Origin of the sequence: Streptomyces sp. NPDC000348, assembly GCF_042898795.1 — a bacterium.
Taxonomy (GTDB): Bacteria; Actinomycetota; Actinomycetes; order Streptomycetales; family Streptomycetaceae; genus Streptomyces.
Genome location: NZ_JBIAZD010000003.1, coordinates 407000 through 520601 on the forward strand (window position 1 = coordinate 407000; position 113602 = coordinate 520601).

The 113602-nt window shown below is 72.7% G+C and carries 103 protein-coding genes, 1 tRNA gene and 3 pseudogenes (1 of these 107 only partly in view); 76 read left to right on the forward strand and 31 right to left on the reverse strand.

The window, feature by feature from the left end:
* From ACFY3N_RS08730 to ACFY3N_RS08805, 16 genes and pseudogenes are all read left to right on the forward strand, one after another.
* A pseudogene (locus tag ACFY3N_RS08730) lies at nt 1-299 on the forward strand (carbon monoxide dehydrogenase); the annotation flags it as partial.
* A gap of 198 nt (nt 300-497) precedes the next feature.
* The gene (locus ACFY3N_RS08735; protein ID WP_390815877.1) at nt 498-1286 is read left to right on the forward strand and encodes an aldose 1-epimerase; all 789 of its coding nucleotides are present in this window, start codon (nt 498-500) and stop codon (nt 1284-1286) included.
* Nucleotides 1287-1296: 10 nt separating this feature from the next.
* Nucleotides 1297-1845 (forward strand): orotate phosphoribosyltransferase, encoded by a 549-nt coding sequence (gene pyrE, locus ACFY3N_RS08740; RefSeq protein ID WP_390815878.1) that lies wholly within the window; start codon nt 1297-1299, stop codon nt 1843-1845.
* A 168-nt stretch (nt 1846-2013) separates the two neighbouring features.
* Nucleotides 2014-3045: a class II fructose-bisphosphate aldolase gene (gene fbaA, locus ACFY3N_RS08745; protein WP_390815879.1), complete on the forward strand. Its 1032-nt coding sequence runs from the start codon at nt 2014-2016 to the stop codon at nt 3043-3045.
* A 58-nt stretch (nt 3046-3103) separates the two neighbouring features.
* Entirely contained in the window at nt 3104-4585 is a 1482-nt protein-coding gene (locus tag ACFY3N_RS08750) for an MFS transporter (RefSeq protein ID WP_390815880.1), read from the forward strand.
* Nucleotides 4586-4602: 17 nt separating this feature from the next.
* On the forward strand, nt 4603-5016 hold the full coding sequence (locus tag ACFY3N_RS08755) for a DUF3151 domain-containing protein (RefSeq protein ID WP_390815881.1): 414 nt from the start codon (nt 4603-4605) through the stop codon (nt 5014-5016).
* Between the two features lie 149 nt (nt 5017-5165).
* The gene (locus ACFY3N_RS08760) at nt 5166-5999 is read left to right on the forward strand and encodes a tryptophan 2,3-dioxygenase family protein (protein WP_390815882.1); all 834 of its coding nucleotides are present in this window, start codon (nt 5166-5168) and stop codon (nt 5997-5999) included.
* Nucleotides 5992-7200 carry a kynureninase gene (kynU, locus tag ACFY3N_RS08765; RefSeq protein ID WP_390815883.1) on the forward strand — a complete coding sequence of 403 codons (1209 nt, stop codon included), beginning with the start codon at nt 5992-5994 and terminating at the stop codon, nt 7198-7200. The genes ACFY3N_RS08760 and kynU overlap by 8 nt, the downstream gene beginning before the upstream one ends.
* A 184-nt stretch (nt 7201-7384) precedes the next feature.
* Nucleotides 7385-8254 (forward strand): alpha/beta hydrolase, encoded by an 870-nt coding sequence (locus ACFY3N_RS08770; RefSeq protein ID WP_390815884.1) that lies wholly within the window; start codon nt 7385-7387, stop codon nt 8252-8254.
* A gap of 427 nt (nt 8255-8681) precedes the next feature.
* The gene (locus ACFY3N_RS08775) at nt 8682-9578 is read left to right on the forward strand and encodes an alpha/beta hydrolase (RefSeq protein WP_390815885.1); all 897 of its coding nucleotides are present in this window, start codon (nt 8682-8684) and stop codon (nt 9576-9578) included.
* Entirely contained in the window at nt 9575-10759 is a 1185-nt protein-coding gene (locus tag ACFY3N_RS08780; RefSeq protein ID WP_390815886.1) for an acyltransferase, read from the forward strand. Before ACFY3N_RS08775 ends, ACFY3N_RS08780 begins: the two co-directional genes overlap by 4 nt.
* Nucleotides 10752-12071 (forward strand): sensor histidine kinase, encoded by a 1320-nt coding sequence (locus ACFY3N_RS08785; protein ID WP_390815887.1) that lies wholly within the window; start codon nt 10752-10754, stop codon nt 12069-12071. The genes ACFY3N_RS08780 and ACFY3N_RS08785 overlap by 8 nt, the downstream gene beginning before the upstream one ends.
* Nucleotides 12068-12730, forward strand: a complete 663-nt coding sequence (locus ACFY3N_RS08790; RefSeq protein ID WP_390815888.1) for a response regulator — start codon at nt 12068-12070, stop codon at nt 12728-12730. Before ACFY3N_RS08785 ends, ACFY3N_RS08790 begins: the two co-directional genes overlap by 4 nt.
* Nucleotides 12731-12830: 100 nt before the next feature.
* On the forward strand, nt 12831-14189 hold the full coding sequence (locus tag ACFY3N_RS08795) for a sensor histidine kinase (RefSeq protein WP_390815889.1): 1359 nt from the start codon (nt 12831-12833) through the stop codon (nt 14187-14189).
* Complete coding sequence (locus ACFY3N_RS08800; RefSeq protein ID WP_390815890.1) at nt 14186-14851, forward strand: response regulator; 666 nt, start codon at nt 14186-14188, stop codon at nt 14849-14851. The genes ACFY3N_RS08795 and ACFY3N_RS08800 overlap by 4 nt, the downstream gene beginning before the upstream one ends.
* Nucleotides 14852-14892: 41 nt before the next feature.
* On the forward strand, nt 14893-16116 hold the full coding sequence (locus tag ACFY3N_RS08805; RefSeq protein WP_390815891.1) for a cytochrome P450: 1224 nt from the start codon (nt 14893-14895) through the stop codon (nt 16114-16116).
* 188 nt (nt 16117-16304) lie between these two features.
* On the opposite strand, the gene ACFY3N_RS08810 is transcribed toward ACFY3N_RS08805, so the two are convergent.
* Nucleotides 16305-17909, reverse strand: a complete 1605-nt coding sequence (locus ACFY3N_RS08810) for an ABC transporter permease (RefSeq protein ID WP_390815892.1) — start codon at nt 17907-17909, stop codon at nt 16305-16307.
* Nucleotides 17906-18817 carry an ATP-binding cassette domain-containing protein gene (locus tag ACFY3N_RS08815; protein ID WP_390815893.1) on the reverse strand — a complete coding sequence of 304 codons (912 nt, stop codon included), beginning with the start codon at nt 18815-18817 and terminating at the stop codon, nt 17906-17908. The genes ACFY3N_RS08810 and ACFY3N_RS08815 overlap by 4 nt, the downstream gene beginning before the upstream one ends.
* A 103-nt stretch (nt 18818-18920) precedes the next feature.
* Here ACFY3N_RS08815 and ACFY3N_RS08820 point away from each other — a divergent pair, with 103 nt between their 5' ends.
* Both ACFY3N_RS08820 and ACFY3N_RS08825 read left to right on the forward strand, forming a co-directional pair.
* Nucleotides 18921-19418 carry a GbsR/MarR family transcriptional regulator gene (locus tag ACFY3N_RS08820; protein ID WP_390815894.1) on the forward strand — a complete coding sequence of 166 codons (498 nt, stop codon included), beginning with the start codon at nt 18921-18923 and terminating at the stop codon, nt 19416-19418.
* Nucleotides 19419-19479: 61 nt separating this feature from the next.
* Nucleotides 19480-20061 (forward strand): Uma2 family endonuclease, encoded by a 582-nt coding sequence (locus ACFY3N_RS08825; protein WP_390815895.1) that lies wholly within the window; start codon nt 19480-19482, stop codon nt 20059-20061.
* 8 nt (nt 20062-20069) lie between these two features.
* Here the strand turns inward: ACFY3N_RS08825 and ACFY3N_RS08830 are convergent, their stop codons facing one another.
* The gene (locus tag ACFY3N_RS08830) at nt 20070-20933 is read right to left on the reverse strand and encodes a diacylglycerol kinase (protein WP_390815896.1); all 864 of its coding nucleotides are present in this window, start codon (nt 20931-20933) and stop codon (nt 20070-20072) included.
* Nucleotides 20934-21118: 185 nt separating this feature from the next.
* Here ACFY3N_RS08830 and ACFY3N_RS08835 point away from each other — a divergent pair, with 185 nt between their 5' ends.
* The 3 genes from ACFY3N_RS08835 to ACFY3N_RS08845 all read left to right on the forward strand — a co-directional run bounded on the left by ACFY3N_RS08835 (nt 21119) and on the right by ACFY3N_RS08845 (nt 27584).
* Complete coding sequence (locus ACFY3N_RS08835; RefSeq protein WP_390815897.1) at nt 21119-22402, forward strand: adenylosuccinate synthase; 1284 nt, start codon at nt 21119-21121, stop codon at nt 22400-22402.
* A 204-nt stretch (nt 22403-22606) separates the two neighbouring features.
* Complete coding sequence (locus ACFY3N_RS08840; protein ID WP_390815898.1) at nt 22607-23029, forward strand: hypothetical protein; 423 nt, start codon at nt 22607-22609, stop codon at nt 23027-23029.
* Between the two features lie 4 nt (nt 23030-23033).
* A complete protein-coding gene (locus ACFY3N_RS08845; RefSeq protein WP_390815899.1) occupies nt 23034-27584 on the forward strand; it encodes a caspase family protein in 4551 nt (1516 codons plus the stop codon).
* 112 nt (nt 27585-27696) lie between these two features.
* On the opposite strand, the gene ACFY3N_RS08850 is transcribed toward ACFY3N_RS08845, so the two are convergent.
* The 3 genes from ACFY3N_RS08850 to ACFY3N_RS08860 all read right to left on the reverse strand — a co-directional run bounded on the left by ACFY3N_RS08850 (nt 27697) and on the right by ACFY3N_RS08860 (nt 30685).
* The gene (locus tag ACFY3N_RS08850) at nt 27697-28347 is read right to left on the reverse strand and encodes a hypothetical protein (RefSeq protein WP_390815900.1); all 651 of its coding nucleotides are present in this window, start codon (nt 28345-28347) and stop codon (nt 27697-27699) included.
* A gap of 56 nt (nt 28348-28403) precedes the next feature.
* A complete protein-coding gene (locus tag ACFY3N_RS08855) occupies nt 28404-29177 on the reverse strand; it encodes a GntR family transcriptional regulator (RefSeq protein WP_390815901.1) in 774 nt (257 codons plus the stop codon).
* A 152-nt stretch (nt 29178-29329) separates the two neighbouring features.
* Entirely contained in the window at nt 29330-30685 is a 1356-nt protein-coding gene (locus ACFY3N_RS08860; RefSeq protein ID WP_390815902.1) for an aspartate aminotransferase family protein, read from the reverse strand.
* Nucleotides 30686-31024: 339 nt separating this feature from the next.
* On the opposite strand from ACFY3N_RS08860, the gene ACFY3N_RS08865 reads away from it, so the two are divergent.
* Nucleotides 31025-33049, forward strand: a complete 2025-nt coding sequence (locus tag ACFY3N_RS08865) for a protein kinase (RefSeq protein WP_390815903.1) — start codon at nt 31025-31027, stop codon at nt 33047-33049.
* A gap of 125 nt (nt 33050-33174) precedes the next feature.
* The gene (locus tag ACFY3N_RS08870) at nt 33175-34722 is read left to right on the forward strand and encodes a substrate-binding domain-containing protein (protein ID WP_390815904.1); all 1548 of its coding nucleotides are present in this window, start codon (nt 33175-33177) and stop codon (nt 34720-34722) included.
* A 10-nt stretch (nt 34723-34732) separates the two neighbouring features.
* On the opposite strand, the gene ACFY3N_RS08875 is transcribed toward ACFY3N_RS08870, so the two are convergent.
* The gene (locus ACFY3N_RS08875; protein ID WP_390815905.1) at nt 34733-35479 is read right to left on the reverse strand and encodes an SLATT domain-containing protein; all 747 of its coding nucleotides are present in this window, start codon (nt 35477-35479) and stop codon (nt 34733-34735) included.
* A 271-nt stretch (nt 35480-35750) separates the two neighbouring features.
* On the opposite strand from ACFY3N_RS08875, the gene ACFY3N_RS08880 reads away from it, so the two are divergent.
* From ACFY3N_RS08880 to ACFY3N_RS08930, 11 genes and pseudogenes are all read left to right on the forward strand, one after another.
* A complete protein-coding gene (locus tag ACFY3N_RS08880; RefSeq protein WP_351998020.1) occupies nt 35751-36092 on the forward strand; it encodes a YbaB/EbfC family nucleoid-associated protein in 342 nt (113 codons plus the stop codon).
* A gap of 78 nt (nt 36093-36170) precedes the next feature.
* Nucleotides 36171-36770 carry a recombination mediator RecR gene (recR, locus tag ACFY3N_RS08885; protein ID WP_351998019.1) on the forward strand — a complete coding sequence of 200 codons (600 nt, stop codon included), beginning with the start codon at nt 36171-36173 and terminating at the stop codon, nt 36768-36770.
* Complete coding sequence (locus ACFY3N_RS08890; protein ID WP_390815906.1) at nt 36763-37422, forward strand: DUF5063 domain-containing protein; 660 nt, start codon at nt 36763-36765, stop codon at nt 37420-37422. The genes recR and ACFY3N_RS08890 overlap by 8 nt, the downstream gene beginning before the upstream one ends.
* A 123-nt stretch (nt 37423-37545) precedes the next feature.
* Nucleotides 37546-37629: pseudogene (locus tag ACFY3N_RS08895) on the forward strand (signal peptidase I); the annotation flags it as partial.
* A gap of 44 nt (nt 37630-37673) precedes the next feature.
* Complete coding sequence (locus tag ACFY3N_RS08900) at nt 37674-37811, forward strand: hypothetical protein (protein ID WP_390815907.1); 138 nt, start codon at nt 37674-37676, stop codon at nt 37809-37811.
* Nucleotides 37808-38725, forward strand: a complete 918-nt coding sequence (locus tag ACFY3N_RS08905; RefSeq protein WP_390815908.1) for a DUF5753 domain-containing protein — start codon at nt 37808-37810, stop codon at nt 38723-38725. Before ACFY3N_RS08900 ends, ACFY3N_RS08905 begins: the two co-directional genes overlap by 4 nt.
* On the forward strand, nt 38722-38967 hold the full coding sequence (locus tag ACFY3N_RS08910) for a DUF397 domain-containing protein (RefSeq protein ID WP_390815909.1): 246 nt from the start codon (nt 38722-38724) through the stop codon (nt 38965-38967). The genes ACFY3N_RS08905 and ACFY3N_RS08910 overlap by 4 nt, the downstream gene beginning before the upstream one ends.
* Before the next feature lie 461 nt (nt 38968-39428).
* Nucleotides 39429-40706: an aspartate kinase gene (locus ACFY3N_RS08915; protein ID WP_390815910.1), complete on the forward strand. Its 1278-nt coding sequence runs from the start codon at nt 39429-39431 to the stop codon at nt 40704-40706.
* Nucleotides 40706-41779: an aspartate-semialdehyde dehydrogenase gene (locus ACFY3N_RS08920; protein ID WP_390815911.1), complete on the forward strand. Its 1074-nt coding sequence runs from the start codon at nt 40706-40708 to the stop codon at nt 41777-41779. Before ACFY3N_RS08915 ends, ACFY3N_RS08920 begins: the two co-directional genes overlap by 1 nt.
* A 505-nt stretch (nt 41780-42284) precedes the next feature.
* Nucleotides 42285-42860: a SigE family RNA polymerase sigma factor gene (locus ACFY3N_RS08925; protein WP_030863114.1), complete on the forward strand. Its 576-nt coding sequence runs from the start codon at nt 42285-42287 to the stop codon at nt 42858-42860.
* Nucleotides 42857-44068, forward strand: a complete 1212-nt coding sequence (locus ACFY3N_RS08930; protein WP_390815912.1) for a hypothetical protein — start codon at nt 42857-42859, stop codon at nt 44066-44068. Before ACFY3N_RS08925 ends, ACFY3N_RS08930 begins: the two co-directional genes overlap by 4 nt.
* A 36-nt stretch (nt 44069-44104) precedes the next feature.
* Here ACFY3N_RS08930 and ACFY3N_RS08935 read toward each other — a convergent pair whose 3' ends face one another.
* A complete protein-coding gene (locus tag ACFY3N_RS08935) occupies nt 44105-44911 on the reverse strand; it encodes an SURF1 family protein (RefSeq protein WP_390815913.1) in 807 nt (268 codons plus the stop codon).
* 156 nt (nt 44912-45067) lie between these two features.
* Here ACFY3N_RS08935 and ACFY3N_RS08940 point away from each other — a divergent pair, with 156 nt between their 5' ends.
* Nucleotides 45068-46915 carry a prolyl oligopeptidase family serine peptidase gene (locus ACFY3N_RS08940; RefSeq protein ID WP_390815914.1) on the forward strand — a complete coding sequence of 616 codons (1848 nt, stop codon included), beginning with the start codon at nt 45068-45070 and terminating at the stop codon, nt 46913-46915.
* 245 nt (nt 46916-47160) lie between these two features.
* On the opposite strand, the gene ACFY3N_RS08945 is transcribed toward ACFY3N_RS08940, so the two are convergent.
* Entirely contained in the window at nt 47161-49035 is a 1875-nt protein-coding gene (locus ACFY3N_RS08945) for an NAD-binding protein (protein ID WP_390816068.1), read from the reverse strand.
* 185 nt (nt 49036-49220) lie between these two features.
* Here ACFY3N_RS08945 and ACFY3N_RS08950 point away from each other — a divergent pair, with 185 nt between their 5' ends.
* Both ACFY3N_RS08950 and ACFY3N_RS08955 read left to right on the forward strand, forming a co-directional pair.
* Nucleotides 49221-50249, forward strand: a complete 1029-nt coding sequence (locus ACFY3N_RS08950; RefSeq protein ID WP_390815915.1) for a permease — start codon at nt 49221-49223, stop codon at nt 50247-50249.
* Nucleotides 50250-50254: 5 nt separating this feature from the next.
* Nucleotides 50255-50962, forward strand: coding sequence for a TIGR03943 family putative permease subunit (locus tag ACFY3N_RS08955; RefSeq protein ID WP_390816069.1), 708 nt, complete (start codon nt 50255-50257; stop codon nt 50960-50962).
* Here ACFY3N_RS08955 and ACFY3N_RS08960 read toward each other — a convergent pair.
* Complete coding sequence (locus tag ACFY3N_RS08960; protein ID WP_390815916.1) at nt 50959-51246, reverse strand: zinc-ribbon domain-containing protein; 288 nt, start codon at nt 51244-51246, stop codon at nt 50959-50961. The genes ACFY3N_RS08955 and ACFY3N_RS08960 overlap by 4 nt on opposite strands.
* A gap of 549 nt (nt 51247-51795) precedes the next feature.
* Between ACFY3N_RS08960 and ACFY3N_RS08965 the strand changes: the two genes are divergently transcribed.
* The 10 genes from ACFY3N_RS08965 (at nt 51796) to ACFY3N_RS09010 (ending at nt 62911) form a co-directional block, all read left to right on the forward strand.
* Complete coding sequence (locus ACFY3N_RS08965; RefSeq protein WP_390815917.1) at nt 51796-52503, forward strand: Crp/Fnr family transcriptional regulator; 708 nt, start codon at nt 51796-51798, stop codon at nt 52501-52503.
* A 155-nt stretch (nt 52504-52658) separates the two neighbouring features.
* Nucleotides 52659-53417, forward strand: coding sequence for a hypothetical protein (locus tag ACFY3N_RS08970; protein WP_390815918.1), 759 nt, complete (start codon nt 52659-52661; stop codon nt 53415-53417).
* Complete coding sequence (locus ACFY3N_RS08975; RefSeq protein WP_390815919.1) at nt 53410-55671, forward strand: hypothetical protein; 2262 nt, start codon at nt 53410-53412, stop codon at nt 55669-55671. Before ACFY3N_RS08970 ends, ACFY3N_RS08975 begins: the two co-directional genes overlap by 8 nt.
* Nucleotides 55668-56741 carry a hypothetical protein gene (locus ACFY3N_RS08980; protein ID WP_390815920.1) on the forward strand — a complete coding sequence of 358 codons (1074 nt, stop codon included), beginning with the start codon at nt 55668-55670 and terminating at the stop codon, nt 56739-56741. The genes ACFY3N_RS08975 and ACFY3N_RS08980 overlap by 4 nt, the downstream gene beginning before the upstream one ends.
* Nucleotides 56734-58167 (forward strand): DUF4407 domain-containing protein, encoded by a 1434-nt coding sequence (locus ACFY3N_RS08985; protein WP_390815921.1) that lies wholly within the window; start codon nt 56734-56736, stop codon nt 58165-58167. Before ACFY3N_RS08980 ends, ACFY3N_RS08985 begins: the two co-directional genes overlap by 8 nt.
* Before the next feature lie 84 nt (nt 58168-58251).
* A complete protein-coding gene (locus ACFY3N_RS08990) occupies nt 58252-58803 on the forward strand; it encodes a Pycsar system effector family protein (RefSeq protein ID WP_390815922.1) in 552 nt (183 codons plus the stop codon).
* A gap of 259 nt (nt 58804-59062) precedes the next feature.
* A complete protein-coding gene (locus ACFY3N_RS08995) occupies nt 59063-59635 on the forward strand; it encodes a hypothetical protein (protein WP_390815923.1) in 573 nt (190 codons plus the stop codon).
* A 2-nt stretch (nt 59636-59637) separates the two neighbouring features.
* Nucleotides 59638-60966: a peptidoglycan-binding protein gene (locus ACFY3N_RS09000; RefSeq protein WP_390815924.1), complete on the forward strand. Its 1329-nt coding sequence runs from the start codon at nt 59638-59640 to the stop codon at nt 60964-60966.
* Nucleotides 60963-61685 (forward strand): ABC transporter ATP-binding protein, encoded by a 723-nt coding sequence (locus ACFY3N_RS09005; protein ID WP_390815925.1) that lies wholly within the window; start codon nt 60963-60965, stop codon nt 61683-61685. The genes ACFY3N_RS09000 and ACFY3N_RS09005 overlap by 4 nt, the downstream gene beginning before the upstream one ends.
* Complete coding sequence (locus ACFY3N_RS09010) at nt 61682-62911, forward strand: ABC transporter permease (RefSeq protein ID WP_390815926.1); 1230 nt, start codon at nt 61682-61684, stop codon at nt 62909-62911. Before ACFY3N_RS09005 ends, ACFY3N_RS09010 begins: the two co-directional genes overlap by 4 nt.
* A gap of 77 nt (nt 62912-62988) precedes the next feature.
* Here the strand turns inward: ACFY3N_RS09010 and ACFY3N_RS09015 are convergent, their stop codons facing one another.
* Nucleotides 62989-63342 carry an SH3 domain-containing protein gene (locus tag ACFY3N_RS09015; protein ID WP_390815927.1) on the reverse strand — a complete coding sequence of 118 codons (354 nt, stop codon included), beginning with the start codon at nt 63340-63342 and terminating at the stop codon, nt 62989-62991.
* A gap of 267 nt (nt 63343-63609) precedes the next feature.
* On the opposite strand from ACFY3N_RS09015, the gene ACFY3N_RS09020 reads away from it, so the two are divergent.
* The gene (locus ACFY3N_RS09020) at nt 63610-65274 is read left to right on the forward strand and encodes an ATP-binding protein (protein ID WP_390815928.1); all 1665 of its coding nucleotides are present in this window, start codon (nt 63610-63612) and stop codon (nt 65272-65274) included.
* On the opposite strand, the gene ACFY3N_RS09025 is transcribed toward ACFY3N_RS09020, so the two are convergent.
* Nucleotides 65235-65942: a response regulator transcription factor gene (locus ACFY3N_RS09025; RefSeq protein WP_390815929.1), complete on the reverse strand. Its 708-nt coding sequence runs from the start codon at nt 65940-65942 to the stop codon at nt 65235-65237. The genes ACFY3N_RS09020 and ACFY3N_RS09025 overlap by 40 nt on opposite strands.
* A 160-nt stretch (nt 65943-66102) precedes the next feature.
* A complete protein-coding gene (locus ACFY3N_RS09030) occupies nt 66103-66567 on the reverse strand; it encodes a hypothetical protein (protein ID WP_390815930.1) in 465 nt (154 codons plus the stop codon).
* 163 nt (nt 66568-66730) lie between these two features.
* On the opposite strand from ACFY3N_RS09030, the gene ACFY3N_RS09035 reads away from it, so the two are divergent.
* Nucleotides 66731-66958, forward strand: coding sequence for a type II toxin-antitoxin system VapB family antitoxin (locus tag ACFY3N_RS09035; protein ID WP_390815931.1), 228 nt, complete (start codon nt 66731-66733; stop codon nt 66956-66958).
* A complete protein-coding gene (locus ACFY3N_RS09040; RefSeq protein WP_390815932.1) occupies nt 66955-67365 on the forward strand; it encodes a PIN domain nuclease in 411 nt (136 codons plus the stop codon). Before ACFY3N_RS09035 ends, ACFY3N_RS09040 begins: the two co-directional genes overlap by 4 nt.
* A 170-nt stretch (nt 67366-67535) precedes the next feature.
* Here ACFY3N_RS09040 and ACFY3N_RS09045 read toward each other — a convergent pair whose 3' ends face one another.
* Together ACFY3N_RS09045 and ACFY3N_RS09050 are read right to left on the reverse strand one after the other, a co-directional pair.
* Nucleotides 67536-67943 carry a hypothetical protein gene (locus ACFY3N_RS09045; RefSeq protein WP_390815933.1) on the reverse strand — a complete coding sequence of 136 codons (408 nt, stop codon included), beginning with the start codon at nt 67941-67943 and terminating at the stop codon, nt 67536-67538.
* Between the two features lie 30 nt (nt 67944-67973).
* Nucleotides 67974-68573: a TNT domain-containing protein gene (locus ACFY3N_RS09050; RefSeq protein WP_390815934.1), complete on the reverse strand. Its 600-nt coding sequence runs from the start codon at nt 68571-68573 to the stop codon at nt 67974-67976.
* Between the two features lie 830 nt (nt 68574-69403).
* On the opposite strand from ACFY3N_RS09050, the pseudogene ACFY3N_RS09055 reads away from it, so the two are divergent.
* Nucleotides 69404-69695 (forward strand): annotated as a pseudogene (locus ACFY3N_RS09055) (tyrosine-type recombinase/integrase); the annotation flags it as partial.
* 95 nt (nt 69696-69790) lie between these two features.
* Here ACFY3N_RS09055 and ACFY3N_RS09060 read toward each other — a convergent pair.
* The 3 genes from ACFY3N_RS09060 to ACFY3N_RS09070 form a co-directional block, all read right to left on the reverse strand.
* Nucleotides 69791-69864: transfer RNA gene (locus ACFY3N_RS09060), tRNA-Pro, on the reverse strand.
* Nucleotides 69865-69897: 33 nt separating this feature from the next.
* Nucleotides 69898-70683: a Pr6Pr family membrane protein gene (locus tag ACFY3N_RS09065; RefSeq protein WP_390815935.1), complete on the reverse strand. Its 786-nt coding sequence runs from the start codon at nt 70681-70683 to the stop codon at nt 69898-69900.
* 55 nt (nt 70684-70738) lie between these two features.
* Nucleotides 70739-71680 carry a metallophosphoesterase gene (locus tag ACFY3N_RS09070; protein ID WP_390815936.1) on the reverse strand — a complete coding sequence of 314 codons (942 nt, stop codon included), beginning with the start codon at nt 71678-71680 and terminating at the stop codon, nt 70739-70741.
* Between the two features lie 103 nt (nt 71681-71783).
* On the opposite strand from ACFY3N_RS09070, the gene ACFY3N_RS09075 reads away from it, so the two are divergent.
* The gene (locus tag ACFY3N_RS09075) at nt 71784-72248 is read left to right on the forward strand and encodes a GatB/YqeY domain-containing protein (protein WP_361741664.1); all 465 of its coding nucleotides are present in this window, start codon (nt 71784-71786) and stop codon (nt 72246-72248) included.
* Nucleotides 72249-72457: 209 nt separating this feature from the next.
* Here the strand turns inward: ACFY3N_RS09075 and ACFY3N_RS09080 are convergent, their stop codons facing one another.
* Nucleotides 72458-74752 carry a transglycosylase domain-containing protein gene (locus ACFY3N_RS09080; protein ID WP_390815937.1) on the reverse strand — a complete coding sequence of 765 codons (2295 nt, stop codon included), beginning with the start codon at nt 74750-74752 and terminating at the stop codon, nt 72458-72460.
* Between the two features lie 488 nt (nt 74753-75240).
* Between ACFY3N_RS09080 and ACFY3N_RS09085 the strand changes: the two genes are divergently transcribed.
* From ACFY3N_RS09085 to wblA, 3 genes are all read left to right on the forward strand, one after another.
* Nucleotides 75241-76479 carry an IS110 family transposase gene (locus ACFY3N_RS09085; protein WP_390816070.1) on the forward strand — a complete coding sequence of 413 codons (1239 nt, stop codon included), beginning with the start codon at nt 75241-75243 and terminating at the stop codon, nt 76477-76479.
* 50 nt (nt 76480-76529) lie between these two features.
* Nucleotides 76530-76832 (forward strand): hypothetical protein, encoded by a 303-nt coding sequence (locus ACFY3N_RS09090; protein ID WP_390815938.1) that lies wholly within the window; start codon nt 76530-76532, stop codon nt 76830-76832.
* Nucleotides 76833-77280: 448 nt separating this feature from the next.
* Complete coding sequence (gene wblA / locus ACFY3N_RS09095; protein ID WP_390816071.1) at nt 77281-77619, forward strand: transcriptional regulator WblA; 339 nt, start codon at nt 77281-77283, stop codon at nt 77617-77619.
* 47 nt (nt 77620-77666) lie between these two features.
* Here wblA and ACFY3N_RS09100 read toward each other — a convergent pair whose 3' ends face one another.
* On the reverse strand, nt 77667-79085 hold the full coding sequence (locus ACFY3N_RS09100; RefSeq protein ID WP_390815939.1) for an ArsA family ATPase: 1419 nt from the start codon (nt 79083-79085) through the stop codon (nt 77667-77669).
* A 208-nt stretch (nt 79086-79293) separates the two neighbouring features.
* A complete protein-coding gene (locus ACFY3N_RS09105; RefSeq protein WP_390815940.1) occupies nt 79294-80271 on the reverse strand; it encodes an ArsA family ATPase in 978 nt (325 codons plus the stop codon).
* A gap of 127 nt (nt 80272-80398) precedes the next feature.
* Here ACFY3N_RS09105 and ACFY3N_RS09110 point away from each other — a divergent pair, with 127 nt between their 5' ends.
* The 4 genes from ACFY3N_RS09110 (at nt 80399) to ACFY3N_RS09125 (ending at nt 82949) form a co-directional block, all read left to right on the forward strand.
* Nucleotides 80399-80560 carry a DUF4177 domain-containing protein gene (locus tag ACFY3N_RS09110; RefSeq protein ID WP_142194045.1) on the forward strand — a complete coding sequence of 54 codons (162 nt, stop codon included), beginning with the start codon at nt 80399-80401 and terminating at the stop codon, nt 80558-80560.
* Nucleotides 80557-81024 carry a RidA family protein gene (locus tag ACFY3N_RS09115; RefSeq protein ID WP_390815941.1) on the forward strand — a complete coding sequence of 156 codons (468 nt, stop codon included), beginning with the start codon at nt 80557-80559 and terminating at the stop codon, nt 81022-81024. The genes ACFY3N_RS09110 and ACFY3N_RS09115 overlap by 4 nt, the downstream gene beginning before the upstream one ends.
* A 213-nt stretch (nt 81025-81237) precedes the next feature.
* The gene (locus tag ACFY3N_RS09120) at nt 81238-82119 is read left to right on the forward strand and encodes an NUDIX hydrolase (RefSeq protein WP_390815942.1); all 882 of its coding nucleotides are present in this window, start codon (nt 81238-81240) and stop codon (nt 82117-82119) included.
* Entirely contained in the window at nt 82116-82949 is an 834-nt protein-coding gene (locus ACFY3N_RS09125; protein WP_390815943.1) for an MBL fold metallo-hydrolase, read from the forward strand. Before ACFY3N_RS09120 ends, ACFY3N_RS09125 begins: the two co-directional genes overlap by 4 nt.
* A gap of 458 nt (nt 82950-83407) precedes the next feature.
* Here ACFY3N_RS09125 and ACFY3N_RS09130 read toward each other — a convergent pair whose 3' ends face one another.
* Nucleotides 83408-84082: a Crp/Fnr family transcriptional regulator gene (locus tag ACFY3N_RS09130; protein WP_390815944.1), complete on the reverse strand. Its 675-nt coding sequence runs from the start codon at nt 84080-84082 to the stop codon at nt 83408-83410.
* 336 nt (nt 84083-84418) lie between these two features.
* Between ACFY3N_RS09130 and nth the strand changes: the two genes are divergently transcribed.
* The 3 genes from nth to ACFY3N_RS09145 all read left to right on the forward strand — a co-directional run bounded on the left by nth (nt 84419) and on the right by ACFY3N_RS09145 (nt 87467).
* Nucleotides 84419-85435: an endonuclease III gene (gene nth, locus ACFY3N_RS09135; RefSeq protein WP_390815945.1), complete on the forward strand. Its 1017-nt coding sequence runs from the start codon at nt 84419-84421 to the stop codon at nt 85433-85435.
* 91 nt (nt 85436-85526) lie between these two features.
* A complete protein-coding gene (locus tag ACFY3N_RS09140) occupies nt 85527-86222 on the forward strand; it encodes an NUDIX hydrolase (protein ID WP_390815946.1) in 696 nt (231 codons plus the stop codon).
* Between the two features lie 45 nt (nt 86223-86267).
* Nucleotides 86268-87467 (forward strand): MarP family serine protease, encoded by a 1200-nt coding sequence (locus tag ACFY3N_RS09145; RefSeq protein ID WP_390815947.1) that lies wholly within the window; start codon nt 86268-86270, stop codon nt 87465-87467.
* Between the two features lie 49 nt (nt 87468-87516).
* Here the strand turns inward: ACFY3N_RS09145 and ACFY3N_RS09150 are convergent, their stop codons facing one another.
* The 6 genes from ACFY3N_RS09150 to ACFY3N_RS09175 all read right to left on the reverse strand — a co-directional run bounded on the left by ACFY3N_RS09150 (nt 87517) and on the right by ACFY3N_RS09175 (nt 95527).
* Nucleotides 87517-87699 (reverse strand): hypothetical protein, encoded by a 183-nt coding sequence (locus tag ACFY3N_RS09150; protein WP_390815948.1) that lies wholly within the window; start codon nt 87697-87699, stop codon nt 87517-87519.
* Between the two features lie 105 nt (nt 87700-87804).
* Entirely contained in the window at nt 87805-88755 is a 951-nt protein-coding gene (locus ACFY3N_RS09155; RefSeq protein ID WP_390815949.1) for an alpha/beta fold hydrolase, read from the reverse strand.
* Nucleotides 88752-89240, reverse strand: coding sequence for a phage holin family protein (locus tag ACFY3N_RS09160; RefSeq protein ID WP_390815950.1), 489 nt, complete (start codon nt 89238-89240; stop codon nt 88752-88754). The genes ACFY3N_RS09155 and ACFY3N_RS09160 overlap by 4 nt, the downstream gene beginning before the upstream one ends.
* 72 nt (nt 89241-89312) lie before the next feature.
* Nucleotides 89313-90749 (reverse strand): Na+/H+ antiporter NhaA, encoded by a 1437-nt coding sequence (gene nhaA / locus ACFY3N_RS09165; RefSeq protein ID WP_390815951.1) that lies wholly within the window; start codon nt 90747-90749, stop codon nt 89313-89315.
* 184 nt (nt 90750-90933) lie between these two features.
* Nucleotides 90934-92889, reverse strand: coding sequence for an acetate--CoA ligase (acs, locus tag ACFY3N_RS09170; RefSeq protein ID WP_390815952.1), 1956 nt, complete (start codon nt 92887-92889; stop codon nt 90934-90936).
* Nucleotides 92890-93085: 196 nt separating this feature from the next.
* Complete coding sequence (locus tag ACFY3N_RS09175; RefSeq protein ID WP_390815953.1) at nt 93086-95527, reverse strand: SulP family inorganic anion transporter; 2442 nt, start codon at nt 95525-95527, stop codon at nt 93086-93088.
* Between the two features lie 248 nt (nt 95528-95775).
* Here ACFY3N_RS09175 and ACFY3N_RS09180 point away from each other — a divergent pair, with 248 nt between their 5' ends.
* A complete protein-coding gene (locus ACFY3N_RS09180; protein ID WP_390815954.1) occupies nt 95776-97044 on the forward strand; it encodes a hypothetical protein in 1269 nt (422 codons plus the stop codon).
* A gap of 3 nt (nt 97045-97047) precedes the next feature.
* Here ACFY3N_RS09180 and ACFY3N_RS09185 read toward each other — a convergent pair whose 3' ends face one another.
* A complete protein-coding gene (locus ACFY3N_RS09185; protein WP_390815955.1) occupies nt 97048-98028 on the reverse strand; it encodes an ATP-binding protein in 981 nt (326 codons plus the stop codon).
* Between the two features lie 101 nt (nt 98029-98129).
* On the opposite strand from ACFY3N_RS09185, the gene ACFY3N_RS09190 reads away from it, so the two are divergent.
* The gene (locus ACFY3N_RS09190) at nt 98130-98954 is read left to right on the forward strand and encodes an oxidoreductase (protein ID WP_390815956.1); all 825 of its coding nucleotides are present in this window, start codon (nt 98130-98132) and stop codon (nt 98952-98954) included.
* A gap of 382 nt (nt 98955-99336) precedes the next feature.
* On the opposite strand, the gene ACFY3N_RS09195 is transcribed toward ACFY3N_RS09190, so the two are convergent.
* Complete coding sequence (locus ACFY3N_RS09195) at nt 99337-100170, reverse strand: HAD family hydrolase (protein WP_390815957.1); 834 nt, start codon at nt 100168-100170, stop codon at nt 99337-99339.
* Between the two features lie 579 nt (nt 100171-100749).
* On the opposite strand from ACFY3N_RS09195, the gene ssd reads away from it, so the two are divergent.
* The 7 genes from ssd (at nt 100750) to ACFY3N_RS09230 (ending at nt 105832) form a co-directional block, all read left to right on the forward strand.
* Nucleotides 100750-101856, forward strand: a complete 1107-nt coding sequence (gene ssd / locus ACFY3N_RS09200) for a septum site-determining protein Ssd (RefSeq protein ID WP_390815958.1) — start codon at nt 100750-100752, stop codon at nt 101854-101856.
* Nucleotides 101853-103058, forward strand: coding sequence for a TadA family conjugal transfer-associated ATPase (locus tag ACFY3N_RS09205; RefSeq protein WP_390815959.1), 1206 nt, complete (start codon nt 101853-101855; stop codon nt 103056-103058). Before ssd ends, ACFY3N_RS09205 begins: the two co-directional genes overlap by 4 nt.
* A gap of 35 nt (nt 103059-103093) precedes the next feature.
* Nucleotides 103094-103930, forward strand: a complete 837-nt coding sequence (locus tag ACFY3N_RS09210; RefSeq protein ID WP_390816072.1) for a type II secretion system F family protein — start codon at nt 103094-103096, stop codon at nt 103928-103930.
* A complete protein-coding gene (locus tag ACFY3N_RS09215) occupies nt 103927-104715 on the forward strand; it encodes a type II secretion system F family protein (RefSeq protein ID WP_390815960.1) in 789 nt (262 codons plus the stop codon). Before ACFY3N_RS09210 ends, ACFY3N_RS09215 begins: the two co-directional genes overlap by 4 nt.
* Nucleotides 104716-104788: 73 nt before the next feature.
* Nucleotides 104789-104998, forward strand: a complete 210-nt coding sequence (locus ACFY3N_RS09220; RefSeq protein ID WP_390815961.1) for a DUF4244 domain-containing protein — start codon at nt 104789-104791, stop codon at nt 104996-104998.
* Nucleotides 104985-105350, forward strand: coding sequence for a TadE family type IV pilus minor pilin (locus ACFY3N_RS09225; RefSeq protein ID WP_390815962.1), 366 nt, complete (start codon nt 104985-104987; stop codon nt 105348-105350). Before ACFY3N_RS09220 ends, ACFY3N_RS09225 begins: the two co-directional genes overlap by 14 nt.
* Nucleotides 105347-105832, forward strand: coding sequence for an Rv3654c family TadE-like protein (locus ACFY3N_RS09230; RefSeq protein WP_390815963.1), 486 nt, complete (start codon nt 105347-105349; stop codon nt 105830-105832). Before ACFY3N_RS09225 ends, ACFY3N_RS09230 begins: the two co-directional genes overlap by 4 nt.
* Here the strand turns inward: ACFY3N_RS09230 and ACFY3N_RS09235 are convergent.
* Nucleotides 105759-108251 (reverse strand): DEAD/DEAH box helicase, encoded by a 2493-nt coding sequence (locus ACFY3N_RS09235; protein ID WP_390815964.1) that lies wholly within the window; start codon nt 108249-108251, stop codon nt 105759-105761. The genes ACFY3N_RS09230 and ACFY3N_RS09235 overlap by 74 nt on opposite strands.
* A 79-nt stretch (nt 108252-108330) precedes the next feature.
* On the opposite strand from ACFY3N_RS09235, the gene bldG reads away from it, so the two are divergent.
* From bldG to ACFY3N_RS09260, 5 genes are all read left to right on the forward strand, one after another.
* Nucleotides 108331-108672 carry an anti-sigma factor antagonist BldG gene (bldG, locus tag ACFY3N_RS09240; protein ID WP_003991900.1) on the forward strand — a complete coding sequence of 114 codons (342 nt, stop codon included), beginning with the start codon at nt 108331-108333 and terminating at the stop codon, nt 108670-108672.
* 111 nt (nt 108673-108783) lie between these two features.
* Nucleotides 108784-109221: an ATP-binding protein gene (locus tag ACFY3N_RS09245; RefSeq protein ID WP_390815965.1), complete on the forward strand. Its 438-nt coding sequence runs from the start codon at nt 108784-108786 to the stop codon at nt 109219-109221.
* Nucleotides 109222-109543: 322 nt separating this feature from the next.
* Nucleotides 109544-111949: a sodium-translocating pyrophosphatase gene (locus tag ACFY3N_RS09250; RefSeq protein WP_390815966.1), complete on the forward strand. Its 2406-nt coding sequence runs from the start codon at nt 109544-109546 to the stop codon at nt 111947-111949.
* Nucleotides 111950-112142: 193 nt separating this feature from the next.
* Nucleotides 112143-112733 carry a small secreted protein gene (locus tag ACFY3N_RS09255; RefSeq protein ID WP_390815967.1) on the forward strand — a complete coding sequence of 197 codons (591 nt, stop codon included), beginning with the start codon at nt 112143-112145 and terminating at the stop codon, nt 112731-112733.
* A 48-nt stretch (nt 112734-112781) separates the two neighbouring features.
* A protein-coding gene (locus ACFY3N_RS09260) for a methyltransferase (protein ID WP_390815968.1) crosses the window boundary here: on the forward strand, nt 112782-113602 show its 5' portion. The gene runs 709 nt beyond the window's last position; only the first 821 of its 1530 coding nucleotides appear in the window; the start codon lies at nt 112782-112784; the stop codon falls past the right edge of the window.

The following is a 113602-nucleotide window of genomic DNA, read 5'->3' on the forward strand; positions in this document are numbered from 1 at the left end:
CGGACGAGGGCGTGAAAGCCGGGGACGCGGGTGACGCGCCTGTCTTCGGCGCGGAGGTCCCGCCGTCCTCCTCCGAGGAGGGCGACGACTCCGTCGCCGAGGCGGCGCACGCCCGGCGGACGATGATCGGCCGCAGCGCCGAGGAGGTGGACCACGCCCCGCCGCGCGGCCGCTACGCCCCCGTCCCCGCCCCGCAGACCGTCGCCTCCGCCGCACCCCTGCGCTGGGCCGCACCGGCGGCGGCCCTGGCGGTCGCCTCGGCGGTCGTCGCGATCAGGGCGCTCCGCAAGCGCCGCTGAACCGCTGCCGCTGGGCGGGGGGTGTTGCGCGGCCCGGCGCCTGCGGGGTGCCGTCGCGCCCACCCGTGCCGCCCCGGCGGCACGACTGCCCGCGGTCGGCGGAGCACGACCGTCCGCGGCTGAGGGGGCACGGCTGTCCGTGGTGGGCGGGGAGCCGGTGCGGCGGCGCCCTCTTGATCGCCCCAGTAGGGTCGTCGCGTGAGTAACGGAGACATCACGCTGACCGCGGGTGACGCGGAGGTGACCGTGCTGCCGGAGAACGGCGGGCGGATCGGAGGGCTGCGGGTCGGGGGCGTCGAGCTGCTGCGGCAGGGGGAGCGGTTCGGGTGCTTCCCCATGGTGCCCTGGTGCGGACGGATCCGTGACGGACGGTTCCGGGACGGCGCGACCGTGCGGCAGATGCCGCTCAACGCCCCGCCGAACGCCATCCACGGCACCGCCCGCGACGCCGCCTGGCGCACCGCCCGCAAGAGCGCCGACGAGGCCGTGCTCACGTACGACCTCGCCGAGCCGTGGCCGTACCCCGGGCGGGTCACCCAGCGGATCGCGCTGACCGGGGACTCCCTGACGCTGGCGATGAGCGTGGAGACGTACGAGTCGTCCTTCCCGGCGCAGATCGGCTGGCACCCGTGGTTCAACCGCACCCTCGGCGGCGAGGACGTGGCGATCGGCTTCGCGCCCGCCTGGCAGGAGGAGCGGGGGGAGGACCACCTGCCGACCGGGCGGCGGATCGACCCGGAGCCCGGGCCGTGGGACGACTGCTTCGGGATGCCCGGCGGCGTCGACGTCACCCTCACCTGGCCCGGGCAGCTGGAGCTGAAGGTGACCAGCCGCGAGGAGTGGGTCGTGGTGTACGACGAGCAGCGCGAGGCCGTCTGCGTCGAGCCGCAGACCGGGCCGCCCGACGGGCTGAACACCCACCCGCGCCTGGTCACCCCGCTGGAGCCGCTGGAGGCCTCGACGACCTGGACCTGGGCCCGCCCTTAAGCTGGCTGGCATGACGGACACACGCGGCGCGCTGCTGCAGCAGATCAAGGACAAGGCCGTGGTGCACGGCAAGGTGACCCTCTCCTCCGGTCTGGAGGCCGACTACTACGTCGACCTGCGCCGCATCACCCTCGACGGCGAGGCCGCCCCGCTGGTCGGGCAGGTGCTGCTGGACCTGACCGAGGGGCTGGAGTTCGACGCGGTGGGCGGGCTGACCATGGGCGCCGACCCGGTCGCGGCGAGCATGCTGCACGCCGCCGCCGCGCGGGGCCGGAGGCTGGACGCCTTCGTGGTGCGCAAGGCCGCCAAGGCGCACGGGCTGCAGCGGCGCGTCGAGGGCCCGGACATCAGGGGCCGCCGCGTGCTCGTCGTCGAGGACACCTCCACCACCGGCGGCTCCCCGCTGACCGCCGTCGAGGCCGTGCGCGAGGCCGGCGCGGAGGTCGTGGCCGTCGCGACGATCGTCGACCGGGCGACCGGCGCCGCCGAGAAGATCCGGGAGGGCGCCGGGGTGCCGTACCTGTTCGCCTACTCCAAGGACGAGCTCGGCCTCGACTGAGACGGGACCCCAGGGCCCGGACATCACCCGACGTAACGACTTGACCTGCACCGTCGACCAGCCGGACAAGTCTGGGAAGATGGGCCCGACAATGACGTCGCAGCCAAGGTTCCAGGTCAGGGCCGACAGTACGCAGTACGCCGAACCGCACGCATAAGGAGCGGACAGATGCCCATCGCAACCCCCGAGGTCTACAACGAGATGCTGGACCGGGCGAAGGCGGAGAAGTTCGCCTACCCGGCCATCAACGTCACCTCGTCCCAGACCCTGCACGCGGCACTGCGCGGCTTCGCCGAGGCGGAGAGCGACGGCATCGTCCAGATCTCGACGGGCGGCGCCGAGTTCCTGGGCGGCCAGCACAAGAAGGAGATGGTGACCGGCGCGGTCGCGCTCGCCGAGTTCGCGCACATCGTCGCCGAGAAGTACGACGTCAACATCGCCCTGCACACCGACCACTGCCCGAAGGACAAGCTCGACGGGTACGTCCGTCCGCTGCTCGCGCTGTCCGAGGAGCGCGTCAAGGCCGGCCGCAACCCGCTGTTCCAGTCCCACATGTGGGACGGCTCCGCGGAGACCCTCGCCGACAACCTCTCCATCGCCCAGGAACTCCTCGAGCGCGCCCGCGCCGCGAAGATCGTCCTCGAGGTCGAGATCACCCCGACCGGCGGCGAGGAGGACGGTGTCTCGCACGAGATCAACGACTCCCTCTACACCACGGTCGACGACGCCGTCCGCACCGCCGAGGCCCTCGGCCTGGGCGAGAAGGGCCGCTACCTGCTGGCCGCCTCCTTCGGCAACGTGCACGGCGTGTACAAGCCGGGCAACGTCGTCCTCCGTCCCGAGCTGCTGAAGGAGCTCAACGAGGGCGTCGCCGCCAAGTACGGCAAGCCGGCCGGCTCCCAGCCGTTCGACTTCGTCTTCCACGGCGGCTCCGGCTCCACCCCGGAGGAGATCCTCACCGCGCTGGAGAACGGCGTCGTGAAGATGAACATCGACACCGACACCCAGTACGCGTTCACGCGTCCGGTCGTCGGCCACATGCTCAAGAACTACGACGGCGTCCTCAAGGTCGACGGCGAGGTCGGCGACAAGAAGACCTACGACCCGCGCACCTGGGGCAAGCTGGCCGAGGCGTCCATGGCGGCCCGTGTGGTGGAGGCCTGCCAGAACCTGCGCTCCACCGGCACCCGCCTCAAGTAGCACGACGCGTCGAGCCCGGCACCCGCCGCGGTGCCGGGCTCTTCCGTATGCTCGCCGCATGCCCGACGTCCGGCTGTCCTCCGCGCAGGGCAAGTGGATCCTGCTCACCACGGTCCTCGGCTCCGCCATGGTCCTGCTGGACTCGACCGTGGTCAACGTGGCCCTCCCGCGCATCGGCCGCGACCTCGACGCCGACCTCGCCGTCCTGCAGTGGACCGTCAACGCCTACCTGGTCACGCTGGCCGGGCTGATCCTGCTCGGCGGGGCGCTGGGCGACCGGTTCGGGCGGCGCAAGGTGTTCGTCGTCGGGGTGCTGTGGTTCGCCGCGGCCTCCCTGCTGTGCGGCCTCGCCCCGAACGCCGGCGTCCTCGTCGCCGCCCGCGCGCTCCAGGGCGTCGGCGGGGCGCTGCTCACCCCCGGCTCGCTCGCCCTCATCCAGGCCTCCTTCCACCCCGACGACCGGGGCCGCGCGGTCGGCCTGTGGTCCGGCTTCGGCGGCATCGGCGCGGCCGTCGGCCCGTTCCTCGGCGGCTGGCTGGTGGACGGGCCCGGCTGGCGCTGGGTGTTCCTGCTCAACGTGCCCCTCGCCCTGCTCTGCGTCCCCGTCGCGGTGCGCCACGTGCCGGAGTCGGTGGGCGGGAAGGCCGAGGGCCGGTTCGACGTCCTCGGCGCGGCGCTCGGCGCGGTCGCCCTCGCACTGGTGACGTACGCGCTGATCGAGGCCGGCGGGGGCTCCCCGGCGGTCGCGTTCTCCGCCGTCGCCGGCGCGGCCGCCGCGGTCGCGTTCGTCCTCGTCGAGAAGCGCCGCCCGCACCCGATGATGCCGCTCGACATCTTCGCCTCCCGCCAGTTCTCGGCCGTCAACGCGGTCACGCTGTGCGTGTACGCGGCCTTCGGCGGCTTCTTCTTCCTCGCCGTGCTCCAGCTCCAGGTCGTCGTCGGCTGGTCCGCGCTGGCCGCCGGTACGGCCCTGCTGCCGACGACCGCCCTGATGCTGCTGCTCTCCGCCCGCTCGGGTGAGCTGGGCGACCGGATCGGCCCGCGCATCCCGCTCACCGTCGGACCGCTGCTGTGCGCGGCCGGGATGCTGCTGATGCTGCGGGTCGGCCCGGACGCCTCGTACGCCACCGAGGTGCTGCCCGCGCTGCTGGTGCTCGGCCTCGGCATGGTCACCCTGGTCGCACCGCTCACCGCGACGGTCCTCGCCTCCGTGGACACCGCGCGGGCGGGCCTGGCCAGCGGCATCAACAACGCCGCCGCCCGCGCGGCCGGCCTGATGGCGGTGGCCGCGCTGCCGCTGCTCGCCGGGATGGGCCCGGAGGCCTACCGCCTGCCGGACGCCCTCGACGACGCGTTCCGGCGGGCGATGGTCCTGTGCGCGGGCGTCCTGGTGGTGGGCTCCGCCCTCGCCTTCGCGACCGTACGCCGCCCGGCCCCGGACTGCCGGCACCCCGAGTGCCACACGCACGGGAGCGTGGCGGTGCCCCCGCTGGAGGCGGAGACGGAACCGGGGGAGGAGCGCGGCGGCGGGGCGCGCTGATGTACGAGACTGGACCCATGTCCATTCACGAGAACCTCCTCGGGGGCCCGCCCCCGACCCACCTCCCCGACGACCCGGGCCCGCGCGAGCTGCTCGCGTCGGGCACCACGCCCGCCGACGTCGCGGCGAAGTACCCCACCTCCTCCCTGGCCTGGGCCCGGCTGGCCGACGAGGCCTTCGAGCGGGGCGGCGTCGTGGAGTCGTACGCGTACGCCCGTACGGGCTACCACCGCGGACTTGACGCGCTGCGCCGCAACGGCTGGAAGGGACACGGCCCCGTGCCGTGGGAGCACGAGCCCAACCGCGGCTTCCTGCGCGCCCTGCACGCCCTCGCCCGCGCCGCGCAGGCGATCGGCGAGCAGGAGGAGTACGAGCGCTGCGCGCAGTTCCTGAAGGACTCCTCGCCGACGGCGGCCCAGGTCCTGGGCTGACCCGTGACGTCCCCGGGGCCCGCCTGTGAGCAGGCGGGCCTTGCGGTGGTGGGGGACGATTGCGCAGGATGCACCGTGGGGACCGGGGCCCCCGTGCCGGTAACGGCAGGGGCGGACCGCTACCCGGAGTACAGGTACAGGAGACAGCGATGTCCCACGAGGCTCACGAGCAGCCCGAGACCCCGCATCTCGACTTCGGGGGGACGACCCCCTACGAGGACTACGTCAAGGCGGACGTCCTCACCCACCTGCAGCACCTGCTTTCCGACGATCCCGGAGAGATGGTCTTCCTGGTCACCACCCAGGTCATGGAGCTGTGGTTCACCGTCATCGTCCACGAGTGGGAGACCGCGGCGAAGGCGCTGCGCGAGGACGACGTCCCGACCGCGGTCGACGCGCTGAAGCGGTCCGTACGCGAGCTGGAGGCGCTGAACGCCTCCTGGAAGCCGCTGAGCGGGCTCACCCCGGCGCAGTTCAACTCCTACCGCGGCGCGCTCGGCGAGGGCTCGGGGTTCCAGTCGGCGATGTACCGGCGCCTGGAGTTCCTGCTCGGCGACAAGTCCGCGTCGATGCTGGTCCCGCACCGGGGCGCGCCGCGGGTGCACGCCGAGCTGGAGAAGGCGCTGCACGAGCCGAGCCTGTACGACGAGGTGCTGCGGCTGCTCGCCCGGCGCGGGCACGCGGTCCCCCAGGAGGTCCTGCGGCGCGACGTGTCGCGGAAGTACGAGCCCTCGGCCGGGGTGGAGGCGGTCTGGACGGCCGTCTACGCGGGCGACGGGCGGGACGAGGCGGCCCGCCTCGGCGAGGCGCTGACCGATGTCGCCGAGCTGGTGTGGCGCTGGCGCAACGACCATCTGGTCGCCACCCGCCGCGCGATGGGCGCCAAGGCCGGCACGGGAGGTTCCGCCGGGGTGGCCTGGCTGGAGAAGCGGGCGCAGAAGAGCGTGTTCCCCGAGCTGTGGACGGCGAGGTCCCATGTCTGAACTCGCGGTGAAGGCGGAGAAGCTGGACGCCTCCGACGAACTGGCGCCCAAGCGCGCCGAGTTCGTGCTCGACGACGTGGTCTACCTGGACGGCAACTCGCTGGGCGCGCTGCCCGTCGCGGTCCCCGGCCGGATCGAGGACGTGGTGCGCCGCCAGTGGGGCGAGCTGCGGATCCGGTCCTGGACCGAGGGCGGCTGGTGGACGGCGCCGGAGCGGATCGGCGACCGGATCGCGCCGCTGGTCGGCGCGGCGGCCGGGCAGGTCGTGGTCGGCGACTCCACCAGTGTCAACGTGTTCAAGGCGCTGGTGGGCGCGGTACGGCTGGCGCGGTCGGCGGACGGCGGGGATCCCGGGCGGGACGAGATCGTGGTCGACGCGACCACCTTCCCCACGGACGGCTACATCGCCGGGTCGGCGGCCCGGACGACCGGCTGCACGCTGCGTCCGGTGACCCCGTCCGAGGTCCCGGCCGCGCTCGGCGACCGTACGGCCGCCGTGCTGCTCAACCACGTCGACTACCGCACCGGCCGGCTGCACGACCTGCCGTCGCTGACGGCCGCCGTGCACGCGGCGGGGGCGTACGCCGTGTGGGACCTGTGCCACAGCGCGGGCGCGCTGCCGGTGGGCCTGGACGAGCACGGCGTGGACCTGGCGGTGGGCTGCACCTACAAGTACCTGAACGGCGGACCCGGTGCGCCGGCGTTCCTGTACGTGCGCGCGGACCTGCAGGACCGCTTCGACTCCCCGCTGCCCGGCTGGAACTCCCACGCGGAGCCCTTCGGCATGCGCCCGGAGTACGAGCCGGCGGCGGGCGCGGTGCGCGGGCGGGTCGGTACCCCGGACATCCTCTCCATGCTCGCCCTGGAGGCGGCGCTCGAGGTCTGGGACGGCGTGACGGTCGACGCCGTGCGGGCCAAGTCCCTCGCGCTGACGGACTTCTTCCTGGAGTGCGTCGGGACGTACGTGCCCGACGGCCGGGTCGAGTGCGTGACCCCGCGTGCGCACCGGGAGCGGGGCAGCCAGGTCGCCCTGCGCTGCCCGGACGCCGGTGACGTGATGAGGCGGCTGATCGAGCGGGGCGTGGTCGGCGACTTCCGCCACCCGGACGTGCTCCGCTTCGGCTTCACCCCGCTGTACGTCGGCTTCGCGGACGTGGAGCGGGCGGCGCGGGTGCTGGCGGAGGTGCTGGCGGAGGCGTAGGCGCCGGTGCGGGCACCGGCGTGGGCGGGGCCGGGGGCGGTGTCGTACGGGACCGCCCCCGGGCCCGCTGACCGAGCGTGACATCCCCATGTGGGCGCACGTGGGCGTGCTGATACCGTCCCGGCCGAACGGCCGCGTTCCCGCATGGTCCGTCACGTACTTCGTATCGCTGAGAGGTTGAGGCATGACGGACGACGTCGCAGCCGCCCGGTCCGCCGCCGAGGAGGAGTCGGCCTTCTCCCACCCGCCCGTGGACCCCGACGCCACGGTGACCTACGGCGACGACCCGGACCAGCTGATCGACTTCTACGTGCCGCGCGGGGAGGGCGGGCCCGCGCCCGTCGTCGTGGTCCTGCACGGCGGTGCCTGGCGCACGCCGTACGACCGGCGCCACATCGGTCCGTTCGCGGCGTTCCTGGCCGGGCGGGGCTTCGTCGTGGCCAGTGTCGAGTACCGGCGCGGGGCGGGGGAGCAGGGCGGCGGTGACGCGGTCGCGGGGCGGTGGCCCGACACCTTCGACGACGTCGCCGCCGCGATGGACGCGCTGCCGGGGCTGGTGCGGGAGCACGTGCCGCGGGCGGACCCGCGGCGCGTCGTGCTCACCGGTCACTCGGCCGGCGGGCACCTGGCGTTGTGGGCCGCCGCGCGGCACGTCCTGCCGGCGGGCTCTCGCTGGCGCACGGACGGGCCCGCACCGCTGCGCGGTGTCGTCGCCCTCGCGCCGATCGCGGACTTCGAGGTCGCCGACAAGCTGGACGTGTGCGGGGGCGCGGTGCGGCAACTGCTCGGCGGGAACGGACACTTCGCCGAGCGACGGCCGCATGCCGACCCCGGGTCGCTGCTGCCCACCGGGATCGCCACCACCCTGGTGCAGGGGCGTACCGACGTCGTGGTGCCGCAGGCGGTCACCGAGTCGTACGCGGAGGCTGCGGCGAAGGCGGGGGAGGTGGTGGGGGTGACGTTGCTGGAGGACGTCGGGCACTTCCCGCTGATCGATCCGGGGACGGACGCGTGTGCGGTGGTGGCGGAGGAGATCGCTCAACTCGCCTGGTGAATGCGGCCCTTGCGGGGCTGCCCGGTCGTACCCGTAGTACCTGAGAGCTACCCCGCGGGTGAGTCCCCCGGCGGGACGCGGGTTACACGCGCGTCTCCGTAACTTCCCTTCACAGCACGCCCGATGGGCGGGCGGAGGGGGAGGTACGGCCACCATGGTGCGCGAGTGCGAGGGGTGCCCCGGGGCGGGGTGGGCCGGGGGGAGGTTGCGCAGCCCGGCGCTTGCGGGGGGCGGTCGCGCCCACCCTCCCCCACTCTCGGCTCCGCTCGAGCGGGGGGACCCCCATCGCCCCAGCGGCACGACTGCCCGCGGGAGCGGTGGTGCGGGTGCCCGCGGGAGCGGTGGTGCGACTGTCCGCGGGAGCGGTGGTGCGGGTGCTCGTGGCGGGGGGAAGGGGGGTGGGCGGTGGTGGCGTGGGGCTCTCGCGGTGGTTGTCGCCTGCGCCGTCGCCGTGCCGCTCGCCGGGGCGGCCCGGCCACGGGTGCCCGCGCCGGGGCCCGCCGTGCTCGCGGCGCCCTCCGCGGCGACCCTCGACACGGTCTACGCCGCCAACCGGGCCAACGCCCGGGAAGCGGCCCGGATGGCCGACGCGTACGGGGACCGGCGGCGGGCCGACGCCGATCGCGCGCTGGCCGGGCGGCAGTTGCTGGACTTCGACGGGCGCGGGCCGGGTCGGGTCACCGAGGTGCTCGGGGACCTCGCGCACGCCGACCGGGTCGCCGTTCTCGTCCCCGGCTCCGACACCGGCATCGACACCTACGGCCGGTTCCGCGCCGCCGCCCTCGCGCTGCACGAGCGGCTCGGTGCGCGGGCCGCGGTCGTGGCCTGGCTCGGCTACGAGACCCCCGGCACCGTCAGCGCCACCGTCGCCACCACCGGCCGGGCGGAGGAGGCCGCACCCGGACTGCGGGAGGCGGTGGGCGACGTGCGGGCCGTCGCCGGACCGCGCGCCCGCGTCTCCCTGCTCTGCCACTCCTACGGCTCCGTCGTCTGCGCCGAGGCCGCCGGCGGACTCGACGTCGACGACATCGTCCTCGTCGGCAGCCCCGGCACCGGCGCCGACAACGCCGCCGCCCTGCGCACCCGGGCCCGGATCTGGGCCGCCCGGGGCGCCGACGACTGGATCGGGCACGTCCCGCACATCGGCGCCGACCTCCTCGGCACCACCGTCGGCTTCGGCACCGACCCCGTCTCCCCGGCCTTCGGCGCCCGGGTCTTCGCGGCCGGCGACGGCGGCCACAGCGACTACTTCACCCCGGGCTCCGCCTCCCTGGCCAACCTCGCCCGGATCGTCCTCGGCGAGACCCCGGCGGTGACCTCGTGAGCCGCCTCGCAGCCGCGGTGCGCGGCGCCGCCGGCCGCGTCGACGCGGCCACCCCGGACCACCGCGACCGTGCCGTGGACGCCCTGCGCGCCGGCGCCGTCCTCGGGGTCGTCCTCGGCCACTGGCTGGTCACCGCCCTCGTCGCGGACGGCCGCACCCTGCGCACGGCCAGCCCGCTCCAGCACATGCCGTGGCTGGCACCGGTGTCCTGGGCGTTCCAGACCCTCGCCGTGTTCTTCCTGGTCGGCGGTCATGTGGCGACCCGTGGGTACGCCTCGTCCCGCGCCCGCGGCGTCCCGTACCACCGCTGGCTGCGGGCCCGGCTGGGTCGGCTGTTCAAGCCGGTCGCCGCCGTCCTCGTCCTGTGGACGGCCGTCACCGCCGTACTGCTGCTCTCCGGCGCCGAGTACGCGACCGTCCGCACGCTGGTGAAGCTGGCCCTGTCGCCGCTGTGGTTCCTGCTGGTCTTCGCCGCCCTCACCGCCGCGACCCCGCTGCTCACCCGGCTCCACCCGCTGTGGCCGCTCGCCGTCGTCCTCCACGTCGACCTGCTCCGCTTCGGCCTCGGCGCCCCCGACCGGCTCGGCTGGCTGAACCTGGCGGCCGGCTGGCTGGTGCCGTACGCCCTGGGCGCGGCCTGGACCCGCGGCGAGCTGGAACGCCGCAGGTCGGGCTGGATCCTCCTGGTCTCCGGTACGGCCGCCACGGCCGCGCTCGTCGCCTGGGCCGGCTACCCGGCGTCGATGGTCGGCGTCCCGGGCGCCGAGGTGTCCAACCTCAACCCGCCGACGCTGGCCGCCGTCACCTTCGGCCTCGCCCAGTGCGGGCTCGCGCTGCTGCTGCGGGACCGGCTGCGCACGGCGATGCGGCGTCCCGTCGCGTGGGCGGCGGTGGCGCTGGTCAACCTCTCCGCGATGACGATCTTCCTCTGGCACCAGTCCGCCCTGATGGCGGCCACCGCCACCGGCCTCCTGGCCGGCCGCCTCCCCGGCCTCCACACCGTCCCCGACGGCCCCGGCTGGGTCGCCGCCCGGCTGGTGTGGCTGCCGGTGTTCGTCCTCGCCCTCGCGGTCTGCCGGTCGGCGTTCCGGTCCTGGGAACGGGCGGGCGGCGGGCGGCGCGGGCGGTCCCGGGTGGTCCGTACCCACCGGCCGAAGACGAAGGACGTACGGCATGTCTAGGCTGAACCGCGTGGCGAACACGGGGGTGGAGCTCGTCCGGCGGTGGCTGGGGGTGCTGCGGGGCGACCTGTTGACGGCCCGTGCGGACCCGTTGCCCCCGTCCGTGTGGCTGCGCTGGGTACCGCACGGAATCGTGTGCCTGGCCGCGTTCGGCGTCTTCCTCGGTGACCTGGCCCAGCTGAACGACCACGGAGGACTGGAACTCGGGCTCGCCCTGCTGATCGCGCTCGGGCAGAGCACCGCGATGGTGCTCGCGCTGCGGCAGCCGGTGCCGGCGTGGTGGCTGTCCCTCGGGGCCACGGTGTTCGGGGCGTTGGTGGTGCGTGCCCGGATGGAACCCGGCGAGTACGCGTTCACCTGGCCCTGGACCGCGGCCGGGCTGATCGCCCACCTGTTCGTCCTGCTGCTGCTCGCCCTGCGGGTACGCACCCGCGTCTCGGTCGAGGTCCTGGCCCTGACCTCCCTGATCACCTACGTCCTCCAGGGGCTGATGGGCGGGCGGAACTACCAGCCCACCGGCCAGACCGCCGTTCCCCTGTTCATCGTCGCCGTCGTCCTCGGCGTCGCCCTGCGCGGCCGCCGCGAGGCCCGCGCCGAACTCGGCCGGCAGACCACCCTCACCGCCGAGGAACGCGCCCGCCGCACCCTCCTGGAGGAACGCAGCCGGATCGCCCGCGAGCTGCACGACGTGGTCGCCCACCACATGTCGGTCATCTCCATCCAGGCGCAGGTGGCCCCGCACCTGGTCCAGGACCCGTCCGACGAGCTGCGGGAGAATCTCGCCGGCATCCGCCAGAACGCCGTCGAGGCGCTGACCGAGCTGCGCCGCGTCCTCGACGTGCTCCGGTCCGAACACCCCGCCCCCGGCGAGCGCTCGGACGCCCCGCAGCCCACCCTCGACCGTCTCGAATCGCTGGTGGAGAACACCCGCGCCGCCGGACTGACCGTGACCACCGGGACCAGCGGGGAGCGCCGCCCGCTGCCGCCCGGCGTGGAGCTGTCGGCGTACCGGATCGTGCAGGAGGCGCTGAGCAACGTGCTGCGGCACGCGCCCGGCGCGACCGCCCACGTCACCCTGGCCTACGATCCGCGGGGGCTGCGGGTGACGGTCGTCAACACCGGCCCGACCCGGGAGGCACCGCCGTCCGCCGGCGCCGGACACGGGCTGCTCGGTATGCGGGAACGGGCCGTCATGCTGGGCGGCAGACTGACGGCCGGCCCTTGGACCGGGAAGGGCTACAAGGTCGACGCCTACCTCCCGGTCTCCGCCCCGCCCGCCACCGAACCCCCTCCCCAGGACGGCACCGCATGATCCGCGTACTCGTCGCCGACGACCAGCAGATGGTCCGGCAGGGCTTCACCGTGCTGCTCAACACGCAGCCCGACATCGAGGTCGTCGGTCAGGCGGTGAACGGGGTGGACGCGGTCGCGCAGGTCGCCGAACTCGCCCCGGACGTCGTCCTGATGGACATCCGCATGCCCGAACTCGGCGGCATCGAGGCCACCGCCCTCGTCACCACCGCCACCCCGGACGTCAAGGTGCTGGTGCTGACCACCTTCGACCTCGACGAGTACGTGTACGAGGCACTGCGGGCCGGGGCCTCCGGCTTCCTGCTGAAGGACGCCTCCGCCGACCAGCTCGCCGAGGCGGTACGGGTGGTGGCGGCCGGGGACGCCCTGCTCGCGCCCGGCATCACCCGCCGGCTGATCGCCGAGTTCTCCCGGCTGGACGCCCGCCCCCGCACCCCGCTCCGGCGGCGCGTCGGGGAGCTGACCGAACGGGAGACGGAGGTGCTCGCGCTGATCGCGCAGGGCCTGTCCAACGCGGAGATAGCGGGACGGCTGGTGGTGGCCGAGCAGACGGTGAAGACGCACGTCGGCCGCATCCTGGTGAAACTGGGTCTGCGGGACCGCACCCAGGCGGCGGTGTTCGCGTACGAGTCGGGACTGGTCCGCCCCTCGGGGTACTGAGGGACACCCCGCCGTGGCCCGCGTAGTACCTGAGACGGACGCCCGGAAACCCCTCTCGGCGGGGACGACCGCCCTCACCCGGTCGGCCTACCGTGTGGGCGTGACCGAGACGACGCACCAGCAGCCCCCGGCCGCCCCGCGCGGGGGCGGGGCCGGGACCCGCAGCCCCGAGTACCAGGTGGCCCGGAACTCCCTGCGGGGACTGCGCCAGGACCTGTTCCACGACCCCTTCGCCTACCGCCCGCTGCCGCCCCGGCGCACGGACGGCCCGTTCGTCCGCCGGCTGCCCGCCCGGCTGCGGTCGGCCGCGGCCCACCTCCCGCACGCGGTGGTGGGGGCGGTCGCGCTGATCGCCCTGATGGCCGGCGCGCTGTCGAGCGGCCTGCCCGGCGGGGACGTGGCGGCCCTGCTGATCGGCCTGCTGTGCGCGCTCCCGGTGCTCGCCACGCTGGTCCGGCCGGTCGGCGCGTTCTGGCTGTCCCTCGCGGTGACCCCGGTGGTCGCGCTGATCAAGAGCGGCGACGACGACTGGCCGTGGATGCCCGGCGCGTTCGTCTGCCACCTGGCGGTGCTGGTCGTCGTGGCGCTGCGCACCCGGCCCCGCACCGCCGCCTGGATGTGGGTCCTGACCGCCGTGTACGCCTTCCTCTCGGACGTCGCCTTCGGCGGGTCGTACTACTACACCAACAGCGGGCCCATGATGGTGACGTCCGCGTTCGCCCTGCTGGTGGTCTCCCTCTGGCACGTCCGCCGCACCGCCGAGCGGGAGGTGACCGCCCAGCAGACGGTCACCGCGCACGAACGCTCCCGGCGCACCCTGCTGGAGGAGCGCACCACCATCGCCCGCGAGCTGCACGACGTGGTGGCCCACCACATGTCGGTGGTCGCCATCCAGGCCGAGGCCGCGCCCTACCGGGTGGAGAACCCGCCGCCGGAGCTGGAGCGCGCCTTCGCCACCATCCGGGAGAACGCGGTGGCCGCCCTCACCGAGCTGCGCCGCATCCTCGGCGTGGTCCGCGCCGAGGACTACGAGGCCCCGGACGCCCCGCAGCCCACCCTCGCCGACCTGGACGCCCTGCTCGTCAACGTGCGGGGCGCCGGTCTCGAGGTGGAGAAGGTGGTGACCGGCGCGGTGCGGGAGCTGCCGCAGGGGGTGGAGCTGTCGGCGTACCGGATCGTGCAGGAGGCGCTGAGCAACAGCCTGCGGCACGCGCCCGGCGCGAGCGCCCGCGTCGAGATCGGGTACGTCCTCGGCGGACTCGGCGTGCGCGTCGTCAACGGCCCGCCGCCCGAGCCGGGCCTCGTCAAGCCCTCGCCCGGCGCGGGTCACGGCCTCACCGGCATGCGCGAGCGGGTCGCCATGCTGGACGGCGGGATGACGGCCGGACCGGCCGACGACGGAGGCTACGAGGTGACGGTGTTCCTGCCCGTCGCCACGGTGAACGAAGGTGACGCATGACGATCCGCGTGCTGATCGCGGACGACCAGATGATGGTGCGCGAGGGCTTCTCCGTCCTGCTCAACGCGATGCCCGGCATCGAGGTCGTCGGCGAGGCCGTCAACGGCCGGGAGGCGGTGGAGCGGGTCCGCGAACTCGCCCCCGACGTCGTCCTGATGGACATCCGCATGCCCGAGCTGAACGGCATCGACGCGACCCGGGAGATCGTCGCCGCCGACGGTGCGGCGAAGGTGCTGGTGCTGACCACCTTCGACCTCGACGAGTACGTCTACCAGGCACTGCGCGCGGGCGCCTCCGGCTTCCTGCTGAAGGACGCCTCGGCCCGCCAGCTCGCCGACGGGGTGCGGATCGTCGCGGCCGGGGAGGCGCTGCTCGCCCCGTCGGTCACCAGGCGCCTGATCACCGAGTTCTCCAAGCTGTCCGAGGGCCCGCGCCCGATGCCGTCCGCGCAGGCGGCGTACGGCGACCTGACCGAGCGGGAGACGGAGGTGCTGGTGCTGATCGCGCAGGGCCTGTCGAACGCGGAGATCGCCGGACGGCTGGTGGTCGCCGAGTCGACGATCAAGACCCACGTCAGCCGGATCCTGGTGAAGCTGGGCCTGCGGGACCGCACCCAGGCGGCGGTGTTCGCGTACGAGGCACGGCTGGTGACGCCCGGCTGACCCCCCTGGTCAGGGGCCGGTTTCCGGGCTACCGTCCGTCCATGGCAGCCCTTGACGACCTCGCCTTCGACCCGTGGGACCCCGCGTTCGTCGCCGACCCGTACCCCGCCTACGCCGAGCTGCGGGAGCGGGGCCGGGTGCACTACTTCGAGCCGACGGACCAGTGGCTGGTCGCGCACCACGCGGACGTCTCGGCGCTGCTGCGCGACCGGCGCCTGGGCCGCACGTACCGGCACCGCTTCGGCCACGAGGAGTTCGGCCGCACGCCGCCCCCGCCGGAGCACGAGCCGTTCCACACCCTCAACGACCACGGCATGCTCGACCTCGAACCGCCGGACCACACCCGCATCCGCCGCCTGGTGTCGAAGGCGTTCACCCCGCGCACGGTGGAGCGCCTCAAGCCGTACGTCCGTGATCTCGCGGACGACCTGGTGTCCGCGCTGGTCGAGGCGGGCGGCGGGGACCTGCTCAAGGACGTCGCCGAGCCGCTGCCGGTCGCGGTGATCGCCGAGATGCTGGGCATCCCGGAGGCGGACCGGGCGCCGCTGCGCCCCTGGTCGGCGGAGATCTGCGGGATGTACGAGCTGAACCCGCCGGAGGAGACGGCGGCGCGGGCCGTCCGGGCGTCGGTCGAGTTCTCGGACTACCTGCGCGAGCTGATCGCCGAGCGCCGTGGGAACCCCGGCGACGACCTGATCTCGGGCCTGATCGCCGCCCACGACGAGGACGACGACCGGCTCACCGAGCAGGAGATGATCTCCACCTGCGTCCTGCTGCTGAACGCCGGCCACGAAGCCACCGTGAACTCCACGGTCAACGGCTGGTGGGCCCTGTTCCGCAACCCGGACCAGCTCGCCGCCCTGCGCGCGGACCACTCGCTCGTCCCCTCCGCCGTGGAGGAGCTGATGCGCTACGACACCCCGCTCCAGCTCTTCGAACGCTGGGTCCTCGACGAGATCGAGATCGACGGCCGGGTGATCCCGAGGGGCGCGGAGATCGCGATGCTCTTCGGCTCCGCCAACCACGACCCGGCGGTCTTCGCCGACCCGTCCCGCCTGGACCTGACCCGCGCCGACAACCCGCACATCTCCTTCAGCGCCGGCATCCACTACTGCATCGGCGCACCGCTGGCCCGGATCGAGCTGGCGGCGTCGATGACGGCGCTGCTGGAGAAGGCGCCGACGCTGCGCCTGGCCGCGGAACCGGAGCGGAAGCCGAACTTCGTGATCAGGGGACTGGAAGGGCTGACCGTGGAAGTGGGCTGACTCCCGCGCGGCCCGGGCGGGCCGGAAGACGCGGCTCCGGGGAGCCCGGGCCGGAAGACGCGACTCCGGGGAGCCCGGGCCGGAGGATGCGACTCCGCGGCCCGGGCCGGAGGACGCGGCTCCGGGGAGCCCGGGCCGGAGGACACCGACTCCGGGGGACCCGAGTCGTACACGGACGGAGGCCCCCGTCAGGCCGTCATGTCCCGGCGCCGCAGACCGGCCAGCCCCGCCGCCACCAGGGCCGCCGCGAGAGCCGTGAGGATCAGCACCGGGGGCCACTCCATCCCCCCGCCCGGCAGCTTCGGCAGGTGACCGAAGGGCGACAGGTCCAGCACCGCCCGCGGCACGTCCAGCGCCGGGCCGACCCAGCCGATCAGCAGTACCGCACCGGCCACGCCCCACGCCGCCGGCGCCGCCCCGGGCGCCAGCCCGTACAGCAGGACCGCGACCCCGCCGATCACCCACACCGCCGGAACCTGCACCAGGCACGCGCCCAGGAGCGGGCCCGCCCGCCCGCCGTGGCCGAGGGCGAGACCGGCCCCCGCGAGCAGCATCAGCAGCACCGCCCCGCCGAACGCCACCAGCAGATGCCCGGCCGCCCACCGCAGCCGCCCGACCGCCCCCGCGAGGACCGGTTCGGCCCGTCCCGAGGTCTCCTCGCCGTGCAGCCGCAGCACCGACGCCACGACGTACAGGGCTGCCACCAGCCCGAGGATCCCGGCCATCGTCGCGAGGAACGCGTCCGTCAGCGCGGTCTGCCCGCCCATCCGCCGGAAGATCTCCCGGGCGCTCTCGTTGTCGCCGACCAGATCGGCCGCCCCCTCGGCCATCCGGCCGTACACCAGCCCCGCGAGCAGGAACCCGGCGCTCCAGCCGAGCACACCGCCCCGCTGCAACCGCCAGGCCAGCGCTCCCGCACTCCCGAGCCGCCCCGCGGCCGGTCCCGGCCGGCTCGGCAGGAAGCTCATGCCGAGGTCCCGGCGGCCGGCGAGCGCGTACGCCACCGCCCCCTGGACCAGCACCGCTCCCGCGAACAGTCCCAGCACCCACCACCGCTCACCGGCGAAGGCCCGCAGGTTCGTCAGCCAGCCCAGCGGTGACGCCCAGGTCAGCGGGGACGAGCCGTCGTCGGTCGCCGAGTCGCCGGCCGCGCGCAGTACGAACGCCGCCCCGAGCACGGCCGCCGTCAGCCCCCGCGCGAGCCGCGCGCTCTCCGTCAGCTGGGCCACGATCGCCGCCGTGGTCGCGAAGACCATGCCCACGCCCGCGATCCCGAGTCCGAACGCGAGCGCGCCCGCCGCGCCCTGCCCGGCCAGTCCGGCCGTCACCAGCAGCGCCAGCACCCCGTTCGCGACGGCCGCCGCGAGCAGGGCCGCCGTCAGCGGGGCCCTGCGGCCCACCGCCCCGGACGCCACCAGCTCCTGACGCCCGCTCTCCTCCTCGTCCCTGGTGTGCCGTACGACGACCAGCAGACCGGCCACGGCGGCCAGCGCGCCCGCGTACACCCCGGCCCGCCAGGCGGTCAGCGCGCCGAGGGAGTCGCCGAGGACGGGGCCGACCATGGCCCGCAGGGAGGAGTTGGCCGCCATCTGACGGACCAGGTCGGCGCGTTCGGCCGGAGTGCCGTACAGGCCCTCCAGCGTGTTCGGCAGGGAGAGCACCATGAGGGCGTTCACCGCGACCCAGACCGGGATCATCACCCGGTCCCGGCGCAGCGCGAAGCGCACCAGGACGCCGGTGCCGGCGAGTCGGCGGGAGCCCGCGGGCCGTACGGCGAAGGCGGTGGCGTTCATCGGGCACTCGCCCCGCTCCCGGCGGCCTCGTCCTGGTAGTGCCGCAGGAACAGCTCCTCCAGCGTCGGCGGGGTGGACGTCAGCGACCGCACGCCCGACTCGCTCAGCGAGCGCAGCACCGCGTCCAGCCTGTCGGTGTCCACCTGGAGCCGCACCCGGTGTCCCCGCACGTCGAGGTCGTGCACGCCGGGCAGTCCGGCGAGCCCGTTCGGCGGCCCGGCGAGTTCGGCGCTCACGCTCGTCCGGGTCAGGTGCCGCAGCTCGGCGAGCGAACCGCTCTCCACCGTCCGCCCCTTGCGGATGATGCTGACCCTGTCGCACAGCTCCTCCACCTCGCTGAGGATGTGCGAGGACAGCAGCACGGTGCGCCCGCGCTCCCGCTCCTCGGCCACACAGCGCTGGAAGACCTCCTCCATCAGCGGGTCCAGGCCGGACGTCGGCTCGTCGAGGATCAGCAGGTCGACGTCGGAGGCGAACGCGGCGACCAGGGCGACCTTCTGCCGGTTGCCCTTGGAGTACGTGCGGCCCTTCTTCGTCGGGTCCAGCTCGAACCGCTCGACCAGTTCGGCGCGGCGCCGCGGGTCCAGGCCCCCGCGCAGCCTCCCGTACAGGTCGATGACCTCGCCGCCGGACAGGTTGCGCCACAGCGTCACGTCCCCGGGTACGTAGGCGATGCGACGGTGCGCCTCCACGGCGTCCGTCCACGGATCCCGGCCGAGCACCCGGGCGGCACCGGCGTCGGCGCGCAGCAGGCCGAGCAGGACGCGGAGGGTGGTGGACTTCCCGGAGCCGTTGGGGCCGAGGAAGCCGTGGACCTCGCCGGTCTCGACGCTCAGGTCGAGCCCGTCCAGTGCGTGGGTCCGGCCGAACGACTTGTGCAGCCCGGACACGGTGATGGCCTTCGTCATGCTTCGGAACGTACGCTTCTTTCAGAAATTTATGAAGTTAAGGAAGCGTATGAATAATGACTAGACTGATCCCCGGCGTCCGAGCAGGGGAGATGAGCGGATCATGGCGGAACCGAGCGGGGCGGCCCGGGACCCGGAGGCGGTCTCGCGGTTCGTGGAGCACTTCGCGGCGCAGCTGGTGGAGGCGGGCATGCAGCGTATGCCCGCCCGCGTCTTCGGTGCCCTGCTCGCCTCCGACGCCGGGGTCATGACCTCCGCCGAGCTGGGCGAACAGCTCAAGGTCTCACCGGCCGCGGTCTCCGGCGCGGTGCGCTACCTGTCCCAGGTCCACATGGTCTCCCGCGAGCGCGAGCCCGGCTCGCGGCGTGAGCGGTACCGGGTCCACGGCGATCAGTGGTACGAGGCCCTGACCAACCGCGAGGCCGTCCTCAAGCGCTGGGAGGACGCCCTCCGCGAGGGCGTCACCGGCCTGGGCGCGGACACCCCGGCGGGCCGCCGGCTGGCGGAGACGCTGGCCTTCTTCGAGTTCGTGGAGAAGGAGGTCGAGGCGATGATGGAACGCTGGCGGGCGCATCGGCGGGAGCGGTTCGGGGAAGGGTAGTCGGTCCGCTACGCTGAGTGGTGGCTGGTCCGTCTCAAGGGGAGGGCGCATCATGACAGTCATGGCAGAGCGACCGATGATAAGCGGCACCGGGCCCGACAACTTCGAGGAGCTGTTGGAGCTTCTCGACGAGCTGCACCTGCGCGACGGCTTCCAGGCCGAGATCATCAGGGGGAAGATCGTTGTGTCGCCGTGGTCGAAGGCCTTCTACCTCGACGTCATGGAGCTGGTGTGTGAGCAGCTTCGGCCGTATCTCCCTGAGGAGCACCGGATCAGTTACGGTCCTTTCCTGTACGTCTTCCCAGGCGTGCAGCGCGCGTACGGTCCCGATATCCACGTCGCGCATCGGAGCGTCAGTCGAAGTGCCAGCAACCACTTGGACGGCGAAGCCCTCTCCTTCGTCGCCGAACTGACCTCCTCCTCCACGCGGGACGACGACCTGACCGACAAGGTCCTGACGTACGGAAAGGCGGGCGTCCCCGTCTACCTGCTCCTCGACATGCAGGAGGAACAGGCCACGGTCTTCTCGATGCCCTCGGCCAAGGGGTACGAGTCCCGCGAGACCAAGCCGTTCGGCGAGAAGGTGTCGATCCCCCAGCCGTTCGACTGCGTGCTGGACACGACCGGCTTCAAGGCTCCCTGAGACGGCCGCTACCGCACCGGCACCGTCAGCCCCCAAGCCTCCTCCCGTACCTCCCACGTCCGCGTCCGCACCGGCCCCGACACCGCTCCGTCCGCCCGGTAGCGGAAGTGCGCGCCCGACACGGTCACCGTGCGGGCCTCCGCGACCAGCGGGGCCGCCTCCGACGCCGTACGGACCTCCACCCGGGCCGTCCCGGGGGCGCCGGGCACGACCGAGACGCCCTCCACCGGCTGCCCCAGGTCGACGAGCGTCTCCCCGTCGACCTCCACCCGCAGCCGCGTCGGCCCCGCCCCGGGGGCCGCGACGGCCCTGGACGGCCGGGCGGGCGCCAGCGTGTGCATGAGGGACCGGCAGGTCCGCAGCCAGGGACGCCCCGCCCCCTCGGCCCCCTCCCGCGCCCGTGTGACGCCCCCGACCGGCGGGATCCGCAGCGCGCCGAGCACCACCCCGTCGCTGTCGTCCACCAGCAGGTCCACGCGCCGCTCGGCCCCGTCCAGCACGGCCCGCGCCGCCGCCACCGCCCCCGTGGGCACCCCCAGCGACCGGGCGAGGGAGACCGCACCGCCCACCGGCACCAGGGACAGCGCGCAGTCGGCCAGCTCCCGCCGCCGGTGCAGCAGCGTCACCGTCCGCACCAGGGCCCGGTCGTCGCCGACCACCACCGGCCGCCGCGACCCGCGCCGCGCCAGCACCCGGGCGAACTCCTCCGGACCGTCCGGCAGGCACACCTTGGCGCCCGCCGCACCCGCGCCGATCACGTCCTTCGCGATCCGGACGGACTCGCCGTCCGCCCGCCGGGCGACCGGATCGACGACCACCAGGAGCTGGTCGGACGCTGCGGAAAAGGTCCTGGAAGTCGCCACCTCGGCCATGCCTCGCTTCCTCGGGTAGCATCTTTGTGCAAGAGCCCCTTGCGCTATTGCGCCAGGGGCTTCGTCTATTCCGGGGCATCCGGTCCGACGGTTGGCGGCCAACGGTGGTCGCGGTGCACGCGGCGGTGATCCTCCGTGTGCGCCCCTGACCTTGGACATGCCCCGCCCGGAAGGGGTGTACGCGCGTGCCCGCACTTGTGCTGCTCGGTGCTCAGTGGGGTGACGAAGGCAAGGGAAAGGCGACGGACCTGCTCGGTGGTTCCGTCGACTATGTGGTGCGCTACCAGGGCGGCAACAACGCCGGCCACACGGTAGTCGTGGGTGATCAGAAGTACGCCCTCCACCTGCTCCCTTCCGGAATCCTGTCCCCCGGCTGCACGCCGGTCATCGGCAACGGCGTCGTCGTCGACCCGTCGGTCCTGCTCTCCGAGCTGAGCGGTCTGAACGAGCGAGGCGTCGACACGTCCAAGCTCCTGATCAGCGGAAACGCGCACATCATCACGCCTTACAACGTGACGGTGGACAAGGTGAGCGAGCGCTTCCTCGGCAAGCGCAAGATCGGGACCACGGGCCGGGGCATCGGCCCGACCTACGCCGACAAGATCAACCGCGTCGGCATCCGCGTCCAGGACCTGTACGACGAGTCGATCCTGACCCAGAAGGTCGAGGCGGCCCTCGACGTCAAGAACCAGATGCTCACCAAGTTCTACAACCGGCGCGCGATCGCCGTGGAGCAGGTGGTCGAGGAACTGCTGGGCTACGCGGACAAGCTGGCCCCGTACGTCGCCGACACGGTGCTGGTGCTGAACGAGGCGCTGGAGCAGGACAAGGTGGTCCTCTTCGAGGGCGGCCAGGGCACGCTGCTCGACATCGACCACGGCACGTACCCCTTCGTCACCTCCTCCAACCCGACCGCGGGCGGCGCCTGCACGGGCTCGGGCGTGGGCCCGACGAAGATCAGCCGGGTCATCGGCATCCTCAAGGCGTACACGACCCGTGTCGGCGCCGGTCCGTTCCCCACCGAGCTCTTCGACGAGGACGGCGAGGCGCTGCGCCGCATCGGCGGCGAGCGCGGTGTCACCACCGGCCGCGACCGCCGCTGCGGCTGGTTCGACGCGGTGATCGCCCGCTACGCCACCCGCGTCAACGGCCTCACCGACTTCTTCCTCACCAAGCTCGACGTCCTCACCGGCTGGGAGCAGATCCCGGTCTGCGTGGCGTACGAGATCGACGGCAGGCGCGTCGAGGAGCTGCCGTACTCGCAGTCCGACTTCCACCACGCGAAGCCGGTCTACGAGATGCTGCCGGGCTGGAGCGAGGACATCAGCAAGGCCAAGTCCTTCTCCGACCTGCCGAAGAACGCCCAGGCGTACGTCAAGGCCCTGGAGGAGATGTCCGGCGCCCCGATCTCCGCGATCGGCGTGGGCCCGGGCCGCGACGAGACGATCGAGATCAACTCGTTCCTCTGAGCCCTCCTTCCCGGGGATCCGGGGATCCGACGGGACGGCCGGTGCGGTGAATCCGCCCGGCCGTCCCGCGCGGGGCCGAAGAACTCCGGAACATGTCCGCAACTGCTCTACTCCCGGCGGACTTCGGGTTGTTAGCGTCGGGTGTCCGAGTGGTATCGGGTGCGTACGCCTTCCGGGGGGAACAAGGTGCGAGTCACTCTGTCCGTGGACGCAGGGGCCGGGGAGCGCGCCGCGGGCGCGGGCGACGGGCTGTACGAGTGGCTGCGGCAGGATCCGCGGCTGCGCGGGCTGGTCCGGCGCGAGACGCCGGTGAGCCCTCCGGCGGGGGCGATGGGCGCGTGGAGCGAGCTGGTCACGCTGCTGCTCGCGCCGGGCGGTCCGACGGCGGCCGTGGGCGCGGCCGTCGTGGTGTGGCTGCAGAACCGGCGCGGCAACCAGACCGTCACCGTCAACCTGCCGGACGGCACCCAGGTCGTCGTCGCCTCGGAGAAGGTGCGCGGGCTGGACTCCGCGGGCACCTCCGAGGTGGCCGAGCGGATCGCCCGTGCCCTGGACCGGCAGTCCGACGGGACGGGCGGCGGGACGGGCGGTGCCGGCGGCCCGGACGCCGGCGGGGCGAGCCGCTGACGCCGTGGCCCCGCAGCCCCCCGGACTGACCGGCGCCGGCGCGCACGCCGTCGTCGTCGGCACCGGCACCCACCCCGGCGACCTGCTGCACGACCTGCCCTCCGCCGTCCGTTCCGCCCGGGCGCTGGCCGAGGCCCTGCGCACCGAGTGCGGGATGGGCGACCGGGTGCGGCTGCTCACCGACCCGCGGTCCCCGAGCGAGGTGCTGGAGGCGCTGGCCGAGGCCGCCGACCGGGCCGCGCCGAACGAGGAGCGGTACGACAGCGGCGTCGTGCTGTTCGTGTACGTCGGCCACGGGCTGCGCGGGCCGGGCGGGCGGCTGTACCTGGCGACGGCCGCGACGAAGTCGCTCACGGACACCGCGCACAGCGTGCCGTACGCCGAGGTCGAGCGGTACCTCGGCGACGCCGCCGCGGACCCGGTGGTGATCCTCGACTGCTGCTTCGCGGGCAACGCGCGGGAACCGGGGCGTCCGCCCGCGTCCGACCCGTTCGCGGGCGCCCGCCCCGACGGCAGCTACCTACTGGGGTCCGCGCTGCCCGGCACGGTGGCCTACGCGCCCGGGGACGCGGAGCACACCCTCTTCTCCGGCCTGCTGCTGGAGCTGCTGCGCGAGGGCGACGCGGGCGGACCGCGGTGGCTGACCCCGGGCAGTGTGTACCGGCTCCTCGACCAGCGGCTCCAGGGCGTCGCCGCCCGCCCCCACGGCGGCGGCACCGCGCGCATGGCGGAACTCGTCCTCACCGCCAACCGCCGCTACGCCCCCGGCACGGGGGAGGACGAACCCGCGCCCGCCGACCCGGACGCGGTGTGCCCGTACCCGGGGATCCTGCCGTTCCTGCCCGAGCAGCACCACCTCTTCTTCGGCCGGGAGGAGGTGACCCGGCGGCTGGTGGAGCGGGTGCGGGGGACCCGGCCCGGTGAGCCGCTGCTGGTCATCGGCACCTCCGGGGTGGGCAAGTCCTCGCTGCTGCGGGCCGGGCTGACCGCCGCGGCGCCGGAGGCGGGGCTGGGGCCGGTGCGGATCGTGCCCGCGCCGGGCACCCGGCCCCTCGACGCGGTCGCCGAGGCCTGGGCGGCCGCCGTGGGACGGCCGCTCGCGGACGTCGTACAGGACCTCGAGCGGGGCGGCTTCGGCCCGCCGGGAACCCGGCCGGCCCCCGGCGTCCTGGTCCTCGACCAGCTGGAGGAGTGCGTCACCCGTGCCACCGGCCCGGACGAGCGCCGCCGCCTCACCGCGGCGCTCGCCGCCGTCGACGGCCCCCGGATCGTGCTGGCGCTGCGCGCCGACTACCTCGACGACGTCCTCAAGGACCCGCACCTGGCCCCGTTCGCCGAGCACGGCCACTTCACCGTACCCGCGATGGGCGACGGCGAGATCGAGGCGGCGATCGTCGAACCGGCCCGGTACGCGGGGCTGACCTGGGAGGAGGGCGTCCCGCGGATCCTGCGGCGGGAGGTCAACGAGGAGCGGCGGGGGGCCGGCGCGGGCGACGCGGCGGCGTTGCCGTACCTCGCCCACGTGCTGCGGGAGATCTGGCTGCGCCGGCGCGGCACGACCCTCACCTACGCCGCCTACCAGCAGGCGGGCGGCATCCGGGAGGCCGTCGCCCGCACCGCCGACGAGATCCACGACGGGCTCGACGCGACGGGCCGCGACCGGCTGCGGACGCTGATGCTGTCGATGGTGCACGTGGCGGACGGCGAGGGAAGGCTGGTCCGGCGCCGGGTGCCCCGCGAGGAGCTGACCGGCGCGGGCGATCTGCTGCGGCGGCTGGCCGACGCCCGGCTGGTCGTCGTGGACGAGCACGGCGGGGCCCGCCTCGGGCACGACTCGCTGCTGCACGCGTGGCAGCCGCTGACCGGGTGGATCGAGGAGGCGCGGGACGATCTGCTGAGGCTGCGCCGGCTGACCGCCGCGGCGGAGGGCTGGGACGAGGCGGGGCGCCGGGCGAGCGGGCTGTACGCGGGCGACGCCCTGACGCGGGCACGGGAGCTGACGGACCGGACGTCGGCCCCGGCGGCGGCCCCGGTCCCGGTCCCGGTCCCGGTCCCCGCGGTGGTCCGGGACTTCGTGGCCGCCGGCGAGCGGGCGCAGCGGCGCCGGCGGGCCGTCACGCGCGCCTGGACCGCGGGTCTGACGGCGCTGGCGCTGGTGGCGACGACCCTCGCCGGATGGGCGCTGTACGAGAACGGGCAGGCGGCGAGCCGGGAGAAGCGGCTGATCGCCCGCGAGATCGCCGCCCGCGCCACCGGCGTGCGCGCGCACGACCCGCAGACGGCGCTGCGGCTCAGCCTGGCCGCGTACCGCACGGCGGAGACCCCGGAGACGCGCGCCGCCCTGTACGAGTCCGCCATGACCTCCGCCCCGGTCCATCTCGCCCCGGAGGAACCGCACCGCGAACCCGTCCTCGGCGTCGCCTGGCGGGCCGACGGCGAGGTCCTGGCCGTGAGCCACCGGGGCGGCCGGGTGCAGCTGTGGGACACCGCCGAGCCGGGCGTCCCCGCCGAGGCGGGCCGCATCCCGGCGGGCGGCACGGCGGCCGTCGCCGTGCACCCCCGGCGGCCGCTGCTGGCCGCGCAGTCGGCGAAGCACCTGACGGTGTGGGACATCGCGGACCCGCGCGAACCCGAGAGGCTGGCCGACGTGCCGGTCACCGGCGGGACGACGTTCTCCGTGGCGTTCAGCGGGGACGGGAGGACCCTCGCCGCGGGCAGCGCGGGAGGCCGCCTGCGGCTGTGGGACGTGAGCACCCCGGACCGCCCCGTGCTGCGCACCGAGCGGACGGTCGTCGACGCGGAGCTGGTCTCCGTCGCGTTCACCCACGACGGACACCACCTGCTCACCGGGAACGGCCACGGCGAGGGGGCGGGCGGCGCGCCCGCGCAGGTGCGGCTGTGGGACGTCGCGGACCCGGCGCGGCCCCTGCTGCGGGACACCGAGACGGTGAAGACGCTCATGGCGGTGGCCGCGCATCCACGGCGCGATCTGGCCGTGGCGACCGGCGGCGGTTCGACGGTCGCCTGGTGGCGGCTGTCCGACGACGGCCGGGAACTGCGGCGGGTCCCGGTGGACGAGTTCGCGGACTCCTGGGGAAGCGTGGACGGCGTTCCCTCGCTCAGCTTCAGCGGCGACGGCCGTTTCCTGGCGGGTGCCGCCCAGGACGACGGCGTCCTCCGGATGCGGACGGACGCTGAGGCGTCGGTCCTGGCGAACGACCCGCCGGGGCTCGCCGGCCACCCGGCGGGGGAGCCCGTCCAATCGGTCGCCTACCGTCCCGACGGCCGCTGGCTGGCGGCGGGGGAGACGGGCGGCGAGGTCCGGCTGTGGAGCCGGAGCGCCCGGGCGCCCTCGGTGCCGGGCTTCGTGCCCCGGGGGCAGCCGGCCGGAACGTCGTCGTTCAGCGCGGACGGTGCGCTGGTGCTGACGGAGACCGAGAACGCCCGGGGAGACGGGGTCACCCAGGTGTGGGACGTCGGCGATCCCCAGAAGCCCCGGCTCCGGTACAGCGTCCCCGAGGAATGGGAGGCGCGGTACTTCCTGACCAGCCGCGAGCGCCCCGTCCTGCTGGCGCACCGGTGGGAGGGAGGACGGGAACTCGTCTTCCAGCTCTGGGAGTTCGACGAGGCCGGGCCGCCGAAGAGGGGCGGCGGCATACCGCTCACCGTCGACGGCCCGAGTTTCACCGTCAGCCCCGACGGCCGTCTGCTGGCGGTCGGCTCGCGCGATGAGCCGGGCGTCGAGCTGTGGGACGTGTCGGACGCCGCGCGTCCCGTCCGCCGCGGCGCGGTCGACACACAGATCGGCGGCGGCCTGTTCGGTGCCGGGGACCTGTGGTTCGCGGGGCCGCACTCGCTGGTGACCGTCGAGAACGGGAGGAACCTGAGGCTCTGGGACGTCTCCGATCCGGACGACCCACGCGAAGGCGGCACCATCGAGGATGCGGCACTCGGGGAGGGCGCGGGGCACGTCGGCGCATCACAGCTGCTCATCACCGAGAAGCCGGGCGGCGTGATCCAGCTCTGGGACCTCTCCCGGCCCGCGGACCCACGTGAGGCCGGCCGGATTCCCGCAGCCCCCGGCAGCTACTTCCCCACCGGGAAGGACGAGCTGGCGACCGCGCTCAGCGACGGCACCCTCGACTTCTGGGACGTCTCCGATCCCGACGCCCCCCGGCGGAAGGCCGGCGGCGTACGCCTCGACCGCGCCGTCGCCTCACTGGAACTGACCCCGGACGGGCGCTACGCCCTGACCAGTCCCCCGCACCGCCTCTGGAACCTGGGACCGGGGGGCCGGTGGACGACTCCGGAGTACGTGACCCTGGAGGACGCCACGGATGTCCTCGTACCGCCCGCCGGAGCACGGTGGATGGCCGTCGTCCGGGAGGACGGCGAGCTCTACGGCTCCCTGCGCGACCGCACCACCTTCGTCCTCGACTTCGACACCGGACGCCTCTACGACCGGATGTGCGAGGCGTTCCCGCTGAGCGTGCCCGAGGACCAGTGGGAGGCGCTGTTCCCGCACCTGGAGCACCGCCGCTCCTGCGACTCGTGATCCACCGGCCGCCGACGAGCCGTTCTTCACCCGCCCGGACGCCGAGGTCGAGACGGTCCCGGTCATGAACGTCGAGGACGTGCGGAAGGGGCTCTCCCGGCCGGGGTGAGCGCTAGCTGAACACGATCATCGACCCCTGTGCCAGGCTCCGGGTCGCCGCCGCGTGCAGGCCCAGCCAGACGTGGCGCTCGCGGGCGAAGGGGCTCGGGTCGTACGGGGCGGGGACGGCAGGCTCCTCCAACTCGGTCGGGCCGCGCGGGGGTTCGGGCGCCTCCGGGGGGTTCGCCGGGTCGATGCCGATGGACGGGGCGACCGCTTCCAGCTCCCGCAGCAGCGTGTGGGAGGAGCCCAGGGGGCCGCCGCCCGCGAGGAGTTCGTCGTTGGCGAGGGGGTGCGGGAAGTCGACGGGGACGTACGCGCCCGCGTGGTCGTAGTGCCAGACCAGGTGGGACTGCTGGGCCGTCGTCTCGAACATCTCCAGCAACTGCTCGTAGTCACCGCCCAGTTCGCCCACCGGCGTGACCGGCAGCCCGCACACCTGGAGCAGGTGCGCCCGCCGCAGGAAGTGCAGCGCGTCGTAGTCGAAACCCGCCACCGGGGCCACCTCGCCGGACAGCCCCGGCATGTACTGGTACACCGGCACCGGTGGCAGGCCGGCCTCGGCGAGCACCGCGTTGTACTGCGCGAGTTCCTCGGCGAACGGATTGTCGGGCGTGTGGCACAGCACGTCGACGAGCGGGACCAGCCACAGGTCACAGGCCAAAGAGGGCTCCTCACACAGCACGGTCGTCGGGGTCTTCGTCGAGGTCTTCGTCGTGGTCAGGGAAGCGTATCGGCGCCCGGCGCGGACGGCTCCCCGCGTGCGGACCCCGGTGCAGGTCCCTTACCCATCCCACCGGCCGTCAGCCCCTCGACGAGGGAGAGCGCGTGCGCGTTGTACGACTCGACGATCGCGCGGGCCGCACCGGTGTCCCGGCGCGACAAGGCGTCGACCAGATCGGTGTGCGCGGCCCACAGGTGTCCGCGCGGATCGGGCAGCCGCCGCAGCCGCTGCACCACACACACCCAGGTCTGCAGGCGCAGCCGGTGCAGGAAGTCGGTGAGGTACGGGTTGCCGAACACGGACCCGAGTTCGCGCCAGAAGCGCAGGTCGTAGCCGATCAGCACGGTGACCTCCCCGGCGAGGGCCGCGCGCTGGGCCTCCTCGCCGCGCCTGCGCACCCCGGCGAGGGCCGCGGCGACCCGGGGCTCGGCCGGCTGGAGGTGCGCCATGTGCCCGTCGGCCAGCGCGTGGAACATCCCGTCGGTCACCAGGGCGCGGGCCTCGATCATGCCCCGGAAGTCGTCGACGGAGTACTCGTGCACCCGGAAACCCCGGTGCTGGTCGGCGTCGAGCAGTCCCTGCGCCGACAGGTCGACCAGCGCCTCCCGGACGGGGGTCGCGGACACGCCGTACTGGTCGGCGATCTCCTTGACGGTGAACTCCTGCCCCGGCCGGAGCCGCCCGGCCAGCACCTCGTCACGGAGCGCGTCCGCGATCTGCTGCCGCAGGGTGCTGCGGGTCACGGCGCCGGTTCCGGTGAAGCCGGGCATGGTCGGGGCGTCTCCCTCGTCGCGTTCGAGTGACGTGCACGCGGATGTCCACGGGCACGCCACCTTACGCGTTCGAGAGGGCCCCGGGGTGTTCGAAAGGGCGCGAGGGGGAGACCCTCCCCGCGCCCGCCCGCCGCGGCCCCCCGGCGCGGTCACTCCACGTAGCCGTCCGCCACCGACAGGGCCGCGTCCAGCGCCGCCAGCCCTTCCTTCAGCTCCGCCTCGCTCGCGTTGCACGGCGGCACCACGTGCGTCCGGTTCATGTTCACGAAGGGCCAGACGCCGGCCTCCTTCGCGGCGGCGGCGAAGGCCGCCATCGGGGCGTTCGCCTCACCGGCCGCGTTGTACGGCACCAGCGGCTCCCGGGTCTCCCGGTCGCGCACCAGCTCCAGCGCCCAGAACATGCCGGTCCCGCGGACCTCGCCCACGCTCGGGTGCCGCTCCGCCAGCTCCCGCAGCCCGGGCCCGACGACGGACGCGCCGAGGGCCGCCGCGTTCTCGACGACGCCCTCCTCCTCCATCACGCCGATCGTCGCGACGGCGGCGGCGCAGGCCAGCGGGTGCCCCGAGTACGTCAGGCCGCCCGGGTAGGGCCGCTTCCCGAACGTCTCGGCGATCGCCCCGGAGATCGCGACGCCGCCCAGCGGCACGTATCCGGAGTTCACGCCCTTCGCGAAGGTCATCAGGTCCGGGACGACGTCGTACAGGTCCGCCGCGAACCACTTCCCGGTCCGCCCGAACCCGGCCATGACCTCGTCGAGGACGAAGACGATGCCGTACTTGTCGCACAGTTCGCGCACCCCGGCGAGATAGCCGGCGGGCGGGAGCATGATGCCCGCCGTCCCCGGAACGGTCTCCAGGACGATCGCGGCGACGGTCGACGGCCCCTCGAAGGCGATCGTCGTCTCCAGGTGCTCGAGCGCCCGCGCGCACTCCTGCTCCTCGGTCTCGGCGTAGAAGCGGGAGCGGTACAGGAACGGCGCCCAGAAGTGCACGACCCCGGCCGTGCCGCTGTCGGAGGCCCAGCGGCGCGGGTCGCCGGTGACGTTGACCGCCTGCTGGGTGCCGCCGTGGTACGAGCGGTACGCGGAGAGCACCTTGGGACGGCCGGTGTGCAGCCGCGCCATGCGCAGGGCGTGCTCCACGGCGTCGGCGCCGCCGTTGGTGAAGAAGATCTTGTCCAGGTCGCCCGGGGTCCGCCCGGCGATCAGCCGGGCCGCCTCCGCCCGCGCCTCGACGGCGAACGCGGGCGCGAACGTGGTCATCCGCGCCGCCTGCTCCTGGATCGCGGCGACGACCTTCGGGTGCTGGTAGCCGATGTTGGTGTAGACGAGCCCGCTGGTGAAGTCGAGGTAGCGCCGGCCGTCGTAGTCCCAGAAGTACGAGCCCTGCGCCCCGGCGACGGCGAGCGGGTCGATGAGCTCCTGCGCGGACCAGGAGTGGAAGACGTGCGCACGGTCGGCGGCCTTGACGGCGGCCCCGACCTCGGGGTTCGGCTGAGGGGTCATGTGGCCGAGGGTAGGCCGGGGCCGGGGGGCCGCGACATCGGCGGCCTGTCTGCGGTGGGGGACTTTCCGCGACAGGTTGTCGAAGGCGATCGCCGGCAGGGAGCCGTCGTGCCGCATCGGCCCCGGCCGGACGGCCTTCGCGGAGCGGCCGGCGGAGGCGTGCGGGGCCGGCGTACGGGGGCGGAACCCGCCCGGGCGGTGGAGGCGCCGGAACGCCCGTCCAAGGTGCCGGGGGCCCTCGGACCGCCTGTTACGGAACCGTCGAGGTCGCCCGGCTCACCGGGTACCGACCCCGCACTATCCTCGGGATGTTGCTCATTGGGGGGAGGCGGCGCGGCGATGGACAAGCTCGGGCCCGGGGATCCACCGGGGATCGGGGCGTACCGGCTGCTGGCCCGGCTCGGGGCCGGCGGCATGGGGCAGGTCTACCTCGCCCGCTCCGACCGGGGACGCACCGTCGCCGTGAAGCTGGTCCGCGAGGAGCTGGCGCGGCGGGAGGAGTTCCGGGCGCGCTTCCGCCAGGAGGTGCGGGCCGCGCGGCAGGTCGGCGGCGACTGGACGGCACCGGTGCTGGACGCGGACACGGAGGCGCCCGTGCCGTGGGTGGCCACCGGGTACGTGGCCGGTCCCAGCCTGCAGCAGGTGGTCGGGCACGACCACGGGGCGCTGCCCGAGCGGTCGGTGCGCATCCTCGCCGCCGGTCTCGCGCACGCGCTGAAGGACATCCACGCCGCCGGCATCGTGCACCGGGACCTCAAGCCGTCCAACGTGCTCGTCACCATCGACGGTCCCCGCGTCATCGACTTCGGGATCGCGCGGGCGCTGGAGACGGTGACCGACGGCGGGCTCACCCGCACCGGGGCGCTGATCGGCTCGCCCGGCTTCATGGCGCCCGAGCAGGTGCGCGGCGACCGCATCACACCTGCCTGCGACGTGTTCTGCCTCGGCTCGGTGCTCGCCTACGCCGCCACCGGCACGCTCCCGTTCGGCGCCGCCCACAGCGGTGTGCACGCGCTGATGTTCCGCATCGCCCAGGAGGAACCCGACCTGGAGCGGGTGCCCGAGGGACTCGCCGATCTCGTGCGCGACTGCCTGCGCAAGGACCCGGCGGCGCGGCCCACGCTGGACCAGGTCCTGCGACGCACCGGCGCGGACGACACCGTCGCCGGCGGCCGCTCCCGCGACCCCTGGCTGCCGGGCGCCCTGGTCGCCCAGCTCGGCCGTCACGCGGTCCGCCTCCTGGACACGGAGGACCCGCAGACCCCGGCGTCCCCTGTTCCGGCGGGCACGCCCTCCACTCCGGCGGGCACGCCCTCCACCGCCTGGCCACCGGTACCGCCCGGGCCGGCAGAACCCGGCGCACCGGTCGCCGGGCAGCCGGGCGGCCCCGCCGCCGCTTCGGCACCGGCAGCGTGGTCCTTCGGACCGCCCGGACCGGCAGAACCCGGCGTGCCCGCGCAAGGAGGCCCCGCCGGCGCGGCCGAGCCCGCGGGGCAGCCCGGTACTCATGCGGCACCGGCGGCCGGACAGCCGGTCCCGCCCGGCGCGGGGCACCGCGCCGGTACCCCCGAGCACGCCCGTGCCGACGACGACTCCGCCGGGTCGCCCACGGCCTCCCCGCTCCCGCCCGGGCCGCCGGGGGCGAACCACCTGCCCACCCTCGTGGCCGGTCAGGGCGCCCCCGCCCAGCCCCCGGCGCCGGGCCCGTACGGGCACCCCCAGCAGCCCGCGTACGGCTACCCCTACGGCGGGACACCGTCCTACGGGCCACCGCCGTTCGGGTCGGCTCCCGAACCGCGCCGGGACGGGCGTTCCACCGTGCTGCTCGTGGTGATCGCGCTGGTCGTCGCGCTCGCCGCGGGCGGCACCGTGTACGCGCTGATGAGCGGCGAGGACACCGACAACCGCGCCGGCGGCGATCCCACCGCACCCCCGGCGACCGGCAGCGCGTCCCCGAGCACCGCCCCCACCACCCCCGACGACAGCCGACGGCCCAGCACCTCAGCCCCCGCGGACGGGGCCGTCCCCGCCGGCTACCTGGGCAGCTGGTCCGCCACCATCGACAACGCGAGCGGCGAGCACACCCGCAGGCTGACCATCCGGCAGGGCGAGGTCGGTGACACGGTCATGTCCCTCGTCGCCGACGGGCCCACCGGCGGCGGCACCTACCACTGCGTCTTCGAGGCGCGGCTCACCGCCGGCTCCGGCGACCGGCTGGAGCTCGGCCCGTCCTCCGTGACGACCGGGCAGCCGCGCAGCGCCTGCACCCCGGGCTCCGCCAGCGAGATCACCTTGCTCCCCGGCGACTCCCTCCAGCGCCTGAACACCGGCAACGGTGAACAGCTCACCTACACGCGGGACTGAACGCCCGTACCGCACACCGTCGTTGAACGTTCGGCGAACTCCCGCGGACGAACACCGCCGGCCGCTTGGTACGGCCGTACGGTGGCTGCCCGGTCGAACGTGCGGGCAGCGGCGGGGGCGGCACGATGGAGTGGCTGAGCGCGGAGAACCTGGTCGCCGTGGCGACGGCGATCCTCGGTGTGGTCGCCTCCGCCGTCATGGTCTGGTACGAGCGGCGGGTGCCGCGCCGCAAACGACTCGGGCACCGCGTGCAGTTGGACGTCCCGATCGGCGACGGCCAGCGGGCGAGCCGCACCAGCCGGCGGGAGGGCTGGTTCGACACGGCGGCGGCGGGGATGACGCACGCCAGCATGGTGCTGCTGCGCATCGAGAACGACGGCTCGCAGGCCATCGGCCGCGACGACTACCAGAGCCCGGGAAGCCACGGCCTGACCGTGGAGTTCCGGGAGCGCACCATCCTCGGCGTCTCGGTCACCCAGCCCTCGGAGACCAGCCACCTCCTCGAGCACTTCACCCAGGAGCGCGGCTTCGGCTACCAGGACGGCGTCCTGCGCCTCCCGCGCGTCCCGCTGAACCGGGGCGCCTACTACAAGCTGCTGGTGCTGCTCTCCGGCGGCCGCGTGGGCGACGGGATCCAGCTGAGCGGCGACCTCAGCGAGGGCGACGTGCACCGCAACCGGAGCGCCACCCCGGACGACAAGGCCCCGCTGTTCAGCCGGGCGGCCCGGCTGATCACCATCACGCTCACGCTGTGCGTGGTGGCCCTGGCGGTCATCGTCGTGGTCCAGGACGACAGCCCGCCCCCCATCGGCTGCCGGAGCGGCACCCTCACCCTCACCGGATCGACGGCGTTCGCGCCGGTGCTGCGGGAGGTCGCGGAGAAGTACGAGCGGGACTGCGAGGACGAGGACCCGCGCGTCGAGGTGGACCCGCACGGGTCGACGGCCGGGATACGGGACCTGGCGGCGGCCGGGGCACGGACGGAGAACGGCTCGCCGCCGCTGGTGGTCCTGTCGGACGGACCCAAGCCGGGCGGGCACCCCGAACTGCGCGAGAACCAGGTGGCGGTGTCGGTGTTCGCGCTGGTGGTGAACGAGGACGTGCGGCTGCGGAACCTGTCGACGACGGACGTACGACGGCTGTACCGGGGCGAGATCGCGAACTGGAGCGAGCTCGGCGGCCCGGACCTGGCGGTCCACCTCGTCAGCCGGGACGCCAACTCGGGCACGCGACAGGTCTTCCAGCGCCGCGTGCTGGGCCGGGGCGAGATCGCCCACTCCTCCGTCGACTGCGTGCACAAGGACGACCCGACCGCCCCCGTCATCCGCTGTGAACTCGACTCCACCGAACAGGTGCTGGAGACCGTCGCCGGCATCCCCGGCGCGATCGGCTACAGCGAACACGCCCGCGCCTCCCGGGCGAAGGGGCTGCACCGGCTGGACCTCGACGGCGAGGCCCCGTCCGTCGACGCCATCGAGCGCGGCACGAGCTCCTACCCGTACCGGGAGATCGAGTACGCCTACACCTACGGGCAGCCGCCGGCGAACTCGCTGGCGGCGAGCTTCCTGACGTACCTCACGCGCGGCATCGGCCAGGAAGTGATCCGCACCCACGGCCACCTGCCGTGCTGGACCCCGGCGGGGATGGAGCTGTGCGCACGGACCACGCCGTGACGGGCCCGGTTCAGCGCGGCTCGGGCGGACGCTGCCGCGGCATGTTGGGGCGGGCCGGCCCCTGCGGCGAGGGGAAGCGGCCGTGCGGGAGGGAGCCCTCCGGGCGTCCCGCACCCGCCACCGCCGTCTGGATGCCCAGCGGCGCGCCACCCGTGCGGAACTCCACCATCCAGTCCGCCGTCTCGACCCGCACCAGCTCGGTGACGTCCTCCGAGAACCGGCGCAGCACCGACAGGCACCGCTCGGCCGCCTCGCTCGCCGTTCCGTCCGCCGGGCCGAGCACCTCGCGCACGCACTCCGACGCCCAGTCGAACTGGAACGCCCGCAGCCGCCGCTGCACCGCCTGCGCGGTCGCCACGTCCCGCATCCAGCCGGACGTCATCCCGAAGAAGCGGTCCCCGGCCGCACAGGCCGCCCCGAGCAGCAGCGCCAGATAACCCCAGGGCGCGGATCCGTCGGCCACCCCGGTCAGATCGAGCAGCGGCAGCGCCGCCCCGGTCAGCGCGCCCGCGGCCGTCCCGGCCCGCAGCGCCCACGCGCACCGCCGCTTCCACACCCGGTCCGCGAGGTACCAGGCGGCCGTGTCCAGCGCGCCGCGCTCCACCCACCGGTACAGCTCGTCCAGCCGGGCCGCCGGCTCGCCCCAGTCCCCGAGCGGGAACTCCCGCCCCTCCAGGTCGTCCGGCCGGTCCCCGGCCGCCTCCTCACCCCGCCCGTCCTGAGGCCGACCCTCGGGCTGCATCTCCGGCTGACCCACCCGGTATCTCCCTACTGACCCCTGCCGACTCCGCGTACTGTCCGTGCATGCAGTGTGACGCCAGGTGCTCACGCACCTGACCCTTCCTACCGCCCAATGGGTGGCGGCGCCGGGGGTTCGTGCTCTTTTCCGCCCGGAAGATGGCCGTGATCAGGTATAGGGCCCCACCGTGACTCACTCGAAAGAGTGCCGGAGCAACGGCTCCCGTGACCACGTAGGCTCGTGCCGAACGGTAAAACCCTTACCGACGGACCGACCAAGGAGCCCAATCGTGATCCCCGGTGGTGGCCAGCCGAACATGCAGCAGCTGCTCCAGCAGGCCCAGAAGATGCAGCAGGACCTGGCCAGGGCCCAGGAGGAGCTGGCGAGGACCGAGGTCGACGGACAGTCGGGAGGCGGTCTGGTGAAGGCCACCGTCACCGGCTCCGGCGAGCTGCGCGGCCTCGTGATCGACCCGAAGGCGGTGGACCCGGAGGACACCGAGACCCTCGCCGACCTGATCGTCGCGGCGGTCCAGGCGGCCAACGAGAACGCCCAGGCCCTCCAGCAGCAGAAGCTCGGCCCGCTGGCCCAGGGGCTGGGCGGCGGAGGCATCCCCGGCCTCCCCTTCTGACCTCCCCGGCCTTTCTCGGACGGCCCGCGGGCCTCTACCGTACGTACTGAAGGAACACCAGGAAGGGACGGCAGTCCGTTGTACGAAGGCGTGGTCCAGGACCTCATCGACGAGCTGGGGCGGCTGCCCGGCGTCGGTCCCAAGAGCGCGCAGCGGATCGCCTTCCACATCCTCCAGGCGGAACCGACGGACGTACGGCGTCTGGCGCACGCGCTGATGGAGGTCAAGGCGAAGGTCCGCTTCTGCGCGACCTGCGGGAACGTCGCGCAGGAGGAGCAGTGCGCCATCTGCCGCGACACCCGCCGCGACCCGGCCGTCATCTGCGTCGTGGAGGAGCCCAAGGACGTCGTGGCGATCGAGCGGACCCGTGAGTTCCGCGGCCGCTACCACGTGCTGGGCGGCGCGATCAGCCCGATCGACGGGGTGGGCCCGGACGACCTGCGGATACGAGAACTCCTCGCGCGGTTGGCCGACGGCACGGTCACGGAGCTCATCCTGGCCACGGACCCCAACCTCGAGGGCGAGGCCACGGCGACGTACCTCGCCCGCATGATCAAGCCCATGGGCCTGAAGGTCACACGCCTGGCCAGCGGCCTCCCGGTGGGTGGCGACCTGGAATACGCGGACGAGGTCACCCTCGGCCGCGCCTTCGAGGGGAGACGACTCCTAGATGTCTGATGCCACGCTGCACGCGACCGACCGGAACCCCGACGACTTCGCGGTCCAGATCGCGGATCAGATCGAGAGCTTCCTGGTCGCCGTCACGGAGGTCGCGAAGGGCGACGAGCCGGACTCGGCGGTCCCCTTCCTCCTCCTGGAGGTCTCCCAGCTCCTCCTGGCCGGCGGCCGCCTGGGCGCGCACGAGGACATCGTCCCCGACGAGCGCTACGAGCCCGACCTGGGCCCGGAGGCCGACGTGGACGAACTCCGCGAGAACCTCGCCCGCATGCTCGACCCGATCGACGTCTACTCGGAGGTCTTCGACCCCTACGAGCCCCGCCGGGCCCCGGTCCCGGCCCGCATCTCCGACGACCTCACCGACGTCATCACCGACCTCCGCCACGGCATGGCCCACTACAAGGCCGGCCGCACCACGGAGGCCCTGTGGTGGTGGCAGTTCTCCTACTTCTCCAACTGGGGCTCCACCGCGTCCGCTGCTCTGCGCGCCCTCCAGTCGGTGGTCGCCCACGTCCGCCTGAACCAGCCCCTCGCCGAACTCGACGGCCTCGACACCGACCAGGGCATGGGTGACGACACCCTGGAGTTCGAGGCGGGCAAGGTCATGGCGGAGGAGCTCGGCACCCCGCTGGGGATGCGCCCGGTCACGTGAGAAAAAGCGTGAGCACAGGGCGGGCGAGTGTCCATTGAGCTCTCGAATGAGCACTTGATGGACGGTGTCGCCCGGTGTGCTCACGCTTTTCCGGACGGGTGCGCCCCTGCTGGCCTCCGCCGCGTGGACGACACCGTGTACGTGGGCCACGCGGGCAAGGACGCGGCGCTGGACCGGGGCTGGATCCCGGGGCACTTCAAGGGCATCTAGGATCCGCGTCACAGCAAGACGGCGGAGGGCGGAGAGGCCCGATGACCCGGTACGGCAACTGGACCGAGGCCGAGCGCCGACTCCGCGAGAGCCGGCCCGAGCCGTCCGACGCCGACTGGCACTCCCGCAGGCAGGCCGCGCGGGCGGTGGCAGGGGAGGTCGTCCACACGGGGCGGTGAATCGCACTCGTCTCGGTCACGCGGTGCTGTCCTGCGGTCTACGCTCGGTGGCCGGCGTGGAGACGCACGCCGTGGTGTACCCGTCGGAGGTAGGCGCCGTGCCGGTCTCGAACAACAACAACTCCCAGCCCCCCGCCGCCTGGTGCTACGGCGGCAACCAGCTCAAGCGCTGGCGCACCCTGGCCAACATCAGCCGCGAGGCGCTGGCCGCCGCCGCCAACTACGCCCCGGAAACCATCGCGTCCATGGAGCGCGGCGTACGGATGCCGACGCCCAGGGTGCTCGACGTGGCGGACGAACTGTGCGGCGCGCAAGGAATGTTGAGCGCGGCGAAGGAGTACGTGCGGAGGGAGCGGTACTCCGCGCGGGCGGTGGACTTCATCGAACGGGAGCGGGAGGCGACGAGCCTCTGGTCGTACGGAGTCGCGCTGGTACCGGGCCTGTTGCAGACCCGGGCGTACGCGCGGGCGCTCATCGACAACCGCATCCCGCCCCTGGACGAGGAGACGGTGGAGGAGCGGGTGGCGGCCCGGATGGAGCGGCAGGCCATCCTCACGGAGCGCAAGCCGCCGGTCGGACTGAGCTTCGTCCTCTACGAGGCCGTACTGCGCAGCCCGTTGGCGGACACGGAGCAGCTCCAGCGGTTGCTGGAGGTCTCCCGGCTGCGCAACGTGGTGTTGCAGGTGCTGCCGTTCGAGCGGGCGTTCAGTGACGCGCTGATGGGCCCCATGGTGCTGGTGGAGGGGCACGACCACGAGCGATTCGCCTTCATGGAAGGCGCGTTCGCCAGCGAGCTTTCGGCCGAACCAGGGGTTGTCAGCCGTGTGACCGAGCGGCTTAGCATGATCCGCACGCGGGCCCTCGACCCCGACGAGTCGGCCCGTCTCATCGAGCGGATGGTGAATCAGCCGTGAGCGACCAGCTGAAGTGGTTCAAGTCGAGCTACAGCGACAACGAGGGCGGCGACTGCGTCGAGGTCGCACTGGCGTGGTTCAAGTCGAGCTACAGCGACAACGAGGGCGGTGCCTGCGTCGAGGTCGCCCGCTGCGGTGCCGTCCACGTCCGTGACTCCAAGACCGCCCCCGCCGGCCCCGAACTCCGTATCGCCGCGCCCGCCTGGGCGGCGTTCGTTTCCGCGGTTCAGCCCGGGGCCTGAGCCCGGGCTCCGAGCTCTTCCCCTGGGTTTTCCGGGTTGGTTGAAATGTCCAACCAAACCAAGTCTGCACGTGAGCTGAGGCGACGCACCCCGTAAGGGTGACGTTCCGTGATCGGACAGCGCCGCTGCGTGAGGCCGACGAGCGGACGACGGAGATCGCGCACGATCCGCGCCGGGAGTGCGTGGCCGGATCGAGGCGGAAGGGCCGGTGGTCGTCCACGGGGCCGTCCCGGAGGCGTTCCTCCCCGGCCCCCGGGAGAGTGGCGGGCCCGCGTGTGACGCGGGTCGCTTTTCCGCGTGGGGCGCGTCGGGATGGGAAGGAGCCCCCTGCACGAGCGCCGGGGAGTCTCACCATGCGATATCCCGGAGGGGATTTTCGGACGCTCGATAGACTGAGCCGACCGCGGCGTACACCTATGTGTGCGGACCGCGGAAAACGACGGACTGAGCGAGGAGCGCACGTGGGCCTTGTCGTGCAGAAGTACGGAGGCTCCTCCGTAGCCGATGCCGAGGGCATCAAGCGCGTCGCCAAGCGGATCGTGGAAGCCAAGAAGAACGGCCACCAGGTGGTCGCCGTGGTTTCCGCGATGGGCGACACGACGGACGAGCTGATCGATCTCGCCGAGCAGGTTTCCCCGATCCCTGCCGGGCGCGAGCTCGACATGCTGCTGACCGCCGGAGAGCGGATCTCCATGGCCCTGCTGGCCATGGCGATCAAAAACCTGGGCCACAACGCCCAGAGCTTCACCGGCAGCCAGGCAGGTGTCATCACCGACTCGGTCCACAACAAAGCCCGCATCATCGATGTCACGCCGGGCCGGATCAAGGCCTCGGTGGACGAGGGCAACATCGCCATCGTCGCCGGGTTCCAGGGCGTCAGCCAGGACACCAAGGACATCACCACGCTCGGCCGCGGCGGCTCCGACACCACCGCCGTCGCCCTCGCCGCGGCGCTCGACGCCGAGGTGTGCGAGATCTACACGGACGTCGACGGCGTGTTCACCGCCGACCCGCGTGTGGTGAAGAAGGCCCGGAAGATCGACTGGATCGCGTTCCAGGACATGCTCGAACTGGCGGCCTCCGGGTCCAAGGTGCTGCTCCACCGCTGCGTGGAGTACGCCCGCCGGTACAACATCCCGATCCACGTCCGCTCGTCCTTCAGCGGACTGCAGGGCACGTGGGTCAGCAGCGAGCCGATGAAGCAAGGGGACAAGCAGGTGGAGCAGGCTCTCATCTCCGGTGTCGCGCACGACACCTCCGAGGCCAAGGTCACGGTCGTCGGCGTACCCGACAAGCCCGGCGAGGCCGCCTCGATCTTCCGCACGATCGCCGATGCCGAGATCAACATCGACATGGTCGTGCAGAACGTGTCCGCCGCCTCCACGGGCCTGACGGACATCTCCTTCACCCTGCCGAAGACCGAGGGCCGCAAGGCCATCGACGCCCTGGAGAAGAACAAGAGCACCATCGGCTTCGACTCCCTGCGCTACGACGACCAGATCGGCAAGATCTCCCTGGTCGGCGCCGGCATGAAGACCAACCCGGGCGTCACCGCCGACTTCTTCACGGCGCTCAGCGACGCCGGGGTGAACATCGAGCTGATCTCGACCTCCGAGATCCGCATCTCGGTCGTCACCCGCAAGGACGACGTGCCGGAGGCCGTCCGCGCCGTGCACTCCGCCTTCGGCCTGGACTCCGACAGCGACGAGGCCGTGGTCTACGGAGGCACCGGCCGCTGATGGCCGGGACCGCGGGGCCCGGACGTTCCGGGCGGCCGACACTCGCGGTCGTGGGGGCGACCGGGGCCGTCGGTGCGGTCATGCTCCAGATCCTGTCCCAGCGGGCGGACGTCTGGGGCGAGATCCGACTCGTCGCCTCCCCGCGCTCGGCCGGCCGCAAGCTGGCCGTGCGCGGCGAGGAGACCGAGGTCGTGGCGCTCACCGAGGAGGCCTTCGACGGGGTCGACGTCGCGATGTTCGACGTGCCCGACGAGGTCGCCGAGCGGTGGGCGCCCCTCGCCGCCGCGCGGGGCGCGGTGGTGGTCGACAACTCGGGCGCGTTCCGGATGGACCCGGACGTGCCGCTCGTCGTCCCCGAGGTCAACCCGCACGCCGTGCGGAGGCGTCCGCGCGGGATCGTCGCGAACCCGGACTGCACCACCCTGTCGATGATCGTCGCGCTGGGCGCGCTGCACGCCGAGTTCGGCCTGCGCGAGCTGGTCGTCTCGTCGTACCAGGCGGTCAGCGGCGCCGGACACGCGGGCGTGCGGACCCTGCGCGAGCAGCTCTCCCTGGTGGCCGGCACGGAACTGGGGACCAGCCCCGGTGACGTACGGCGGGCCGTGGGGGACAACACCGGGCCGTTCCCGGAGCCGGTCGCGCTGAACGTCGTACCGTGGGCCGGGTCGCTGCGGGAGGACGGCTGGTCCTCGGAGGAGATGAAGGTCCGGGACGAGACCCGCAAGATCCTCGGCCTGCCCTCCCTGCCCGTGGCGGTCACCTGCGTACGCGTCCCGGTGGTCACCACGCACTCCCTCACCGTGCACGCCCGCTTCGAGGGCGAGGTCACCGTCGACAAGGCCCGCGAGATCCTCGCCACGGCGCCCGGAGTGGTCCTGTTCGACAACCCGGCCGCGGGGGAGTTCCCCACCCCCGCCGACGTCGTCGGCACCGATCCGACCTGGGTCGGGCGGGTACGGCGGGCCCTGGACGATCCCACCGCGCTGGAGCTCTTCGTGTGCGGGGACAACCTGCGCAAGGGAGCGGCGCTCAACACCGCGCAGATCGCCGAACTCGTGGCGGCCGAACGGTGAAAAGTTCTGGAGCGCGGAAGATTCATTTGTAGGATCTGTGCAAGTCCTGTCGGCCGGATTCCCGGTCGGATCCTCTTGATCAGGCCGTTCCGGCAACCGAGGATTGAACCAGGCTTGTACGAGGATTCACCTCCCCGTTCTCCGCAACCGCGCGGAGGGCGGGGAGCGTCTTTGCGGTCACCCCTACCGGGAGGGCGTGGGGGCGCGCTCTCCGGGCGTGGGGACGTCCGGAACCGGGCGTGGGGACGTCCGTTCACATGGGATACAGGGGAAGAGCGGGACGCATGAGGGCATTCGATGTGCTGTCGGTGGTGCTGCCTGACGCGGGCGGGCGGCCGATCGCACCGGCCGCCGCAAAAGTGACGCCCGGCGCGTACAACCCTCATGAGGGGAAGCGTGTCCAACTGGCGTGGCTGAGGTACTCGACTTCACAGCGCCGCGCGGCACGGCCCTCAGGCCGCCCCGCCAGGCTCGCCGGCCCCGCATGTCCGGCGCGTCCGGCGGCATGCCGGTGATCGCGCCCATGCCCGCAGCGCGCCCCGCCCGCATACCAGGTCAACGTGACGGCACCGACGACGTCGTGGCGGCCGGCACCACCGTCGACCATCTCACCGAGACCTACCGCGCGCACTACCGCTCGCTGCTGGGCCTCGCGGCGCTCCTCCTCGACGACACCGCCTCCTGCGAGGACGTCGTGCAGGAGGCGTTCATCCGCGTCCACTCCGCCCGCAAACGCGTCCGGGACCCGGAGAAGACCCTGGCCTATCTGCGCCAGACGGTCGTCAATCTGTCCCGTTCCGCGCTGCGCCGCCGCATCCTCGGCCTCAAGCTGCTCTCCAAGCCCATGCCCGACATGGCGAGCGCGGAGGAGGGCGCCTACGACCAGCTGGAGCGCGACTCCCTCATCAAGGCGATGAAGGGCCTCCAGCGCCGCCAGCGCGAGGTGCTGGTGCTGCGCTACTTCGCGGACATGACCGAGGCGCAGGTCGCCGAGACCCTCGGCATCTCGCTGGGCTCGGTGAAGGCGTACGGCTCACGCGGTATCGCGGCGCTGCGGCTGGCCATGGAGGCGCCGGCATGAGCGACGGCGAGGACGCGCGGCGCGAGGAGCGCGGGCCGGAGGTCCGGGGGACCTCCCGCCCGTCCGGCGCCGCGCGGGAGCCCGAGGGCGTGGCCGCGCCCGGGGGCGCACGGGAATCCGACGACGGGAACGAACCGAAGCACACGCACGCTGGGAACGGAACTGTGAACGACGGCCTGGACGAACAGGGCTCCGAGGGGCTCGACGCGGACGAGCTGGAACTGCGCACCCTGCTGCGGCAGGCGGTGCGGGACGTGGAACCGGGCGACGGCACCCTGGACTACCTGCGCCGGGCCGTCCCCGCCCGCCGGGCCCGCAAACGCCAGGCCCTCGTCGGCGCGGCCGCGGCCGCCCTCTTCCTCGGCACCGCCGTCCCCGCCCTCGTCCACGTCTCCGGCGTCGCCGACTCCGACGCCAACCCCTCCGCCGTCGGCCACGCCGAGCAGACGCAGGGCGGCACCGGCCGGGGTGAGGACCCCAAGGGCGGGGAGAGCACCGCGGGCGGCGCCTCGGACCGGGTCGAGGGGACCGACCGGGGCGAGAAGGAGGACGAGGACGAGAGCGGCTCGAGCACCGGCTCCGGCACGGGGACGACGGAGGGCGCCGACCCCTCGTCCACCGCCGTCGCCGGGGTGCCCGCCTGCACCGCCGCCCAGCTCGGTCCGGCGACCGCCTCCAGTGCCGCCCCCGAATCCACGGGCGCGGTCTACGGTTCCTTCCGGGTCGTCAACGTCTCCACCGTGACCTGTGCCGTCGAGGGCGCCGGCTCCGTGAGCGCGGTCCCGCAGGGCGCCGCCGACGCCACCAAGGTGGGCTCGGCGCCGCATGCGGCGGGGGACGCGGCGGCCGGACTGCCCGACCCCTCCCTGGAGGCCGCGCGGCTGGTGCTCAAGCCGGGTGCGGCGTACGAGGTGAGGTTCGCCTGGGTGCCCTCCGAGACCTGCACGGCCCCGGGCGACGGCACGGACGGCGGCACCGGCGGACCCTCGCCCGACCCGTCGCCGACCGGCGACCCGACCACGACGACCGGCGCGTCCACGGGCACCGACAGCGGCACGTCCACCCAGCTGGTCACGGAGGACGTCCCGGCCGACGGCAGCGTGGCGGTGACGTACACGCCGTCCACGGGCTCGGGCTCGGCCACCACGACGGTCGGCAACGCGTGCGCGGGCACGGTGTACTACACGGGGCTGCTGACGGGGGTGTGACGGGGACGGCCCTCGGGGCCGTGGTCCGGCCCGTCGTCAGACCGCTGACGGACTCGACCGCTCCGGTTCCCGCTGCCCGTCCTCGTCCGGGGCCAGGCCCAGTTCCGCGTCGCGGACGAACTCCAGCTCGCGGCGGAACAGCCGGAACCACATGAAGACGACGAAGCCCACGAAGGCGAACCACTCGGCGGTGTAGCCGAGGTTCTGGAACGCCTTCAGATCCAGCCCGGTGCCGCCCGGCGCGGTCGCCGGCACCGCCCGCATCCCCGCGTCGCCGCGGTTGAGCGTGACCCAGGCGTCGTACACGTCGTACTCCACGAGGTTCACCAGCGACGCCGCGCTGATCGCCGCCGTCTGCCCCCGCGGCAGGCCGCCGCGGGCGCTGACGCCGTTGCTGCCCGGTGTCTCGGAGGCCTGGAGCGCGCCGGTGACGGTGACCTCACCGGTGGGCGCCGCGGGCACCTCGGCCGGGTCGGGGGTGCCGGGCAGCCAGCCCCGGACGACGGGCAGGGCGCGGCCGGTGCCGGTGCGCAGCAGGGTCAGGACGTAGTAGCCGTCCTCGCCGTCCAGCGCGCGGTCGGGCACCAGCAGCTGGGTGTCGTACCGGCCGCTCGCGGTGGCCTGCTTGCCGGAGGTGGCCTTGGTCACGGGCAGCAGCTCGTCCAGGGGCCTGGCCGCCTCCCGCTTGTCCGTGGCGATCCGCGCCTCGGCGTCGCGGTGGCTGTCCACCCGGTCCTCGAACCGGCCCAGCTGCCAGGACCCCATGAAGACGCAGAAGGGGATGGAGAGCAGCAGGAAGACGTTGATCCCCCACCAGCGGGGCGTCAGCAGAAACCGGTACACGCCCTCAACGGTACGGGTCCGCGGGTGGTTCCCGTCCCGCGGGGTCGCCGCGCGGCGGCCGTCTCCAGGAGGGGCCGGTGAAAGATCGGGAAGAAGTTGTCCACAGGCTGGGGAGCTCGGCGGCGCGATGCCCTCCGGGGCGGGCAGTATGGGGTCATGACTGAGAGCAACGGGTCCGACGCGCCGGGCCGGGCCGACCACCAGACCGAACGAGTGGCACAGGGCACGGGCATGCCCGACTGGGAGAAGCGCTTCCGCGCGCCCCGGGTGTCCCTGCCCGACTGGGCGGAGGACGCCCCCGACCGCTCCCTGTTCGTGTCGAACGCGACGGGGACGTACGAGCTGTACGCCTGGGACCGGGCGACGGGCGAGCAGCGGCAGGTGACGGACCGGCCCAACGGCACGACGGACGGCGTGCTCTCGCCGGACGGCGAGTGGATCTGGTGGTTCGACGACAAGGACGGCGACGAGTTCGGCGTGTGGCGCCGGCAGCGGTTCTGGGGCGGCGAGGACGAACTCGCGGCACCGGGACTGGACCCCTCGTACCCGGCGGGGCTCGCGCTCGGCCGGGACGGCCGCACGGCGGTCGTGGGCCGTTCCACGGACGAGGACGGTACGACGATCCACCTGGCCCGCACGGGCGAGGCGCCCGTGGAGATCTACCGGCACCGCGAGTCGGCGGGCGTCGGCGACCTCTCCCACGACGGTTCGCTGATCGCCGTGGAGCACACCGAGCACGGAGACGCGATGCACTCCGCGCTGCGGGTGCTGCGGCCCGACGGCACGACGGTCGCCGAGCTCGACGACACCGGGGGCGGCACCCGGGAGCTGGGCCTGGAGGTGCTGGGCTTCGCGCCGGTGGCGGGCGACACCCGGCTGCTCATCGGGCACCAGCGGCGCGGACGCTGGGAGCCCCTGGTGTGGGACGTGGCGACGGGGGAGGAGACGGACCTCGCGCTGGAGCTGCCCGGTGACGTGAGCGCCGAGTGGTACCCGGACGGCACGGGGCTGCTCGTCGTGCACGGCTTCGAGGCCCGCGGCGAGCTGTTCCGCTACGACCTGGCCGAGCGCCGGCTGGTGAGGATCCCCACCCCGCGCGGCGCGGTCTCGGGTGCGACGGCCCGGCCCGACGGCAGCGTGGAGTACCTGTGGTCGTCGGCGGCCCAGCCGCCGACGGTGCGCTCCACGACGGGCGACGTGGTCCTCGACCCGCCCGGGATGAAGTCGCCCGGGTCGGTCCCGGTGGAGGACGTGTGGGTGGAGGGCCCGGGCGGCCGCATCCACGCGCTCGTCCAGAAGCCGGCCGGCGCGAGCGGTCCGCTCCCGACGGTCTTCGACATCCACGGCGGCCCCACCTGGCACGACAGCGACTCCTTCGCGGCCGCCCCGGCCGCCTGGGTCGACCACGGATACGCGGTGGTCCGCGTCAACTACCGGGGTTCCACGGGCTACGGCCGCGCCTGGACCGACGCCCTGAAGCACCGGGTGGGCCTGATCGAGCTGGAGGACATCGCGGCGGTGCGGGAGTGGGCGGTCGCCTCCGGGCTCGCCGACCCGGCCCGGCTGATCCTCACCGGTGGTTCCTGGGGCGGCTACCTCACCCTGCTCGGCATCGGCGTCCAGCCCGACGCGTGGGCGGTGGGCATCGCGGCGGTCCCGGTCGCGGACTACGTCACGGCGTACCACGACGAGATGGAAGCGCTGAAGGCGATGGACCGCACGCTGCTCGGCGGCACCCCGGAGGAGGTCCCCGACCGCTTCGAGGCGTCCTCCCCGATCACCTACGTCGACCGGGTCAAGGCCCCGGTCTACATCTCGGCGGGCGTCAACGACCCGCGCTGCCCCATCCAGCAGATCGAGAACTACGTCAAACGCCTGGAGTCCCGGGACGCGGTCCACGAGGTCTACCGCTACGACGCGGGCCACGGCTCCCTGGTGGTCGACGAACGCATCAAACAGGTCCGCCTGGAACTCGACTTCGCAGCCAAGCACCTGCCCGCATAGCCGCGGTCAGCCGCCCCGCCCCGCAGCTGCGGTCAGCCGCCCCGCCCCGCCCCGCAGCTGCAGTCAGTCGTGCCGCTGGGGCGATGGGGGTCCCCCGCTCGAGCGGAGCCGAGAGTGGGGGAGGGTGGGCGCAGCGGCACCCCGCGAACGCGGGCAAGTGAAACCCGCCCCCGCCCGGCGGCAGCCCCGCGTACCCCGCAAGCGCGGGCCAGTGAAGCCCTCCCGCCGGCGGCACGCGGCACGCGCTACCGCGCGCTCCGCGGCCGCGCCCGCCGACCCAGCAACTCCGCCAGCCCCCGCCGGGTGGCGGCCAGCACCACCCGGTCCTCCGCACGCAGCACATACGTGTCAGGGAGGTCCCACACCAGCCCGGAACCCGGAACCCCCTCCCCGCCGGAGGCGGACCCCGCCGTGTCCAGCGCCAGCACCCGCCAGGCACCGGCCCGGAACGCCTCCCCCACCGTCCGCCCCTCCAGCTGCGCGTACCCGCCCACGACGACCGCCGCGAACAGCAGCACCCGCCGCTCCACCGGAATCGCCCCCAGGATCTGCCGCCCCATCATCGCCCCGGCGAACGCGGGCGCGGCCAGGTGGGAGACACTCCGGCTCCGCGTCAGCGCCGAGGGGTGCGCGGTCCGCAGCGTCCGGTACACCGCCTTCGCGAAGTCGTCGTCGTACAGCCGCAGCACCGCCCGCAGATCCGGCCGTACGGACCGCGCGTACAGCACCGCCTCCAGGTTCGTCGTGTCCGCGCTGGTCAGCGCCAGCAACGCGTCCGCACGATGGATCTTCGCGGACTCCAGCACCCCCTCCTGCGTGACGTCCCCCAGCACCACCGGCACCCGCAGCCGCCGCGCCACGGCCATTCCCCGGGCCTCCGGATCGGCCTCGACGCACACCACCGGGATGTGCAGCTCCCGCAGCCGCGTCAGCACCCGCGTCCCGATCTTGCCCAGTCCGAGCAGCACGACGTGGCCGCCCAGCCCGCGCGGCGGCTTCCGCAGCGCCGACGCCGTGCGGAACGTCCCCAGCGCCTCCAGCACCGCCGCCAGCAGCACCGGCAGCAGCAGCAACCCCACCAGCATGGACAGCAGTTGCAGCACCTGCCGCCCGGTGGACTGGTGGTGCGCGGGCTCGTTGATCGCGAAGAGGTCGAGCAGCGTGACGTACGTGGCGTGCAGCGGATGGTCCCGGGTCACCACCGTCAGGGCGACGGCGAGCGCGATCACCGCCGCCACCAGCCCCGCCAGCGACCACCGCAGCCGCCGCGAGAACAGCGAGGCGAACGGCGGACCGCCCCGCCCGGCCGGCAACGGGGGCCCGGAGTAGGACAGTTGCTCCAGCACCACCGTCCCCCGCCCGGTCGCGGCCGCTACCGCCGCCGCGTCGGGCAGCAGTCGCGGCCCGTGCTCGCCGCTGTCCTCCGAACCCTCGTCCCCGGCGGGGTCGTTGCTGGTCGCGGAGAGCAGCGCGAGGGTGCACAGTCCCGGATCGGCCACCTCGCCCGGACCCGGGGGCCGGCGCTCCACCGCCCGCAGCAGCAACCCCTCCGCGTCGACGACCTTGCCGGTGCCGACGAGCGCGGTGGCGACCAGCGCGGGCGCGGCCGTGTCGGCGTCGGACAGCACGGTCGTGGCGATGTCGGCCCCGCCGTGTCCCGCCGCGCCGCCACCGCCCGCCACCTCGGCGGCCTGGTCGAGGAGTTCCTCGATGTGCTGTCCCAGCCGTCGGTTGTAGAGCCGGAGGACGAGCCGCAGCCGGGGGTTGAGCCGGCGGGCGTTCAGGGCGGCGCGGATGTTGGTCTCGTCGTCGTCGTACACCAGCGCCAGCGCGGCGGCCCGTTCCACCCCGACCTCGGCGAGCACGGCCTCGGTCGGTTCGGCGGCCTCCACGATCCGTTCGCCGGGCGCCGAGGTGTCGTCGGACCCGCCGTTGTTCCGGTTGACGGCGGTCACGACCCGGCCGAGCAGGGCGGCGGAGGCCGCGCGGGCCCGCCCCACCACCGGCTGCCGTCCGCCGCGCCCGGCCGGCGGCACGACGAGGGTCACCTGCTCGCGGTACACACCGCGCAGTTCGGCGGCGAGCCGGTGCGCCAGCCCGTCGTCGCCGCACACCACCATGTGCGCGGACGGGTCTCCGGGCGGGGCGGGGTTGGGAAGGAGGCTCACCACGGGGAAGAAGACTGCCTCATGGTGACGGGTGGTTCCAGGCCGCGGCTGAACGGCCGCGCCCCGCCCTCCGTACCAAGGGGAGGGGCCCGAGCGGCCCCGCTCCCTCGCGCGCACATCGGAGGTGCACCCGGCCCGTGGCCATCACCGAACCATCCCCGCGCGGAACGGAGGAACCGGCGGACGGCCGGGAGGGGAAGGCGCACGACGAGGAGTCCCGTCACCTCACCCCGCCGCTCCTCCTCGTCCTCGTCCTCCTCACGGCCGTGATGTTCCAGGACCCCGTTCGCCGCGCCCTGGCCGCGCCGGTGACGCAGAGCTGGATGACGGTGTTCGTGGCGGTCGTCCTCCAGGCCCTTCCCTTCCTGGTGCTCGGCGTCCTGCTGTCGGCGGCGATCACGGTGTTCGTCCCGCCGTCGTTCTTCGCCCGCGCCCTGCCGAAGCGCCCCGCGCTGGCCGTACCCGTCGCGGGCGCGGCGGGGGCGGTGCTGCCGGGCTGCGAGTGCGCGTCCGTCCCGGTGGCGGGCGCGCTGGTGCGCAGGGGAGTGACGCCGGCCGCCGCCCTGGCGTTCCTGCTCTCCGCCCCCGCGATCAACCCGGTCGTGCTGACGGCGACGGCGGTCGCCTTCCCCGACGCCCCCGAGATGGTCCTCGCCCGTTTCGCCGCGAGCCTGCTGGTGGCGTGCGCGATGGGCTGGCTGTGGCAGCGCCCCGGCCGCGCGGACCGGCTGCGCCCGCCCTCCCGTCCGCCGCACGACGGCCGGGGCGGGGGCGCGGCGTTCTGGGGCTCGGTACGGCACGACGTGACGCACGCGGGCGGCTACCTGGTGGTCGGCGCGATGGCGGCGGCCACGCTGAAGGCGGTGGTCCCGGCGGAGTGGCTGCGCGCGGCGGCCGGCAGCCCGGTGCTGTCGGTGCTGGCCCTGGCCGTGCTGGCGGTGCTGTTGTCGATCTGCTCGGAGGCGGACGCGTTCGTGGCGGCGTCGCTCACCCCGTTCTCGCCGACGGCCCGGCTCGCCTTCCTGGTCGTGGGGCCGATGGTCGACCTGAAGCTCTTCGCGATGCAGGCGGGCACGTTCGGCCGGGCCTTCGCCCTGCGCTTCGCCCCCGCGACCTTCGCCCTGGCGGTGGCCGTCTCGGCGCTGACGGGAGCGGTGCTGCTGTGAGGTCCCTGAACCGGCAGGCCCAGGCGGCCCTGCTGTTCCTCCTCGGCGCGACGGTGCTGCACGCCGGCCTGACCGACCTGCACCTGCGGTACGTGAAGGCGGGGCTGCGCCCGCTGCTCCTGCTGTCGGGCGCGGTACTGATCGCGACGGCGGCGGCGACCGCCCGGTACGAGGGGCGCCGCGGGCCGGGCCCGGAGGAGCCGCACCGGGAGCCCCGCGTCTCCTGGCTCCTCACCCTCCCCCTCTTCGCCCTGATCCTGGTCGCCCCGCCCGCCCTCGGCTCCTACAGCGCCACCCACACCGGTACGGCCCTCCGGGAACCCCTCGGCTATCCGGAGCTGCCCGAGCGGGGGCCCCTGCGCCTGGGAGTCGGGGAGTACGCGGCCCGCGCGGTCTACGACCACGGCCGTCACCTGCGCGGCCGGGTCATCGGCATCACCGGTTTCGTGGCCCTGGACGGCTCCGGCACCCCGTACCTGGTCCGCATGGGTCTCAGCTGCTGTGCCGCCGACGCCCAGCCGGTCAAGGTCGCCCTCACCGGCGAGGTCCCCCCGGTCCTGCGGCCGGACGCCTGGCTGGAGGTCACCGGCCGCTACAGCCCGCGCCGTACGAAGGATCCCGTCAACGACGGCCCGGTCCCGTACTTCGAGGTCACCCGCGCCGAACCGGTCCCGGTCCCGCAGGACCCGTACGACCAGGCGTGGAGCGGCTAGAACCGGTGGGGCTGCTGCTGCGACTGCTGCCCGTACCCCTGTCCGCCGCCGGCCGCCTGCGCCTGGAGCTGCTCGGCCTGCTCCTCGGTGACCTTCTGCTCCGCGCCGCAGAAAGTGCACTGCGTCGTGTACTTCGTCGAGACCGGGAACAGCGGCACGAAGAACAGGGTGAACTTGGTGACCCGCTTCCTGAGTGTGTGCGCGGCGGGATTGCCGCACTGCGCGCACACCAGCGTCAGTATCGCGAGCTGGTACAGATACCCCTTGGTACCAAAAATGATCATGTTGTCGATCCTTCCCGGGCCTCGGTCCCCCGAACCACCGCACCGGACGGCGCGCGCGGCCGGCGACGCGACCGCCCTCCACCCTGCCGCACCCCGCACCACCGCACCAGTCCCCGGCGCCGGCGCGACCGGCACGCCGCCGGGAGCGCCGGGGCCGTCCACCGGACCCGTGCCCCCTGAGCGGGGCGCGGGTGCCGTCCGCCGCCGTCGCCCCGGCCGACGGGGGCGGGGCCGACGTGTTCGACATGATCTGCGGTCGTCCGGCAGCGGCTCCGGGTGATCATGCCGACGGTCCCGTCCGGCCCGGTCCAGGGCATACGCCTCGTGGAGGCGGACCAGGCCCGGCGCAGGACGGTAATCAAGGTGCGGTGAGCCTTCTCGACTTGATCATTTGAACTCGAAAAGAAATCAGGTTCGGTCAATTTCGGCTCCGAAGCGAGAAAATAGGCCACATCCCGGCCCGCCTGTGTGCAGGAACTCGGCTTGGCGGCAGCATGGTCGGGCTTGAACCGCGCGTTGCGCCGCGGAGTGAGACCGTCGGGGGTACTGGTGAATCACGCGTGGCCGCCGTCCACGTTTCTCGGCCGGTTACGGAATACGACAAGGGAAGAACTTCTCGGGCAGGGCACCCCGATCACCTATCCGCCGCACCGCCCGCTGCTGCACCAGGGCGACGGAAGCCGGCACGTTCTGCTGATCACGAGAGGTGTCGTGAAGGTCGTCGCCAGCGCGGAGAGCGGCTACGACATGCTGCTCGCCGTCCGCATAGCGGGTGACCTGGTCGGGGAGATGGCGGCCTTCGAGGAGCGCCCCAGGTCGGGCACCGTGGTCGCGTGCAGTGACGTCACCGCGCGGATCATCCAGGTGCGGACCCTGGAGGCCTTGCTGGCCCGCCACCCGGACGCCATGCGGGCCATCCTCAACATGCTCTGCGCCCGGCTGCGCTGGGCCAACCGGCGCCGTATCGACTTCCAGGCCTACGACTCGCTGACCCGGCTGGCCCGGGTGCTGGCCGAGCTGAGCCGGGCCTATGCCCAGCCCGCGCCGGACGGCGACGGCAGACGCTGCGACCTCGGTGTGACGCTCACCCAGAAGGAACTAGCGTCGCTGGCGGGGCTGGCCCTCAACACGGCCGAAAAGAACCTGGCCACACTGACCGCCATGGGGCTGGTGGAACGCAGTTACCGAAACATAACCATCTGTGACGTTCCGAAACTGCTGGAATTCGCCAAAGTCATGGATGACAACCCGTATTGATACGGGATCACTTCACGAACCCTCTCCTAGCCTCTCGAACAGCACCTCATGGGCGTCGACCGCGCATTGTCCGCGCGCGTCCGCCCCTTGCCTGTCCAGAGAGGAACGATCGGGTGGTTGACTGGTCCGGGTTCCGCCCCTGCACCTGTATAGCCGTGGACGCACAGTCCTACGGCAGCAAGAACGACCGTAGGCAGTCCGAACTCCAGCATGACCTGCCGCGGCTCCTCGACCGCGCCGCCAGAGGCGCCGGCCTGGACCGCGCGCAGTGGCGGATCCAGCGCAAGGGCGACGAACAGCTGGCGGTGCGGCCCCAGGACGGCACCGAGCCGCGCCTGGTTGACGACTACGTCCGCCATCTCGTCGCCGAGCTGCGCGAGTACAACGTCCAGCGCGTCCCCGAGTCCCGCATGCGGCTGCGGACCGTCATCCACCAGGGCCTGGTGGAGCCGGCCGACAACGGCTTCGCCGGCTCGGCCGTGGTGGCCACGGCGCGCCTGCTGAACGCGCGTCCGCTCTACGACGCCCTGACCGCGCACCCCGGGGCCGACCTGGTGCTGCTGCTGTCCGACGACGTCTTCCGGTCCACGGTGGCGGGCGGACACACCACCCTGCTCCCCGAGGACTTCATCCGCGTCGCCGTCCAGGTGAAGGAGTACGAGGCCACGGCCTGGCTGTGGGTGCCCGCGCCGAACGCGCCGGCCGCGGCCTCGCGCGAGCCCGGGGCCGCGCAGTCGGGGAAGCGCGCGGCCCCGGTGCCGGGGGAGCCCGCGGCGGACCGGCAGAAGCCGGCCGCCGCGGGCGGGACGGGGATCAGCAACCAGTACCGGGGCGACCACATCAACGTCACCAACATCGCCGGCCCGGTGGACGCCCGGGGTGCCGTCTTCGGCTTCGGGAGCGTCGGTGGCTGACGGCACGGAAACGGACGACGGGCCGGACGTACCGTCCACCCCCGTACCCGGTCAGGACCCCGAGCCGTCCGTACCGGAGGACGACGGCCCACCGTCGGCCGGGGACGGGGAACCGGACCCGGACAGGCCCTCCGAGCAGCGCGGAGAACCGGACGAACGGCAGGAGGACGACCGCGGCTATGACGACCTCCGCCGCGTCCACCAGCTCGTCAACAACAACTTCTACGGCGTCGTCGACGCCGCCGGAGCGGCGTTCGGCTTCGGTGCCGTCCCGTCCCCGGGCCTCGCCCCCGGCACCATCGAGCCCGGGGAGGCGGACCGGGCCCTGCGCTTCCACCTGCCCCCGCAGCCCTGCTTCGACGAGGCGCTCGGCAAGCTGCGCGAGAACGCCCTCGTGGTGCTGACCGGTCAGGACAGCTGCGGCCGGGGCGCGGGTTCGCTCGCCCTGCTCAGGGAGATCCTGGGGGACGACGCCAGGCTGCGCAGCCTCTCGCCCGCCAACGCCCTCATCGAACTCGCCGCGTCAAGGGACCTCAAGCAGGGGCAGGGATACGTCATCCTCGACTACGTCGGGGAGCCGGCCCACCACGCCGTGCAGGCCTACGACATCAAGCGGCTGAGCGAGGAACTGGGCCGCAAGGGGTCGTACCTGGTGATCACGGCGGGCGACACGGCTCGCCGACGGCTGGCGCTGCGGGACCACTGCGTGCCGTGGCGGGCCCCGGACCCCGTGGAGCTGTTCGGCCACTGCCGGGAGAAGCTGCCGCACACGGACCTCACGCCGGACACCGAACGGGAACTGCTGCAGCGGGTCGGCGAGCAGCGGCGGCCGAGGGACGTCGTCGAGGCGGCCGTGGCCCTGTCCCGGGACGGTGCGGAGAAGGCGCTGGACATCCTGCGGGACCGGTACCGGGAGCGGGTCGAGGAGTGGTTCCGCGGCAAGCCGTCCGCGGACGACCTGCTCCCGCTCGCCGCACTGGCCTTCCTGGAGGGCATTCCCGAGCGGACGTTCGAGAAGGAGTGCGCCGCCCTCGTCGCCCATGTGCGCAACTGGGAGCAGAGCGGCGAGACGCCGGTCGCCGAGACGGACGGCGAGGCGGTCACGCCGCCGGGCGGCGCCGTCGCCCAGCAGTCCCGGGCCCGGTGGAAGGAACGGGCGGTGGAACTCGTGACCACCGAGCACCGGCCCGGGCCGGGCCGGGACGCCGGGCGCAGCGAACGGCGCCTGGTCTTCACCTCGCCGCGCGTCCGGGAGCTCGTCATCGCGGAGTTGCACGACCTGTACGGCTACGAGCTCTGGTACCCGTTGCGCCTGTGGCTGGGCGACCTCGCCCTGCAGGGCGACCTGGACACCCGTACCGAGGTGGCCCGCGGCGTGGCGTTCCTGGCCGGGCACGCTCTCGTCGAGGTCGACGAGAACCTGTTGAAGGTGTGGTCCGAAGGGCTCACCAACCAGCGGGTCACCGCCGCGCTGACGCTCCAGTTCATGTGCGACGTGGAGCATCTGGCTCCGCAGGCCCTGAACATCGTCCTGAGCTGGACGGACAACAGCGGCCAAGGCCGTGCCGTCACGGCGGCCATGGCACTGACGGGCCGCCTGGGCTCCCTCTACCGGCTGGAGGCGCTCAACCGGCTCTGGTTCCTGACGCAGCGCGGGGAGCGGGTCGCGTTCTCGGCCCGCCGTTCGCTGGTCCTGTTGCTGCAGACCGCCGAACAGGACCCGGAGCGCGTCCTGTTCATTCTCCGGTATCTGCGGACCGTGGTCGCCGGGTCGGCGCCGGGGTCCCGGGAGCGGTCGGTCGCGCTGCGCACCGTCGTCCAGCTGCTGGAGGCCGCCCGGCTGGAGACGCCCGAGCCCGTCACCGCGGCACTCCTGCGCACCGTCCCGGACAGTGCCCGGCACCTCGGTTCCCTGTGGGCGGACGTCCTGCACAGCGGCAACCGCGGCCGGGCGGTCGGCGCGCTGTGCAGGACGCTGGTGCAGCTGCGGGACGACCCGTCTGTCACCGGCGCCGTCCGCGGACTCGGCGAGGCGATGCGCGACGCCATGAGCGGGCGCCAGTGGGCCGCGCTGTGCCACCACCTGTCCATCGCCCTGAAGCACCCCGACTACGCGATCCCCGGCGCCCGCCAACTGGCGCAGGTGCTCCTCGGATCACTGCGCGGCCGGCCGCCGGCGGACCCCCGGCGTTCCACCGCGTCCCTCATATCCACCCTTCCCCCCACTTCCGCCGAAGGAGGCCGAAGCAAGTGAACTACCCGGTCATCGCCGAGCACATCCTGGCCACGGTCCAGGGCACCTGGTGGTCTCGGCGCCGCCGTCGCGACGACGTGCCGGAGCTGCCGGCCGGCGCGGTCTACGTCTTCCGGACCGGCGGGAACTACCGCCCGTTCCCCGACGGCATGGTGTTCGACCCGTCCCACCCCGACGTCCTCGACGCCTCCTCGGTCAGCCTGGTCGACACCCGGGCGCGCCTGGTCGAGGTGGAGCGCACCCTTCCGTCGGTGAGCGAGGCGGACAACTTCACGGTGCGGGCGTCCTTCACGTGCCAGGTGACCGACCCGACCGTCATCGCCCGGCAGGGCATCATCGACGTCACCGTGCCGTTGCGCGCCTACCTGATGGGCGACAGCGACCTGCCGCGGGTGAGCGCCGGGCACCGGGTGGAGGAGGTCAACGCGGTACGGACCGAGGTCAGCCACCGCGTGACCGCCTACAGCGCCATCGTGCCGCCGAGGGTCGCGGGCATGAGCGTGGAGTTCGTCAGCGCCGAGGTGCACGCGTCGGACGACCTGCGGGACTGGGAGCAGAAGCTGCGCGACGAGCGGCGCTCCTGGGAACTCCAGCGCGGCCAGCGTGACTTCGAGACCCAGGACGCGTTGCGGATCGCGGACCTGCTCTCCCAGGGATCCGACCACGTGGACGCCTTCGGCATCGCCCGCAAGGAGATCGACGTCACCGAGGCGGCGGCCCGCATCCACCGGGCCACCGAGGAGGAGTCGGCCCGCCGCCACAAGGCGGAGACGTCGGAGCGCGCCCACGCGCAGGCGCGGGAGACGGCGGAGACGCAGATGCGCCGCGACATGCTGCTGACGCTGCTGCGGCAGATGGGCGGCAGCGAGTACGTCGACTACCACCAGGTCCTGGAACAGGTGCTGCGTGAGACAGGGGGCCAGGCCGTGCCCGCCGTGGGAACCGCTGCCGGTACGGCCCCCATGGTCGAGCCGGGACGGACCCGGTCCGGCCGCACCGCGACGGGCCGGGACGGCTCGCGCGACGCACAGGGCGGCTTCGTCAGGGACGAGGACGATCTCGTTGACTGACTCCCTGACATACCGGGCGACGACGACCCGCGGCAGGGCGGACGGCCAGGCCGCCGCCCACGCCGGCACCGCCGACGACCGGGCCACGGCCCGTACCAGCGGGAACGGACCCACCACCCGCACCCCCGGCCCCCGGCCTCGCCCTCACTCCGTCCCCGGCTTTGACGCCGCCCGCCGGCTGCGAGCCCTGACCGGCGTGGACGAGGACCTGCTCGCCAAGGTCGGATACGAGCGAAGCAAGTACACGGCGCTCGGCGGGGTGGTGCTCGGCACCTCCGTCATCGCGGCGTTCTCCATGTGGAACTTCGCGACCGAGGCGCTCGGCAGGGTCTCCGTCGTGGCCCTGCTCCCGACGGTCATCTGGATGCTGTTCGTGCTCAACCTCGACCGCTGGCTGGTCACTCCCCAGCCGAACGCGCGGCGACGGGTCGGGCCGCTGCTCATGCGCCTGCTGATCGCCCTGCTGCTCGGCATGGTGATCGCCGAGCCCCTGGTGCTGCGCATCTTCCAGACGGCCATCGAGGAACGTGTCGCCGACGAACGTACGGACGCGATCGACCGGTTGCGTACCAACCTGGTCCGCTGCAACCCCGTACCGTCCACGACACAGACCGTCATCCCGGAGGACTGCGACAGTACGTACGTCCTCTCCTTCGGCGACACCCCTGGCGAACGGGCCGAGGAACTGGCCGCCCTGCGCTCGGACGCCGCCGCCCTGCAGAAGCGGGTGGACCGGGACACCGCCCGGCTGGAGGCCCTCGATTCCGAGGTACGGGACGAGTGCCGACGGCTGGTCCGCATCGCCGGCACCGGCCTGTACCAGCGGACGTCCGAGTGCCTGCGCCTGCGCGACAAGGCACAGGACTACCGGACCACCCACCACACCGAGGGGAACGAGAAGCGGCTGGCCGGGATGAACAGCCGCATCTCGAAGATCGAGGCCGAACAGACGGTGTCGCGCGGCGACTTCCTCAAGGCGCGGGCCGACGGCATCGAGCGGCGGCTGGATGAGGAACGCGCCCAGCAGAAGGAGATCGGCGTTCTGGAACGGATGCGGGCGCTCGACGAGCTCGCGGCCGGTAACCCGGTGCTGTTCCTGGGCATCTGGCTGGTCCGCCTGCTGTTCGTCCTCCTCGACGTCCTTCCGGTACTGGTGAAGTACCTGAGCGGCGAGTCCGCGTACGACCGGATGCTCACCAGCGCGAGCAACAGCGCGGTCAGGATCCACGACGAGGAGGTCCGGCTCGCCGAGCGCCGGGCCATGGCGGACATCGAGATCGCCCAGGACACCATCGAACAGGAGGTGCGGCGCCACCGGGCCGAGTCGGAGGCGGCGTTCCGGGAACACACGGCGGCGATGAACATCCGGGTCCGGCAGGCGGTGAACGCGCTGGAGGACGAGATCCGCCGCTCGTCGACCGTCTGACGCACCCGCCCGCACCAGGAACAGCGCCACGGCCGCCCCGTCCGTCGGGGCGGCCTTTCGACACCGACGGAACGGAGGAAAACCATGACCACACCCGGAGGCGACCCCGAACCGGCCCCGGTTCCGAACCCGGACACCGGCACAACGGCCGACCACGGTGCGAAGCTCGCCAGAGTCCTGCTGTCCGAGGCCCGGGAGGAGCTCGTGAAGGCCGACAACAAGGCCGGGCTCATGCTGGCGTTTCTGGGCGCCGCCCTCACCGCCCTCCTGGGCGCGGTCGGCAGCGGCGTCCTCGCCCCACGCCAGTACGCCGTCGTCCCGCAGCTCCTCCTCTGGACGGGCTGTGCGGCCTGTGTGCCGGCACTCGTCCTGCTGGGCCTGGCCGTGACCCCGCGGCTGGGAAACCCCCACTACTCCCGGACCCACTACTTCGGCGACGCGAGGCTCGTGATGTCGGTCGCGCAGCTGGAGCACACGGTCTGCCGCACCGACCCCCTGTCCCGGGACCTCAGCCAGCTGGCGGTCCTGTCCCGGACCGCCTGGACCAAATACCGCTGCATACGCCACGCCCTGATGTGGAGCACGGCCTTCCTCGTCCTCACCCTGCTCGGCATCGCGACGGGGGCGTCGACCTGATCCGCGCATGGCGTGCGTGCCCGTCACCCCTTCGCGGCGCGTCTCCCGGATCGGACGACGACTGTGCCGGCCCCGGTACCACGCGCGCACTCTTCCGCGCCGCGTCCCGCTCGGGGCCGCGCCGGGTGTCCGCGCACGCCGCCGTCCGGGCGGTCACGGCCGGCTGACAGGTTCTTCAAGAGTTCTTCATCGACTCCGTCCTACGGTCGGTCTGCCCGCCGCGTCCGCGGACGGGTTCGACGGGAGAGCGGGAGAACCGGTGAGGGTGAATCGGGTACTGCTGGCCGCGGCGGCCTCGGTCATGGCGCTGGCGCTGACCGGCTGCGGGGGCGACGAGGACGAGCCGGAGATCCCGACGGCCGCGAGCGGCGGCGCGGCCACGCGGTCCGCCGGCTCGGACGCGCAGGGCGGCGGGGACGACGTGGCCGCCTATGTGCAGGCGCAGCGCGCGTACGTGAAGTGCCTGCGGGAGAACGGGGTCGACGCTCCGGACCCGGACGACAAGGGGAACATCGACTTCGGTGACAACCGGGACCTGAAGAAGGACGCGAAGTTCCAGGCCGCCACGGAGAAGTGCGCCGACCACCTGGCGGCCGTGCCCGAGAGCATCGAGAAGGACAACCAGTCCAAGCTCACCGCCGAGCAGATCGAGGTCAAGCAGCGGTACGCGAAGTGCATGCAGGAGAACGGGGCCGCCGACTTCCCCGACCCGGGCCCCGACGGCCTCGGACAGGGTGAGTGGGACCAGAGCTCCGCCGGTGCGAAGCGGGCCATCCGGATCTGCGGGCCGATCGTGGGTGTTCCGGAGTCCGCGGGCCCCGGCAAGGGCTGACCGTGACGGACACGGTGACGCAACCCGATGATGACGCGGCTGACGCGGCTGACGCGGCCGGGACGGCCTCCGAGCCCCCGCGCGGCGGACGAGGACGGCGTACGGCGCTGATCGCCCTGGCCGTGGCCGTCGTGGCGGCGGTCGCCGTGGTCGGCGCCCTGGGCCTCGGCGGCGGCGGGGACGAGGGCCCGAGCGCACCGCCCCGGGCCGGCTCGCTGGTCCCGGTGACCCGGGCCACGCTGACCGAACGCACACAGGTGGACGGCCAGTTGGGGTACGGCACGGAGATACCCCTGCCGGTCAAGGCGACCGGAACCGTGACCGGGCTGCCGGAAGCGGGGGCCGTGGTGAAGCGCGGCGGCACGCTGCTGCGCGTCGACGACCGCCCGGTGGTGCTGCTGTACGGGTCGCTGCCCATGTACCGGGACCTGGGGCTGACCACCACCGCGTCCGGGGCCGGGGCCGCGGACGGGACGGGCGCCGCGCCCGGAACCGGAGCCGCGGACGGGGAGGCGGCTTCCGGCGGGGGCAAGACGGCCGGCGGGACCGGCGACACCGCCGCCGTGAGCCCGTCCGCGTCGTCGGCGTCCACGCCGTCCGGGGCCGGGTCCGCCACGACGACGGAGCTCGAGGGCATGGACGTCCTGCAGTTCGAGACGAACCTGGCCGCACTCGGTTACACCGGTTTCACGGTGGACGAGACCTTCACCGCCAAGACCGCCGACGCCGTCGAACGGTGGCAGAAGTCGCTCGGGCTGCCCGAGACGGGCAGGGTCGGCATCGGCGACGTCATCTACTCCGCCGGCAAGGTGCGCATCGGCCGGCCGGGCGTCCGGCTCGGCGAGGCCGTCGCCGGGAACGCCCTCACGTACACCGGGACGGCGCGCAAGGTCGTCGTCGACGCCTCGGCCGCCGACGCCTCCTGGGCCGTCCGCGGCACGGCCGTCCGGGTCCGGCTGCCCGACGGCAGGACCGTGGGCGGCGAGGTGGCGTCGGTGGGCCGGCAGGCCAGTGCGCCCGAGGGCGGTTCCGGCGAGGACGGTTCGGGGCAGGGCGCGGCGACCGTGCCGGTGACCGTCACGATCGAGGACCAGAAGTCCGTGGGGCGGCTGGAGAGCGGTCCCGTCACCGTCGAGTACGTCGGCCGCGAGGCCGAGGACGTGCTGACCGTCCCGGTCGCCGCACTGGTGGCGCTCGCGGAGGGCGGTCACGGGCTGGAGACGGCGGACGGCGACTTCATCGCCGTGAAGACCGGACTGTTCGCCGACGGCAAGGTGGAAGTGAGCGGTTCCGCGGTGCGCGCGGGACTGAAGGTGAGGATTCCGGAATGAGCGGCGGATCTCGGGCCGTCGTCGAGTTCGACGCCGTCTCGAAGACGTATCCGGGCCCGGTGGCCGCGGTCCGCGACGTGAGCCTGCGGATCGGACGCGGGGAACTGGTCGGGGTGGTGGGCCCGTCCGGCTCCGGCAAGTCCAGCATGCTCAACCTCATGGGCAGCCTCGACCGGCCCACTTCGGGCCGGGTCCTGGTCGACGGCTACGACGTGGCCGGACTGTCCGACCGCGAGGTCTCCGCGCTGCGGGCCACCCGGATCGGCTTCGTCTTCCAGCAGTTCCACCTCGCGGTCGGCGTCCCCGTCCTGGACTCGGTGGCGGACGGACTGCTCTACGCGGGCGTCCCGATGCGGCGGCGCCGGGCCGAGGCCGCGGCGGCGCTGGCCCGGGTTGGACTCAGCCACCGCGTCCGGCACCTGCCCCACCAGCTCTCCGGCGGCGAGCGGCAGCGGGTCGCCGTGGCCCGTGCCGTGGTCGGTGAACCCTCGGTCCTGCTCGCGGACGAGCCGACCGGCAACCTCGATTCCGCGTCGGGCGCGGCCGTACTCGCCCTGCTGCGCGAACTGCACGCGGCCGGCACCACCGTCGTGGTCATCACGCACGACCGTGAGATAGCCGAGCAGCTTCCGCGACGCATCGAGATGCGCGACGGACGCCTGGTCGCCGACACGGCGGCCGACACGTCGGCCGGCCCGTCGATCGGGGTGCCCCGATGACGGACAGAGCCCCTGATTCCCCGGGGAGGGACCCGGACGGCCGGCTGCGGGCCGCCCGGCTCCGGCCCGCGGACGTCGTACGGCTCGGCGGGACGGGTCTGCGGACGCGTCCGCTGCGGGTCTTCCTCTCGGCGCTCGGCATCGCCATCGGCGTCGCCGCGATGATCGCGGTGGTCGGCATCTCCGGCTCCGGACAGGCGGAGGTGGACCGGCGGCTCGACGCCCTCGGCACGAATCTGCTGCGGGTGGCTCCGGGCGAGTCGCTGACGGGCGAGAAGGCCCGGCTGCCGTACGAGGCCGTCCCGATGGTCCGGCGCATCCCACCGGTGCGGCAGGTGGCCGCCACCGGCGCGGTCGACGCGCACGTCTACCGCAACGACCACATCCCCATCGGCCGGACCGGTTCCCTGACCGTTCTCGCGGCCGGCACCGATCTCCTGCCGGCCGTCGGCGGACAGGTCCGCAGGGGGCGCTGGCTGGACTCCGCGACCGACGCGTACCCGGCGGTGGTGCTCGGCGCCACCGCCGCCCAGCGGCTCGACGTGTACACGCCCGGCACCCGGGTCTGGCTCGGCGGCCGCTGGTTCTCGCTGATCGGCGTACTCGATCCGGTACCGCTGGCACCGGAACTGGACGGCGCCGCCCTGGTCGGATGGCCGGCGGCCCGGACCTATCTGCGCTTCGACGGCCACCCGTCGACGGTGTACGTCCGCGCGGAGGACAGCCGGGTCGCGGCGGTACGGGCGGTGCTCCCGGCCACGGCGTACCCGGAGAAGCCGGGTGAGGTGCGGATCTCACGGCCCTCCGACGCGCTCGCGGCCCGCGAGGCCACCGAGTCGGCGCTGACCGGGCTGCTGCTCGGCCTCGGCGGGGTCGCCCTGCTCGTCGGTGGCGTGGGCGTGGGCAACACCATGGTCATCTCGGTACTGGAGCGGCGTCCCGAGATCGGCCTGCGGCGCGCCCTCGGGGCGACCAGGGGCCAGATCCGCACCCAGTTCGTGACGGAGTCGCTGCTGCTGTCCCTCATCGGCGGCCTGGGCGGAACGGTCCTCGGGACGCTGATCACGGCGGGGTACGCCCTCAGCCGGGACTGGCCGACGGTGGTCCCCGCGTGGGCGAGCCTGGCGGGCATCGTCTCGACCCTGGCCATCGGCGTGATCGCCGGCCTGTACCCGGCGGTCCGCGCGAGCAGGCTCTCCCCGACGGAGGCGCTGTCCGGCACGTGAGCGCCGCCGGGCGTCCCCCCTCGGGGCCACCCGGCGGCGCGTGTCACTGCGTCGTGCCCGGTACTGCGAAGGAGCCGTCAGAAACCGCAGTGGACGTAACTGCCGCCGTCGCTCAGCAGGTCGTCACGGATCCAGCCGGTGACACCGGTGGCGTCGTTCCTGACGTACGTCCAGGTGTAGCCGTCGTTGCCGACGGTGTAGCAGTGGTAGTCCAGCGACTGCGTGTTGTAGGCGACGCCCTTGATGGTGCAGCTGGTGCTGGAACCGCTGCGCTCGTTGGCCCCGTTGGCCGTCTTGCCCCACGAGCTGCCGTCCTTGTCGGAGACGGTGGTGCCGCACGAGGCGTGTGCGGCGGCCGGCGTCGCCAGCGACAGCGGAACCGCCACGGCGGCGGCGGCGAGCACGGGTACGAGTGCCGCAAGACGTTTCATGATGAACCCCCTGTGTGGTGTTGACAGTGCCGCGACCGCCGCCGGACGAGGCCGGGGCGAAAGCGGCGGCCTCTGCATCAGCGGGGATGCGAGCGGCCGTATGTACGGTTACATCGGAATTGAGGTGAAGAAATGATTCCGTCATCGAGTGGCTGCTTTTCGCCCATGAGGGGCCCGAAATCACCAAATCGATAGGAATGAGACATTCCTGATGGGCGTTGGCCGATGACGCCCTCTTGAATTCCGGAAACGATCGAAGGGGGAACGGTGAGCTTCCGGCTCCGCGTCCTCGGCATGCTCATGCTGGTGGCGTTGGCCGCCACCGCCGCCACCGCCTGGCTCACGCTGCGTCAGGCCAACCGCCAGGTCCAGGAGACCGTCACGGCCGGCGAACAGGAGGTCTCCCGGATCACCGGCGCCCTGCGCGCGTACGGATTCGCGCACGGCACCTGGGAAGGGCTCTCACCCACGGTGGCCGAACTCTCCCGCGACACCGGCCAGCGCATCCGGGTCGTCACGGAGACGGACGTCCTGCTCGCCGACTCCGACGCCCTGGCCGGCCGGGACCCCCGCGCGCCGAGCAGCCGGCCCGCGGTCCTGGTCGACCCGCGCCCCGTCCTGCGCCTCCCGGCGGGCCGCGCGCCGCGGACCGCGGTGAAACTCACCGCCACGGCGATCGCCGACTACCGCGCGGCCGTGGCGTACGCGTCCTGCCTGACCCGGGCCGGAGCGGAGCCGACGGCCACCGCGGACGACGTCGGGATGCCCAGGATCAGCCCCGACCGGCGGCCCGCGCAGTGCGACGAGCCGAAGCCGGGGGCGAACCCGCCGATGCCGCAGGACGTCGACGCGGTCCAGCCGTGCGGGACCGACCCGCGGCCCGCCGCCTGCCTGCAGCGGGTGTTCGGCGAACGGACCGCGTCCGTCGCCCCGCCCCGCCTGGAGATCCGCCTGGGCGTGCGCGACGAGTCACCCCCCACCCTGGCCGCCGCGCCCACCGTGGCCGTCGCGATGGGGGTCGCCCTCGCCGCCATCCTCGGCGCCCTGCTGCTGAGCAGGGCCGTACTGCGCCCCGTCCGGGCCATGACGCTGGCCGCGAAGGGGCTCGGCGAAGGCGACCTGGAGCGCAGGGTCCCCGTCTCCGGCCGGGACGAGATCGCCCAGCTCGGCGGCGCCTTCAACCGCATGGCCGACTCCCTCCAGGCCGGTGAGGAGCGCCAGCGCCGCCTGATCGGTGACATCGCGCACGAACTGCGCACCCCGCTGGCCAACCTGCGCGGCTATCTGGAGGCCCTGCGGGACGACGTCGTCGAACCGACCCCCGAACTGCTCGCCTCGCTGCACGAGGAGGCGATGCTGCAGCAGCGGATCGTGGATGACCTCCAGGACCTCGCACTGGCGGAGGCCGGTGCGCTCACCTACCACCCCACCGAGGTCGACCTGGCGGAACTGCTGGAAGCCGCTCGCACGGCCCACCACGCCCAGGCCGAGGCGGCGGGTGTCGCGCTCGAAGTGGAGGCGGCCGGGCCCGCGTTCGTGACCGCCGACCCCGACCGGCTGCGCCAGGTCGTCGGCAATCTGGTCGGCAACGCGCTGCGGGCGACCGCGGCGGGCGGCAGCGTGACCCTGGCCCTGGTCCCCCGGCGCGAACTGGCCGTCGTGGAGGTGCGGGACACCGGCAGGGGGATAGCGGAGAAGGACCTGCCGCACCTCTTCGACCGCTTCTGGCGGGCGGACGCGTCCCGGGGCCGGGCGACCGGGGGAAGCGGCCTGGGCCTGTCCATCGCCCGCCAGATCGTGACCGACCACCGGGGGACGATCGAGGTGCGCAGCACGGTCGGGGCGGGCACCACCTTCACCGTCGTGCTGCCGATGGCTCCGGGGGGCGGGCGTCAGGAAGAGGCCGGGCCCGGACCGTCGTTGAGGCGGTAGCCCCGGCCGTACACCGTCTCCAGGTGGCGCGGGTGCCCGGGGTCCGCCTCCAGTTTCCGGCGCAGGTTCATCACATGGGCGTCGACGGTCCGCTCCTGCACGCCGTGGTCGAAGCCGAAGACACGCTCGATGATCTGCGCCCGGGTGAAGACCCTGCCCGGTTCCCGGGCCAGCGCCTCCAGGATGGCGAACTCCTTGGCGGTGAGGGCCACGGGCTGCCCCGCCACCCGGACCTCGAAGCGCGCGGTGTCCAGCACCACCGCGCCGACCCGCAGCACCACGGGCTCCGCCGGGCCGGCGGCCTTCCGCGACCGGCGCAGCAGCGCCCGCACCCGCGCGGTCAGCTCGCGGGGGCTGTAGGGCTTGGTGAGGTAGTCGTCCGCGCCCAGGTCGAGGCCGAGGAGCATGTCCTCCTCGGTGGTGCGGGCGGTGAGGAGGAGAATGGGGACATCCGATTCGGTCCGCAGGATGCGGCACACGTCGAGCCCGTCGACCAGCGGCAGCATCACGTCGAGGACGATGAGATCGGGTTTCGACGAGCGGGCCTTCTCCAGCGCCGCCCGGCCGTCCCCCACGACCTGCACCGCGTTGCCCTCCCGCTCCAGGTAGATCCGGACCAGCCGGGCCTGCTTCTCGTCGTCCTCGGCCACCAGAATCCGAGCGCTCACCGCTTCTCCCCCAGCGAGATCCTGCGTACTCCCGCACGGTAGTACACGGCCCGTGACGACGTGCCGTTTCGCCCGGCCGCGCGCCGGACACCGGGCTCGCGGGAGCCCGTGGCCCTCCTCTCGCGCACACCGGAGGCGAACCGGCGTGGCCGTGAGCGCCTCAGAGGTGCTGCTTGGCCGCTCGGACCAGTCGGCCGATGTCGTCCCGGGTCCGTACCCGGGCAGCGTCGAGTTCGGTCCTGCCGTCCGTCCCGGCCGGCGCCGTGATGTCGGCCAGTACCTTCTCCGCGGCCCGGCCCAGCGTCTCGTCATCGGTGAGCAGCTGCACCCGGAACAGTGCCTCCTGGGCGCGTGAGCGCAGGTCGTAGGCGCGGATCCGCACCGTGTCGGGGTCCTCCGGCGGCGGCTGCTCGTGCTCGCAGAACCAGAGGTGGACCAGGCACCGGCGGTAGTCGATCAGCGCGCCGGCGTAGGCGGAGCAGGCGTCGAGCCGTTCCTGCCGGAGCTTCTCCCGGCGGGTGAACAGGTGACTCCTGTCGGTGGTGCGCTGCTGGAACGCCAGGGTGATCCCCGAACCGAGCAGCGTCCCCAGGACGGCTATGCCACTGGCGATGATGGTCTCCATGCCCCAAGCCGATCACGCATCCCCGCGTTCCGGTACCAGAACCCGCCTCCGGAAGCGGTACGACGCGCCCCGACCTGCCGGAGTGACCCCGGATCCACGACCTCGGAGATACATTGGATCAGGTATATTGATATATCTTTCCATGTATATGGAGGTGGGGCTCATGAGCAGAACCGTCATCGACCTCGACGACGACGCCTTGGAGGCCGCGGCGAAGGAGCTGGGCACTTCCACGAAGCGGGACACCATCAACACCGCTCTGCGTGAAATCGTGGCCCGCAATCGCCGCCTGCGCGCTCTGCACGAACTGCAGGACCTCGCGGACGAGGGCGCCCTCGACGCCGAACTCCTTTTGGACAAGCGCACCTATCGAGGTGGTTCCGCCCGGTGAGCGTGCCCGACTACCTCGTGGACACATCGGCTCTGGCTCGCGTACTGCTGCGTCAGGTGACCGCGGAGTGGGAGCAGCGGATGGCCGCCGGCCTGGTCGCCTTGTGTGACCTCACTGAACTGGAGGTTCTTTACTCCGCACGTTCCGAGAAGGGCCGTGAGGCCATCCAGGGGCGACTGAACCAGTTCACTTGGTGCCCCATGCCCGACGGCGTCTACCGGCGCGCCCGAGTCGTCCAGCGTGAGCTCACCGCCAAGGGTGAGCATCGCAGTGCCGGAGCCGTGGACCTTCTCGTGGCCGCAGCCGCAGAAGAAGCAGGGCTCACGTTGCTGCACTACGACCGGGATTTCGAAACCATCGCCCGCACCACCGGGCAACCCGTCCGCATGATCGACCTCAAGGGCTGAGGCGGGAAGAGCCGGAGGGCTCTGCTGGGCGAACCGGTGGCCTCGGGCTGGGCCAGGCCCCGTCTGTGGACGGGTCCGAGAAAGTCCGGCTGTTCGCGCGTCGGCACCCGTGAACACCTCGGCCGCCTCCTCCCGAGTTCTTCGTCACCGGGGCGAGGCCGGGCGCCGGGTCATCCCGCCGACGGGGGTTGCGTACGACCGTCGTCGGGGCGAGGCTCTTCTGTGGTCCGGCCGCGGGCCTCGGTCAGGGCCCGGTCCAGCGCCTCGCGGGCCCGCCGTTGGATGCCGTCACCGCCGTGCAGGAGCTGATCCATCTCCTCCGGAGTGGGCGGTTCGGGCCGCGGTCCCTCGTCGGTCAGGCGGTCGTGGAGCCAACGGCATGCCTGGTCCTCGTCCGTGAACCGTTCCCACACCTCGCGCGTGCCGCGCTCATGGACCCCCACGGCCCACAGGCCGCCGCGCTCCTCGAGGAAGTAGCGATCGGTCATGTGCGGCCCGTGGGGACAGCCCTGGATCTCGTAGTACGCCTCCGGGACGCCGGCCGACCTGAGCGCGCGGCACAGCTCGAACCGGTCCATGGAGCCAGTCTCCCACCACGGGCCACACGGTCACGACCGGGACGGATACGTGGTCTTCAGCCGCACGAGGGTGCCGTTGTTCACCAGGTCGGCCACGCTGGTGCGGGGGATGCTCGGGCAGAACGAGCTCGAGGTCACGTACTGGGTGCCCGTGCCCGGTTGCTCGAACGCCGGGGCCTGCGGCCCCGCGCACACGGTGACGTCCTTGGCCAGCCGGTACAGGTGGTAGTCGTACGGGTAGCGAGGGTCGATGGTGTTGAGGCTGGACGGCGGGAGCGCCCTCAGCCCGTACTTCGTGCCTGCCGGGGCGAGGAACCGGCCCGCCTCGGCGCCGAAGCGGTCGAGCAGCAGGTTCTGGTTCGCGCGCAGCACCAACGGCGCCGCGATCACAGCGCCCTGGGCGTCGTGCGCGAAGCCGTCGTCCGGCGGATAGCGCCAGTCGCCCTGGCCCGAATCGGCGGCCGGATTCCACCAGCGGTCCAGGAACTCCACGGCGGTGAGGCCGCCGAGCCGGTTGTAGCCCTTGACGATGGCTCCCACCGGCCCGTGGGTCGGCAACTGCCTGGGGCCGAGCCGCCAGTCGCCGCAGAAGTAGTACGGGCGGTAGGCCGCGGGGATGGGGTAGGGCACCAGGCCCTTGCACGCGCGTGGCTCACCGGACCCGGTTTGCCCGTCCCCGGGCTGCGCCACGAGTCCGACCGGTGCGGATGCCGCAGATGCCGACGTGTCCGGCCGGGCCTGCCGAACGGCTGCCGTCCTGCCGTCGTGGTCGGCCGCGGTCGCGGACGACGAGACTGAAGCGCCCATGACGAGGAAACCGGACAGGCTGACCGCGGAGACGACGCCGGCCCACCACCTTGACGATTTCACTGAACCTCCCGAAGGGGGCCGATTGCCGGGCATCGGCCACGGATCATCCGAAAAGACGGGATCACTGAAGCCGCGAGGAGGGGCGACCGCGAAGGGACGTGCCGCGGCTGCGTCCGAACGAATGCCTCGGTTCACACGGAGGGCTCAACCGGCGAGGGACCCCGAGGGCCGACGGAGCGATCCCGGGCGGAAGCTGCCCTTGCCGCGGCTGATCACGGCCCCATAAGCCGTGCGGGCCACCGAAAGCCGGGGTCATGACAAGGTCCCCGGCGCAGGTGACAGCCGGCTCGCCGAAGATCACAACAAGCTGCGCGCGGATTCCCCGCTGTGGGCGCCGAGCCACGCAGCCGGCGAGGAACAGGGAAGCGGCCAGGCCCACCGAACAAGCCCCCGCCCCGCAAAGAACTCGCAGGGCGAGGGCTTGCTGGTGTCGCGTTGCTTCTTCTTGTCCTGGGGCTTGTCGGAGATCTTGGTGAGCTGGGTTTTTGCCGGTCAGGGGTGGTGGGTTCGCGCGCCTGGTGGCCGTCGTCGGTCGTCATTGGCCACTGCTGAGCGGCTTCGGACGGCCCAGAGACGGCCCAACCGGGCAGGCAGGAGCCGTGGGCAAGCCACTGCGCGGCCAACGTCCGCCGCGCCTTCCGCCAGGCGCTCAAGGGCATCGACGGGATCAACGCCGACGACTGGACGCCCCGGGAGCTCCGGCACGGCTTCGTGTCCCTGCTGTCCGACCGCGGCGTCCCGCTGGAAGTGATCTCCCGGCTCGTCGGGCACTCCGGGACGGCCGTGACCGAGGAGGTCTACCGGAAGCAGATCCGGCCCGTGATCCAGACCGGCGCCGTGGTCATGGACGGGATCTTCGGCGCTGATCCGCAGCGGCCGTAGACACGCGGGAACCGGTAGTCACGCAGATAGACACGCACAAAGCAGATCAGCCAGGCTACTCATGTGAGTAGCCTGGCTGACCTGGTGTTTCTCTGTCGGGGTGGCGGGATTTGAACCCACGACCTCTTCGTCCCGAACGAAGCGCGCTGCCAAGCTGCGCTACACCCCGATTGCCGCTGCTCTCGCGGCGACGACGTTTACTTTAGCCCACCGGGGGCCGGAGACGAAATCCGGTTTTCGAGCGGGGGCGGACCGGGTTGGGGCGGGCGTGGTCCAGGGCCACGAGGAGGACGGCCAGGGCGTAGAGGGCCAGGCCGAGGAGGAGGGCGTTGGCGAGGACGTGCCGGTAGCCGTGCCGGGCGACGTCGAGGAAGGGGTAGAGGTAGCGGGCGGGGGAGCCGGTGAGGAGGGCGCCCCGGGCCAGGGTGAAGGCCAGGTAGGCCAAGGGGTACAGCAGCCAGGTGGCGGCCTGGCGGAGGCGGAGGCGGGCCGGCGGGGAGAGGAGGAGCCAGTCCAGTACCGCGGCGACGGGGAGCACCGTGTGCAGGGTGTGGGCGGCGAGCGGCTCCAGCCAGGAGGGTCCGGCCGCGGCGCCGGTCGTCGCGAGGCGCGGGGCCGGGTCCGCCAGGAGGACGTGCTGGGTCAGGGACGCCATGATCACGTACAGCAGGGCCGCCCCCGTGAGGGCGCCCGGCAGGGGGTGACGGGCGCTCCAGGTGCGGCGGGCCGAGGCGAGCATGACCAGGGCCAGCAGGATCGCGCTCTGGACCGCGAAGTGGCTCAGGACCCGGGCCGGGCTGCCGAGGAGGGTTTCCACCAGCACCGCCCCCGCCGCCAGCAGTGCCAGGAGCAGGCGGTATGCCGCTGTCAGCGGGCGGCGTACCAGCGGGACGACGGCTCTGGCGGGGGCGAAGAGGGCGGCCGACGCCGGGTGCGTGCGCGGCAGGGCGGGGATGTCCGGGAGGTCCCTGGGTATCGGGGCGGTCATGCACCCCAGCGTGGGCGGACGTCCGGCCCGGGGCGATGCGGGTGGGCCGGACGGGTTACCCGGCCATCCCCTGCTCGCGGCCCACCAGGGTCATCAGCGTCGCCTCCGGGGGGCAGGCGAAGCGGACCGGGGTGTAGCGGCTGGCGCCGCAGCCCGCGGAGACGTGGAGGTAGGACGTGCGGCCCTCGGACGTGTGCGTGGACAGGCCCTTCACGCGGTCCGTGTCCAGGTCGCAGTTGGTGACCAGGGCGCCGTAGAAGGGGATGCAGAGCTGGCCGCCGTGGGTGTGGCCGGCCAGGATCAGGGGGTAGCCGTCGGCCGCGAAGGAGTCCAGGACGCGCAGGTACGGGGCGTGGACGACGCCCATCGAGAAGTCCGCCGCGTCCGACGGGCCGCCCGAGACCTCCGCGTACCGGTCGCGCTTGATGTGCGGGTCGTCCAGGCCGGTCAGCTCGATCGAGGTGCCCTCGATCTTCAGCGTGCCCCTGGTGTTCGTCAGGTTCAGCCACCCGGCCGCGTCGAAGCCGTCCCGCAGGTCCTCCCACGGGTTGTGGACCACGTCGACCTCCGGGGCGTTGCCGTTCAGACCGTGGCGGCCCTGGACCTTCTCGATCAGGTAGCGGGCGGGGTTGCGCAGCCTGGGGCCGTAGTAGTCGTTGGAGCCGAAGACGTACGCGCCCGGGAACTCCATCAGGGGGCCGAGTGCGTCGAGGACCTCCGGCACGCCCTCGGGGTCGGACAGGTTGTCGCCCGTGTTGAGCACGAAGTCGGGGCGCAGGCCCGCCAGGGAGCGCAGCCAGCGCTGCTTCTTGCGCTGGCCGCCGACCATGTGGATGTCGGAGACCTGGAGCACGCGCAGGGGGCGCATCCCGGACGGGAGGACGGGGACGGTCACCCGTCGGAGGCGGAAGGAGCGGGCCTCGAAGCCCGCCGCGTAGAGCAGCCCGGCGGCGCCGGCCGCCGTGATTCCCAGGGGGATTCCGTATCGCGCGCGCATGTGCCCATCGTGTCAGACCCGAGCGGGCGCTCCGAACGCCCGTGGACACGGCGGGCCTTAAATCAGCAGGCGTTCCGCCTCGCGCACCTGCGACAATCTAGCCATGACCACGCTCAAGTCGAAGCTGCAGGAAGACCTCAACGCCGCGATCAAGGAGCGCGACGAGCTCCGCTCCTCGACGCTCCGGCTGACGCTCGCCGCGATCACCAAGGAGGAGGTCGCGGGGAAGGAGAAGCGCGAGCTCTCCGACGACGAGGTGCAGAAGGTGATCACCCGCGAGGCGAAGAAGCGCCGCGAGGCGGCGGAGGCCTTCGCGCAGGGTGGCCGTCCCGAGCAGTCCGAGCGGGAGAAGGCGGAGGGCGAGGTGCTGGCCCAGTACCTGCCCAAGCAGCTCTCCGACGAGGAGCTGGACGCGATCGTCGCCCAGGCGGTGGAGGAGGCGAAGGCGGCGGGTGCGGAAGGGCCGCGGGCCATGGGCGCCGTGATGAAGATCGTCAACCCGAAGGTGGCCGGGCAGGCGGAGGGCGGCCGGGTCGCCGCCGCGGTGAAGAAGCTGCTGGCCGGCTGACCTGCAACTCCGGTGCGGTGTGCGGCGTATGGTCGGCTGTGCCGGTGACACCGGCGCTGCGTGCGTTCGGCCGGGTCCGTGGGGCTCCGGTGCCCCGCACGGTCGGCCGAGGCCGTTCCCGCCGCCTCGCGCGTGCGTCGTACGACGTCGAACGGCCCCTCCCCCCGACCGTGGGGGGAGGGGCCGTTCGACGTGTCGGGCCGGGACCGTCAGCCGCGTCCCCCGGGGCCCTCGCCCGCCCCCCGGATGAAGCCCTCCGGGATGGAGAACGTCGGATCCGGCTCGGTGTCTCCCGTGCCCCCCGTGCCGTTGCCGCCCCCGTTGGCGTTGCCGCCGCTGATCAGGCCGCCGACGAGACCGCCGTCGCCGTTGTTGCCGTCGTCGTCACTGTTGCCGCCGCCGCCGCCGTCGCCGTCGCCTTCGCCGCGGTTCTGGCCGTCCGGGATGTCGACGAGGTTGAAGGACGGGGACTCCTTGCCCGACAGGGCGCCGGTCATGGCGTCCTTCCAGATGGGACCCGGGACCGCGCCACCGAAGACGAGCGAGTGGTACTGGCCGCCGATCGTGATGTTCTTCATCTCGACCTCCTGGCTCGCGCTGCCCACCCAGACGGCGCCCGACATGTTCGGCGTGTAGCCGACGAACCAGGCGTTCTTGCGCTCGTCCGTCGTACCCGTCTTACCGGCGTTGGCGCGGTCGCTGAGGCCGGCCTCCTGGCCCGTACCGGAGTCGACCACACCCTGCAGCAGGGTGTTCACCGTGTCCGCGGTCTTCTCGCTCATCGCGCGCGAGCACGTCGACTTCGGGACCTCGAGCGACTTCTGCTGGTTGCCGATCTTCTGGGTGATCGACTCGATGGCGATCGGCGTGCAGTACATGCCCCGGGAGGCGAAGGCGGCGTACGCGCTCGCCATCGTGAGGGGCGAGAGGCCGGTGGAACCGAGGGTCATCGAGGAGGGGACCTCGGGGATCTTCTTCCCGTTGCCCTGCACCACGCCGAGCTTGTCGGTCATGGTCACCACCGGGCACATGCCGATGTCCTCGATCATCTGCACGAAGTAGGTGTTGACCGACTTGGCCATCGCCTCCTTGAGCGCGTACGGCCCCACCTCGGACTCGTTCTCGTTCTCGAGCTTGTAGCCGCTGTCGTTCACCCAGGGCTTGCCGCACCCGCGCACGGTCGCCGGGTACGGCATCTGGTACGGAGCGGAGTAGGACTGCGTCGCCGGCCTGCCCTCCTCCAGCGCGGCCGCCGCCACGAACGGCTTGAAGGTGGAACCCGTCGGGAAGCCGAAGTTGGAGCCGCCCATGGCGTAGTCGACCGAGAAGTTGATCTCCGTCTCGTTCTTGCCGTAGCCGTACGGTTTCGACTGGCCCATCGCGACGATCTTGCCGGTGCCGGGCTCGACCAACGTGGACGCCGCGGCGACCGAGTCCGACTGGTAGACGTGGCTCTTCAGCGACTGCTGCACCGAAGCCTGCGCCTGCGGGTCGAGCGTCGTGCGGATGGTCAGGCCGCCCTGGTTCCAGATCTTCGCCCGGTCGGCCTTGGTCTTCCCGAAGACCGGGTCGCTCAGGAACACCTCGCGCACGTAGTCGCAGAAGAAGCTGGCGTCGTCGACCGCGGTAATGCAGCCGTTCTTCGGCTTGCTGACCTTCAGGCCCAGCGGGGCCTTCGCCGCCTCGGCGGCCTGCTCCCGCGAGACCTCGCCGACCTCGGCCATCCGCTGGAGCACGACGTTGCGCCGCCGCTTCGCCTCCGCCTCGTCGTTGACCGGGTCGTAGCGGCTCGGAGACTGGACGATGCCGGCGAGGAGGGCCGACTCCTGGAGGTTCAGCTCCTTGGCGGGCTTGGAGAAGTAGCGCCGGGCCGCGGCCTCGACGCCGTAGGCCTGCTGGCCGAAGAACGTGATGTTCAGGTAGTTCTCGAGGATCTTCTTCTTGCCCAGCTCCTCCTCGACCTGGATCGCGTACTTCAGTTCGGCGATCTTGCGGCCGATGGTCTGCTGGGTGGCCTGCGCGACCTTCGTCGGGTCGTCGCCCGCCTCCTCGACGAAGACGTTCTTCACGTACTGCTGGGTGAGGGTGGAGGCGCCCTCGGAGACCTCGCCGCTGCGCGCGTTCGCGTTGAGCGCGCGCAGGACACCCTTGAGGTCGACCGCGCCGTGCTCGTAGAAGCGCGAGTCCTCGATCGCGACGATCGCCTTCTGCAGGTACGGCGAGATGTCCTTGAGGGGGACCACCGTGCGGTCGCGCGAGTAGACGGTGGCGATCTGGCCGCCGTCGGCGTCGAGGATGGTGGTGCGCTGACTCAGCGGCGGCGTCTTGAGGTTGGCCGGGAGCTCGTCGAAGCTCTCGACCGATCCCTTGGCCGCCAGGCCGAGCGCGCCCACGGCGGGCAGCGCGATGCCGGCCATGACGGCCCCCGCGAGGACACTGACACCGAGGAACTTGGCGGCCTGCTGCGTGGGAGACAGACCACCACCCGAGCGCTTCTTTGGCATGGGAGCAGCCTAATCCGTAGTTATGAGCGTTCTGCAGGAGCGGGTGCTTCTCGGAGCGTTCGAGTACCAGACCGTGACATCCAGGTGCAGCCGGGCCCCACGGAGGCCTCAACGTAGATCGGTGCGCGGTCTGGTGCGAATGGTGGCGGCGGCCGCGTGGGCGCCGAGCGGATGCCTTTCCCATACCAGGCAGTGTTGCCTCTTCCCAGAGCGGCGACGCTCGGCGCCCTCGTGGCCGCCACCACCGTCAGTACTGACCGCTTGATCACTCGTTGGTGCTCATGGTGCGAGCCTTCCGCACGGAGATCTCTCCAAACGCCCGAGCCGTCTGAGCTCCCGCGCAGACCGAGGCCCGTGGGGTGCGCTGGTGCCACGAACGGCTAGTGAGGTGGCGGCCCGACCGCTTTGCGGTCGAGGCCTGGGATTAGGTCGCTGCGTGGCCCGCATGCGCTCGTGACCAGCGCACACGCCGAACTCTGGGGAGGGGAATCTTGATCTACTGCGGAATCGACTGGGCGGAACGCACCCACGACGTCGCCCTGGTCGACGACACCGGCCAGCTGCTGGCCAAGAGGCACATCACCGACGACGCGGCTGGCTACAAGATCCTGCTGGAACTGCTCGCCGAGTACGGCGACACAGAGGAGAACCCGATCCCGGTCGCGATCGAGACCTCCCGCGGCCTGCTCGTCGCGGTCCTGCGGACCGGCACACGCAAGGTCTTCGCGATCAACCCGATGGCCGCCGCCCGTTACCGCGACCGGCACTCCGTCTCGCGCAAGAAGTCCGACCCTGGCGACGCCCTGGTCCTGGCCAACATCCTGCGCACCGACATGCACGCCCACCGGCCACTGCCCGACGACAGCGACCTTGGCCGCGCGATCGCCGTCCTGGCCCGGGCCCAGCAGGACTCCTTGTGGAACCGGCAGCAGCTCGCCAACCAGCTTCGGTCCCTGCTGCGCGAGTACTACCCCGCCGCCTTGGCCGCCTTCGCTGCCTGGACCAACGGCCTGTGCCGTCCCGAGGCCCGCGAGCTCCTCAAGACCGCCCCCACCCCGGCCCGGGCCGCGCGGCTGACCCGCACCCAGATCCAGGCCGCCCTGAAGCGAGCCGGCCGCCAGCGTGGCATCGAGGCCGAGGCCGAGCGCCTCCGCGAGGTCTTCCGGGGCGAGTGGGCTCACCAGCCTCCGCTGGTCGAAGACGCACTCGGCAAGCAGATGCTCGCCCTCCTCATCCAGCTGGACGCGGCCTGCACCGCAGCCGACCAGCTCGCCGAAGCGGTCGAGGAGGCTTTCTCTCAGCACCCGGACGCCGAGATCCTGCTGAGCTTCCCCGGCCTCGGTATCCAGCTCGCCGCCCGCGTCCTGGCCGAGATCGGCGACGACCGCACCCGCTTCGCCGACGCCCGCGGCCTCAAGGCCTACGCTGGCTCCTCACCCATCACCCGCGCCTCCGGCAAGAAGTCCGCCATCACCAGACGCTGGGTGAAGAACGACCGCCTCAACCACGCCGGCTACCTCTGGGCCTTCGCCTCCCTACGGGCATCCACCGGAGCCAACGCCCACTACCGGCGCCGACGCGAACAAGGCGACTGGCACGCGGCTGCCCAGCGCAACCTCTTCAACCGCATGATCGGCCAGCTCTACCACTGCCTCCAGAAGCGAGAGCTCTTCGACGAGCAGTCGGCCTTTCCCTCACTGTCGCTCGCCGAGGCAGCGGCAGCCTGACCAGCCAAGACGCCTTGCCCGCATTGGTGAAGGCAGCCGATCATTCGGCCATGAGACCCGAAGTGCAGATGTTCGTTACCGACGGCCCGCTTCCCGACTGGGATGCGAGCGAAGAAGAGATCGACAGGCGTGTCGCGCAACTAGAAGCGATTGCGAAGCCGGTCACGGGAGAGGAAGCCAAGGCTCTCGTCTCCTGCTTCGGCCCGGACGACTGCTACGGCGTCGCCTGGACGCTCCTGCACCTCATCGAGACGGGTCCCAACCCCGTCCTGACGGCTGCCCCTGCGCCCGACGCCAACGAGTGGCACCAGCGCCTCTACAACCGCGCCGTGAACGGAGGACTCATCCCCTGAACTTGACGGCATAGCAACGTGAGGTGTCTACGTTCTCATTCGCCGGACAAGCGTATATGCCTTGGCCTAAGCTGCTCTCAACTGTCACAGCAGTGAGGCCACGTATCAATACGTCCGGCGACCCCGAATCGTTCCGGATCTCCTCGATTTTTTTCGTACGCGTGTCTGTCGAGGAGTGTTGAGTCCGTGTCCGGATCCGCCTCCTGTGTCATGCGGTGCCCGTTGTGACGCAACTGAACTGACCTGGAATGCCGGATTGGCCGCGTATGTCGCCCCCTCACTCCCCCGGGTGATCTGCCGCTTACCCATAGTCCGTTCGGGCCATTCAAGATTGGGCCCGCTGGGGGTGTTGCGCCGTGCCCACCTTCCGTAACGTCCTCAACTGGCGGCGGTGAATATGCCGCTGCCGCCGTGGGGGAGCCTCGATTCGGGAGAGGACGGCGCCGGTATGGGCTGGGTTACCGACTGGAGTGCGCAGGCTGCCTGCCGCACTACCGATCCGGATGAACTGTTCGTTCAGGGAGCAGCGCAGAACAGGGCCAAGGCGGTGTGCACCGGATGTCCGGTACGCACCGAATGCCTGGCTGACGCGCTCGACAACCGTGTCGAGTTCGGCGTATGGGGAGGCATGACGGAGCGTGAGCGCCGCGCACTGCTGCGCCGGCGGCCGACCGTGACCTCCTGGCGCAGGCTGCTGGAGACCGCGCGCTCGGAGTACGAGCGGGGGTCGGGTGTCGTACCGCTCGACGACGACGAGGTGTACGAGAACTACGCCGCGGTGAGCTGAGGGCCCCCGGGGGCTCCCGGCCCCGCCCGGTTCCGGACCAGGTGCCGTCAGGGCGTTTCGGGCAGCTCCGGCCGGTGGGCCGCGAGCCGGTCGCCGATGTCCCGCAGTCCCGCGAGGTCGTGCACGTCGCCGGGCAGCGCTGCCACTTCGGTCACCGCCACCTCGGGGTGGAGCGCGGTGAAGCGGTCGCGTGTGCGCTGCTCGCGCGAGAGCAGCCGCATCCGCTCGGCGTGCAGCCTCAGCAGACCCGCGGTGAGCCGGTCGACGGACCGGTCCGCGTCGGCGTCCGCGTTCGCGTCCGTGTCGGTGTCCTTCGTGCTCGCGCCTTCGGTGTCGTCCGCGGTGGCGGGGGAGCCTGTGCCGGGGACGTCCCGTGCCGGTGAGCCGGAAGCGGAGGATGGTGTGGAGGGTTCTGAACTTCCGTACGTTTCGGGGGAGTTACGAAGTCCAGCTTTCCCGTCCTCCTGATCCACAATGCCGGAGTCCTCAAGATTTTCCGCGGCGGCCAGCGCCCGCTCGGCCGACAGCCGGTCCGCGCCGCTGCCGTGCACCCGGTTGAGGACCAGCCCGGCCAGCGGCATCTCCTCCGCCGCCAGCCGCTCCACGAAGTACGCGGCCTCGCGCAGCGCGTCCCGCTCCGGGGCCGCCACCACCAGGAACGCCGTCCCGGGCGCCTGGAGCAGCTTGTACGTGGCGTCCGCGCGCGTGCGGAACCCGCCGAACATCGAGTCCATCGCGGCCACGAACGTCTGCACGTCCTTCAGCAACTGGCCGCCGAGCACCTTGCCCAGGGCGCCGGTCATCATCGACATCCCGACGTTCAGGAACTTCATCCCCGCGCGGCCGCCGACCTTCGCCGGGGCCAGCAGGACGCGGATGAGCTTGCCGTCGAGGAAGGACCCGAGCCGCTTGGGGGCGTCCAGGAAGTCCAGCGCGGAACGGGACGGAGGGGTGTCGACCACGATGAGGTCCCACTCGTCCCGGGACCGCAGCTGGCCCAGCTTCTCCATCGCCATGTACTCCTGCGTGCCCGCGAAGCCCGCCGAGAGCGACTGGTAGAAGGGGTTGCCCAGGATCGCGGCGGCCCGGTCGGGGTCCGCGTGCCCCTCGACGATCTCGTCGAAGGTGCGCTTCATGTCGAGCATCATCGCGTGCAGTTCGCCGCCCGCGGAGTCGTCGATGCCCTTCACCCGGCGCGGGGTGTTGTCGAGCGAGTCGATGCCCATGGACTGGGCGAGCCGGCGAGCCGGGTCGATGGTGAGGACCACCACCTTGCGCCCCCGCTCGGCCGCGCGCAGGCCGAGCGCCGCGGCGGTGGTCGTCTTGCCGACCCCGCCCGAGCCGCAGCAGACCACGATCCGGGTGGCGGGGTCCTCGATCAGCGGGTCGACGTAGAGCGTGCGGGTGGGGGAGAGGTGGTGACGGGCCGGGTCCTGGGCCTGCGCCGGTTCCGGACGACGACTCATGACATCCCCTGCTTCCGGTGCTTCCGACTCGTGACGGGGCGGGTGCGGTGGTGGCTGTGCTTCGGACTCGTGACGGGGCGGGTGCGGTGGTGGCTGTGCTTCGGACTCGTGACGGGGCGGGTGCGGTGGTGCCTGTGCTTCGGACTCGTGACGGGGCGGGTGCGGTGGTGGCGGGCGCTTCGGGGCCGCACCGTGCGGGCGCGGCCGGTCATGACACGCCCTGCTCGCGCAGCTCCCTGGCCAGTTGGTACAGGCCGGCCAGGTCCATGCCCTCCGCGAGCAGCGGAAGCTCGTGCAGCGACACGTCGAGGGCCGCCAGCACGGCGCGCTGCTCGGCCTCCAGCGCGTACCGCTCGGCGTACTCCTCCGCCTGCGCGAGCAACGGGTCCACCAGCCGCTCGGCGTGTCCCCCGCGCCGCGCGCCGCCCAGACCGGCGGACGACAGTGCCCGCGCGATGGAGGAACGAGGGACCGCCGCCGCGAGTTCCAGGCCCTCCCCGTCCAGCGTCTCCGGGCGGACCATGTTCACCATGACCCGCCCCACCGGCAGCCGCGCGGCGCGCAGTTCCGCGATGCCGTCGGCGGTCTCCTGGACCGGCATCTCCTCCAGCAGCGTCACCAGGTGCACGGCCGTCTCCGGCGATTTCAGCACCCGCATGACCGCCTGCGCCTGATTGTGTATCGGGCCGATCCTGGCGAGTCCGGCGACCTCGTCGTTGACGTTGAGGAAACGGGTGATGCGGCCGGTCGGCGGGGCGTCCATCACGACGTAGTCGTAGACGAACCGCCCGTGTCCGTCCTTGCGGCGCACCGCCTCGCACGCCTTGCCGGTGAGCAGGACGTCCCGCACGCCGGGTGCGATGGTGGTGGCGAAGTCGATCGCGCCGAGCTTTCTGAGGGCCCGGCCGGCGCCGCCGAGCTTGTAGAACATCTGGAGGTAGTCCAGGAGGGCCAGTTCGGCGTCGATGGCGAGGGCGTACACCTCGCCGCCTCCCGGAGCGACAGCGATCTTCCGTTCCTCGTAGGGCAGTGCCTCCGTCTCGAAGAGTTGTGCGATGCCCTGGCGGCCCTCGACCTCGACGAGGAGCGTCCGCTTCCCCTCCGTGGCCAGGGCCAGCGCGAGGGCCGCGGCCACCGTGGTCTTGCCGGTTCCGCCCTTGCCACTGACGACCTGGAGCCTGCTCACGTCTTCGAGCCTAAATGCTCGCCCCGCGCCCCGGCGGCTCCGGGTGGCGGTTCCCGGGAGTCGCGTCCCGCGCGAGGGAGCGGGACGGGGGCCGCGCCCCGCGCGGGCGGGGGCTAGAGTCGGCCGCATGACCAAGTGGGAATACGCGACTGTGCCGCTGCTCGTCCATGCAACGAAGCAGATTCTGGACACCTGGGGCGAGGACGGCTGGGAGCTCGTCCAGGTCGTGCCCGGGCCGAACAACCCCGAGCAGCTGGTGGCCTACCTGAAGCGGGAGAAGCAGGGATGAGCGCCGTCGAGGCGAAACTCGCCGAGCTGGGCCTGAGCCTGCCGGAGGTCGTCCCGCCGCTGGCCGCGTACCAGCCGGCCGTGCGGTCGGGGCGGTACGTCTTCACCGCCGGCCAGCTGCCCATGGTGGAGGGCAAGCTCCCGCTGACCGGCAAGGTCGGCGCGGAGGTCACCGCCGAGGAGGCGAAGGAGCTGGCGCGCACCTGCGCGCTGAACGCCCTCGCCGCGGTCAAGTCCGTCGCCGGGGACCTGGACCGGGTGGCGCGCGTGGTGAAGGTCGTCGGCTTCGTGGCCTCCGCCGCGGACTTCACCGGCCAGCCGGCCGTCCTCAACGGCGCGAGCGAACTGCTCGGCGAGGTCCTCGGCGACAAGGGCGTCCACGCCCGCAGCGCGGTGGGCGTCGCGGTACTGCCCCTGGACGCCCCGGTGGAGGTCGAGGTCCAGGTGGAACTCACGGAGGCGTAGCCCGCGCCACCGGGTCCCGCGAGGCGCGGGACCCGGTGATCCCGGCACGCGTGCCGGGGCCCCCGGCGCCCGGCGTGATCGCGCGGCCCGGGGACCGCGGCCCCGGTGCGCGACGCCTCGGGCCTGAGGCCGGCGCGACGGCGTGTCGCGCGCCGGTAACGCGGTCCTCCCCGGGCACTCGAACATCCGCCCGTCACGGGATAGCCTCCGGCCATGGTGAATGCGCAGGCCGACGGGCAGTGGTATCCGCCGGAGTGGCCGGAGCGGATCCGTGCGCTGGCGGGCGGCGATCTCACGCCGGTCGTGCCGAAGCGCGCGGCCACCGTCATGCTGCTCAAGGACACCGGCGACGGGCCCGCCGTGCACATGCTGCGCCGGCGTACGTCCATGGCGTTCGCGGGCGGCGCGTACGCCTATCCCGGCGGCGGCGTCGACCCGCGGGACGACGACCGGCACGTCCGCTGGGCGGGCCCCGAGCGCGCGTGGTGGGCGGACCGGCTCGGCGTCGACGAGGCGGGGGCCCAGGCGATCGTCTGCGCGGCCGTGCGGGAGACGTACGAGGAGGCCGGCGTCCTGCTCGCCGGGCCCACCCCCGACTCCGTGGTCGGCGACACGACCGGCGACGACTGGGAGGCGGACCGCGCCGCGCTCGTCGCGCGGGAGACGTCCTTCGCGGAGTTCCTGGACCGCCGCGGACTGGTCCTGCGCTCGGACCTGCTCGGCGCGTGGGCGCGCTGGATCACCCCCGAGTTCGAGCCCCGCCGCTACGACACCTGGTTCTTCGTCGCCGCGCTCCCCGAGGGCCAGCGCACCCGCAACGCCTCCACGGAGGCCGACCGCACGGTGTGGATCACGCCCCGCGCGGCGGCGGAGGCGTACGACCGGGGCGAGCTGCTGATGATGCCCCCGACCATCGCCACACTGCGCCGGCTCACCGCGTACGGAACGGCCGCGGAGGCGCTCGACGCGGCGCCCGGGCGGGATCTCACGCCGGTGCTGGCCTCCGCGCGCCTGGTGGAGGGCGAGATCGTGCTCTCCTGGCCGGGACACGACGAGTTCACCAAGCACATCCGGACCGGTGGAGCCCCCGCATGACGGACGCGAGCGCCCTTCCCGGCCGGCCACGGGGCGGAGTCCTCTCCGGCCCGGCCACCGCACGTGCCGTCAACGTGCTGGCCCCCAACCCCTCGGCGATGACCCTGGACGGCACCAACACCTGGATCCTGTCGGAACCGGACTCCGACCTCGCCGTCGTGGTCGACCCCGGCCCGCTGGACGACGGGCACCTGCGGCACGTCATCGGCACCGCCGAGCGGGCCGGGAAGCGCGTCGCCCTCACCCTCCTGACGCACGGTCACCCCGACCACGCCGAGGGCGCCGCCCGTTTCGCCGGGCTGACCGGCACGAAGGTGCGGGCCCTGGACCCGGCGCTGCGGCTCGGCGACGAGGGGCTGGCCGCCGGGGACGTCATCACCGTCGGGGGCCTGGAGCTGAGGGTCGTACCGACCCCCGGCCACACGGCCGACTCCCTGAGCTTCCACCTCCCGGCCGACCGGGCGGTCCTCACGGGCGACACCGTCCTCGGCCGCGGTACGACCGTCGTGGCCCACCCCGACGGCCGCCTCGGCGACTACCTGGACACGCTGCGCCGGCTCAGGTCGCTCACGGTCGACGACGGCGTCCACACGGTGCTGCCCGGCCACGGACCCGTCCTGGAGGACGCCCAGGGCGCCGTCGAGTTCTACCTCGCCCACCGGGCCCACCGCCTCGCCCAGGTCGAGACGGCCGTCGAGAACGGCCACCGCGCCCCGTCAGAGGTCGTCGCCCACGTCTACGCCGACGTCGACCGCTCCCTGTGGCCGGCCGCGGAACTCTCGGTACGCGCCCAGCTGGAGTACCTCCAGGAGCACGGCCTCATCCAGTAGCCGCGCCGGGTTCCCGCCGGCGGTCCCGCTCCGCATCACCCGGGCCGCGGGCCCTCACACCGCGCACGCGCGCGTACTCCCCGGCGAGCCGGGGCCGGGGCCGTCGACGTACGGGGCGAGGGGACCGCGGGGCACCGGCCGGTCCGCGTCCGAGGACGGCCGTCGGCCGCTTCCGCGCGGCGGCGACGACGGGGCGGCGGGGCGGCAGGCGTGGTGTGCCCGCGCGGACAACAGGGCGGCAGGCGTGGTGCGCCCGCGCGAGGGAGCCCTCGCGCCCGATGCGGCCCTGCGTCTCCGGTGCGGGGCGGTGCGCGGTGTCGGCCGTGCGGAATCGTCGTGCCGCCGGATCGCCGTGCCGCGTGGGGCACGCCGCGTTCCGGGCATGGCGGGAGCACGCAGGACGTGCGGACACGGCGGAGCCCCGCTTCCCGTGGGAAGCGGGGCTCCGGTGCCAGGGGTCAGCGGGAGCGCTTCGCGAGGCGCTCGACGTCCAGCAGGATCACCGCGCGGGCCTCCAGGCGGAGCCAACCGCGCTGGGCGAAGTCCGCCAGGGCCTTGTTGACCGTCTCGCGGGACGCGCCGACCAACTGGGCCAGCTCCTCCTGCGTGAGGTCGTGCACGACGTGGATGCCCTCCTCGGACTGCACGCCGAAGCGGCGGGAGAGGTCCAGCAGGGCGCGGGCGACACGGCCCGGGACGTCCGAGAAGACCAGGTCCGACATCGCGTCGTTGGTCCTGCGCAGCCGGCGCGCGACGGCCCGCAGCAGCGCCGTGGCCACCTCGGGGCGCGCGCTCAGCCAGGGCGTCAGGTCGCCGTGGCCCAGCCCGAGCAGCTTGACCTCGGTGAGCGCCGTGGCGGTCGCGGTGCGCGGACCCGGGTCGAAGAGCGACAGCTCACCGATCAGCTCGCCCGGTCCGACCACGGCGAGCATGTTCTCGCGGCCGTCGGGGGACGTACGGTGCAGCTTGACCTTGCCCTCGGTGACCACGTACAGGCGGTCGCCGGGGTCGCCCTCGTGGAACAGGGAGTCGCCCCGTGCGAGGGTCACCTCACTCATGGAGGCGCGAAGCTCGGCGGCCTGCTCGTCGTCGAGCGCCGCGAAGAGCGGATTCCGCCGCAGAACGTCGTCCACGAGTTCTCTCCTTGTCGACCTGCTCAGGGGATCTTGTTCCCCTACGTACCAGGGGACCGTGGTTCCCATTTTGCCGGACGGTCCAAACAGTGTGATCTGTCACAAGGATGCCGTACGGACCGGTCGGGGTAAGCGGCAGGGGTCCAATTGGACGTCGATCTTCGGGGTCCGGGGCGGATGTCGGTGCCGGGTCGTAGGCTGGCCGGGTGTCCGAATCGCCGGTGAGGACACAGGCCGAGGGGAGCTGCGTGAGTGGGTGTGCGTCGTGATTCCGCCGTGGGCGAACAGGGCTCCGATGGCGGCAGGGAAACGACGAAAGCGACAAAGGGGTCGTCGTTGAAGAAGGAACCGACGGCTCGTGCGAGCGGGGCGGCAGGGGAGACGGACACACCGGTGGAGAAGGCGGCGGCGAAGAGGACGACCGGGGCGAAGACGACCGGGGCGAAGACGACCGGGACGAAGACGACCGGGGCGAAGGCAACCGGGACGAAGACGACCGGAACGAAGACATCCGGGGCGAAGGAGGCGACCGCCTCCGTGACGGCATCCCCGGTGAAGACCGTCGTCCAGCCGGCCGGGGACGAGTCGCGCACCGCGCTGGTCCGCCGCGCCCGCCGGATCAACCGTGAGCTCGCCGAGGTGTTCCCGTACGCCCACCCGGAGCTGGACTTCGAGAACCCCTTTCAACTCGTCGTCGCCACCGTGCTGTCGGCCCAGACCACCGACCTGCGCGTCAACCAGACGACCCCCGCCCTCTTCGCGAAGTACCCCACCCCCGAGGACCTGGCCGCCGCCAACCCCGAGGAGGTGGAGGAGATCCTGCGCCCCACCGGCTTCTTCCGGGCCAAGACCAGGTCGGTCATAGGGCTGTCGAAGGCGCTGGCGGAGGACTTCGGCGGCGAGGTGCCCGGCCGGCTCGAGGATCTCGTCAAGCTGCCCGGAGTCGGCCGCAAGACGGCGTTCGTCGTGCTCGGCAACGCCTTCGGCCGCCCGGGAATCACCGTGGACACCCACTTCCAGCGCCTCGTGCGCCGCTGGCGCTGGACCGGGGAGACCGACCCCGACAAGATCGAGGCGGCCGTCGGCGCGCTCTTCCCCAAGAAGGACTGGACCGACCTGTCCCACCACGTCATCTGGCACGGCCGCCGGATCTGCCACGCCCGCAAGCCCGCCTGCGGCGCCTGCCCCATCGCGCCGCTCTGCCCGGCGTACGGCGAGGGCGAGACGGACCCGGAGAAGGCGAAGAAGCTGCTCAAGTACGAGAAGGGCGGCCTGCCGGGCCAGCGTCTGAAGCCCCCGCAGGCCTACCTGGACGCCGGCGGCCGGCCCGCGCCGCCGCTGGGGGCCGGATGACGGGGCGGCGCGCACGACGGCGGTCCGCGGAACGATCTCGGGGCCGCCGGGCGTTGGACCCGTGGGACGCGGCCGGACGACGGGGGTGGCGATGACGAGGACGAGCGGTACCCAGGGCGGCCCGGTGACGCTCAGCCGGGAGGGACTGCCCTCCTGGCTGGACCCGGTGGCCCGCGCGGCGGAGACGGTCGCGCCGAGACAGCTGAGCCGCTTCCTGCCCCCGGAGAACGGCACGGGGCGCCAGTCCGCCGTCCTCATCCTCTTCGGCGAGGGCGAGCGGGGCCCGGAGCTGCTGCTCATGGAGCGCGCCAGCTCACTGCGCTCGCACGCCGGACAGCCGTCCTTCCCCGGTGGCGCCCTCGATCCCGAGGACGGCGACCCGCAGGGCGACGGCCCGCTGCGGGCCGCGCTGCGCGAGGCCGAGGAGGAGACGGGGCTCGATCCGTCCGGCGTCCAGCTCTTCGGCGTGCTGCCGAAGCTCTACATCCCGGTCAGCGGCTTCGTCGTCACACCCGTGCTGGGCTGGTGGCGCGTACCCAGCCCGGTGGGGGTCGTCGACCCGAACGAGACGGCGCGGGTGTTCACCGTCCCGGTGGCGGATCTCACCCACCCGGACAACCGGGCCACCACGGTCCACCCCAGCGGTCACCAGGGCCCGGCATTCCTGGTCGAATCGGCCCTCGTGTGGGGCTTCACCGCCGGGGTGATCGACCGGTTGCTGCACTTCGCGGGATGGGAGCGGCCCTGGGACCGGGACAGGCGGGTCCCGCTGGACTGGCGGTCATGACAGGGTGGGCGCCGTGCTGGGTCGGACGAGGCGAGGCTTGAAGCGGTGAACGTGCTGGACATCCTGTTGCTCGTCGCCGCCGTGTGGTTCGCGGTCGTCGGCTACCGCCAGGGCTTCGTCGTCGGCATCCTGTCGGTGATCGGCTTCCTGGGCGGCGGTCTCGCCGCCGTCTACACGCTGCCCGTCATCTGGGACGCCCTGACGGACGACTCCGAGGTCGGCACGACGGCCGCCGTCGTCGCGGTCGTCGTCGTCATAGTCTGCGCCTCCGTCGGCCAGGCCCTGACCACCCACCTCGGCAACAAGCTGCGCCGCCACATCACCTGGTCCCCGGCCCGCGCGCTGGACGCGACGGGCGGATCCCTGGTCAACGTCGTCGCGATGCTCCTGGTCGCCTGGCTGATCGGCTCGGCCCTCGCCGGCACGACGCTGCCGACGCTCGGCAAGGAGGTCCGCGGCTCCAAGGTGCTGCTCGGGGTCTCCCGGGCACTGCCCGACCAGGCCGACACCTGGTTCGCCGACTTCTCCTCCGTCCTCGCGCAGAACGGCTTCCCGCAGGTCTTCAGCCCCTTCGCCAACGAGCCGATCACCGACGTCCGGCCCCCGGACCCGGCCCTGGCGGGCAGCCCCGTCGCCCTCCGCGCGCAGCGCTCCATCGTCAAGGTGACGGGCACCGCCCCGAGCTGCGGCAAAGTCCTGGAGGGCACCGGCTTCGTCTTCGCCGAGCGCCGCGTCATGACCAACGCGCATGTCGTGGGCGGCGTCGACGAGCCGACCGTGCAGATAGGCGGCGAGGGCAGGAAGTACGACGCGACGGTCGTCCTCTACGACTGGAAGCGCGACATCGCCGTCCTCGACGTGCCCGATCTGAAGGCGCCCGCGCTGCGGTTCACGGCCGAGGACGCGAGCAGCGGCGACGGCGCCATCGTCGCCGGCTTCCCGGAGAACGGGGCGTACGACGTCCGCGCGGCCCGCCTGCGCGGACGCATCACGGCCAACGGCCCCGACATCTACCACCGCGGCACCGTCCGCCGTGACGTGTACTCCCTGTACGCGACGGTCCGTCAGGGCAACTCAGGCGGCCCGCTGCTCACCCCCGAGGGGGAGGTCTACGGCGTGGTCTTCGCGAAGTCGCTCGACGACGCGGAGACGGGCTACGCGCTCACCGTGGACGAGATCCAGGACGACATCGCCACGGGCCGCAGCGCCAACCAGGAGGTGGACAGCGACAGCTGCGCGCTCTAGGCCCCGCCGTCGGCTTCCCGTCCGCCCCGGGGGTCAGCCGTACGGACCGTCAGCCGCGCGGGTGGCGCAGGCGGACGGAGACCCAGCGGGCCCTGCGGCGGAGGATGCGCGGGATTCCCACCCTGAGGTCCGTACCTGCCATCTGCGGTGCACCGCCTCGCTGGTGGGAGCCCATACCGCCCGCCGAGCGGCGGTCGCGGCCTGCGTCACTGTAGTCGTGCGTCCAGCCCATACCCGGACGTCTGCCCCCGCCCCAAGGTCGATAACCACCTCACGCGCCCTCAATTGGCTTATGCGCGGGGCAATTGGCCGACCGTCGGACACGTGCTCGGCCGGCTCACCGATCGGGTTCGGGATCCTTCAGCCAATTGATCAGTTCCGTCGAGAAGGCGACCGGATCCTCCTCGTGCGGAAAGTGCCCGAGCCCGTCGAACAGCCGCCAGCGATAGGGCGCTTCGACGTACTCCCCGGACCCCGCGGCACTGCGCGTGCGCACCACCGGGTCCAGTGAGCCGTGCAGGTGCAGCGTCGGCACCCGCACGGGCCGCTTCATCCTGCGGTTGAACTGGATGCCGTCCGGCCGGGCCAGGGAGCGCACCATCCAGCGGTACGGCTCGATCGAGCAGTGCGCCGTGGACGGGATGCACATGGCCCTCCGGTAGTTCTCCAGCGCCTCCTCGTCCGGCAGGCGCGGCCCGGACCAGTCCTGGATGAGCTCGGCCACCAGCGCCCCGTCGTCCGCGGTGAGCCGGCGCTCCGGGATCCAGGGCCGCTGGAAGCCCCAGATGTGGGACATCGCGGCCGACTGCCTGGCGTCGGAGAGCAGTGCCGAGCGCCAGCGTCGCGGATGCGGCATGGACGCGACCGCGAGCCGCCGTACGAGTTTGGGGCGCATCGCCGCCGCCGTCCACGCCAGGTATCCGCCCAGGTCGTGCCCGACCAGCGCGGCGTCCGGCTCGCCGAGGGAGCGGATCACCCCGGTGATGTCCAGCGCGAGGTTGGCCGGGTCGTAGCCGCGCGGTGTGCGGTCGCTGCCGCCGACACCCCGCAGATCCATGGCGACGGCCCGGAAACCGGCGTCGGCGAGCGCCGTCAGCTGGTGCCGCCAGGTCCACCAGAACTGCGGGAAGCCGTGCAGCAGCAGCACCAGGGGGCCGTCGCCCAGTTCCGCGATGTGGAAGCGGGCGCCGTTGGCGGCGACGTCCCGGTGCGTCAGTCCGGTGCCGCCGGGGATGTCGAGCCGTACGACCGAAGCGGGCTGCGCCGGAGGGGGGGCGGGTTCCGTCATGAGGACGAGCGTGCCACAGCCTCGATGGCCTGGGGGCCCCGGTCCTCGGGCAGCTCGGGGCGCGGGTGCGGCTTGGCCTTCTGCAGCACGCCCGCCGTCTCCTTCACCGAGGCGGCGACCTTCTGCGGGCCCCGGCCCTTCTTCGCCTTCTTCGCGAAGACGACGCCGATCAGCGCGAGGAACAGCGCGATCAGCACGTTCGCCGCGAAGGAGAGCAGGAAGCAGACCGCGAGGTTCCAGTCGCTCCAGGTGCGGATGCCGTAGGCGAGCGCGAAGTTCAGCATCGGCAGGGAGAACAGCAGCAGCACACCGGCCGCCGTGAACGCGCCGCCGCTGGTCGCGCCCCGCTTGACGTCCTGCTTGAGCTGCGCCTTCGCCAGCGCGATCTCGTCGTGCACCAGCGCCGACATGTCAGCCGTCGCCGAGGCGAACAGCTGGCCGATGCTGCGTTCGGCGCCGACCGGGCTGCCGTCGGGTGCGCTCATCGCGGTCTCCCTCTTCTGCGTACGTGCGGGTGTCCGCGCGTACGGTTCAGTCTTTTGTACCGTCTCGTCAGATCATGCCGGACCGTCGTGCTCCTCGCCTGCCCCGCCCGTCACTTCGGCAAGCGCGTCCCGCTCGGCGGCCTTCTCCCGGGCGAGCCGCCGGTGCTCCGCGGCCTTCCGCTCGTGGATCTCCGCCATGCGCAGGTGGTACGCCGGGTCGTCCTGCTCGTAGACGTCAGGTATGCCGCTGAGGTCCTCGTCGCGCTCCTCCTCCTCGGCCAGCCTGCGGTACTTGGCGTTCCGTATCTTCAGCAGCACCGTCGCGACGGCGGTGGCGATCAGCGAGCCGGCCAGGACGGCGGCCTTGACGCTGTCGGTCATCGACGCGTCGTCCTCGAAGGCGAGCTCCCCGATGAGCAGCGAGACGGTGAAACCGATCCCGGCGAGGGTCGCCACCGCGAACACGTCCGCCCAGGCGAGCTCGTCGCTGAGCGACGCCCTGGTGAAGCGTGCCGTCAGCCAGGTGCCGCCGAAGATGCCGAGCGTCTTGCCGACGACCAGTCCGAGCACCACGCCGAGCGTCTCGGGCTGGGTGAACACGTCCGTGAGGGCGTCGCCGGAGATCGCCACGCCGGCGCTGAAGAGGGCGAACAGCGGGACCGCCAGGCCCGCCGAGAGCGGCCGGACGAGGTGCTCGATGTGCTCGCCGGGGGAGTGCTCCTCGCCCTCGTGGCGGTGGCAGCGCAGCATCAGGCCCATGGCGACACCGGCGATGGTGGCGTGGATGCCGCTGTTGTACATCAGCGCCCACACGACCAGTGCCAGCGGCACGTACACGTACCAGCCGCGTATGCCCTTGCGCAGCAGCAGCCAGAAGACGAGCAGGCCCGCGACCGCGCCGCCGAGCGCCGCGAAGTCCAGGCCGTCGGTGAAGAAGACCGCGATGATCAGGATCGCGAACAGGTCGTCGACGACGGCGAGGGTGAGCAGGAAGGCCCGCAGCGCGCTCGGCAGGGAGGTGCCGATGACGGCGAGCACGGCGAGCGCGAAGGCGATGTCGGTGGCGGTGGGCACGGCCCAGCCGGCCGGCGAACCGCCGCCCACGCCGCTGGTGAGCGTGTAGACCAGCGCCGGTACGGCCATGCCGCACAGGGCGGCGACGACGGGGAGCGCGGCGGCCTTGGGGTCGCGCAGATCACCGGCGACGAGTTCGCGCTTGAGTTCGATGCCCGCGACGAAGAAGAAGACCGCGAGGAGTCCGTCGGCGGCCCAGTGCGCCACGGACAGGTCGAGCCCGAGGGCCCCGGGGCCGAAGTGGAAGTGGCTGACGCTCTCGTAGCTGCTGTGCAGAGCGGGCACGTTCGCCCAGATCAGCGCGGCGACGGCGGCGAGGAGCAGAAGGACGCCGCCGACGGTCTCGGTGCGCAGCGCGTCCGCGACGTATGTCCGCTCGGGCAGGGAAAGACGTCCGAAGACCTTGCGGGGGCTGGGGGTGCGGGGCGTGGTCACGGGGGAGTTCCTCTGGTCGGCGGGCAGCACGAATCGCGTGCCGACCAGACTTCCCGGCGCCCCATGAGACAGCTTTTTGCTTAGTTTAGCTAACGGGCTCCTAGGGTGCACCAGGAGCACACGGGGCACCCGGCGCGGGGGCGCGCCGGGTGCCGTCGTCCGGCCGTGCCCGGCCGGTGCGCGCTCAGTCCTCGCCGGGCGCCTGGGGCAGCTTGGCCTGGATGAGGTCCATGACCGTGCTGTCGGTCAGGGTGGTGACGTCGCCGAGCTGGCGGTTCTCCGCGACGTCCCGCAGCAGGCGCCGCATGATCTTGCCGGAGCGGGTCTTCGGCAGCTCGGCCACCGACAGGATCCGCTGGGGCTTGGCGATCGGGCCGAGGGTGGCGCCCACGTGGCCCCGCAGTTCACCGACGAGGTCCTCGGTCTCGGCCGCCGTGCCGCGCAGGATCACGAAGGCGACGATCGCCTGGCCGGTCGTCTCGTCCGCGGCGCCGACCACGGCGGCCTCGGCGACCGACGGGTGCGAGACGAGCGCGGACTCGACCTCCGTGGTGGAGATGTTGTGGCCGGACACCAGCATCACGTCGTCGACCCGGCCGAGCAGCCAGATGTCGCCGTCGTCGTCCTTCTTGGCACCGTCACCGGCGAAGTACTTGCCCTCGAACCGCGACCAGTAGGTGTCGATGAACCGCTGGTCGTCGCCCCAGATGGTGCGCAGCATCGACGGCCACGGCTCGGTGAGGACCAGGTAGCCGCCGCCGCCGTTCGGCACCTCGTTCGCCTCGTCGTCGACGACGGTCGCGGCGATGCCGGGCAGCGGGGTCTGGGCGGAGCCCGGCTTGGCGTCGGTCACGCCCGGCAGCGGCGAGATCATGATGCCGCCGGTCTCGGTCTGCCACCAGGTGTCCACCACCGGGGTGCGGTCCGCGCCGATGTTCTTGCGGTACCAGATCCACGCCTCGGGGTTGATCGGCTCGCCCACCGAGCCCAGCACGCGCAGGCTGCCGAGGTCGAACTTGGCGGGGATGTCGTCGCCCCACTTCATGAACGTGCGGATCGCGGTGGGCGCCGTGTAGAGGATCGTCACGCCGTACTTCTGCACGATCTCCCAGAAGCGGCCCTGGTGCGGGGTGTCCGGCGTGCCCTCGTACATCACCTGGGTGGCGCCGTTGGCGAGCGGGCCGTAGACGATGTAGGAGTGACCGGTGACCCAGCCGACGTCGGCCGTGCACCAGTACACGTCGGTCTCCGGCTTGAGGTCGAAGACGGACCAGTGTGTGTACGCCGTCTGGGTCAGGTAGCCGCCGGAGGTGTGCAGGATGCCCTTCGGCTTACCCGTCGTCCCCGAGGTGTAGAGGATGAACAGCGGGTGCTCGGCCCCGAACGCCTGAGGGGTGTGCTCGGTGCTCTGCCGCTCCACCAGGTCGTGCCACCACACGTCCCGGCCCTCGGTGAAGGCGACGTCCTGGCCGGTGCGGCGGACGACGAGGACGTGCTCGACGGTGCCGGCCTTGGCGACCGCCTCGTCCACGGCCGGCTTGAGCGCGGAGGGCTTACCGCGCCGGTGGCCGCCGTCGGCCGTGATGACGACGCGCGCGTCGGCGTCCTGGATGCGGGTGGCGAGCGCGTCCGCGGAGAAGCCGCCGAAGACGACGGAGTGCGCGGCGCCGATGCGGGCGCAGGCCAGCATCGCGATGGCGGTCTCCGGGATCATCGGCATGTAGACCGCGACCCGGTCGCCCTGCCGGACGCCGAGCTCCAGCAGGGCGTTGGCGGCCTTGGAGACCTCGTCCTTGAGCTGGGCGTAGGTGATGGCGCGGCTGTCGCCCGGCTCGCCCTCGAAGTGGATGGCGACCCGGTCGCCGTGCCCGGCCTCCACGTGCCGGTCCACGCAGTTGTAGGCGACGTTGAGCTCGCCGTCCTTGAACCACTTGGCGAACGGCGGGTTCGACCAGTCCAGGGTCTCGGTGGGCTCGGTGGCCCAGGTCAGCCGGCGGGCCTGCTCGGCCCAGAAGCCGAGCCTGTCAGCCTTGGCCCGTTCATACGCCTCCGCGGTGACGTTGGCGTGGGCGGCCAGGTCGGCGGGGGGCGCGAAACGTCGCTCCTCCTTCAGAAGGTTGGCCAGGCTTTCATTGCTCACGGCATCTGCCTTTCCCAGGGTGTCCGTTGTGTCCCAGGCCACAGCTCATCAGACCCAGGGGTGCGCTGACAAGGGCCGACGGGAAATTGGTTTAGACCTGTCGGGTGGGGTGGCGCGAGGTGCGCCACCCCATCCCACGGGGCTCGGAGCAGGCCGGTTCAAGGTGTGTAACGCCTCTCACACCCGGACGGCCCCCTCACACCGACAGGTCCGCGGACCGCACCCGGTCGAACACCTTCTCCTCGTCCCGCTCGGTGAGGAGATACGCCTGGGCCTCACCCACGTGGAAGTACATGCCGTGCAGTTCCAGGGCCCCGTCCTTCAGGGCCCGGGCCACCGGTTCGTGGGCGCGCAGATGCTCCAGCTGCTGCACCACATTCGTCAGGCAGAGCTGCTCGACCGCGTCGGCGGGTGCCCGCCCGGCCAGCCGCGACGGGGGCCCGTCGGCGTCGCCCATGCGCTGCAGGCTCGGCAGGCCGTGTCGCAGCCAGCGTCTCAGCGGGGTGCGGGCTCCGTCCTGGCCGGTGTCGAGCAGCGCCTGCATCGCACCGCACCCCGAGTGCCCGCACACCGTGATCGACCGGACCGCCAGCACTTCCACGGCGTACTCGATGGCGGCCGCCACCGAGTCGTCGCCGCTCTCCGCGCCGGGCGGTGGTACGAGGTTGCCGACGTTGCGTACCACGAACAGGTCTCCCGGACCACTGGCCGTGATCATCGAGGTGACCACCCGGGAGTCGGCACAGGTCAGGAACAGCTGTGCGGGCCGCTGTCCCTCGCGCGCCAGCCGGGCCAGCTCACCGCGTACCAGGGGAGCGGTGTTGCGCTGGAACGCGCTGATGCCGCGGATCAGTGCGTGGCCGCCGGTTTGGGCCGGCTCCGATTCCCCTTCAGCGGTTCCGGCCGTTCCGTCCGCTCTCTTCGTTCCGTCGGTCCCGTCCGGCCGTGGATCGCCGCCCGGCAGGGGGTGCGGGCGTTCGCACTGGTGGTTGCGCCAGGCCGTCCAGGGCCGGCAGCGGCAGTCGGCGCCGGACGCGCCGGCCTCTTCGCTCCCGTCGGACGGGTGGCCGGAGCCGAGGGCCGCGGGTTCGGCGATCCGGAGCCCGGCGCGGCGGCCGGTGATCTCGACGGTGCCGCCCCGCGCGGTGTGCGTGCTCTGCCAGTCCTGCAGCGTCTCGTACGCCGCGTGGTCCATGAAGGACCCGTCCAACGCCACGACCGCGTCGGCCCCTTGGGGTACGAGGTGCAGGGACCGGCTGAGCCGTGGCACCGCGAGGAACGTCAACTGGCCCCGTACGTGGACGTGGTGGACTCCCTCCTTCTCCTCGTGTGTGATCCGGGTGCGGGTGAGCCGGTGCAGGGCCACGCCGACGGCGACGGCGATGCCCAGCGCCACGCCCTCCAGGACGCCGAAGGACACGACGCCGAGGGTGGTCAGGGCGTAGACCAGGACTTCGCGGTGGCGGGTCACCGTGCGGATGTGGTGCAGGGACACCATCTGGATGCCGACGGCCATCACCAGGGCGGCGAGCGAGGCGAGCGGGATGAGCTCCAGGAGCGGGACCAGCAGCAGCGTGGCGATCACTACGAGAACGCCGTGCAGCATCGTGGAGTTCCGGCTCACGGCACCCGCTTTGACGTTCGCGGAGCTGCGGACCGCCACGCCGGCCACCGGGAGTCCGCCGAGCGAGCCGGAGACGATGTTGGCAGCGCCCTGACCGAGCAGTTCGCGGTCCAGATCGGAGCGCCCGACATGACCGGGACCGGGGCGGCCGGACACCAGCTTGTCGACGGCCACGGCACCGAGCAGCGACTGCACGCTGCACACCAGCGTCGTGGTGAGCACGGCGGCGGCGAGGCCGAGCACGGGTCCCTCGGGCAGCCCCGCCAGGGCGTGGTTGCGCCAGGACGGCAGATCGACCTTGGGCAGGACGAGGCCGACCGCGGCGGCGACCGCGGTGGCTCCGGCGACGGCGACGAGCGCTGCCGGAACCGCGCGGAGAACGCGTCCGGCACGGCCCGGGAGCCGGGGCCAGAGCAGCAGCAGGGCCAGTGTCAGCAGACTCACCGACAGGGCCGCGGGATGCAGGTTCGCCAACTGGGCGGGAAGGGCGAGCAGGTTGTCGGGGACGGAGCTCTGCGGGGTGCCGCCGAGGACGATGTGCAGCTGGGCGACGGCGATGGTGACACCGATGCCGGCGAGCATGCCGTGCACGATCGCGGGGCTCACGGCGAGCGCGCCGCGCGCCACGCGCAGGCAGCCGAGGCCGAGCTGGGCGATTCCGGCAAGGACGGTGATGGCGCAGGTCGTCCGCCAGCCGTACTGCTGGATGAGGTCGGCGGTGACGACGGTGAGTCCGGCGGCGGGACCGCTCACCTGGAGCGGGGAGCCGCCGATCCGCCCGACGACGATTCCGCCCACGGCGGCGGCGACCAGGCCGGCCTGGAGCGGCGCGCCGGTGGCGAGGGCGATGCCGAGGGAGAGCGGAAGGGCGATCAGGAAGACCGCGATCGAGGCCGACAGATCGGCTCCCGCGATACGCGGCCGCGGGGTGCCGGTGGGCGGCGGGCTGTGGGGCGGGTGGGCGCGCTCGGTCCGATCCGAGTCGGCGGCGCGGGCGGGAACGCAGGCTGACATGGGTTCTCCTCTCCCGGACATCAACAATCCGTAAACGGATCGTAATTGAGAGTAAAGGGCTGGCATAGACTTTCCGGGCAAATGGATGAATCAATCACTCCAGCGAGTGACGCAGCCATTTCATCGGCTTGTCGTATTAATTCCTTCTTCGTTCCGTGCGACTTTGACGGCGCGGTCGGCGTGGACCGGCACAGCACCAGACAAGGCCCTCATCGAGCTCGGCCCGAGAGAAGGAAGAAGGTGGGCGGATGGCCGCCACCCGCGGAATCGCCACGGGCACCGTGATCGTCGCGGTCTGCGTCGCCTCGCTCGCCGGCTGCGGGACCGGCGCCGACGGCGCCGGCGAGCAGGCGCGTGACCAGGAGAAGGGCAAGCCGGCTCCGGCGCCGAAGAACGTCGTCCGGCTGATCGGCGACGGTTCCACCGCGTACACCGGGGCACAGCCGCACCTGCCCCGGCCCGAGCGGCTGAAGCGCGGCGAAAAGCCCCCGCAGTTCGTCGTCTTCTCCTGGGACGGCGCGGGCGAGGACGGCCAGAAGCTCTTCTCGCATTTCCGCAAGGTCGCCAAGGAGAACAACGCGACCATGACGTACTTCCTGAGCGGCGTGTACCTGCTGCCGCAGGAGAAACGCGATCTGTACCGCCCGCCGCAGCACTCCCCGGGCCGCTCCGACATCGGCTTCAACGACCGGGAGGGCATCGCCGACACCGTGAAGCAGCTGCGCCTCGCCTGGCTCGAGGGCAACGAGATCGGCACCCACTTCAACGGGCACTTCTGCGGCAGCGGCGGTGGGGTCGGCGAGTGGTCGGTGGCGGACTGGAAGGACGAGATCGCCCAGGCCAAGCACTTCGTGAAGACCTGGAAGACCAACACCGGCATGAAGGACTCGGCCCCGCTGCCCTTCGACTACGACAAGGAGCTGATCGGCGCCCGCACCCCTTGCCTGGAGGGACAGAAGAACTTCCTGAAGGCCGCCCGCGACCTGGGCTTCCGCTACGACACCAGCGGCGTCAACAACCAGGTGTGGCCGAAGAAGAAGCAGGGGCTGTGGGACCTGTCGATGCAACTCGTGCCCTTCCCCGGGCACTCCTTCGAGCAGCTCACCATGGACTACAACTTCATGGTCAACCAGTCCGGCACCCCCCGGGGCAACCCCGCCAAGCACCGGATGTGGGGCGATCAGATGCGGGACGGCCTCCTCCAGGGCTTCGAGCGGGCCTACAAGGGCAATAGGGCGCCCTTGATCATCGGCAACCACTTCGAGTCCTGGAACGGCGGCACCTACATGCGGGCCGTCGAGGAGGTCGTCGAGGAGGTGTGCACCAAGTCCGACGTGCGCTGCGTCTCCTTCCGCCGGCTCGTGGACTGGCTGGACGCCCAGGACCCGGAGACCCTGGCGAAACTGCGCACGCTGGGCGTCGGTGAGGCCCCGAAGAAGGGCTGGAAGTCCTTCCTGTCCGACGGTTCCGCACCGGCTCCCAAGGGGGTGCCCGGGTCCCCGGCCGGGAAGCGCTGAGCGTCAGGCGGGCGCCGTGACGTTCTCGCCGAGCACGAAACCGGGGTCGATCTGGGCCGCCAGGTCGGTCCCGGTGCGCTCGTCGCCCCACGACCGGGCGTTCTTCAGATGGAAGTGCGCCATCTGGCGGGTGTAACGCTCGTGGTCGCGCGACTCGTACGTCGCGTCGGTGGCCGAGTGCAGCAGACGCAGCGCGTGCCGGTTGGGCTCCTCCAGGAGGTCGAACCGGGGTGGCCGCCCCTTCTCCATGGCCCGGACCCAGTCCGAGTGCCCCACTGTCACCAGCAGGTCCTCCCCGGTCTCCGTGCGGAGGAAGTCGAGGTCGTCCGGGCCCTGCACCTTGTTGCCGACGACCTTCAGGGTGACGCCGAAGTCGCGGGCGTACTCCTTGTACTGGCGATAGACGGAGACCCCCTTCCGGGTCGGCTCGGCCACGAGGAACGTGATGTCGAAACGGGTGAACATGCCGGAGGCGAAGGAGTCCGAGCCGGCCGTCATGTCGACCACGACGTACTCACCGGGGCCGTCCACCAAGTGGTTCAGGCACAGCTCCACCGCTCCAGTCTTGGAGTGGTAGCAGGCGACCCCCAGGTCGGCGTCGGTGAAGGGGCCGGTGACCATCAAACGGACGGCCCCGCCGTCGAGTTCCACCGGCCGCGCACAGGCGTCGTAGACCGGATTGTCCTCGCGCACCCGCAACAGCCGGGAGCCCTCGCCGGGCGGAGTGGTTTTGATCATCGTCTCGGCGGACGCGATGCGCGGATTGGTGCCGCGCAGATAATCCTTGATCAGCGGCAGGTGCTCGCCCATCGCGGGCAGCGCGGCCGCCTCGGCCTCGTCCAGGCCCAGCGCGGCCCCGAGGTGCTGGTTGATGTCGGCGTCCACCGCGACGACCGGGGCGCCGACGGCCGCGAGATGACGGATGAACAGGGAGGACAGGGTCGTCTTTCCGCTGCCGCCCTTCCCTACGAAAGCAATTTTCATGTTCACCAAAGGTACTGGATCGGTAGCTGTATGTGACAGTCGGGCGTGAAGAAGACCACTCCTTCGTGGGGCGGGCGCCGGGGGTGCGTAGTGTCGTACCCATGAGTACGACAGGCGCGACCGCCGACCCGCTCGCCGCCCTGGGCTCCCTGCCCGGAGTGGCCGACTCCGTGGAGTCCGTGCGCAAGGCCGTGGACCGGGTCTACGGGCACCGGGTCATGCGGCGGCGCAGCAACGAGATCACCTCCGAGGCGGCGCTGCGCGGCGCCCGCGGCTCGGCGGCGCTGTCGGGCGCGGACTGGGCCCTGGAGGAGGTGCGCCGGCGCAGCGACTTCAGCGGCGACGGCGAGGCCCGCACGATGGGTGCGGCACTGCGGCTGACCGCCGAGGCGGGGCAGTTGCTGTCCATCTGGCGGCAGTCGCCCCTGCGGGTCCTGGCCCGGCTGCACCTGGTCGCGGCGGCCGACAAGGCCGAGCGGGTGGGGCGGCCCCGCCAGGAGGGCGAGCCGGTCGACGAGCCCTTGATCGGGCTCGCTCTGCCGAGTGCGGCGGAGGCGCACGGTCGGCTGGACGGACTGTCCGAGGTGATCATCACGGGCGGTTCCGCCCCGGCGCTGGTGACGGCCGCCGTCGTGCACGGCGAACTCCTCGCACTGCGCCCCTTCACCTCCCACAACGGCCTGGTCGCGCGTGCGGCCGAACGCATCGTGCTGGTCGGCAGCGGTCTCGACCCCAAGTCGGTCTGCCCGGCCGAGGTCGGACACGCCGAGCTGGGGCAGGAGGCCTACCTCAGGGCGCTGGAGGGCTATGTCTCCGGCACCCCCGAGGGTGTGGCGGCCTGGATCGCCCATTGCGGGCGCGCGATCGAGCTGGGGGCACGCGAGTCGACGGCCGTGTGCGAGGCGCTTCAGCGCGGGGCTGCGTAGAAGGGCCGGACAAGGGCCGGGCAGAGATGCGGCGGTACGAGTACTCGTACCGCCGCTGGCATGTCCACCGCGTTACCAAGCGTCCTCGATATGTGCCCATCAGGTCGGGGACTTCGCCCGTCACCTGGTGCGGCTGGCCCGTAATCGACGGGTCGACGTCGCGTGGGTTCCCGGTGTTCATGCTCGGTCCGTGGGGCCGCACATGCGTTGATGAAGGTGATCCTCGCGGATGTCCTTGGTCTCGCGGGCCGTTAAGTCCTTTGTACTCCGGGTTCGAAGCAAGCGGAAGTCCTCCTGCTTCTTTGCCTCCGGTCTCACATCCGCGCCGAGCGGGCGTCGGCGGGGTGGGTGCGACCGGCGGCGCGGCCCGCGCGGCAGGCGGTCAGGCCGCCGGCGTGCGGCGTCGGCTCGCGTACCAGACGAGGCCCGCGGTGGCCGCCGCGGCGCCTATGGCGGCCGCCGCGACCAGGGCGGGGCGCGGCGGTACGGAGAACGCGGGGAAGCGCTGCTTGAGCCGCACCGGCCGGTGGAAGTCGAGGATCGGCCACTCCCGCGCGAGGGCCTCCCGGCGCAGTGCGCGGTCCGGGTTCACGGCGTGCGGGTGGCCCACGGACTCCAGCATCGGCACGTCGGTCACCGAGTCGCTGTAGGCGTAGCAACGGGCCAGGTCGTAGCCCTCCGACTCGGCCAGTTCCCTGACCGCCTCGGCCTTGGTCGGGCCGTACGCGTAGTACTCCACCTCGCCGGTGAAGCACCCGTCGTCGCCGACGACCATACGGGTGGCCACCACTCGGTCCGCGCCGAGTAGTTCGCCGATCGGCTCGACCACCTCGGCGCCCGACGTGGACACGATCACGACGTCGCGTCCCGCGGTGTGGTGCTGCTCGATGAGGGTGGCGGCCTCGTCGTAGATGATCGGGTCGATCAGGTCGTGCAGCGTCTCGGCGACGATCTCCTTGACCTGCTGGACGTTCCAGCCGCGGCAGAGCGCGGACAGGTACTTGCGCATCCGCTCCATCTGGTCGTGATCGGCGCCGCCGGCCAGGAACACGAACTGGGAGTATGCGGTGCGCAGGACAGCCCTGCGGTTGATCAGGCCGCCTTGATAGAACGACTTGCTGAACGTGAGCGTGCTCGACTTCGCAATGACCGTCTTGTCCAGGTCAAAGAAGGCGGCTGCGCGGGGCATCGAGTGGTTTTCCACGTCCTTGAGCATAGGCGCAGCCCATTCGGCGTAAGGTGGGGCGTGTGGGTTTGCCTGAGAGGGCTCTCGGGTACACCATGGAAGTCACGGATCGTTCGCGACCGTGCTAACCCGGTCCGACTCCTCCCCCCCCGAGTCGGCCGTGGGGACGACCCCCGCTCTCCCCCCCGGCGGGGGTCGTCGCATGTCCGGGTGGGTTTTTCTCGTTCTCCTCGCGGTTACGGCATCGCGCCGGCGCTACGTGCGTCCCTGCCTGTCATGTGCATGAATAGTTACCGGCGGTAGTCGTCGGACTGCTCTGCGGGGGCCGTACAGGGAGTGCGCGGGACTCACCGGTGTGGGTGACCGCGATATTCACAGGCGTCGACTCGTCCACAGTTATCGACCAAGATCCACATGTTTTTCCGGATCGCTGCACCGTGATTCCTGTGCGCACGCTCGCCGCGAGTTCACCCCCCGGTTCCGTTTGCCGGGTCGCGCACGGCCGGTTTCCGTCGGCCGCTCAAAGGAGAACCGCTTGCCGGCTCTTCGCACATCCGGGAATCGCGGGGCCGCAAGGGCTGCGCGAGAGATGCAGCAAAGGGGACGAACATGTCCGGAACCATCACCCACGATCCGCCGCCGCCCAGCGAAGGAGGTCGGCCGGGCGCACCGCTGATCGTCACCGAGGACGCCGGGCTCCTCGACGACCTGCTGCGCCTGTGCGCGGCGGCCGGCGCCACACCGGAGGTCCATCACACGGTGCCGGAACCGAGGGGCAGCTGGGAGGCCGCACCGCTCGTCCTGGTCGGGGACGACGCCGCGCGACGGGTACGCGGGGCGGCGCGCCGGCCGGGAGTGGTGCTGGTCGGCCGCGACCAGGACGATTCCGGTGTCTGGCGGCGGGCCGTCGAGATCGGTGCCGACCACGTCCTGATGCTGCCCGACGGCGAACAGTGGCTGGTCGACCGCATCGCCGACGTGGCCGAAGGCGTCGGACGGCCCGCCCTGACCGTCGGCGTCATCGGCGGCCGGGGTGGCGCCGGAGCGTCCACGCTCGCGTGCGCGCTCGCCGTCACCTCCGCGCGTGAGGGACTGCGCACCCTCCTCGTGGACGCCGATCCACTGGGCGGAGGGCTCGACGTGGCCCTCGGGGGCGAGACGGCCACAGGGCTGCGCTGGCCCGCGTTCGCCGCGTCGCACGGCCGGGTCGGCGGCGGTGCCCTGGAGGAGTCGCTGCCGGAACTGCACTCACTGCGGGTGCTCAGCTGGGACCGTGGCGACTGTCTCGCCGTACCGCCCAGGGCCGTACGCGCGGTGCTCACCGCGGCACGGCGCGGGGGCGGCACCGTCGTGGTCGACCTGCCGCGCCGCGTCGACGACGGTGTCGCCGAGGTCCTCGCCCAGCTCGACCTCGGGCTCCTCGTGGTCCCCGCGGAACTGCGCGCCGTCGCGGCGGCGGGCCGCGTCGCCTCCGCCGTGGGCATGGTCCTGCGTGATCTGCGGGTGGCGGTACGCGGGCCCTACGCGCCGGGACTGGACGACCGTGAGGTGGCCCGGCTGCTCGGACTGCCCCTCGCCGGAGACGTGCCCGTCGAGCCCGCCCTGCAGCGCCCGTACGAGGCGGGGCGGCCGCCCGGGGCCTCGGGCCGGGGCCCGCTGGCCCGCTTCTGCAGGGAGTTCTGGGAGCGGGCGCTGGTGGAGGCGAGGGCGGCATGAAGAGGTCGGCGACGAGCGGGGCGGTCATGCCTCCCGGCCTGCTCGACGGGGTGCGGCGGTGGCTGGCCGAGAGCGGGGCCGAGCCGACGCCCGCGCGGGTGGCGCAGGCGCTGCGGGACCAGGGGAGGGTGCTCGGTGACGCCGAAGTGCTCGGAGCGGCCGAGCGGTTGCGGTCCGAGCTGGTCGGCAGCGGGCCGCTGGAGCTGCTCCTGTCCGAGCCCTCGGTGACCGATGTGCTGGTGTCGGCGCCGGACCGGGTCTGGATGGACCGGGGCCGGGGGCTGGAACTGACCGAGGTGGCCTTCCCCGACGAGACGGCCGTCCGCCGCCTCGCCCAGCGGCTCGCCGCCGTGGCCGGCCGGCGCCTGGACGACGCCCGGCCCTGGGTCGACGCGCGGCTGCCCGACGGGACCAGACTGCACGCGGTGCTGCCCCCGGTGGCCGTCGGCTGCACCTGCCTGTCGCTACGGGTCGTACGACCGCGCGCCTTCACCCTCGACGAGCTCGTGGCGGCCGGCACGGTCCCGCCGGGCGGGGACCGCGTGCTGCGGGCACTGCTGGACGCACGGCTGTCGTTCCTCGTCAGCGGGGGGACCGGCAGCGGCAAGACGACCTTGCTGAGCGCGCTGCTGGGGCTGGTCGGGCCGGACGAGCGCATCGTCCTGGCCGAGGACTCGGCGGAACTGCGGCCGGATCATCCGCACGTCGTGCGCCTGGAGACCAGACCCGCCAACCAGGAGGGCGCGGGCCTGGTCACCCTCGAGGACCTGGTGCGGCAGGCGCTGCGGATGCGGCCGGACCGGCTGGTCGTCGGTGAGGTGCGCGGTCCGGAGGTGGTTCATCTGCTGGCCGCCCTCAACACGGGCCACGACGGTTCGGGAACGGTCCACGCCAACGCCGCCGCCGACGTACCGGCCCGGCTGGAGGCGCTCGGCACGGCGGCCGGACTCGACCGGTTCGCCCTGCACAGCCAAGTGGCGGCCGCCCTCTCGGCGGTGCTGCACCTCGTGCGCGACCGGAACGGGCGGCGACGGATCGCGGAGGTGCACGTGCTGGAACGGGACCCGTCGGGGCTGGTGCGGACGGTGCCGGCGCTGCGGTGGGGCCCGCGGGCCTTCACCCGGGAGCGGGGATGGCAGTACCTGCGGGAGCTGCTCCGGAACGCGAACGCCGACGGACCGGGCGAAGGGATCGGGGGGTGAACGTGACGACCGGGGTGTCGACGGGGGCGGCCGTGATGTGTCTGGTGACCGCTGCCTGGCTGCTGGGCGGCGGACGTGCCGGGGCCGGGCGGGCGCGACTGCTGCTGGCCGGCCGAGGCGCGGTGGGCGGCGGACCACAGGAGTGGCTCCGGACGGCCCGCGTGTGGGGACGGGTGCGCGGGCGGCTGCGGGCCGAATGGTGGTCGTTGGCCGCAGGCCTGGTGCTGGCGGTGCTGGGCGCGTCGCCGCTGCCGGTCGTCGCGGGGGCGGCCGGGGTGTTTTTGCTGAGGCGGGTGCGGCGGGCCGCCGGAGAGCGCCGCGCGCGGGAGGGCCGCGGCGACGCGGTGATCGCGTTGTGCCGGGCGCTCGCCGGGGAGGTGCGCGCCGGACGGCAGCCGGGTGAGGCGCTGCTGCCGGCCGCGCGGGACTCCGGCGGGCTCGGTGACATGCAGGCGACGGTGCTGGCGGCGGCGCGCTTCGGCGGGGACGTCCCGGAGGCGCTCGCGGAGGCGGCGCGGCAGCCGGGCGCCGAAGGACTGCGGGGACTCGCCGCCTGCTGGCGGGTGGCGGTGGACCGGGGAGCCGGACTCGCGGCCGGGCTCGACCGGCTGGAAGCGGCGCTCTGCGCCGAACGGGACCAGCGGGCCGACCTGCGGGCCCAGTTGGCCGGCGCTCGCGCGACGGCGGTGCTGCTCGCCGGGCTCCCGGTCGTGGGGCTGGCGCTCGGTGCGGCTCTCGGCGCCGATCCGCTGCACATCCTGCTGCACACATCGTCGGGACTGGTCTGTCTGGCGGCCGGCGGGGTGCTGGAGGGCCTGGGGCTGTGGTGGGCACTGCGGATCATGCGGGGCGCCGAGGCGGTGACGGCATGAGCGGGGACCTCGTCCACAGGCTGGGGGCGGTGGTGGGGACGGTGTTCGCACTCGCCTGGCTGGCGGGACGGTGGGGCCGCGCGCGGTGCGAGCGGAGGGCACGGCGGCGACTGGCCGAGGTGCTCGCCCTGGAACGGACGACGGCTGCCCCGCGCCTCATGCTGCCGCCTACCGCGCGGAATTGGCTGCCGTACGCGGGCGTGGCGGGGGCCGGATGGGTGCTGGTGGGCGGTCTCGCCGGAGCGGTGGCGGGGTCGGCCGTGGCGGCCGGACTGTGGTGGTGGCGCCTGCGGCAGACGGCGGCCGCTCCGCACACGCGGGGCCCCGGCACCGCCGGGGCGCAACACCGGCTGCCGCTCGCCGCCGATCTGCTGTCCGCCTGCATCGCGGCGGGCGCCGGCCCGGTACTCGCCGCGCAGGCCGTCGGAGAGGCCTTGGGCGGGCCGGTCGGGGAGGCTCTGGCGCGGGGCGCGGCGGAGGTGCGGCTCGGTGGTGAACCGGCCGAGGCATGGCACCGGCTGGCGTCGGTACCGGGCGCCCGGCCCCTGGCCCGGCTGCTGGAGCGGGCCGATGTGTCCGGGCTCCCCCTGGCAGTTCCCGTGGCCCGGCTCGCCGCCGAGGCCCGCGCGGAGTGGACCCGTGCGGCGACGGCACGGGCCCGGCGGGCGGCCGTCATGGTCAGCGCGCCGGTGGGGCTGTGCTTCCTGCCCGCGTTCATCGCGGTCGGCGTGCTGCCCGTGGTGATCGGGCTCGCGGGCGGGCTGCTGGGAGGCGGTGGTGCCTGACGGGAGACGACCGACGGAAGCGGCAGAACACGACAACACGAGATCAGTGCAACTTCTCCTCAAGGGGTTTGAGATGTATCAGGCGGTACGGGCACGACTGCGTGCCCTGGTGTGCAGGGTGCGTACGGCAGGGAGGGACGCCGGAATGGTGACTTCGGAGTACGCGATGGGCATCGTGGCGGCGGTGGCCTTCTCCGTCGTGCTCTACAAGGTGGTCACCAGCGGACCGGTCGCCGCGGCGCTGCGGAACATCGTGCAGCAGGCACTCGATGGCCGGGTGTGAGCGGCGTGCGGACCGCGGGTTCGTGACGGCGGAGTCGGCCATGGTGCTGCCCGTGCTGGTGATGTTCGCGACGGCGCTGGTCTGGGGCCTGCTGTTGATGGCGGCGCAGATCCAGTGCGTGGACGCGGCGCGCGCCGGCGCCCGCGCGGCGGCGCGGCAGGACCCCCCTGACGCCGTCGTCGAGGTGACCCGGGCGGCGGCACCGCCCGGCGCGAGGGTCACGGTGAGCCGGGAGGCCGAGCAGGTCCGGGTGGTCGTCGAAGCCAGGCCCCTGGTCCTGCACGGACTGCCCTTCGACCTGCGGGAGGAGGCCGTAGCCGCGGTGGAGGAGACGGTGGGGGCGGCGACGTGAGGGCCCGGCTCCGGGAGGGGCGGCCGGCAGACGGCCGACGGCGCGCGCGGTGTTCCGACCGGGGGTCGGCGACCGTCTGGAGCGTCGGTGCGATCGCCGTGCTGTGTGTGGTGTTCGGCGCCGTCCTCGCCCTGGGGCACGCCGTCGTGGTCCGCCACCGGGCCGCCGGCGGCGCGGATCTGGCGGCGCTCGCGGCGGCGGACCACTGGACGGAGGGCGGTACGGAGGCCTGTGCCCGGGCGGACCGGGTGGCCCGGGCGCAGGGCACGCGGCTCGTACGGTGCGTGATCACCGGTGAGGTGTCGGACGTGTCGGTGGCGTCGGGCCGGGTGCCGTTCGCGGCGGAGATCAGGGCCCGAGCGGGTCCTGCCGGCCCGGTGGAACCACCGTCCCGGGTACCGGCCCCGGCTACGCCTCAGCAGTCCCGGACGCCCCGGTCGCACCCCCCGTCTCCGCCGGCGCGCCCTCCAGCAGCACCGTGAGGAGTCGTACCGCGCCTCGCTTGTGAAGGGGATCGTTGCCGTTGCCGCACTTGGGGGACTGGATGCAGGAGGGGCAGCCGGCGTCGCACTCGCAGGAGGCGATGGCCTGACGGGTGGCGGTGAGCCAGGCGCGGGCGGTGTGGAAGGCGCGTTCCGCGAAGCCCGCGCCGCCCGGGTGGCCGTCGTAGACGAAGACCGTGGGCAGCAGCGTGTCGGGGTGCAACGGGATCGAGACGCCGCCGATGTCCCAGCGGTCGCAGGTCGCGAAGAGCGGCAGCATGCCGATCGAAGCGTGCTCCGCGGCGTGCAGCGCACCGCCGAGGACCTCCGGGCCGATCCGGGCCCGGTCCAGCTGGTCCTCGGTGACCGTCCACCACACCGCGCGGGTGCGCAGGGTACGAGGAGGGAGGTCGAGTTTCGTCTCGCCCAGCACTTCGCCGGTGACGACCCGCCGGCGCAGGAAGGAGACCACCTGGTTGGTGACCTCGACGGAGCCGTAGCACAGGCGGCCGTCGCCCCACGGGACCTCGGTGTCCGTCTCCAGCACGGAGACCGACGTCGTGTCCCGGGCCACCGTCGTGTAGGTCGGGGTCGCCCGCTCGACCAGGGCGACGGAGTCCTCCAGGTCGAGCGAGCGGACGAGATACGTCAGGCCCTGGTGCAGGTGGACCGCGCCCTCGTGGACGCTCGTGTGCGCCGCGCCCGCGTCGACCGTGCCGAGCAGCCTGCCCGTACCGGCCTCGACGACCTGGACCGGCCTGCCGCCCTGCCCCCGGATGTCGGTCAGGTCGGCGGCCCGCTCGCGGCGGGTCCAGTGCCAGGCCCTGGCCCGCCGGCGCAGCAGCTTCGCGGCCTCCAGCTGGGGGAGCAGGTTCTCGGTGGCCGGGCCGAACAGGGCCAGGTCCTCCTCGGTCAGCGGCAGTTCCTCGGCCGCCGCGCACAGGTGCGGGGCGAGCACGTACGGATTGTCGGGGTCGAGGACGGTGGACTCCACGGGCCGGTCGAAGAGGGCCTCGGGGTGGTGGACGAGGAAGGTGTCCAGGGGGTCGTCGCGGGCGACCAGGACGGCGAGGGCACCCTGCCCGGACCGTCCCGCGCGCCCGGCCTGCTGCCACAGGGAGGCCCGGGTGCCCGGATAGCCGGCGATCACCACGGCGTCCAGGCCGGAGACGTCCACACCGAGTTCGAGGGCGTTCGTCGCGGCGAGGCCGAGCAGTTCGCCGGAGTGCAGGGCGCGTTCCAGGGCGCGGCGCTCCTCGGGGAGGTAGCCGCCCCGGTACGCCGCCACCCGCCGGGCCAGCGAGCGGTCGACCTCGGCGAGGCGTTCCCGGGCGATCACGGAGATCAGCTCGGCGCCGCGCCGGGAGCGTACGAAGGTGACCGAGCGGATGCCCTGCACGGTGAGGTCGGTCAGCAGGTCGGCGGCCTCGGCGGTGGCCGTACGACGGACCGGTGCGCCCTTCTCGCCGTGCAGCTCGGTCAGCGGCGGCTCCCAGAGGGCGAACACCAGTTCACCGCGGGGCGAGGCGTCGTCGGCCACCTCCACGACCGGCAGGCCGGTGAGGCGGCGGGCGGCGACCGCGGGCTCGGCGGCGGTCGCGGAGGCCAGCAGGAACACGGGCGAGGCGCCGTAGCGGGCGCACAGGCGGCGCAGCCGGCGCAGTACCTGGGCGACGTGCGAGCCGAAGACGCCCCGGTAGGTGTGGCACTCGTCGACGACGACGTACTTCAGCGACTTCAGGAAGGAGGACCAGCGGGGGTGGGACGGCAGGATGCCCCGGTGCAGCATGTCCGGGTTGGTCAGCACGTAGTTGGCGTACTGGCGGATCCACTCGCGTTCCTCGAACGGAGTGTCCCCGTCGTGGACGGCCGCGCGCACCGAATGGCCCAGTGGCTGTGAAAGTTCCTTCACGGACCTGCACTGGTCCGCCGCGAGGGCCTTCGTGGGGGCGAGGTACAGAGCGGTCGCGCCGCGGCCGTTCGGGGCCTGTGCGCCGTCCAGGAGCGTGGACAGGACGGGCACGAGGTACGCCAGGGACTTGCCGGACGCGGTGCCGGTGGCGACCACGACGGACTCGCCGTCCAGGGCGTGCTCGGCGGCGCGTGCCTGGTGGGCCCAGGGGTGTTCGACGCCCGCGGCCCGCACGGCGGCGAGGACCTCCGGGCGGATCCGGTCCGGCCAGACGGCATGGCGACCCGCGCGCGGGGGCAAGTGCTCCGTATGAGTGATGCGCGAAGCCCGGCTCGGTCCGGACGCGAGCCGGTCCAGGACCGCGCCCGGGGCGGGCCCGGACGGGAGGTCCGTCGGGGGTCGATCGGATCGGTGATTCTTGGCCATCGGCACCGAGTGTGTCACTGGCGTGACGGACAATGGGGCCAAGGCGTCGTGCACGCCTGCCGGTAAGTGATTGAATGCCATCGCGGCTGGCGAACCGTCCCGGGGGCTGAGCCGAGATGCCCCAAGGGCGACCGCTCGATAGCTAGGTGCTGGAGGATCCGTGGACCTGTCCCTGTCGACCGAGACCATGGGCGATCGCACGATCGTCAGGGTCGGTGGCGAAATCGACGTATATACCGCGCCCAAGCTGCGCGAGCAGTTGGTCGAGCTGGTGAACGACGGCAGTTTCCACCTTGTCGTCGACATGGAGGGCGTGGACTTCCTCGACTCCACCGGACTCGGCGTGCTGGTCGGCGGCCTGAAGCGCGTCCGTGCCCATGAGGGCTCACTGCGCCTGGTCTGCAACCAGGAGCGTATTCTCAAGATCTTCCGCATTACCGGCCTCACCAAGGTGTTCCCGATCCACACCTCGGTCGAGGAAGCGGTGGCGGCCACCGACTGACCACCCCGTTCCCGGGCCGCGTGCCCGGGCGGCGGAAGAGAACCAAGAGGAGGGCCGGGCTTTCGGCGGCCCTGCCTCTCCACAGCACGCCCGTAGTCGCGAGGGGGATGCATGGCCACCGTCGAACTCCGCTTCAGCGCGCTGCCCGAGCACGTCAGGACCGCCCGGCTCGTGGCGGCGGCGGTGGCGCGCAGGGCCGGAGTGGACGAGGCCGTCCTCGACGAGGTCAGGCTCGCCGTCGGTGAGGCGTGCAGCCGGGCCGTGGGGCTGCACCGGACCGGCGGTATCTCGGCACCCGTGAAGGTGCTGCTGATCGAGGAGGAGAAGCAGTTCTCCATCGAGGTCGGCGACGAGGTGCCCCATGCGGTCCCCGGCGAGCGGGCGCCCGGTGAGGCGCCGGGCGACGCCGACGCGGAGACCGAGGAGGACGAGATGGGCCTCGCGGTCATCAGTGGACTCGTCGACGACGTCGAGGTCAGCGCGGGGGAGCACGGCGGGTCGATCCGCATGAGGTGGCCCACCGTGCCGCCGGCCACCCTCCTCACCTGACCGGTTCACCCGTACGCCGACTGTTTTTCCCGAAGGGCCCCACCAGTGGGGCCCTTCGGCATGTGCGGGTGCCAGTGCCCGCGCTTACAGTGGTCTCGTGCGGTTGATCGCGTGAATTGATTCACGACCGGCCGTGCCCTGGAAATGCGATCACGTGAATGCTCCAAAGGCATTACCGATTTACGGTCGCCGGTCGTGCAGGCGATCATTGCGGAGGAGTGAGTGCAGGAAATTTACATTTCGCGCGCTCTGTTTTGATCGGCTTCCGGTACCTACAATCCCGTCCACATCTTGAGCTCAGCCCAAGCGTCAAGGAGGACGAATGGCGGGGCTTTCCCTCATACAAGAGCCGGGACCGTCCACATCCCTCGCGGCCGCCGTGCTGACCGACGGCAACCGCCTGCTCGTGGTGGTCATCGGCGCCGTTGCGCTGGCGGCGCTGGCGGTCGCGGGAGTCCTGGTGCGCCAGGTTCTCGCGGCCGGCGAGGGCACCGACGGCATGAAGAAGATCGCGGCAGCGGTCCAGGAGGGCGCGAACGCCTATCTGGCCCGTCAGCTGCGCACCCTCGGTGTATTCGCCGTGATCGTATTCTTCCTGCTCATGCTGCTGCCCGCGGACGACTGGAATCAGCGTGCCGGACGGTCGGTGTTCTTCCTGATCGGAGCGGCTTTCTCGGCGGCCACCGGATATATCGGTATGCGGCTTGCCGTGCGCAGTAATGTGCGGGTCGCTGCGGCGGCGCGCGAAGCGACTCCGGCCGAGGGCGAGCCGGAAAAGGATCTCGCCGCCGTCTCGCACAAAGCGATGAAGATCGCTTTCCGCACGGGCGGTGTCGTCGGCATGTTCACCGTCGGCCTCGGTTTGCTGGGCGCCTCCTGTGTGGTGCTGGTGTACGCGGCCGACGCCCCGAAGGTGCTCGAGGGGTTCGGTCTCGGGGCCGCGCTGATCGCGATGTTCATGCGGGTCGGCGGAGGCATCTTCACCAAGGCCGCCGACGTCGGCGCCGACCTGGTCGGCAAGGTCGAGCAGGGCATTCCGGAGGACGATCCGCGCAATGCCGCGACCATCGCCGACAACGTGGGCGACAACGTCGGCGACTGCGCCGGAATGGCGGCCGACCTGTTCGAGTCGTACGCCGTGACCCTGGTGGCCGCGCTGATCCTGGGCTCGGCGGCGTTCGGCGACGCCGGGCTCGCCTTCCCGCTGCTGGTGCCCGCCATCGGTGTCCTCACCGCGATGGCCGGCATCTTCGCGGTGGCCCCGAGGCGTGCCGACCGCAGCGGCATGAGCGCGATCAACCGGGGGTTCTTCATCTCCGCGCTGATCTCGCTCGTCCTGGTCGCGATCGCCGTGTTCGTCTATCTGCCGTCGTCGTACGCCGACCTCGACGGCGTCACCGACGAGGCGATCCTCGGCAAGGACGGCGATCCGAGGATCCTCGCGCTCGTCGCGGTGGCCATCGGCATCGTGCTCGCGGCCCTCATCCAGCAGCTCACCGGCTACTTCACCGAGACCACCCGGCGTCCGGTGCGGGACATCGGCAGGACCTCGCTCACCGGCCCGGCCACCGTGATCCTCTCCGGCATCTCGATCGGTCTCGAATCCGCCGTCTACACCGCCCTATTGATCGGACTCGGTGTGTACGGGGCGTTCCTGCTCGGCGGTGCGTCGATCATGCTGGCGCTGTTCGCGGTGGCGCTGGCCGGCACCGGACTGCTCACCACGGTCGGTGTGATCGTCGCGATGGACACCTTCGGCCCGGTCTCCGACAACGCGCAGGGCATCGCCGAGATGTCCGGCGACATCGAGGGCGCGGGCGCCCAGGTGCTCACCGACCTGGACGCGGTCGGCAACACCACCAAGGCCATCACCAAGGGCATCGCGATCGCCACGGCCGTACTGGCGGCGGCGGCGCTGTTCGGCTCGTACCGGGACGCCATCACCACCGGCGCCCGGGACGTGGGCGAGCGGCTCAGCGGCGAGGGCGCGCCGATGAGCCTGATGATGGACATCTCCCAGCCCAACAACCTCGTCGGCCTGATCGCGGGCGCGGCGGTCGTCTTCCTCTTCTCGGGGCTGGCGATCAACGCGGTGTCGCGGTCGGCGGGTTCGGTGGTCTACGAGGTGCGGCGGCAGTTCCGGGAGAGGCCCGGGATCATGGATTACAGCGAGAAGCCGGAGTACGGCAGGGTCGTCGACATCTGCACCAAGGACGCCCTGCGCGAGCTCGCCACACCCGGTCTGCTCGCCGTGATGGCGCCCATCTTCATCGGGTTCACGCTCGGCGTCGGCGCCCTGGGAGCCTTCCTCGCGGGCGCGATCGGCGCGGGCACGCTGATGGCGGTGTTCCTCGCCAACTCCGGTGGCGCCTGGGACAACGCGAAGAAACTCGTCGAGGACGGCCACCACGGCGGCAAGGGCAGCGAGGCCCATGCGGCCACCGTCATCGGCGACACCGTGGGCGACCCCTTCAAGGACACCGCCGGACCCGCGATCAACCCCCTGCTGAAGGTGATGAACCTGGTGGCGCTGCTCATCGCGCCGGCGGTCATCAAGTTCTCCTACGGCGCGGACGAGAGCGTCGGGGTGCGGGTGCTCGTCGCGGTTCTGGCGCTGCTCGTGATAGTCGGCGCGGTGTACGCGTCCAAGCGGCGCGGCATCGCGGTGGAGGGCGAGGGCGACTCCGAGCCGGAGCCCAAGTCGGCCGATCCGGCGGTGGTTTCCTAGAGCCGGACCGCGGACGCCGGATCAAGGTGCGGGCGGGTGGCGCGTATTGACGCGTCGCCCGCCCTCTCCCTGCGCGCGGGACCGATGCCGTGAGCCTTCTCTCGCGTGGTGCAAATGGCTTCAAAAGCCCCTTACCGGATGTTCGGCGGGTGGGTGTGGGCCGTCCGGCGTGTATGTTCCGGGGCCGAAGGCCATGGAAGGGACCAATCCGGTGAACAAGAAGCTCGCGGCCGCACTGTCCGGCGGTGCGGTACTGGTACTGGCGCTGACGGGATGCGGCGGCGACGACAACGACGAGAAGCTGGACGCCTGGGCGAAGCAGGTCTGCGACGCGGTGCAGCCGCAGGCGGCGAAGATCAAATCGGCCAACGCCGCGATCCAGAAGGAGACCTCGGACAACAGCACGCCGGAAGAGGTCCAGAAGGCCGACTCGAAGGCCTTCCAGGACATGTCCGACGCCTACAAGGCGATCGGTGCCGCCGTGAACAAGGCCGGGGCGCCGGACGTCGAGGACGGGGAGAAGAAGCAGACGGACGCGGTCAAGGAGCTCAACAGCATCTCCGCGTCGTACGCCTCGCTGAAGAAGCAGGTCGACGGCCTCGACACGGAGGACCAGGCGGAGTTCGCCGACGGTCTGAAGGACATCGCCGCCGAGCTGGACAAGCTCGGCAAGAGCGGCAGCGACGCACTCAGCACGCTGGAGGAGGGCGAGGTCGGCGAGGCGATGTCCCGGCAGCCCAGCTGCCGGACGGCCACCGCGACGGCGGGCGCCACCAAGAGCTGACGCCGGGCCTGCGGCCGCGGGACGCGCCGGGTGGGGGCGGCGGCGACAATGGAGGGCGTGAGTGACGCCAGCCTGCCGCCCCTGCCCTCGTCCGACCGCCCCGAAGCCGCCGCCCGGCTGCGGGACGCACTGCTCGGAGCCTCCTTCACCGCCGACGGACTGCTCGAACTGCTCGGCGCTCCCGCCTACGCCGCGCTGGCCCGCAGCGAGACCGTGCCCGCCCTGAGGGCCACCCGCGGGGACACGCCGCTGGAGACGCTCGTACGGCTGTTCCTGCTGCAGCAGCCCGTGCCGCACGCGCGCGTGGCGGACGTCCTGCCCGTCGACGTCTGCCTGGAGAGCGGATGGCTGACGCGCGCCGGCGCGGACGGTCTCACCGCGACCGTGGACGTACGGCCGTACGGCGGGCCGGGCGGCGAGGACTGGTTCATCGTGTCCGACCTCGGGTGCGCGGTCGGCGGCGCCGGGGGCATCGGCAGCCACGACGAGGGGGTCGTGCTCGGCGTCGGCGGGGCGTCCACGACCCTGGCCGGCATCACCGTCCGCACGCCCGTGGCCTCCGCGCTCGACCTCGGCACCGGCTCCGGCATCCAGGCACTGCACGCCGCCCGGCACGCCACGCGCGTGACGGCCACCGACGTCAACCCGCGCGCCCTGCACATCACCGCCCTCACCCTGGCCCTCTCCGGGGCCCCGGCCGCCGACCTGCGCGAGGGCTCGCTGTTCACGCCCGTCCGGGACGGCGAGACGTACGACCTGATCGTGTCCAACCCGCCCTTCGTGATCTCGCCCGGCGCCCGGCTCACCTACCGCGACGGCGGGATGGGCGGGGACGATCTGTGCCGCACGATCGTTCAGGAGGCGGGGGA

Bases quoted from the DNA above. Each gene is read 5' to 3' on its own strand.
- pyrE (WP_390815878.1), top strand. From the start codon at position 1,297: ATGACGGACACACGCGGCGCGCTGCTGCAGCAGATCAAGGACAAGGCC.
- fbaA (WP_390815879.1), top strand. From the start codon at position 2,014: ATGCCCATCGCAACCCCCGAGGTCTACAACGAGATGCTGGACCGGGCG.
- ACFY3N_RS08750 (WP_390815880.1), top strand. From the start codon at position 3,104: ATGCCCGACGTCCGGCTGTCCTCCGCGCAGGGCAAGTGGATCCTGCTC.
- ACFY3N_RS08755 (WP_390815881.1), top strand. From the start codon at position 4,603: ATGTCCATTCACGAGAACCTCCTCGGGGGCCCGCCCCCGACCCACCTC.
- ACFY3N_RS08760 (WP_390815882.1), top strand. From the start codon at position 5,166: ATGTCCCACGAGGCTCACGAGCAGCCCGAGACCCCGCATCTCGACTTC.
- kynU (WP_390815883.1), top strand. From the start codon at position 5,992: ATGTCTGAACTCGCGGTGAAGGCGGAGAAGCTGGACGCCTCCGACGAA.
- ACFY3N_RS08770 (WP_390815884.1), top strand. From the start codon at position 7,385: ATGACGGACGACGTCGCAGCCGCCCGGTCCGCCGCCGAGGAGGAGTCG.
- ACFY3N_RS08785 (WP_390815887.1), top strand. From the start codon at position 10,752: ATGTCTAGGCTGAACCGCGTGGCGAACACGGGGGTGGAGCTCGTCCGG.
- ACFY3N_RS08790 (WP_390815888.1), top strand. From the start codon at position 12,068: ATGATCCGCGTACTCGTCGCCGACGACCAGCAGATGGTCCGGCAGGGC.
- ACFY3N_RS08800 (WP_390815890.1), top strand. From the start codon at position 14,186: ATGACGATCCGCGTGCTGATCGCGGACGACCAGATGATGGTGCGCGAG.
- ACFY3N_RS08805 (WP_390815891.1), top strand. From the start codon at position 14,893: ATGGCAGCCCTTGACGACCTCGCCTTCGACCCGTGGGACCCCGCGTTC.
- ACFY3N_RS08810 (WP_390815892.1), bottom strand. From the start codon at position 17,909: ATGAACGCCACCGCCTTCGCCGTACGGCCCGCGGGCTCCCGCCGACTC.
- ACFY3N_RS08815 (WP_390815893.1), bottom strand. From the start codon at position 18,817: ATGACGAAGGCCATCACCGTGTCCGGGCTGCACAAGTCGTTCGGCCGG.
- ACFY3N_RS08820 (WP_390815894.1), top strand. From the start codon at position 18,921: ATGGCGGAACCGAGCGGGGCGGCCCGGGACCCGGAGGCGGTCTCGCGG.
- ACFY3N_RS08825 (WP_390815895.1), top strand. From the start codon at position 19,480: ATGGCAGAGCGACCGATGATAAGCGGCACCGGGCCCGACAACTTCGAG.
- ACFY3N_RS08830 (WP_390815896.1), bottom strand. From the start codon at position 20,933: ATGGCCGAGGTGGCGACTTCCAGGACCTTTTCCGCAGCGTCCGACCAG.
- ACFY3N_RS08855 (WP_390815901.1), bottom strand. From the start codon at position 29,177: ATGCCCGGCTTCACCGGAACCGGCGCCGTGACCCGCAGCACCCTGCGG.
- ACFY3N_RS08860 (WP_390815902.1), bottom strand. From the start codon at position 30,685: ATGACCCCTCAGCCGAACCCCGAGGTCGGGGCCGCCGTCAAGGCCGCC.
- ACFY3N_RS08865 (WP_390815903.1), top strand. From the start codon at position 31,025: ATGGACAAGCTCGGGCCCGGGGATCCACCGGGGATCGGGGCGTACCGG.
- ACFY3N_RS08870 (WP_390815904.1), top strand. From the start codon at position 33,175: ATGGAGTGGCTGAGCGCGGAGAACCTGGTCGCCGTGGCGACGGCGATC.
- ACFY3N_RS08890 (WP_390815906.1), top strand. From the start codon at position 36,763: ATGTCTGATGCCACGCTGCACGCGACCGACCGGAACCCCGACGACTTC.
- ACFY3N_RS08900 (WP_390815907.1), top strand. From the start codon at position 37,674: ATGACCCGGTACGGCAACTGGACCGAGGCCGAGCGCCGACTCCGCGAG.
- ACFY3N_RS08920 (WP_390815911.1), top strand. From the start codon at position 40,706: ATGGCCGGGACCGCGGGGCCCGGACGTTCCGGGCGGCCGACACTCGCG.
- ACFY3N_RS08925 (WP_030863114.1), top strand. From the start codon at position 42,285: ATGCCGGTGATCGCGCCCATGCCCGCAGCGCGCCCCGCCCGCATACCA.
- ACFY3N_RS08930 (WP_390815912.1), top strand. From the start codon at position 42,857: ATGAGCGACGGCGAGGACGCGCGGCGCGAGGAGCGCGGGCCGGAGGTC.
- ACFY3N_RS08940 (WP_390815914.1), top strand. From the start codon at position 45,068: ATGACTGAGAGCAACGGGTCCGACGCGCCGGGCCGGGCCGACCACCAG.
- ACFY3N_RS08945 (WP_390816068.1), bottom strand. From the start codon at position 49,035: ATGGTGGTGTGCGGCGACGACGGGCTGGCGCACCGGCTCGCCGCCGAA.
- ACFY3N_RS08960 (WP_390815916.1), bottom strand. From the start codon at position 51,246: ATGATCATTTTTGGTACCAAGGGGTATCTGTACCAGCTCGCGATACTG.
- ACFY3N_RS08990 (WP_390815922.1), top strand. From the start codon at position 58,252: ATGACCACACCCGGAGGCGACCCCGAACCGGCCCCGGTTCCGAACCCG.
- ACFY3N_RS09005 (WP_390815925.1), top strand. From the start codon at position 60,963: ATGAGCGGCGGATCTCGGGCCGTCGTCGAGTTCGACGCCGTCTCGAAG.
- ACFY3N_RS09010 (WP_390815926.1), top strand. From the start codon at position 61,682: ATGACGGACAGAGCCCCTGATTCCCCGGGGAGGGACCCGGACGGCCGG.
- ACFY3N_RS09015 (WP_390815927.1), bottom strand. From the start codon at position 63,342: ATGAAACGTCTTGCGGCACTCGTACCCGTGCTCGCCGCCGCCGCCGTG.
- ACFY3N_RS09030 (WP_390815930.1), bottom strand. From the start codon at position 66,567: ATGGAGACCATCATCGCCAGTGGCATAGCCGTCCTGGGGACGCTGCTC.
- ACFY3N_RS09035 (WP_390815931.1), top strand. From the start codon at position 66,731: ATGAGCAGAACCGTCATCGACCTCGACGACGACGCCTTGGAGGCCGCG.
- ACFY3N_RS09045 (WP_390815933.1), bottom strand. From the start codon at position 67,943: ATGGACCGGTTCGAGCTGTGCCGCGCGCTCAGGTCGGCCGGCGTCCCG.
- ACFY3N_RS09065 (WP_390815935.1), bottom strand. From the start codon at position 70,683: ATGACCGCCCCGATACCCAGGGACCTCCCGGACATCCCCGCCCTGCCG.
- ACFY3N_RS09070 (WP_390815936.1), bottom strand. From the start codon at position 71,680: ATGCGCGCGCGATACGGAATCCCCCTGGGAATCACGGCGGCCGGCGCC.
- ACFY3N_RS09075 (WP_361741664.1), top strand. From the start codon at position 71,784: ATGACCACGCTCAAGTCGAAGCTGCAGGAAGACCTCAACGCCGCGATC.
- ACFY3N_RS09080 (WP_390815937.1), bottom strand. From the start codon at position 74,752: ATGCCAAAGAAGCGCTCGGGTGGTGGTCTGTCTCCCACGCAGCAGGCC.
- ACFY3N_RS09090 (WP_390815938.1), top strand. From the start codon at position 76,530: ATGAGACCCGAAGTGCAGATGTTCGTTACCGACGGCCCGCTTCCCGAC.
- wblA (WP_390816071.1), top strand. From the start codon at position 77,281: ATGGGCTGGGTTACCGACTGGAGTGCGCAGGCTGCCTGCCGCACTACC.
- ACFY3N_RS09100 (WP_390815939.1), bottom strand. From the start codon at position 79,085: ATGAGTCGTCGTCCGGAACCGGCGCAGGCCCAGGACCCGGCCCGTCAC.
- ACFY3N_RS09110 (WP_142194045.1), top strand. From the start codon at position 80,399: ATGACCAAGTGGGAATACGCGACTGTGCCGCTGCTCGTCCATGCAACG.
- ACFY3N_RS09115 (WP_390815941.1), top strand. From the start codon at position 80,557: ATGAGCGCCGTCGAGGCGAAACTCGCCGAGCTGGGCCTGAGCCTGCCG.
- ACFY3N_RS09120 (WP_390815942.1), top strand. From the start codon at position 81,238: ATGGTGAATGCGCAGGCCGACGGGCAGTGGTATCCGCCGGAGTGGCCG.
- ACFY3N_RS09125 (WP_390815943.1), top strand. From the start codon at position 82,116: ATGACGGACGCGAGCGCCCTTCCCGGCCGGCCACGGGGCGGAGTCCTC.
- ACFY3N_RS09140 (WP_390815946.1), top strand. From the start codon at position 85,527: ATGACGAGGACGAGCGGTACCCAGGGCGGCCCGGTGACGCTCAGCCGG.
- ACFY3N_RS09150 (WP_390815948.1), bottom strand. From the start codon at position 87,699: ATGGGCTGGACGCACGACTACAGTGACGCAGGCCGCGACCGCCGCTCG.
- ACFY3N_RS09155 (WP_390815949.1), bottom strand. From the start codon at position 88,755: ATGACGGAACCCGCCCCCCCTCCGGCGCAGCCCGCTTCGGTCGTACGG.
- ACFY3N_RS09160 (WP_390815950.1), bottom strand. From the start codon at position 89,240: ATGAGCGCACCCGACGGCAGCCCGGTCGGCGCCGAACGCAGCATCGGC.
- ACFY3N_RS09175 (WP_390815953.1), bottom strand. From the start codon at position 95,527: ATGTCAGCCTGCGTTCCCGCCCGCGCCGCCGACTCGGATCGGACCGAG.
- ACFY3N_RS09180 (WP_390815954.1), top strand. From the start codon at position 95,776: ATGGCCGCCACCCGCGGAATCGCCACGGGCACCGTGATCGTCGCGGTC.
- ACFY3N_RS09185 (WP_390815955.1), bottom strand. From the start codon at position 98,028: ATGAAAATTGCTTTCGTAGGGAAGGGCGGCAGCGGAAAGACGACCCTG.
- ACFY3N_RS09190 (WP_390815956.1), top strand. From the start codon at position 98,130: ATGAGTACGACAGGCGCGACCGCCGACCCGCTCGCCGCCCTGGGCTCC.
- ACFY3N_RS09195 (WP_390815957.1), bottom strand. From the start codon at position 100,170: ATGCTCAAGGACGTGGAAAACCACTCGATGCCCCGCGCAGCCGCCTTC.
- ssd (WP_390815958.1), top strand. From the start codon at position 100,750: ATGTCCGGAACCATCACCCACGATCCGCCGCCGCCCAGCGAAGGAGGT.
- ACFY3N_RS09205 (WP_390815959.1), top strand. From the start codon at position 101,853: ATGAAGAGGTCGGCGACGAGCGGGGCGGTCATGCCTCCCGGCCTGCTC.
- ACFY3N_RS09210 (WP_390816072.1), top strand. From the start codon at position 103,094: ATGTGTCTGGTGACCGCTGCCTGGCTGCTGGGCGGCGGACGTGCCGGG.
- ACFY3N_RS09215 (WP_390815960.1), top strand. From the start codon at position 103,927: ATGAGCGGGGACCTCGTCCACAGGCTGGGGGCGGTGGTGGGGACGGTG.
- ACFY3N_RS09220 (WP_390815961.1), top strand. From the start codon at position 104,789: ATGTATCAGGCGGTACGGGCACGACTGCGTGCCCTGGTGTGCAGGGTG.
- ACFY3N_RS09225 (WP_390815962.1), top strand. From the start codon at position 104,985: ATGGCCGGGTGTGAGCGGCGTGCGGACCGCGGGTTCGTGACGGCGGAG.
- ACFY3N_RS09235 (WP_390815964.1), bottom strand. From the start codon at position 108,251: ATGGCATTCAATCACTTACCGGCAGGCGTGCACGACGCCTTGGCCCCA.
- ACFY3N_RS09245 (WP_390815965.1), top strand. From the start codon at position 108,784: ATGGCCACCGTCGAACTCCGCTTCAGCGCGCTGCCCGAGCACGTCAGG.
- ACFY3N_RS09250 (WP_390815966.1), top strand. From the start codon at position 109,544: ATGGCGGGGCTTTCCCTCATACAAGAGCCGGGACCGTCCACATCCCTC.
- ACFY3N_RS09255 (WP_390815967.1), top strand. From the start codon at position 112,143: ATGGAAGGGACCAATCCGGTGAACAAGAAGCTCGCGGCCGCACTGTCC.